General features: G+C 72.8%; 112 protein-coding genes and 1 pseudogene (1 of these 113 cut by a window edge). 29 read left to right on the top strand and 84 right to left on the bottom strand.

Going from position 1 to position 111904, the window contains the following annotated elements; all coding sequences use genetic code 11:
* From STTU_RS19970 to STTU_RS19960, 3 genes are all read left to right on the top strand, one after another.
* Positions 1–53, top strand: partial view of a DUF5691 domain-containing protein gene (locus STTU_RS19970; RefSeq protein ID WP_007826167.1) — the 3' end only. The gene continues 1591 nt to the left of window position 1, outside the view; the window shows 53 of its 1644 coding nt (coding positions 1592–1644); the start codon falls outside the window, past its left edge; the stop codon is at positions 51–53.
* Positions 54–63: 10 nt separating this feature from the next.
* Positions 64–465 carry a cytidine deaminase family protein gene (locus STTU_RS19965; protein ID WP_007826157.1) on the top strand — a complete coding sequence of 134 codons (402 nt, stop codon included), beginning with the start codon at positions 64–66 and terminating at the stop codon, positions 463–465.
* Between the two features lie 625 nt (positions 466–1090).
* Positions 1091–2704: a peptidoglycan DD-metalloendopeptidase family protein gene (locus STTU_RS19960; protein ID WP_007826155.1), complete on the top strand. Its 1614-nt coding sequence runs from the start codon at positions 1091–1093 to the stop codon at positions 2702–2704.
* A gap of 96 nt (positions 2705–2800) precedes the next feature.
* Here the strand turns inward: STTU_RS19960 and pcrA are convergent, their stop codons facing one another.
* The gene (gene pcrA, locus STTU_RS19955) at positions 2801–5290 is read right to left on the bottom strand and encodes a DNA helicase PcrA (protein WP_043255778.1); all 2490 of its coding nucleotides are present in this window, start codon (positions 5288–5290) and stop codon (positions 2801–2803) included.
* Positions 5291–5511: 221 nt separating this feature from the next.
* On the opposite strand from pcrA, the gene STTU_RS19950 reads away from it, so the two are divergent.
* Entirely contained in the window at positions 5512–6813 is a 1302-nt protein-coding gene (locus STTU_RS19950) for an NlpC/P60 family protein (protein WP_420713574.1), read from the top strand.
* Here STTU_RS19950 and STTU_RS19945 read toward each other — a convergent pair.
* From STTU_RS19945 to STTU_RS19930, 5 genes are all read right to left on the bottom strand, one after another.
* Positions 6789–7310, bottom strand: coding sequence for an NUDIX hydrolase (locus tag STTU_RS19945; RefSeq protein WP_007826150.1), 522 nt, complete (start codon positions 7308–7310; stop codon positions 6789–6791). The genes STTU_RS19950 and STTU_RS19945 overlap by 25 nt on opposite strands.
* 20 nt (positions 7311–7330) lie before the next feature.
* A complete protein-coding gene (locus STTU_RS34705; protein ID WP_158678802.1) occupies positions 7331–7468 on the bottom strand; it encodes a hypothetical protein in 138 nt (45 codons plus the stop codon).
* A gap of 40 nt (positions 7469–7508) precedes the next feature.
* Complete coding sequence (locus STTU_RS19940) at positions 7509–7862, bottom strand: hypothetical protein (protein WP_007826148.1); 354 nt, start codon at positions 7860–7862, stop codon at positions 7509–7511.
* Between the two features lie 626 nt (positions 7863–8488).
* Positions 8489–9193, bottom strand: coding sequence for a LuxR C-terminal-related transcriptional regulator (locus STTU_RS19935; RefSeq protein WP_009066127.1), 705 nt, complete (start codon positions 9191–9193; stop codon positions 8489–8491).
* Complete coding sequence (locus tag STTU_RS19930; RefSeq protein WP_007826144.1) at positions 9186–10466, bottom strand: ATP-binding protein; 1281 nt, start codon at positions 10464–10466, stop codon at positions 9186–9188. The genes STTU_RS19935 and STTU_RS19930 overlap by 8 nt, the downstream gene beginning before the upstream one ends.
* 258 nt (positions 10467–10724) lie before the next feature.
* Here STTU_RS19930 and STTU_RS19925 point away from each other — a divergent pair, with 258 nt between their 5' ends.
* Positions 10725–12104: a PspC domain-containing protein gene (locus STTU_RS19925; protein ID WP_043255775.1), complete on the top strand. Its 1380-nt coding sequence runs from the start codon at positions 10725–10727 to the stop codon at positions 12102–12104.
* A complete protein-coding gene (locus tag STTU_RS19920; RefSeq protein WP_010268171.1) occupies positions 12094–12348 on the top strand; it encodes a hypothetical protein in 255 nt (84 codons plus the stop codon). Before STTU_RS19925 ends, STTU_RS19920 begins: the two co-directional genes overlap by 11 nt.
* Before the next feature lie 48 nt (positions 12349–12396).
* Here STTU_RS19920 and STTU_RS19915 read toward each other — a convergent pair whose 3' ends face one another.
* From STTU_RS19915 to STTU_RS19900, 4 genes are all read right to left on the bottom strand, one after another.
* Entirely contained in the window at positions 12397–12960 is a 564-nt protein-coding gene (locus tag STTU_RS19915; protein WP_009066133.1) for a DoxX family membrane protein, read from the bottom strand.
* An 857-nt stretch (positions 12961–13817) separates the two neighbouring features.
* A complete protein-coding gene (locus tag STTU_RS19910; protein WP_007826136.1) occupies positions 13818–14696 on the bottom strand; it encodes a phosphotransferase in 879 nt (292 codons plus the stop codon).
* Positions 14697–15140: 444 nt separating this feature from the next.
* The gene (locus tag STTU_RS19905) at positions 15141–15458 is read right to left on the bottom strand and encodes a hypothetical protein (RefSeq protein ID WP_052862389.1); all 318 of its coding nucleotides are present in this window, start codon (positions 15456–15458) and stop codon (positions 15141–15143) included.
* A gap of 124 nt (positions 15459–15582) precedes the next feature.
* Positions 15583–16851, bottom strand: coding sequence for a hypothetical protein (locus tag STTU_RS19900; RefSeq protein ID WP_043257560.1), 1269 nt, complete (start codon positions 16849–16851; stop codon positions 15583–15585).
* 329 nt (positions 16852–17180) lie between these two features.
* Between STTU_RS19900 and STTU_RS19895 the strand changes: the two genes are divergently transcribed.
* Positions 17181–18494: an FG-GAP-like repeat-containing protein gene (locus STTU_RS19895; RefSeq protein ID WP_043255772.1), complete on the top strand. Its 1314-nt coding sequence runs from the start codon at positions 17181–17183 to the stop codon at positions 18492–18494.
* A 142-nt stretch (positions 18495–18636) separates the two neighbouring features.
* On the opposite strand, the gene guaA is transcribed toward STTU_RS19895, so the two are convergent.
* The gene (gene guaA, locus STTU_RS19890) at positions 18637–20220 is read right to left on the bottom strand and encodes a glutamine-hydrolyzing GMP synthase (RefSeq protein WP_010268194.1); all 1584 of its coding nucleotides are present in this window, start codon (positions 20218–20220) and stop codon (positions 18637–18639) included.
* A 471-nt stretch (positions 20221–20691) separates the two neighbouring features.
* Here guaA and STTU_RS19885 point away from each other — a divergent pair, with 471 nt between their 5' ends.
* On the top strand, positions 20692–21063 hold the full coding sequence (locus tag STTU_RS19885) for a chorismate mutase (protein WP_007826126.1): 372 nt from the start codon (positions 20692–20694) through the stop codon (positions 21061–21063).
* 746 nt (positions 21064–21809) lie between these two features.
* Positions 21810–22877: a hypothetical protein gene (locus tag STTU_RS19880; protein ID WP_043255769.1), complete on the top strand. Its 1068-nt coding sequence runs from the start codon at positions 21810–21812 to the stop codon at positions 22875–22877.
* A gap of 67 nt (positions 22878–22944) precedes the next feature.
* On the opposite strand, the gene STTU_RS19875 is transcribed toward STTU_RS19880, so the two are convergent.
* From STTU_RS19875 to STTU_RS19855, 5 genes are all read right to left on the bottom strand, one after another.
* Positions 22945–24927 (bottom strand): GMC family oxidoreductase N-terminal domain-containing protein, encoded by a 1983-nt coding sequence (locus STTU_RS19875; protein ID WP_007826118.1) that lies wholly within the window; start codon positions 24925–24927, stop codon positions 22945–22947.
* 67 nt (positions 24928–24994) lie between these two features.
* Positions 24995–26632 (bottom strand): succinic semialdehyde dehydrogenase, encoded by a 1638-nt coding sequence (locus STTU_RS19870; protein WP_007826116.1) that lies wholly within the window; start codon positions 26630–26632, stop codon positions 24995–24997.
* Between the two features lie 446 nt (positions 26633–27078).
* On the bottom strand, positions 27079–29997 hold the full coding sequence (locus tag STTU_RS19865; protein ID WP_043255767.1) for a protein kinase domain-containing protein: 2919 nt from the start codon (positions 29995–29997) through the stop codon (positions 27079–27081).
* 407 nt (positions 29998–30404) lie between these two features.
* On the bottom strand, positions 30405–32258 hold the full coding sequence (locus STTU_RS19860; protein WP_007826110.1) for a serine/threonine-protein kinase: 1854 nt from the start codon (positions 32256–32258) through the stop codon (positions 30405–30407).
* Positions 32259–32400: 142 nt separating this feature from the next.
* Positions 32401–34110, bottom strand: coding sequence for a glycerol-3-phosphate dehydrogenase/oxidase (locus STTU_RS19855; protein WP_043255765.1), 1710 nt, complete (start codon positions 34108–34110; stop codon positions 32401–32403).
* Between the two features lie 172 nt (positions 34111–34282).
* Between STTU_RS19855 and STTU_RS19850 the strand changes: the two genes are divergently transcribed.
* Positions 34283–35548: a nucleotide sugar dehydrogenase gene (locus tag STTU_RS19850; RefSeq protein WP_007826106.1), complete on the top strand. Its 1266-nt coding sequence runs from the start codon at positions 34283–34285 to the stop codon at positions 35546–35548.
* Between the two features lie 132 nt (positions 35549–35680).
* Here STTU_RS19850 and STTU_RS19845 read toward each other — a convergent pair whose 3' ends face one another.
* The 4 genes from STTU_RS19845 to STTU_RS19830 all read right to left on the bottom strand — a co-directional run bounded on the left by STTU_RS19845 (position 35681) and on the right by STTU_RS19830 (position 40967).
* Positions 35681–36808, bottom strand: coding sequence for a GuaB3 family IMP dehydrogenase-related protein (locus tag STTU_RS19845; protein WP_007826105.1), 1128 nt, complete (start codon positions 36806–36808; stop codon positions 35681–35683).
* 201 nt (positions 36809–37009) lie between these two features.
* Complete coding sequence (gene guaB, locus STTU_RS19840) at positions 37010–38512, bottom strand: IMP dehydrogenase (RefSeq protein ID WP_007826103.1); 1503 nt, start codon at positions 38510–38512, stop codon at positions 37010–37012.
* A 205-nt stretch (positions 38513–38717) separates the two neighbouring features.
* The gene (locus tag STTU_RS19835; protein ID WP_008747530.1) at positions 38718–39293 is read right to left on the bottom strand and encodes a sigma-70 family RNA polymerase sigma factor; all 576 of its coding nucleotides are present in this window, start codon (positions 39291–39293) and stop codon (positions 38718–38720) included.
* Positions 39294–40355: 1062 nt separating this feature from the next.
* A complete protein-coding gene (locus STTU_RS19830; protein WP_003948568.1) occupies positions 40356–40967 on the bottom strand; it encodes a response regulator transcription factor in 612 nt (203 codons plus the stop codon).
* Positions 40968–41354: 387 nt separating this feature from the next.
* Between STTU_RS19830 and STTU_RS19825 the strand changes: the two genes are divergently transcribed.
* Positions 41355–41684, top strand: a complete 330-nt coding sequence (locus STTU_RS19825) for a WhiB family transcriptional regulator (RefSeq protein ID WP_009066167.1) — start codon at positions 41355–41357, stop codon at positions 41682–41684.
* A 224-nt stretch (positions 41685–41908) separates the two neighbouring features.
* Here STTU_RS19825 and STTU_RS19820 read toward each other — a convergent pair whose 3' ends face one another.
* On the bottom strand, positions 41909–42814 hold the full coding sequence (locus STTU_RS19820; RefSeq protein WP_007826098.1) for a LysR family transcriptional regulator: 906 nt from the start codon (positions 42812–42814) through the stop codon (positions 41909–41911).
* A 137-nt stretch (positions 42815–42951) separates the two neighbouring features.
* Here STTU_RS19820 and STTU_RS19815 point away from each other — a divergent pair, with 137 nt between their 5' ends.
* The 8 genes and pseudogenes from STTU_RS19815 (at position 42952) to STTU_RS19780 (ending at position 50851) form a co-directional block, all read left to right on the top strand.
* Positions 42952–43653: an MOSC domain-containing protein gene (locus tag STTU_RS19815; RefSeq protein ID WP_007826097.1), complete on the top strand. Its 702-nt coding sequence runs from the start codon at positions 42952–42954 to the stop codon at positions 43651–43653.
* Between the two features lie 61 nt (positions 43654–43714).
* A pseudogene (locus STTU_RS19810) lies at positions 43715–44482 on the top strand (SDR family NAD(P)-dependent oxidoreductase); the annotation flags it as partial.
* A 401-nt stretch (positions 44483–44883) separates the two neighbouring features.
* Complete coding sequence (locus tag STTU_RS19805; protein ID WP_007826093.1) at positions 44884–45972, top strand: LacI family DNA-binding transcriptional regulator; 1089 nt, start codon at positions 44884–44886, stop codon at positions 45970–45972.
* A 261-nt stretch (positions 45973–46233) separates the two neighbouring features.
* On the top strand, positions 46234–47571 hold the full coding sequence (locus STTU_RS19800; RefSeq protein ID WP_043255762.1) for an ABC transporter substrate-binding protein: 1338 nt from the start codon (positions 46234–46236) through the stop codon (positions 47569–47571).
* Positions 47568–48533, top strand: coding sequence for a carbohydrate ABC transporter permease (locus tag STTU_RS19795; RefSeq protein WP_007826091.1), 966 nt, complete (start codon positions 47568–47570; stop codon positions 48531–48533). The genes STTU_RS19800 and STTU_RS19795 overlap by 4 nt, the downstream gene beginning before the upstream one ends.
* Complete coding sequence (locus tag STTU_RS19790; protein ID WP_043255761.1) at positions 48530–49471, top strand: carbohydrate ABC transporter permease; 942 nt, start codon at positions 48530–48532, stop codon at positions 49469–49471. The genes STTU_RS19795 and STTU_RS19790 overlap by 4 nt, the downstream gene beginning before the upstream one ends.
* An 80-nt stretch (positions 49472–49551) precedes the next feature.
* The gene (locus STTU_RS19785; protein WP_007826086.1) at positions 49552–50580 is read left to right on the top strand and encodes a hydroxyacid dehydrogenase; all 1029 of its coding nucleotides are present in this window, start codon (positions 49552–49554) and stop codon (positions 50578–50580) included.
* Between the two features lie 85 nt (positions 50581–50665).
* Complete coding sequence (locus STTU_RS19780; RefSeq protein WP_007826085.1) at positions 50666–50851, top strand: hypothetical protein; 186 nt, start codon at positions 50666–50668, stop codon at positions 50849–50851.
* Between the two features lie 177 nt (positions 50852–51028).
* On the opposite strand, the gene groL is transcribed toward STTU_RS19780, so the two are convergent.
* From groL to STTU_RS19765, 3 genes are all read right to left on the bottom strand, one after another.
* Positions 51029–52654: a chaperonin GroEL gene (gene groL, locus STTU_RS19775; protein WP_007826083.1), complete on the bottom strand. Its 1626-nt coding sequence runs from the start codon at positions 52652–52654 to the stop codon at positions 51029–51031.
* A gap of 161 nt (positions 52655–52815) precedes the next feature.
* Positions 52816–53124 carry a co-chaperone GroES gene (gene groES / locus STTU_RS19770; RefSeq protein WP_008747517.1) on the bottom strand — a complete coding sequence of 103 codons (309 nt, stop codon included), beginning with the start codon at positions 53122–53124 and terminating at the stop codon, positions 52816–52818.
* Positions 53125–53364: 240 nt separating this feature from the next.
* Complete coding sequence (locus STTU_RS19765; RefSeq protein WP_043255759.1) at positions 53365–54489, bottom strand: polysaccharide deacetylase family protein; 1125 nt, start codon at positions 54487–54489, stop codon at positions 53365–53367.
* Positions 54490–54650: 161 nt separating this feature from the next.
* Between STTU_RS19765 and STTU_RS19760 the strand changes: the two genes are divergently transcribed.
* Positions 54651–55814: a THUMP-like domain-containing protein gene (locus tag STTU_RS19760; RefSeq protein WP_007826073.1), complete on the top strand. Its 1164-nt coding sequence runs from the start codon at positions 54651–54653 to the stop codon at positions 55812–55814.
* A 12-nt stretch (positions 55815–55826) separates the two neighbouring features.
* On the opposite strand, the gene STTU_RS19755 is transcribed toward STTU_RS19760, so the two are convergent.
* The 5 genes from STTU_RS19755 to tsaB all read right to left on the bottom strand — a co-directional run bounded on the left by STTU_RS19755 (position 55827) and on the right by tsaB (position 59303).
* Positions 55827–56405: a Uma2 family endonuclease gene (locus tag STTU_RS19755; protein ID WP_007826072.1), complete on the bottom strand. Its 579-nt coding sequence runs from the start codon at positions 56403–56405 to the stop codon at positions 55827–55829.
* 247 nt (positions 56406–56652) lie between these two features.
* Complete coding sequence (locus STTU_RS19750; RefSeq protein ID WP_007826071.1) at positions 56653–56916, bottom strand: hypothetical protein; 264 nt, start codon at positions 56914–56916, stop codon at positions 56653–56655.
* A gap of 14 nt (positions 56917–56930) precedes the next feature.
* On the bottom strand, positions 56931–58076 hold the full coding sequence (gene tsaD / locus STTU_RS19745) for a tRNA (adenosine(37)-N6)-threonylcarbamoyltransferase complex transferase subunit TsaD (protein ID WP_043255757.1): 1146 nt from the start codon (positions 58074–58076) through the stop codon (positions 56931–56933).
* A complete protein-coding gene (gene rimI, locus STTU_RS19740; RefSeq protein WP_007826069.1) occupies positions 58069–58569 on the bottom strand; it encodes a ribosomal protein S18-alanine N-acetyltransferase in 501 nt (166 codons plus the stop codon). The genes tsaD and rimI overlap by 8 nt, the downstream gene beginning before the upstream one ends.
* A gap of 56 nt (positions 58570–58625) precedes the next feature.
* Positions 58626–59303 (bottom strand): tRNA (adenosine(37)-N6)-threonylcarbamoyltransferase complex dimerization subunit type 1 TsaB, encoded by a 678-nt coding sequence (tsaB, locus tag STTU_RS19735; protein WP_007826068.1) that lies wholly within the window; start codon positions 59301–59303, stop codon positions 58626–58628.
* A 168-nt stretch (positions 59304–59471) separates the two neighbouring features.
* On the opposite strand from tsaB, the gene STTU_RS19730 reads away from it, so the two are divergent.
* Positions 59472–60059 (top strand): hypothetical protein, encoded by a 588-nt coding sequence (locus tag STTU_RS19730; protein ID WP_007826067.1) that lies wholly within the window; start codon positions 59472–59474, stop codon positions 60057–60059.
* Positions 60060–60152: 93 nt separating this feature from the next.
* Here the strand turns inward: STTU_RS19730 and STTU_RS19725 are convergent, their stop codons facing one another.
* From STTU_RS19725 to STTU_RS19690, 8 genes are all read right to left on the bottom strand, one after another.
* The gene (locus STTU_RS19725) at positions 60153–60335 is read right to left on the bottom strand and encodes a hypothetical protein (RefSeq protein WP_043255752.1); all 183 of its coding nucleotides are present in this window, start codon (positions 60333–60335) and stop codon (positions 60153–60155) included.
* A gap of 113 nt (positions 60336–60448) precedes the next feature.
* A complete protein-coding gene (gene tsaE / locus STTU_RS19720) occupies positions 60449–61009 on the bottom strand; it encodes a tRNA (adenosine(37)-N6)-threonylcarbamoyltransferase complex ATPase subunit type 1 TsaE (protein ID WP_007826066.1) in 561 nt (186 codons plus the stop codon).
* A 267-nt stretch (positions 61010–61276) separates the two neighbouring features.
* Complete coding sequence (locus STTU_RS19715) at positions 61277–62434, bottom strand: alpha/beta fold hydrolase (protein ID WP_007826065.1); 1158 nt, start codon at positions 62432–62434, stop codon at positions 61277–61279.
* A gap of 56 nt (positions 62435–62490) precedes the next feature.
* Positions 62491–63627 (bottom strand): alanine racemase, encoded by a 1137-nt coding sequence (gene alr, locus STTU_RS19710; RefSeq protein WP_043255750.1) that lies wholly within the window; start codon positions 63625–63627, stop codon positions 62491–62493.
* 93 nt (positions 63628–63720) lie between these two features.
* Positions 63721–64335 carry a hypothetical protein gene (locus STTU_RS19705; RefSeq protein ID WP_043255749.1) on the bottom strand — a complete coding sequence of 205 codons (615 nt, stop codon included), beginning with the start codon at positions 64333–64335 and terminating at the stop codon, positions 63721–63723.
* Positions 64336–64481: 146 nt separating this feature from the next.
* Positions 64482–64943: an NUDIX hydrolase gene (locus STTU_RS19700; protein WP_043255748.1), complete on the bottom strand. Its 462-nt coding sequence runs from the start codon at positions 64941–64943 to the stop codon at positions 64482–64484.
* A gap of 369 nt (positions 64944–65312) precedes the next feature.
* Positions 65313–66797: an NAD(P)H-hydrate dehydratase gene (locus tag STTU_RS19695; RefSeq protein WP_043257559.1), complete on the bottom strand. Its 1485-nt coding sequence runs from the start codon at positions 66795–66797 to the stop codon at positions 65313–65315.
* 65 nt (positions 66798–66862) lie between these two features.
* On the bottom strand, positions 66863–67747 hold the full coding sequence (locus STTU_RS19690; protein WP_007826062.1) for a MurR/RpiR family transcriptional regulator: 885 nt from the start codon (positions 67745–67747) through the stop codon (positions 66863–66865).
* A gap of 120 nt (positions 67748–67867) precedes the next feature.
* Between STTU_RS19690 and STTU_RS19685 the strand changes: the two genes are divergently transcribed.
* Positions 67868–68710, top strand: a complete 843-nt coding sequence (locus STTU_RS19685) for an EamA family transporter (protein ID WP_007826060.1) — start codon at positions 67868–67870, stop codon at positions 68708–68710.
* Between the two features lie 49 nt (positions 68711–68759).
* Here the strand turns inward: STTU_RS19685 and STTU_RS19680 are convergent, their stop codons facing one another.
* The 3 genes from STTU_RS19680 to STTU_RS19670 all read right to left on the bottom strand — a co-directional run bounded on the left by STTU_RS19680 (position 68760) and on the right by STTU_RS19670 (position 71770).
* Complete coding sequence (locus STTU_RS19680; RefSeq protein ID WP_007826058.1) at positions 68760–69128, bottom strand: holo-ACP synthase; 369 nt, start codon at positions 69126–69128, stop codon at positions 68760–68762.
* Positions 69129–69676: 548 nt separating this feature from the next.
* A complete protein-coding gene (glmS, locus tag STTU_RS19675; protein WP_007826054.1) occupies positions 69677–71524 on the bottom strand; it encodes a glutamine--fructose-6-phosphate transaminase (isomerizing) in 1848 nt (615 codons plus the stop codon).
* Between the two features lie 60 nt (positions 71525–71584).
* The gene (locus tag STTU_RS19670; RefSeq protein WP_007826050.1) at positions 71585–71770 is read right to left on the bottom strand and encodes a hypothetical protein; all 186 of its coding nucleotides are present in this window, start codon (positions 71768–71770) and stop codon (positions 71585–71587) included.
* A gap of 33 nt (positions 71771–71803) precedes the next feature.
* Between STTU_RS19670 and coaA the strand changes: the two genes are divergently transcribed.
* The gene (gene coaA / locus STTU_RS19665) at positions 71804–72790 is read left to right on the top strand and encodes a type I pantothenate kinase (protein WP_009066222.1); all 987 of its coding nucleotides are present in this window, start codon (positions 71804–71806) and stop codon (positions 72788–72790) included.
* A 226-nt stretch (positions 72791–73016) separates the two neighbouring features.
* Entirely contained in the window at positions 73017–74102 is a 1086-nt protein-coding gene (locus STTU_RS19660; protein WP_007826046.1) for a phytase, read from the top strand.
* Positions 74103–74160: 58 nt separating this feature from the next.
* Here STTU_RS19660 and STTU_RS19655 read toward each other — a convergent pair whose 3' ends face one another.
* The 5 genes from STTU_RS19655 to rplM all read right to left on the bottom strand — a co-directional run bounded on the left by STTU_RS19655 (position 74161) and on the right by rplM (position 78809).
* On the bottom strand, positions 74161–74940 hold the full coding sequence (locus STTU_RS19655) for an SAM-dependent methyltransferase (protein WP_007826044.1): 780 nt from the start codon (positions 74938–74940) through the stop codon (positions 74161–74163).
* Between the two features lie 94 nt (positions 74941–75034).
* Positions 75035–75985: a DUF389 domain-containing protein gene (locus STTU_RS19650; protein ID WP_007826042.1), complete on the bottom strand. Its 951-nt coding sequence runs from the start codon at positions 75983–75985 to the stop codon at positions 75035–75037.
* 251 nt (positions 75986–76236) lie between these two features.
* Complete coding sequence (gene glmM / locus STTU_RS19645; protein ID WP_007826040.1) at positions 76237–77604, bottom strand: phosphoglucosamine mutase; 1368 nt, start codon at positions 77602–77604, stop codon at positions 76237–76239.
* Positions 77605–77807: 203 nt separating this feature from the next.
* On the bottom strand, positions 77808–78323 hold the full coding sequence (rpsI, locus tag STTU_RS19640; RefSeq protein WP_007826038.1) for a 30S ribosomal protein S9: 516 nt from the start codon (positions 78321–78323) through the stop codon (positions 77808–77810).
* Positions 78324–78365: 42 nt separating this feature from the next.
* Positions 78366–78809 (bottom strand): 50S ribosomal protein L13, encoded by a 444-nt coding sequence (rplM, locus tag STTU_RS19635; protein WP_008747498.1) that lies wholly within the window; start codon positions 78807–78809, stop codon positions 78366–78368.
* A 368-nt stretch (positions 78810–79177) separates the two neighbouring features.
* Between rplM and STTU_RS19630 the strand changes: the two genes are divergently transcribed.
* A complete protein-coding gene (locus tag STTU_RS19630; protein WP_043257557.1) occupies positions 79178–80038 on the top strand; it encodes a hypothetical protein in 861 nt (286 codons plus the stop codon).
* 87 nt (positions 80039–80125) lie between these two features.
* Here the strand turns inward: STTU_RS19630 and STTU_RS19625 are convergent, their stop codons facing one another.
* The 38 genes from STTU_RS19625 to STTU_RS19440 all read right to left on the bottom strand — a co-directional run bounded on the left by STTU_RS19625 (position 80126) and on the right by STTU_RS19440 (position 107387).
* Entirely contained in the window at positions 80126–80923 is a 798-nt protein-coding gene (locus tag STTU_RS19625) for a polyprenol monophosphomannose synthase (RefSeq protein WP_007826030.1), read from the bottom strand.
* Between the two features lie 40 nt (positions 80924–80963).
* Positions 80964–82874, bottom strand: coding sequence for a glycosyltransferase family 39 protein (locus tag STTU_RS19620; RefSeq protein WP_234019273.1), 1911 nt, complete (start codon positions 82872–82874; stop codon positions 80964–80966).
* Complete coding sequence (locus STTU_RS19615) at positions 82859–84565, bottom strand: glycosyltransferase family 39 protein (RefSeq protein WP_007826028.1); 1707 nt, start codon at positions 84563–84565, stop codon at positions 82859–82861. The genes STTU_RS19620 and STTU_RS19615 overlap by 16 nt, the downstream gene beginning before the upstream one ends.
* Entirely contained in the window at positions 84565–85644 is a 1080-nt protein-coding gene (locus STTU_RS19610; protein WP_007826027.1) for a glycoside hydrolase family 26 protein, read from the bottom strand. Before STTU_RS19610 ends, STTU_RS19615 begins: the two co-directional genes overlap by 1 nt.
* Before the next feature lie 25 nt (positions 85645–85669).
* Entirely contained in the window at positions 85670–87325 is a 1656-nt protein-coding gene (locus tag STTU_RS19605) for a glycosyltransferase family 2 protein (RefSeq protein WP_202525301.1), read from the bottom strand.
* Positions 87326–87442: 117 nt separating this feature from the next.
* Positions 87443–88297 (bottom strand): tRNA pseudouridine(38-40) synthase TruA, encoded by an 855-nt coding sequence (gene truA, locus STTU_RS19600; RefSeq protein WP_007826025.1) that lies wholly within the window; start codon positions 88295–88297, stop codon positions 87443–87445.
* A gap of 81 nt (positions 88298–88378) precedes the next feature.
* On the bottom strand, positions 88379–88840 hold the full coding sequence (gene rplQ, locus STTU_RS19595) for a 50S ribosomal protein L17 (protein WP_007826024.1): 462 nt from the start codon (positions 88838–88840) through the stop codon (positions 88379–88381).
* Between the two features lie 265 nt (positions 88841–89105).
* Positions 89106–90128 (bottom strand): DNA-directed RNA polymerase subunit alpha, encoded by a 1023-nt coding sequence (locus STTU_RS19590; RefSeq protein ID WP_007826018.1) that lies wholly within the window; start codon positions 90126–90128, stop codon positions 89106–89108.
* A 143-nt stretch (positions 90129–90271) separates the two neighbouring features.
* Positions 90272–90676 carry a 30S ribosomal protein S11 gene (gene rpsK, locus STTU_RS19585; protein ID WP_008747488.1) on the bottom strand — a complete coding sequence of 135 codons (405 nt, stop codon included), beginning with the start codon at positions 90674–90676 and terminating at the stop codon, positions 90272–90274.
* A gap of 68 nt (positions 90677–90744) precedes the next feature.
* Complete coding sequence (gene rpsM / locus STTU_RS19580; protein WP_007826015.1) at positions 90745–91125, bottom strand: 30S ribosomal protein S13; 381 nt, start codon at positions 91123–91125, stop codon at positions 90745–90747.
* Positions 91126–91350: 225 nt separating this feature from the next.
* Positions 91351–91464: a 50S ribosomal protein L36 gene (gene rpmJ / locus STTU_RS19575; protein WP_003974245.1), complete on the bottom strand. Its 114-nt coding sequence runs from the start codon at positions 91462–91464 to the stop codon at positions 91351–91353.
* A 63-nt stretch (positions 91465–91527) separates the two neighbouring features.
* Positions 91528–91749, bottom strand: coding sequence for a translation initiation factor IF-1 (infA, locus tag STTU_RS19570; RefSeq protein WP_003948620.1), 222 nt, complete (start codon positions 91747–91749; stop codon positions 91528–91530).
* Between the two features lie 197 nt (positions 91750–91946).
* On the bottom strand, positions 91947–92783 hold the full coding sequence (gene map / locus STTU_RS19565; protein WP_043257555.1) for a type I methionyl aminopeptidase: 837 nt from the start codon (positions 92781–92783) through the stop codon (positions 91947–91949).
* Positions 92784–92970: 187 nt separating this feature from the next.
* Positions 92971–93618, bottom strand: coding sequence for an adenylate kinase (locus tag STTU_RS19560; RefSeq protein WP_007826012.1), 648 nt, complete (start codon positions 93616–93618; stop codon positions 92971–92973).
* On the bottom strand, positions 93618–94931 hold the full coding sequence (secY, locus tag STTU_RS19555; protein ID WP_007826010.1) for a preprotein translocase subunit SecY: 1314 nt from the start codon (positions 94929–94931) through the stop codon (positions 93618–93620). The genes STTU_RS19560 and secY overlap by 1 nt, the downstream gene beginning before the upstream one ends.
* Before the next feature lie 365 nt (positions 94932–95296).
* Positions 95297–95752, bottom strand: a complete 456-nt coding sequence (rplO, locus tag STTU_RS19550; protein WP_007826008.1) for a 50S ribosomal protein L15 — start codon at positions 95750–95752, stop codon at positions 95297–95299.
* 1 nt (position 95753) lies between these two features.
* Positions 95754–95936 carry a 50S ribosomal protein L30 gene (rpmD, locus tag STTU_RS19545; RefSeq protein WP_007826007.1) on the bottom strand — a complete coding sequence of 61 codons (183 nt, stop codon included), beginning with the start codon at positions 95934–95936 and terminating at the stop codon, positions 95754–95756.
* The gene (gene rpsE / locus STTU_RS19540) at positions 95936–96538 is read right to left on the bottom strand and encodes a 30S ribosomal protein S5 (RefSeq protein WP_008747483.1); all 603 of its coding nucleotides are present in this window, start codon (positions 96536–96538) and stop codon (positions 95936–95938) included. The genes rpmD and rpsE overlap by 1 nt, the downstream gene beginning before the upstream one ends.
* Positions 96539–96601: 63 nt before the next feature.
* The gene (gene rplR / locus STTU_RS19535; protein WP_007826004.1) at positions 96602–96985 is read right to left on the bottom strand and encodes a 50S ribosomal protein L18; all 384 of its coding nucleotides are present in this window, start codon (positions 96983–96985) and stop codon (positions 96602–96604) included.
* 3 nt (positions 96986–96988) lie between these two features.
* Positions 96989–97528: a 50S ribosomal protein L6 gene (gene rplF, locus STTU_RS19530; RefSeq protein ID WP_007826002.1), complete on the bottom strand. Its 540-nt coding sequence runs from the start codon at positions 97526–97528 to the stop codon at positions 96989–96991.
* Between the two features lie 21 nt (positions 97529–97549).
* Positions 97550–97948, bottom strand: a complete 399-nt coding sequence (gene rpsH / locus STTU_RS19525) for a 30S ribosomal protein S8 (protein ID WP_007826000.1) — start codon at positions 97946–97948, stop codon at positions 97550–97552.
* Between the two features lie 238 nt (positions 97949–98186).
* The gene (locus STTU_RS19520; RefSeq protein WP_008747480.1) at positions 98187–98372 is read right to left on the bottom strand and encodes a type Z 30S ribosomal protein S14; all 186 of its coding nucleotides are present in this window, start codon (positions 98370–98372) and stop codon (positions 98187–98189) included.
* Positions 98373–98375: 3 nt separating this feature from the next.
* Entirely contained in the window at positions 98376–98933 is a 558-nt protein-coding gene (gene rplE / locus STTU_RS19515; protein ID WP_007825999.1) for a 50S ribosomal protein L5, read from the bottom strand.
* Positions 98933–99256 (bottom strand): 50S ribosomal protein L24, encoded by a 324-nt coding sequence (gene rplX, locus STTU_RS19510; RefSeq protein ID WP_007825997.1) that lies wholly within the window; start codon positions 99254–99256, stop codon positions 98933–98935. The genes rplE and rplX overlap by 1 nt, the downstream gene beginning before the upstream one ends.
* Before the next feature lie 2 nt (positions 99257–99258).
* Positions 99259–99627 (bottom strand): 50S ribosomal protein L14, encoded by a 369-nt coding sequence (rplN, locus tag STTU_RS19505; RefSeq protein ID WP_003966950.1) that lies wholly within the window; start codon positions 99625–99627, stop codon positions 99259–99261.
* 107 nt (positions 99628–99734) lie between these two features.
* The gene (rpsQ, locus tag STTU_RS19500) at positions 99735–100022 is read right to left on the bottom strand and encodes a 30S ribosomal protein S17 (RefSeq protein WP_007825995.1); all 288 of its coding nucleotides are present in this window, start codon (positions 100020–100022) and stop codon (positions 99735–99737) included.
* The gene (gene rpmC / locus STTU_RS19495; RefSeq protein WP_007825990.1) at positions 100022–100246 is read right to left on the bottom strand and encodes a 50S ribosomal protein L29; all 225 of its coding nucleotides are present in this window, start codon (positions 100244–100246) and stop codon (positions 100022–100024) included. The genes rpsQ and rpmC overlap by 1 nt, the downstream gene beginning before the upstream one ends.
* A complete protein-coding gene (gene rplP / locus STTU_RS19490) occupies positions 100246–100665 on the bottom strand; it encodes a 50S ribosomal protein L16 (RefSeq protein WP_007825988.1) in 420 nt (139 codons plus the stop codon). Before rplP ends, rpmC begins: the two co-directional genes overlap by 1 nt.
* Positions 100666–100668: 3 nt before the next feature.
* Positions 100669–101502 carry a 30S ribosomal protein S3 gene (gene rpsC, locus STTU_RS19485; RefSeq protein WP_007825986.1) on the bottom strand — a complete coding sequence of 278 codons (834 nt, stop codon included), beginning with the start codon at positions 101500–101502 and terminating at the stop codon, positions 100669–100671.
* A complete protein-coding gene (gene rplV, locus STTU_RS19480; protein WP_010266243.1) occupies positions 101502–101849 on the bottom strand; it encodes a 50S ribosomal protein L22 in 348 nt (115 codons plus the stop codon). Before rplV ends, rpsC begins: the two co-directional genes overlap by 1 nt.
* A gap of 41 nt (positions 101850–101890) precedes the next feature.
* Positions 101891–102172 carry a 30S ribosomal protein S19 gene (rpsS, locus tag STTU_RS19475; protein ID WP_003948639.1) on the bottom strand — a complete coding sequence of 94 codons (282 nt, stop codon included), beginning with the start codon at positions 102170–102172 and terminating at the stop codon, positions 101891–101893.
* A gap of 12 nt (positions 102173–102184) precedes the next feature.
* A complete protein-coding gene (gene rplB, locus STTU_RS19470; RefSeq protein WP_009066255.1) occupies positions 102185–103021 on the bottom strand; it encodes a 50S ribosomal protein L2 in 837 nt (278 codons plus the stop codon).
* Between the two features lie 40 nt (positions 103022–103061).
* Entirely contained in the window at positions 103062–103481 is a 420-nt protein-coding gene (gene rplW, locus STTU_RS19465; RefSeq protein WP_007825983.1) for a 50S ribosomal protein L23, read from the bottom strand.
* On the bottom strand, positions 103481–104131 hold the full coding sequence (rplD, locus tag STTU_RS19460) for a 50S ribosomal protein L4 (RefSeq protein ID WP_007825982.1): 651 nt from the start codon (positions 104129–104131) through the stop codon (positions 103481–103483). The genes rplW and rplD overlap by 1 nt, the downstream gene beginning before the upstream one ends.
* A gap of 7 nt (positions 104132–104138) precedes the next feature.
* Positions 104139–104783 carry a 50S ribosomal protein L3 gene (rplC, locus tag STTU_RS19455; RefSeq protein ID WP_007825980.1) on the bottom strand — a complete coding sequence of 215 codons (645 nt, stop codon included), beginning with the start codon at positions 104781–104783 and terminating at the stop codon, positions 104139–104141.
* A 17-nt stretch (positions 104784–104800) separates the two neighbouring features.
* On the bottom strand, positions 104801–105109 hold the full coding sequence (gene rpsJ, locus STTU_RS19450; protein WP_003948644.1) for a 30S ribosomal protein S10: 309 nt from the start codon (positions 105107–105109) through the stop codon (positions 104801–104803).
* A gap of 553 nt (positions 105110–105662) precedes the next feature.
* A complete protein-coding gene (locus STTU_RS19445; protein WP_007825978.1) occupies positions 105663–106133 on the bottom strand; it encodes a hypothetical protein in 471 nt (156 codons plus the stop codon).
* A gap of 162 nt (positions 106134–106295) precedes the next feature.
* On the bottom strand, positions 106296–107387 hold the full coding sequence (locus tag STTU_RS19440) for a zinc-binding dehydrogenase (RefSeq protein ID WP_043255742.1): 1092 nt from the start codon (positions 107385–107387) through the stop codon (positions 106296–106298).
* 262 nt (positions 107388–107649) lie between these two features.
* On the opposite strand from STTU_RS19440, the gene STTU_RS19435 reads away from it, so the two are divergent.
* Complete coding sequence (locus STTU_RS19435; protein ID WP_009066258.1) at positions 107650–108294, top strand: TetR/AcrR family transcriptional regulator; 645 nt, start codon at positions 107650–107652, stop codon at positions 108292–108294.
* Positions 108295–108438: 144 nt separating this feature from the next.
* Here the strand turns inward: STTU_RS19435 and STTU_RS19430 are convergent, their stop codons facing one another.
* Positions 108439–109110: a TetR family transcriptional regulator gene (locus STTU_RS19430; RefSeq protein ID WP_043255741.1), complete on the bottom strand. Its 672-nt coding sequence runs from the start codon at positions 109108–109110 to the stop codon at positions 108439–108441.
* 141 nt (positions 109111–109251) lie between these two features.
* Here STTU_RS19430 and STTU_RS19425 point away from each other — a divergent pair, with 141 nt between their 5' ends.
* The 3 genes from STTU_RS19425 to STTU_RS34285 all read left to right on the top strand — a co-directional run bounded on the left by STTU_RS19425 (position 109252) and on the right by STTU_RS34285 (position 111864).
* Positions 109252–110088, top strand: coding sequence for an SDR family NAD(P)-dependent oxidoreductase (locus STTU_RS19425; RefSeq protein WP_043255739.1), 837 nt, complete (start codon positions 109252–109254; stop codon positions 110086–110088).
* A 237-nt stretch (positions 110089–110325) separates the two neighbouring features.
* Positions 110326–110610, top strand: coding sequence for a hypothetical protein (locus tag STTU_RS19420; protein ID WP_037886137.1), 285 nt, complete (start codon positions 110326–110328; stop codon positions 110608–110610).
* A 6-nt stretch (positions 110611–110616) separates the two neighbouring features.
* A complete protein-coding gene (locus STTU_RS34285) occupies positions 110617–111864 on the top strand; it encodes a hypothetical protein (RefSeq protein WP_043255736.1) in 1248 nt (415 codons plus the stop codon).
* The last annotated feature ends 40 nt before the right edge of the window (positions 111865–111904 follow it).

Genomic DNA, 111904 nt, shown 5'->3' with positions numbered 1-111904 from the left:
GCGCGGAGATGCGCGCCGAATTGGACGGTGCGTCACCCACGGACACGCCCTAGCGTGGCGTCCATGACGGAGAACCCCGACCCCGCCCTGCTCCAGGCCGCCACCGCGCTCGCCGCGCGGCTCGGCACGGACGACAACCACTCGGTGGCCGCCGCCGCCCGCGACGCGGAGGGCCGCGTCGTCACCGGCGTGAACGTGCACCACTTCACCGGCGGACCCTGCGCCGAACTCGTCGTGCTCGGCGCCGCCGTGGCCGAGGGGGCGGCGCCGCTCGTGCGGATCGTCGCAGTCGGTGACCGGGGACGCGGGGTGCTCCCGCCGTGCGGGCGCTGCCGCCAGACGCTGCTCGACCTGTGGCCGGAGATCGAGGTGCTCGTTCCGGGGGCCGGAGACGGGGTGCGTGCCGTGCCGGTACGCGAACTCCTCCCCCACACATATGTATGGGCGGAACACCAGGAACCCTGACAGTCCCCTTTCCCCGCCGGCAGTCCCCGTTTTTCCGCCGCGCGGCCGGGGAAAACTCCCCGCGGGAAACGGAGCCGCTCCGAGGCCGCCGCCCACCGCGCCGTCAGCCGCACGGCACGGTGGCGCGGTCGCCGCAGGAGCCCGCCCGGCGGGGCCGCCCGGCCCGCTCCCCCGACATCCGCACACTTCCCCCACACCTCCCGCGCCTCCGCCGCCGCCCCGCACCGCCGCGACACGCCCGCCCCGCCCACGGCACGAGGCGTCATCGGGGCGTCCCGGTGCCTCGTACGCGCCGCGCGGAAGCCCCAGCGCCGCCCCGCGCCCCCGCTTTTCCCTCCGTACCGGCCGCCTACCAGCGGCCTTGCGCCCGCGTCGCCCCGCGCACGGTCCCGCATCCAGCCGCCAGGCGTGGGCCATGACCGGACACGCCGCTACGGAGAAATCGAAAACGGCCCGAACAACTCTCCGTCACACCGCCCGCTCTTTGCCAAAACCCGCTCGAATGCCCTTTTCCCCAGGTGGTGAAACCCCGGGAAGATTGTCGGCCGCACGAACCGGCGGGTACAGTCGCGGCCAGTTCCACCCGGGGATCTCTATTCCCAGCCCTGCCGTCGAGGCGAAAGAGATGTTGGTGAACGACCGCCACCCCTCGGGGACCAGTTCCCCGGCCTCGCCCGCCGGTTCCGCCCCCACCGTGTACGCGGAGTATCCGGGGCACGAGACGGACGGGTCAGGGCACGGCGGTCAGTACGGCTGGGGCGCGCAGGCGGCCCAGGACCCGTACCCCACGTACCAGGACACCGGCGGTTACGCCGCCCAGCCCGAGCCCGCCCCGGCCTACGGCGGTTACCCGCAGGAAGGCGGCACGGGCGCCGGTACGGACGGCGCCGGTTTCGCCGCGTACGGCGGCTACGACCCGTACGCCACCGGCTCCTACGACACGAGCGCGTACGCCCCGGGCGCCTTCGCCCCCGGCGCCCACGACAGCGGGCAGTGGCAGTTCCCCGCCGAGACGAGCGCGTACACCGCCGATCCGTACGCCGTTCCGCGGCCCCCCGCCTACGACTACGGCTACCCGGCCTACGAGGGCGGGCACGCCTACCCGGCCGAGACCTACGCCAACGCCTCCTGGAACACGACCGGTTACGACAACGGTCCGCTCCCGCACCTGCCCGGGGCGATGCCCGCGCAGGGCGGCGCCTCCGAGGGGCTGGGCCACTCGGGCGCCGACACCGGCACGTACGACGCCTCCGCGTGGGCCGCCGCCGCGCCCGGCCACCCCGACCTGAGCACGCCCCCGCACGGCACCCCGCTCCCCACCCCGCCCGGCACCGGGGCGCGCGAGCACACCCCCGGGCCCGCGGCGGACGCGAGCGGGGACGACACGGGCGGGCTCCCGGTGAGCGACACGGGGAGACTCCCGGTGAGCGACACCGGCGAACTCCCCGTCGTCGGCGCCGAGGCACCCCCGTACGTGCCGGGCGAGCAGCCCGAGGCCGCGCGCGGGCGCGGCAGACGCCGTCCCGCGAAGCGCTCGGCGCTCCTCAGCATCGCCGTGCCCTCCGCGTGCGTCATGGGCGTCGCGGGTGTCGCCGCCGCCTCGGTCGGCGACTTCGGCGGCGACACCGCCAATGCCAATACGGCGAGCGCCCCCTCCTCGCCCGTCGAGGCCGCCGCGGCGAACAACAAGCTCGACACCCAGCTCGCCGACCTCTCCCGCGCCGCCGACGACGTCGCCGACCGCGCGAGCCGCACCCAGGAGCGCATCGACCTCAAGGCGAAGAAGGAGGCGCAGCACAAGGCCGCCCTCGCCGAGGCCGCGCGCAAGGAGCGCGAGCGCCCCAAGTTCGTCCTCCCCGTCACGCAGCACGGCCTCAGCGCCTACTTCGGGCAGGCGGGCGTCAACTGGATGTCGCAGCACACCGGCATCGACTTCCCCGTCGCCTACGGCACACCCGTGATGGCCGCGACCGACGGGACCGTGCGCAGCCAGTGGAACAGCGCATACGGGAACATGGCGATCCTCACCGCGAAGGACGGCACGGAGACCTGGTACTGCCACCTCTCCAGCACGACCCTCCCGAGCGGCACGGCGGTGAAGGCCGGGCAGGTGATCGCCCACTCGGGAAACTCGGGCAACTCGACCGGCCCGCACATGCACTTCGAGGTACGGCCGGGCGGGGGCGCGGCGATCGACCCCCTGCCGTGGCTGCGCAGCCACGGACTCGACCCGGCCTAGAGGGCGCGCAGACATCAGCCCCTCCGGCGCCCGAGGAGCGGGTGTGGGGCGGCGCGCCCCGCACCCCGGGCGGCGCGCCCCACACCCCGCTCGGCGCTACAGCTTCTCGACCGGCGCGTACCGCAGCAGCAACCGCTTCGGCTTCTCGCCGCCGAAGTCCACCGTCGCCTCCGCGTTGCCCCCGGCCCCCTTCACGCCGACGACCGTCCCCAGCCCGAACTGGTCGTGCGTCACCCGGTCGCCGATCGCCAGCGCGACCACCGGCTTCTCCTCCGCCCGCCGCGTCGCGAACGCGGGCGCGCCGCGCCGGGCGCGCGAGGAGGAGAGCGAGGCGGCGATCCCGGCGGCCGGACCCGCGGCGACCTTGGCGGGCGCCGCGCCCGTTCGCTTCCACTCCAGGTGGTCGGCGGGGATCTCCTCCAGGAACCGCGACGGCGGGTTGTACTGCGGCTGTCCCCACGCGCTGCGCAGCGTGGAGCGGGTGAGGTAGAGCCGTTCGCGGGCGCGCGTGATGCCCACGTACGCGAGCCGCCGCTCCTCCTCCAGCTCCTTGACCTGCCCGAGCGCCCGCATGTGCGGGAAGACGCCGTCCTCCATGCCGGAGAGGAAGACGACGGGGAATTCGAGGCCCTTGGCGGTGTGCAGCGTCATCAGTGTGATGACGCCGTCGCCGTCCTCCTCGTCGGGGATCTGGTCGGAGTCGGCGACGAGCGCGACCTTCTCCAGGAACTCCGCGAGCGTCCCCGTACCCTCCTCGTCGCTCCGCTCCTGCTCGAACTCCAGCGCCACGGAGGCGAGTTCCTGCAGGTTCTCGATGCGGGTCTCGTCCTGCGGGTCGGTCGACGCCTGCAACTCGGCGAGATAACCCGTCTGTTCGAGCACCGCCTCCAGGACGACCGCGGGGCCCGCGCCCGATTCGACGATCGTGCGCAGCTCCTCCATCAGCGTGTTGAACCGCTTGATCGCGTTCGCCGAACGCGCCGCCATCCCGTACGCCTCGTCGACGCGCTGGAGCGCCTGCGGGAAGGTGATCCGCTCGCGCTGCGAGAGCGCGTCGATCATCGCCTCGGAGCGCTCGCCGATGCCGCGCTTGGGCACGTTGAGGATGCGGCGCAGCGGGACGCTGTCCTCGGGGTTGGCGAGAACGCGCAGGTAGGCGAGGACGTCCCGGACCTCGCGGCGCTCGTAGAAGCGGACGCCGCCGACGACCTTGTAGGGCAGCCCGACACGGATGAAGACCTCTTCGAAGACACGGGACTGCGCGTTCGTACGGTAGAAGACCGCGACGTCGCCCGGCTTCGCGTCGCCCGCGTCGGTCAGCCGGTCGATCTCGTCGGCGACGAACTGCGCCTCGTCGTGCTCGGTGTCCGCGACGTACCCGGTGATCTTCGGGCCGTTGCCGGCCTCGGTCCACAGGTTCTTCGGGCGGCGGTTCTCGTTGCGCTCGATGACGGCGTTGGCGGCGGAGAGGATCGTCTGCGTGGAGCGGTAGTTCTGCTCCAGGAGGATCGTCTTCGCGTTCGGGTAGTCCTCCTCGAACTGGAGGATGTTGCGGATCGTGGCGCCGCGGAACGCGTAGATCGACTGGTCCGCGTCGCCCACGACGCACAGCTCCGCCGGCTCGGGCGCCGGGCCGCCGTCGTACCCCGTACCGCCGTCCGCGGGCCCGACCAGCTCCTTGACCAGCGTGTACTGCGCGTGGTTGGTGTCCTGGTACTCGTCGACGAGGACGTGCCGGAAGCGGCGACGGTAGTGCTCGGCGACGTTGGGGAACGCCTGGAGCAGGTGGACCGTCGTCATGATGATGTCGTCGAAGTCCAGCGCGTTCGCCTCGCGCAGGCGCGCCTGGTACATCGTGTACGCCTGCGAGAGCGTCTTCTCGAACGCCCCGGCGGCCTCGCCCGCGACCTCGTCGGCGTACGCCTCGGCGTCGATCAGCTCGTTCTTGAGGTTCGAGATCTTCGCCGTGAAGGATTTCGGCGGGAAGCGCTTGGGGTCGAGGTCCAGGTCGCGGCAGACGAGCGCCATGAGCCGCTTGGAGTCGGCGGCGTCGTAGATCGAGAACGACGACGTGAAGCCGAGCTTCTTCGACTCGCGGCGCAGGATGCGCACGCAGGCGCTGTGGAAGGTCGAGACCCACATCGCCCCGGCGCGGGGCCCGACGAGCTGCTCGACGCGCTCCTTCATCTCGCCCGCGGCCTTGTTCGTGAACGTGATCGCGAGGATCGCGCCCGGGTGCACCCCGCGCCGGCCCAGCAGATACGCGATGCGGTGGGTGAGCACACGGGTCTTGCCCGAGCCCGCGCCCGCGACGATGAGCAGCGGCGAACCACTGTGCACGACGGCGGCGGCCTGCTCCGGGTTGAGCCCGGTGAGCAGCGCCTCCGGGTCGATCACGGGGCGTGGCGCGCCGTCCCGGTAGTGCGGGTCCCTGGGCGGGGGCGCGTCGAACTTCCCGCCGAACAGGTCGGCCGGGATCTCCTCGGCCGGAACCCCGTCCTCGGGGGGCGGAGGGGGCTGCTCCTCGCCCGATGCGGGGGAGGAGGCCATGTCCGCCAGGAAGCTGTCGTCAAAGAGGCTGCTCATCGCCTCCTGAGTCTAGGCGGCTCCACTGACAAGCGGGGGCGGGTAGGGGGGAGGGGGCGGCGCGGGCGGCGCGGGCCGGAATGTATCGGGCATGCGGGCCGGAAATGTATCGGGCATATCGCCTGCGGTCCTTCCCCCGCGCCCTCCCGCTTGGCTAACGTGCCGGGCGCGGCCCCCCACCGCTTGCCCGACCGAAAGGAGCGTGCGGCGTGACGTCGAGCGTGCCCCCCACTTCCGAGGTGCCTCCGCGCGCCGCCGCCCGCCGGGCCCCCGCGCACCGCAAGCCGCGCCGCCCGAGCCCCGCTCTGGCCCGTACCGGCTTCGGTGTGACGACCGCCGCACTCACCTCCGTCGTACTGCTCGCCCCGCAGGCCGGTGCGGACCCCGGCGCCGCGCGGCCCTCCGTCGAGGACGTCCAGCGCAAGGTCGACAGCCTCTACCGCGAGGCCGGGACCGCCACGCAGAAGTACAACGCCGCCAAGGAGCGCACCGACGAGCAGCGCGCGCAGGCCAACGGCCTGATCGACGCGCTCGCCTCCTCCACCGAGGACCTCAACCACTCCCGCGAGGATCTCGCCCGCTACGCCGCCGCCCAGTACCGCGACGCCAGCGGGGGTTTCGCCGGCACCGCCACGATGCTCCTCGCCGACGACCCGCAGAGCTTCTTCGACCAGAAGTACGTGCTCGACCGCCTCGCCGCCGACCAGCACACGAAGGTGCGGGAGTTCCGCGACCAGCAGGCCGCCACGGCCCGCAAACGCACCGAGGCCCAGGAGAGCCTGAACCAGCTCACCGCCGCGCAGCAGGACCTGCGCACGAGCAAGACCGAGGTGCGGGGCAAGCTCACGCAGGCCCGCGAACTCCTCACTCGCCTGACCGCCGAGGAGAAAGCCCGCCTCGCCGAGCTCGAACGCCGCAAGGAGGCGGAGGCGAAGAAGAAGGCGGAGGAGGCGGCGGCCCGGCAGAAGAAGAAGGCCGAAACGGAACAGGCCGCGGCTGCGGAGGCCGCCAAGAAGGAGTCGGTCACGGCGGACGGCGCAACGGGCACGGGCGCGGGGGCGGGCACGGGCGCGGGGGCGGGCACGGGCGCGGGGGCGGGCACGGGCGCGGGGGCGGGCACCAGCGCGGGCACGGGCGCCAGCGGGGGCACGGGGACCGCCTCCGGCTCGTACACCGCGAAGGCCGAGAAAGCGATCGCCTTCGCGCGCGCTCAGATGGGCAAGCCGTACGTGTGGGGCGCCACGGGCCCCGGCTCGTACGACTGCTCCGGACTCACCCAGGCCGCCTGGAAGGCCGCCGGGATCGACCTGCCGCGCACGACGTGGGACCAGGTCGAGGTCGGCACCCGCGTCAGCATCGACGACGCCGTCCCGGGTGACCTGGTCTTCTTCTACGACGACATCAGCCACGTCGGTCTCTACATCGGCAACGGCGAGATGATCCACGCCCCCAAGCCGGGCGCCTCGGTCCGCGTCGAGTCCATCTACTACATGCCCCTCTACGGAGTCGTCCGCCCCGCCTGACCGGCCGCCCGGTACCGGTCGTACGCCTCCCGCCCGTCCGGCACGAAGTCCGCCCCGCGCACCGCCTCGCGCATCTCGGCCTCCGTGAGCCACCCGCACCAGGCGATCTCGGCAGGGTCGGGCGCGAGCACCCCGGCGACCAGCACCTCGTGCAGCGCGAGCCAGTACGGACTCATCCCGCTCCGGCACACATACGTGACCACGCGCCGCGGAACGGCGACGATCCCCAGCTCCTCCGCGAGCTCCCGCGCCGCGGCAGCCTCGTACCCCTCCCCCACCGCGACGGCGCCCCCGGCCACGCAGTCGTACATCCCCGGAAACCGGCCGACCCCACCGGCCCGCCGGTGCACGAGATACCGCCCCTCGGCATCACGGCACACACTCCCCGCGATCCGGTGCAACCACCCCCGCCGCACCGCCTCGTCCCGCTCGATCACCCCCACCACGCGGTCGCACTCGTCCACCCGCTCGACCAGCTCGGCCGGGCCACCGTCCACGTTCCCCTCAGGCGGCGAGCTCAACGGCGCAGCCCCCGTCCACGGGCCGCCCGGCACGCGTGGCGGGAACGGGCGAGCCCGGCCACGCACGCGAAGGGCGACTCACGCTCCCCGGCGAAACCGTCTCCCCCGGGGCACTCGTCATCGTCAGCGGTCATGCCGCGAGCGTACGGACCGCCACCGACAACCGGTCCCGGCTCAGTGCCAGGTGACCGCGATGAAGATGTTGGCGACGGTGAGCGCCCCCACCACGCCGAACAACGGCTTCGGCACGCGCTCGTCGTCCCGCTTCACGTACACGAGCGCCAGGATCACGATGAGAAAGGCGAGCTTGATGCCGATCTTCGTGTTGTTGAGCGAGTAGTCCTGAGCCTGATTGAGACCGACGAGGACCGCCCCTGTCACCAGCATCGTGAGCGCACCGTGCAGCATCGCCGGCGTGAAACGGGCCGTTCCAGCGCCCATCGCCTTCATCTGCGTGAGGAACCCGCCGAGCAACGCGCCGATCCCGATGATGTGCAGGCCCACGAAGACATTGATGAGGACGTCCATGACGCCGACCCTATGCGGGCACCACGGGGCACTCGCGGGCGGGTGGGACGGGGCGCTCATGAGCCGGTGGGACGCGGGGCGCTCGCGGGCCGGTGGGTAAGCGTGCAGGCGGCGGGACGGCGCACAAGGCGGGCGGGTTGGACGGCGCGCTCGCTGGGGGGACCATTCCCCCCGTGAGCCGATGGGTGGGCGGTCCCGCCCATGAGCCGACGGGTGGGACGGTTCCGCCGATGAGCCGATGAGACGACGGGAGTGCGGGGGCGCCGGGCCGGGAGCGAGCCTGGCGGTCGCGCCCGCAGCCGTGGCGTGTCCCGGTGCCGTGGCGTGCTCGTCACCGTGGCCCGCCCGCTGCCCTGGCCTGCCCGCTGCCGTGGCGTGACGATCGCCGTGGCGCGCCGACCGCCATACCGAGCCTGCCACCGTGCCGAGCCAGCCACCATGCCCAGCGCGCCACCATGCCGAGCCAGCCGCCATGCCGAGCCAGCCGCCGCCGTACTGAGCCGGCCCCTGTACTCAGCCCGCCTCCGGCCCGAGCCCGCCGCCATCGCGCGCCGCGCCGGTCGCCGCCCGAGTCGCCGTGCCGTCGCCGGTCCTCGTGCCACCGGGCCGCGTCCGCCCCGAGTCAGTCAGACGAGGCGGCGGGCGGCGGCCCAGCGGGTCAGCTCGTGCCGGTTGGAGAGCTGAAGCTTGCGGAGCACCGCGCTCACGTGCGATTCGACCGTCTTCACCGAGATGAACAGTTCCTTGGCGATCTCCTTGTACGAGTGTCCCCGCGCGATGAGCCGCAGCACATCGCGTTCGCGCTGGGTGAGCTTGTCGAGTTCCTCGTCGACGGGCGGGACCGTGTTGTTCGAGAACGCGTCGAGCACGAAGCCCGCGAGCCGTGGCGAGAAGACGGCGTCGCCCTCGTTCACGCGATGGATCGCCGCGACCAGCTCGGTGCCGTTGATCGCCTTGGTGACATAGCCCCGCGAGCCCGCCCGGATCACTCCTATGACGTCCTCGGCGGCGTCCGAGACCGAGAGGGCGAGGAAGCGCACCGGGCGCTCGGTGTCCATGACGAGATCGGCGCACCGCTGGAGCACCGATAGCCCACCGCCGCCGGGCAGATGCACGTCGAGCAGCACCACATCGGGCATCAGCTCGCGCACGCTCCGCACCGCCGCGTCCGCGTCGGCGGCCTCCCCGACCACCGTGACACGGTGCTCCCCCGGATGATCGATCTCCGCCCGTACCCCCGCACGGAACATCCGGTGGTCGTCCACGAGCACAACGCGCACCACATCCGCGGCCCGCTCCTGCCCCGGACCCGTCTCCGTCGGTTCACTCATCCCGCAGCCTTTCCATTTCCAGTTCCACCACCGTTCCCCCGCCGGGGGCCGGACGGATCTTCGCCCGTCCTCCGTTGCGCCGCATCCGGCCGACGACCGACTCCCGGACCCCCATGCGGTCCGCCGGGACGGCCTCCGGATCGAAGCCGGGACCGTGGTCCCGCACGGAGACGAATACCTGCCCCGCCTCCACCTCCGCGTACACCTGCACCTCGCCGCCGCCACCGTACTTGGCGGCGTTGACCATGGCCTCCCGCGCGGCCTGCATCATCGCGGAGAGCGCGTCGTCGAGTTCGCTGTCCCCGACGATGACGACCTCCAGCGGGACCCCGTGCTTGTCCTCCACCTCGGCAGCCGCCTTGCGCACGGCGTCGGCGAGCCGCGTCGGCTCCTCCTGCTCGTCCCGCCCGCTGCCCTCCGGGCGCCGCAGCCACTCGCGCAGCTCCCGCTCCTGGGCACGGGCCAGCCGCCGCACCTCCTGTGGTCGTTCCGCGTGCCGCTGGATCAGCGTGAGGGTGTGCAGGACGGAGTCGTGCACGTGCGCCGAGACCTCGGCGCGCTCCTGCGCCCTGATCCGCATGAGGCGTTCCTCGGAGAGGTCCTGTGTCATCCGGATGAGGTAGGGGCCGACGAGGAGGACGAGCCCCACGAGGACGGCAAGAGCTGCCTGGAACGCCGAACCGAGGTGCTGCGCCGAGCCCTGGAGCACGATGATCACGGAGACGCCCGTGCCGACGAGGACGACGCCTGCCGCCGCGCGCAGCACGTTGAGGGTGCGGCGCCGACGGCCGATCTCGACCCAGCGGGCGCGGCGGGCGTTGTCCGCCTGCCGCCACACGAGCGCGACGCCCGCGCCGACGAGGAGGCCCGGCACGAGATAGCCGCGCGCCGTCTCCCCGATGTCCGTCCTCGCGGCGTAGGTGAGCGCGACGACCAGCATGAGCAGCAGTGCGATGAGCTGGCCCCGGTCCCGCGCCGTGCTCTTCGCGACCCGCGCACGCCAGGGGACCCGGCCGCGCGTCCCGGAGTCGCCGGGCTCGTCGACTCCCCCGACGCCGAGCGGGACGAAGAACCAGAAGGCCGCGTAGAGGAGGGTGCCGAGCCCGTTGACGAGGAGCAGGCCGATGAAGGCGGCGCGCACCCAGAAGACGGGCAGCCCGAGGTGTCCGGCGAGACCTCGCGCCACTCCTCCCAGCAGGCGGCCCTCACCGCTGCGATAGAGCTTGCGCGGAGGCCGGTCCGGTGCGCTGGGTACCGAGGTGGCTTCCGACATGCTTCGATCCTCACACGCGAGAACACGCCTGACATCAGGGTTCTCCCCTAGAACAACCCTGAGGTTTCCCCTAGAAACGCCGAAAATCGACCTTCTGCCAACAGGCCCCTCATCTCCGTTGCCCGGCAGGGCAATTGGCGTCTCCTCGGCCCGTCGGCCTGCCATCGCCGCGCAGGTGTCCGTATCAGGGTCGTCTCAGGGTTTCTTTCAGGGTGATCCCTGATGCCCGAGGGGGTTCCGGGCCGTCACCATGAACGCATGAGAGATTTCCGGACCGGCGCTCAGCCGCCGCCCCCGCCCACCGAGGCGGGCGGATCACCGCCTTTCTGGAGCGGGTTCCGCCGCGACCGCCGGCACAAGGTGCTGGGCGGGGTGTGCGCGGGCCTGGGCCGGCAGTGCGGAGTCGACCCGGTGATCTTCCGTGTCGTGCTCTCCGTCCTGGCTGTCGCGGGCGGCGTCGGGCTCATCGCGTACGGCGTCGTGTGGCTCGTGGTCCCCTTCGACGACGAGGAGGAGAGCGAGGGCCGCCGCATGCTCACCGGGCAGGTCGCCGGGCCGGGGCTCGCCGCGCTGCTCTCCGTCCTGGTCGGCTGCGGGGTCTTCCTCTCGACGCTCGGGGACGGCGACGTCCTCTTCTTCTCCGCCCTGGTGCTCGTTCTCACGGCGGGTGCCGGGTACTGGTCGCGGCGGCGCGAGAGCGCGGCGGGGCCCGACGCCCCGGCGGAGCGGGTCACGGCCGACGCGCCGCCGGAGACCCAGGCCCCGCCCGTGCGGATGGCGCCGGCCTGGTGGCGCGAGCAGGCGCCGACGGCCGCGGAGGAGGCGCTCGCCGCACGCGTGTACCTGTGGGGGCCGCCCGAGTACACCCCCGACGTGTACGTCTCGCTCACGAAGGACGGCGGGACGGCGACGAGCGGGGCCGAGACGCCGCACCCGGGCGGAGACGACCGTGAGGGCCCCACCGGTCCCGTGCCCCCGGTGGCGTCTGGTGACGGCGGCTCCCGCGCACGGCGGTACGGGATCGGGGGCTGGACGTTCCTTGCCGCGCTCGTCGCGGGGGTCGCGGGAGCGGCGTCCACGTGGGAGAGCGAGCCGCTGAGGTCGAGCCTCGTGCTCGGTCTCTCGCTGGCCCTCGCCGTGTTCGGGATCGGGCTCGCGGTGGGGGCCTTCGTGGGCAGGATCGGCGGGGGCACGGTCGTGCTCGCCCTGATCACCTGCGGGCTCCTCGCCGCCTCGGCGGCGCTCCCGAGGGACATCACCACAGAGTGGGAGACGGCGGACTGGCGGCCCACATCGGTCACGGGGGTCCGCTCCGAGTACCGCGTGGGAACGGGCACGGGCTCGCTCGACCTGCGGGACGTGCCCTTCGGGAAGGACGACACCGTGCGTACCGACGTCGAGGTGAAGGCGGGCCGCCTCGAAGTGCTCGTCCCGGCGGGGACGAAGGTGGAGCTGCGCTCCGACATCGGCTTCGGCGGACTGCGCCTGCCGGACTACGCGAAGAACCGGGTCCACGGTGCCTTCGACGAACAACGGAACCGGACACTCCCGGCGCGCGAGGGTGCCCCGCGCGAGGGGACGCTCGTACTTCGGGCACGGGTCGAGCTGGGGGAGCTGGTGGTGAATCGTGCGCACTGAATTCCGCCCCGCGCGCCTCGTCCTGGGCTTGGCGTTCCTGCTCGCCGCCGGGCTCTACCTCGCGGACCTCGCGGGCGCCGACGACATCCCGTGGTGGACGGTGCTGCCGCTGGCGGCCGGCGCCCTCGTCCTCGCGTCGGTGGCAGGCCTGCTCGGGTACGGGGTGCGGCGCGCCCGGCGGCGCCGCGCGGACCCGGCGGACGACCCACCACCGGCGGCCGACGACCCACCACCGGCGGGCTGAACGCGAGGGGGCTCGTGAACGCGGGAGGGCTCGTGAAGGCGAGGGGGCTCAGCGCTTCCAGGTGTTGCCGAAGGCGCCGTTGCGGAAGACGGCCCTGCGGCGTCCGGAACGGAAGGAGTCGAAGGACAGGTACGGGGCCCCGGCGAGCAGGAGCGGGAGCCAGGCCATGAGGTACACGAGGTCGTTGCCGTAGTAGTAGGGCGTCGCCGACCAGCTCACCGTGAGCCACAGGCAGAGCGAGATGACCGCGCCGCCGAGGGCGGCGACACGGGCGAAGACCCCGAGGAGGGTGCCGAGACCGACGAGGAGTTCCCCGATGGCGAGCGCGTAGCCGAAGCCGACCGGGCTGTGCAGGGCGAGATCCACGAGGGCCGGAACGCCGGCGCTCCCCTTCACGGACCGCATCAGGTCCCCGAGCGAACCGTTCCCCGAGGAGGAGAGGAAGGCGCTGTCGGTGAGCTTGTCGATACCCGCATAGACGAAGGTGACGCCGAGGAACACCCGCAGCGGAAGCAGCGAGTACCGCCCGAGCCGCGCCCGCAGGCCGCCGTCCGGCAGATTGCCCACCCCGCCACCGGGGCCGGACGGGAGGAGGGGAGTACCGGAAGTCATCGGTTCGCCGCCTTTCGGGGGACACGGGAGGAAACGGAGCGGCGACCGCCGGAACCTCGCACCGCGCAGCGCACCGCGCTCGACCCTACGCACTCCGGAGTGACTCTTGACCGGGTGGGGCAGTGCTGGATGAGTAGCAGGGGAGGGCGGAGCGGCGGATCGGGTCGGCCGGGCGAGGCGCGGCCGTGCGTGGACGCGGCCGTGCGTCTGGAACGGGCAGGCCGGGGCAGGGTGCGGGCAAGCAGGCGCTGTTGGAGTGGCCGACCGGCTCGGCCGGGGGCCGGGTTGCGGCTCCGGATTGGGCCGGGGCAGCGCGGCGCTGTTGGCGGGGTGAGCCTTCCGGACGGGAGGGCCGGGGCCGGGCGCGCACCCACACCGGCAGGGCACGCCTCTCGCTTCGGAGCCCGTCCGGGGCTGGACGCGCGCCAGCCGACGAAGTCGGGGCGGCTGACCGGCTCACCCGATGACGGGCTGCGGCTCCCGGGTGGGCAGGCCGGGGCAGGGGGCAGGCCCCGTTGAGCGGGGCTCGGCTATCGCCGGGGTGCCGGCCCGAGGTGTACGTACCTCGTCCGATGGGGCACACCACCCGGTCGAACGGCCGGAGTTGGGGGCCGGGGCGGCGGGCCCACAGCGCAGAGTGGGCGCCTCCCGGTCGAGCAGCCCGAGGTCCGGGGCAGGGCACGCCCACACCGCTCGGCACGCCCACACCACTGGGCACGCCCACACCACAGGGCGCGCGCCTCACGGTCGGCGGTCCGGCCGAGGCGGGGCGAGCCATCGCCGCAGGGCGCCGCCCTCGGCCGAGAGCCGAACGGGCCGAAGGTCTCCGTTGGTGCGGCGTCGCGCACGGGTTGCGGTCAAGGGAGGTAGCGGTCGGCGAGGGTGAGCCAGGGGGTGGGGCCGGTGGGGGTGGGGTGGCGGAGGGTCCAGTCGGTCAGGCGGAGGCTCATGTGGGCCCAGGCGGGGGTGAGGACGTGGTCGGGGAGGGTGGCGAGGACGGTGTCGAGGCGGTCGGTGACGGCGGGGGAGGCGTTCGCGGCCTGGAGGCCGAAGCGGAGGGTGACGAGGTCGAAGCGGCGGTCGCCGCGTGCGGCGCCGTCCCAGTCGATGACGCCGGTGATGTCCGGGCCGGTGGCCAGGAGGTTGCCGGGGTGGAAGTCGTAGTGGACGGCGTCGTTGCCGGGGAGAAGAGGCGGGTAGCGGTCGGCGAGGGCGGAGATCCGGCGTTCGAGGGCGGCGGTGCGGGGGCTGTGGCGGCGCAGCGGTTCGTGCAGGCAGAAGCCGGGGCCGTCGTCGCGCAGGTGGAGGGCTGCGGCGGGGACGTGGGGGCGGCCCGCGAGGCGGTCCGCCTGGGTCTCGTTGAGGCGCAGCAGTTGGTCGAGGTGCGCGGGGGTGAGGCGGTCGACGCCCGTGCCGGGCAGGACTTCCTGCACGGTGACGACCGCGTCGCCGACCTGGGTGACGAGGTCGGTGGCGGGGGCGGGATAGCCGACTTCCCGCAGCGCCTCGACGACGGCGAGCGGTCCGGTTCGTGCCTCTCCGACGGAACTGCGGGGCCGCCACTTCAGCACCCCGCGCCGCCCGTCCTCCTCCCACCGCACGTACGCCGCCCCGACCTGGCCGCCCGGACAGGGCCCCTCCATCGAGAGCCGTACGCCCTGCCCGCGCAGCGCGTCCACCATCCGCTCCGCGTCGAGCCGTGCCACGGTCGTCCAGCTGGGAGAGGAGGGGGTCATGTCCCGCATTATCGCGAGCGGTCGCTCCTGCGGGAACCGGCGATCCCCGTGCCGCCGACCGCCCTCACGCACCGCGCCTCCGGGCTGCCGCCGCTCCCCCATCCGGCGCGCGACAGCCGACATGTCACACCCGCTCCGGCCCGCCCGACTCCGCGCCGGGCGCGCGGGCCGACCGCCCGCAGCGTCCGCCACCGGCCCACCCCATCAACGCACCCCGTCCGCCCCACCGGGGCCGACATCAAGGCCGGTACAAGGACCGGGCTGAAATCCGGGCCGGGCCCAGGGCCGACCACGGGTACGGGCCCAAGACGGGCCGACCACGAGCCTCACCCGGCTCTCCTCACCCCGGCCGCCACCCGCCTCTCCTCGCCCCGCCCGCCACCCGGCCCCACCTATCCCCCGACACCCGCCCCCGCTCCCCCGCTCCCCCGCACACAACTCCCCTTAAACCGCGCCCCCCGCGCCGTCCCCCACGCCCGCGCCGTCCCCCGCGCCGCCCGCCGTCAGGCGCAGCGCGGTCACGCCGTCGAAGGACGTGACCCTGACCTCGGTCGGTGGGGTGCCGGGTCGGAGCAGGGTGAACCAGGGATCGGTGTCGAGGAGGAAGGCGAGGACCTCTGCCGTGTCCTCGTCCGGGGTGGTGAGGGTCGCGTCCCAGGTGCCGGGGCTCGTGGGCGCGTGGAGGTGGACGGGGAAGGTGGCGGCGTTCGTGCTGGTGTTGGCGCGCCACTCCAGGAGGGCGTGGTCCATGTCGGCATTCACACCACTGAGCGTAACTCCCCTGCGGGCATTCGGGGTTCAGTTCGTGTCCGAATCGCCGTCGTACGCAACCACTTGACCCGGGCCGCCGCCGGGCTACCGGTTACCGCCCGTACGCGGCTCGTCGTCAGTCCACCAGGTCCATGCCCGCCTCGTTGCTCTCCACTCCCGCCGCCGTGATGACCTGCACGGTGACGCGGCCCGGTTCGACCTCGGCGGGGATCGGGACGGTGAGGAGGGTGTCGGTCGGGTTCGTGAAGCCGCCGGGGACCGGGATGAGCGGGACGTGCACCTGGACCTGGCCGATGCGGACCGCCATGCGGACGAGGGCCTGCGGGGTCTCGGCGCCCGCCGGGAGGAAGCCCGCACCGCGGATCTCGATGTCGTCGCCGGTACGGATCGGGGCGTCCAGGTCGCCGGCCTCGCGCGTGCGGACGACGGAGTGGATGACGGGGCCGCCGCCCTCGGTGGCCTTGCCCGCGAGGTAGGTGGCGGCGGAGACGAGGGCGAGGACGGCGAGCGCCCAAGGCAGGTCGGGGAGTTGCTCGGGGCGGCGGGCGAGCCGGACGGCGCAGAAGACGAGCGCGGCGGCGTGCACGAGGACGTACTGGCTGTCGGTGAAGCTGCCGTGCCCGGAGTCGTCGGTGAGCAGGTCGGCGGCGCGCGGCCGGTCGGCGCGCACCTTCTGCAGGCGCCGCCCCCGCACCCGTACCCCGACCGTGTAGTGCACGAGCACGGCGACCGCGCAGCTCGCCGCGAGGACGGTCAGCAGGCCGACGCCGCGCCCGAGTTCGAGGCCGTCCAGGAGTTCCGTGCGGCGGTCGTGGCCGGAGGCGCCCGCGAGTTCGCCCGCGAGGACGAGGACCGCGTAGACACTGAACAGAATCCAGCAGGCGGCGACGGTGCGCGAGGTGGAGAGGCGCTGGTCCTCGCCGACGACGGGTGCGAGGAGGCCGCCGCGCGCGCGGTGGAAGTGGGCCGCGACGGCGAGGAGCGCGGCGAGGAGGACGGCGGCGACGAGACCGGCGCTGCGGGCGGTGGTCCACCCGGCGCCGAGCGCGGTGAGGCCTTGCACGAGGAGGAGGGCGAGGAGGATCGCGCCGAGGGCGACGAGGGTCGCGGGGCGCAAGCGGTGGAGCCAGGAGAGGCGTTCGCTCCGGCCGCGTTCGGCGACGAGGCGCGCGGACTCGGCGAGTTCGTCGGAGACCCACTGGCGGCTCGCGCCCGCGGAGTGCGCGACGGCGGCCGGGAGGCCCTTGCCGTCCGCGAGTTCCTCGCGCCGCCGGACGAACGCGGCGACCGCGCGCTGGTGCCCGTTGCGGGCGCCCGCGGGGCAGTCCGCGCAGGTGCAGCCGCCCTCGTGCCGCTCCCTGCTCGTGTCCTGCTGTACGGCCACCGGCCCGTCCCCGTCCCTGTTCGCGAGCCCCCGCCGGTACGCGGCCACGGGACCCCCGTCCCGCTCACCGGCGGGTGCGCCGAACTCTGCTGTGATGTACGGGAATTGTGCCTTACGTGAGACAGCCGCGCCCTCCCGGGGCCGCACCCGGGCACCTCCACCCGGCGCACTCGGAGCGCCGCACGCCCCCCACGTCACCCGAACACCACCCAAGAGACACATTTCCTCCCCAACTTCTGCTGCTCGCCGCGCATCTGAAAGTACGTACGCCGCAAAGTACGTACGCCACATCCCGCACGCGGGAAACCGCCTCGCTCCTGGAGGAACCCATGTCCGTCCGGCTCCCTTTCGCCCTGCGCTGCGCCTCCGTCGCCGCGCTGCTCACGGCCCCGCTGGTCCTCGCCCCCGCCGCCGGAGCGGCGCCGAAGGCCGGCTCCGCGCTCCCCGGGGACATCGTTGTCACAGCTCCGGGCGGCGACTACGTGAGCGTGCTGACGAAGGGGGACCCGGCGACGCACCGCGAGCTGCCGGGCGCGCGTCCCGTCGTGCGTGACCTGGACGGCGACGGCCGCAAGGACCTCGCCGTGCAGCGGGACAACGAGGACGGCGGCGGCGTCGCCGTGTACTGGGGCACGGGCTCCGGCTACGCGGCCAAGCCGACCCTCGTCTCGGGGGCGGCTCTCGACTCCGGGCTCACGGCGGGCGACTTCGACGGGGACGGGCACGTGGACCTGATCGCCGCGGGGCCCGAGGGTCCCGGCGACGTGCGGCTCACGGTCGCGTACGGGCCGCTGACGCGGGGCGGCGCCCCGGCGCGTACCGCGAAGCTGAACACGAAGGAGACCTTCGCGCCCGACGAGATCGTCTCCGGGGACTTCAACGGGGACGGCAGGAGCGATGTCGTCACCGAGCACTCCTTCGAGGAGGCGGGCCACCCCAGCCAGTTGTGGACCGGGAGCGCGAAGGGCCTCGGCACCACCTCGCGCGAGCTCGCGATCGCGGGAGCGATGGCGGCGGGCGACGTGGACGGGGACGGCGTCGACGACCTCGTCATCCGGGCCGTGCCGGACGGGCTCGTCGAGGAGCTGGACTTCGACCACGGGACCGTGCAGGTGCTGTACGGGTCCGAGACGGGGCCGGGGAAGCCGGTCAGCACCATCACGCAGAACACGAAGGGCGTGCCCGGCGTCAACGAGGACGGCGACGCGTTCGGTGCCTCGCTCGCGGTGGGGGACGTGGACGGGGACGGATGCGCGGACGTCGCGGTCGGGGTGCCGGGCGAGGCCCTCCGGCGCGGCGGGAAGAACCTGGACGACGCGGGGTCCGTCGTCCTGCTGAAGGGCTCCTGGAAGGGCCTCACCGGCGAGGGCGCGACGGCGGTCACCCAGGACTCGAAGGGAGTGCCCGGGGTCTCCGAGGCGGGCGACGAGTTCGGCTCGGCGGTCTCGCTGCGGGACATCGCCGCGAACGGGCGGACGTCGCTCGTCGTGGGAGCGCCCGGGGAGGACACGGATTCCAAGGACTCGGGGGCCGTGTGGGTGCTGCCGAAGGGGGCCACGAGCGGGGCGTGGGCCGTCAACCCGGGTGACCTGGGGCGCACCGGGAACGAGGGGGCGCGGTTCGGGGCGGACCTCGGGCGGTAGTCCGGTCCGCGGGGAGGCCGGGGAGCCCCGGCCTGAAGACCGGAAGGCTCCCCGGTAGGGGCTGGACGACCCGCCCCTACCGGGGAGCCTCCCGGCAGCCCCGCCCCCCACCGGCCCTCCCGCGGCCGGCTTCGCTAGAGGGTCACTCCCACTCGATCGTCCCCGGCGGCTTGCTCGTGACGTCGAGGACGACGCGGTTGACGTCGGCGACCTCGTTGGTGATGCGGGTCGAGATGCGTTCGAGGGTCTCGTAGGGGAGGCGGGACCAGTCGGCGGTCATCGCGTCCTCGGAAGAGACCGGACGCAGCACGATCGGGTGGCCGTACGTGCGGCCGTCTCCCTGGACGCCGACGCTGCGGACGTCCGCGAGGAGAACCACGGGGCACTGCCAGATCTGGCGGTCCAGACCGGCGGCCGTCAGTTCCTCGCGGGCGATCGCGTCGGCCTCGCGCAGCAGGTCGAGGCGCTCGCGCGTGACCTCGCCGACGATGCGGATGCCGAGCCCCGGGCCCGGGAAGGGCTGGCGCTGGACGATCTCCTCCGGCAGGCCCAGCTCCTGGCCGACCGCGCGGACCTCGTCCTTGAAGAGCTTGCGGAGCGGCTCGATGAGCTCGAACTCCAGGTCCTCGGGCAGGCCGCCCACGTTGTGGTGGGACTTGATGTTCGCCGTGCCCGTACCGCCACCCGACTCGACGACGTCCGGGTAGAGGGTGCCCTGCACGAGGAAGGCGACGTCGGCGCCGTCCGCCGCGTTCTCCGCGACGATCTCGGCCTGCGCCTGCTCGAAGACGCGGATGAACTCGCGGCCGATGATCTTCCGCTTCTGCTCCGGGTCGCTCACCCCGGCGAGCGCGTCGAGGAAGCGGTCGGCGGCGTCGACGACCTTGAGCTGCACGCCGGTCGCCGCGACGAAGTCCTTCTCGACCTGCTCGGTCTCGCCCTTGCGCATGAGGCCGTGGTCGACGTACACGCAGGTGAGCTGCGAGCCGATCGCGCGCTGCACGAGCGCGGCGGCCACGGCGGAGTCGACCCCGCCGGACAGGCCGCAGATCGCGCGCTTCGTACCGACGCGGGCGCGGATCTCCTCGACCTGCTCGTCGATGACGTTGCCGGTCGTCCAGTTCGGCTCGATGCCGGCGCCGCGGTAGAGGAAGTGCTCCAGGACCTGCTGGCCGTGCGTGGAGTGCAGCACCTCGGGGTGGTACTGGACGCCGTAGAGCTTCTTGTCGTCGTTCTCGAAGGCGGCGACGGGGACGACCGAGGTCGACGCCGTCACGTCGAACCCGGCCGGGGCCGCGGAGCAGGCGTCGCCGTGCGACATCCAGACCTGCTGCTCCGCGGGGGTGCCCTCGAAGAGGGTCGAGGCGGGCTTGCTGACGCTCAGCTCCGTACGCCCGTACTCGCGCGCACCCGAGTTGTCGACGGTGCCGCCGAGCGCCGTGGCCATGAGCTGGAAGCCATAGCACATGCCGAAGACCGGGACACCGGCCTCGAAGAGCGAGGCGTCCAGCGAGGGCGCGCCCTCGGCGTAGACGGAGGAGGGGCCGCCGGACAGGATGATCGCGGCCGGGTTCTTGGCGAGCATCTCGGCGACGGGCATGTCGCTCGGGACGATCTCGCTGAAGACCCGGGCCTCGCGGACCCTGCGGGCGATGAGCTGGGCGTACTGGGCGCCGAAGTCGACGACCAGAACGGTGTCGGGGGCGGCGTCGGACGCGGGGGACACGGGCACTGCGGCGGCCTTCCGGCGGGGATGCGGAGTCGGGACAAGGCGCCGGTGCACGGGGTACGGGTCCCGGGCGGCGCCCGGGGCGGGCCTGTCGGGTTCCCCCCGGACGGCACGGTGCCTCGCCACTGAGTCTAACGGGGGACGGATGTCACCCATTCCGCCGCAGATCAGGCGGGTGCCGGCCCCCGCGCTCCGGGGGCCGGGTAGGAGGGGGGATACTGGCTCCGTGATCACGCACCACGACTTCCTCTTTACCTATGGCACCCGGCCCGCCGGCTGCCATGGTCGTGCTGCTTGAGCACAGCGACGTAACCAGGCGCCCCGGGCCGACAAGGCCCGGGGCGTTCTGCGTTGCCGGACCTGGTCGCCCCGGGGCCCTTCACCCGACCGACCCCGACCAGACGACACGGACGATCCGTCCCCCTCACCCAGGGCCCACCCGCCCCGGCACCGAAGGAGCCACCTGCCATGACCAGCCTCCCCGAGACCACCGGCACCCCCGACACCGCGCCCGTCGCCGCAGGCACCGCGCCCGTCGCCGCCCCCCAGGGCTGGGCGCGCAAGCCCTCCACCGCGCCCACCGGGTCCATCCCCGAGCACGAGAGGATGATCACCGACGCGCGGGAGCGGATCGACACGATCGACGACCGCATCATCGGGCTCATCCAGGAGCGCTCCGCCGTCTCGGCCGTCGTGCAGAAGGCGCGCGTGGAGGCGGGCGGGCGACGGGTGAACCTGTCGCGCGAGATGGAGGTCCTGAGCCACTACCGCGACGCGCTCGGGAAGCAGGGCACCACGCTGGCGATGACGCTGCTGGAACTGAGCCGCGGACGGGTCTGAGGCAGGCGGCTGCGGGCGGGGCCGGGGCGCGCGGCCGGGAGCGAGGCTGAGGCGTGCGGCCGGAGGACGGCCCGAGGCGTGCGGCCGAAGACAGTCCGAGGGTTGCGGCCGTGTGGGAACTGGCGAACTGGCCGTCACCGGTGCGTGACCAGTCGGCCGTGGGCGTCGTTGTCCCGTTGACCGCATCGGCCAGGTGCGGGACCGCAACACCACGCGTGGCTTCGCTGGAGCGATGAGACGTACGCCTTGTGCGGTACGTCGTGGGACCTCGCTTCAGCGCGGTGACCGGACGGCAGGGGACAGCCGGCCCGGTCACGCGGCGGCCGGTCCCGGGGACGCCCGGGCCCGGCCGCACACGGCGGGCCTCGACGGCTCCCCGCGAGGGGACCGTTAAGGTCTCGTACGTCCCGGTCGGCACCGTCCCGTGCCGACAGCGCATACTTGAGTACCGGATGCCCTTCATGGACCTCCGGACAATTCCAGACCAGCGACGCCGTACCCCCCCTCGGCGCCGCTCCCCCGGTGCCGCCACCGCCCTGGCGGCACCGCAGGCGAAGACCCCGTGGCACCCCGCCCGCCGCGGGGTCTTCCGCTGTCCGCACACGGAACGGGGCGCGTCGCGGTCGCGGCGCGCGGTCCGTACGTGGCAGACCTCACACCACTGTCGTGATCTTCGCCACAACGCCTGCCCCGCTCCACCGGTCTTCCCCCTCGACACCGCCCCGTCCACCACCTGTCGAGGTCCCATGAAGCTCCGTCGCGCCCTGGTCACGGCCGCAGCGACCACCGCGCTCGCCCCCTTCGCCCTGCTCACCGCGCCGACCGCGTTCGCGGACACCGAGAGCCCCGCGCCCGGCACGACGCGGGGGTCGAGCCCTTCGGACACGACGACGCCCGAGGAGAGCCCGGGGTCCGCGGAAACCCCCGGGTCCGCGGAGACGACCCCCGAGATGCCCCCCGCGGCGACCGTCACGGAGTCGGCGCCGGAGGGGCCCGCTCCCGGGACGACCGGCTCGACGTCCCCCTCCCCGGCCTCGTCCCCACCCACGTCCCCGGCCTCCGGCGGTCCGAGCACGAGCCCGTCCGGCAGCGTTTCCCCGAGCACTTCGCCCACCGACGACGGCGACTCCTGCGAGGTCGGCGAGGAGGACGACGCGGCCGTGCTCGTGGCCTTCTCCGGTCTGCCGGGCAAGCTCGTGAGGGGCAGCGGCTGGCACCCCTTCGCGCTCACCTTCGTCAACGAGACGAGCGAGCCCGTCCACAACCTGGTGGCTTTCGCGGGCGTCTCGGGCGACGCGGAGGGGCTGAGGATCTTCCGTAGGGGGCAGGTCGCGCTCCAGGCGAAGAACCCCGGGACGGGGGCGTGGGAGCCGCTCGCCTTCGACGAGGAGTCCTTCGACTTCCTCGGCTCCGGCCAGGACCTCGCGCCGCACGAGAAGCTGACGTACGAGCTCCGCCTCGACGTCACGTCGAAGGCCCCGGTCGGCAGCGCCTTCACGCTGGGCGCGGGTGTCTACGACGGGGCCGACGACCCGGAGTGCCTGCGGGTGAGCAGTGGGGGCTACGGCTTCCAGATCGTCGCACCGGGCACGAGGACGGCGGGCACGAAGCCGACGCAGGGGGGCTCCGTGCCGCTGCCCGGGACGGCGGCGTCGGCGAGCGCGAGCCCGTCCGCGAGCCCGTCGACGGGCAGCCTCGCCTCGACCGGCGGGGACGGCACGCTCCCCGTGCTCGGTCTCGCGGGCGGGATCGCGGTGCTCGCGGGCGCGGGGGTCGTGTTCGCGGTGCGGCGCCGGGGGGACGCGGCCGTCTGACCGGGTACGGGTACGGGGCGCCGCCCGCCGCGGGGTCACCGTGGCGGGCGGCCGGCCACCCCGGGGGTCACGGCGCGTCGTCGGGCACGGGCGTCTCGTCGGGTACGGCTGCCGCCTCGCGTACGGCCGTCTCGTCCCGTACCGCGGCCTCGTCGCGAACCGCGCCCGCGCGGACCTTCGGCATGCCCAGGAACGGCAGGCGCAGGGCGGCGAAGGCGTCCTCGGGGACGGCCGGGGTGTGCGGGGCGACGGGGGCGAGGCGCGTGTAGGCCGCTCCCTGCGCGGGGCGCGGGTCGCTCTCGCCCTTGTTGGGCCACAGGGACATCGCGCGTTCGGCCTGCGCGGTGATCGTGAGGGACGGGTTGACGCCGAGGTTCGCGGAGACCGCCGAGCCGTCCACGACGGAGATGCCCGGGTGCCCGTAGAGGCGGTGGTACGGGTCGATGACGCCGTGGTCAGGGTCGGCGCCGATGGGGCAGCCGCCGAGGAAGTGGGCGGTGAGCGGGGTGCCCATCAGTTCGCCGATGTTGCTGCCGGGGAAGCCGTTGATGTCGCGCGCGAGGAGCGAGGCGGCCTCGGTGGCCGCGCGGATCTGGGTCGGGTTGGGGGCGCCGTGGCCCTGGCGCGCGGTGAGCAGCCCCTTGCCCGGACCGCGCGGACGCCGGTACGTGGTCAGGGAGTTGTCGAGCGACTGCATGACGAGGCCGATGATGGTGCGCTCGGACCAACGGCGGTTGGAGAGCGAACGGCCTGCCAGAACAGGGTGCTTGACTGAGTTGAGGAGCCAGCCGAGGGCGCGGGGCAGCTTCTCGGCGTAGGGGACCTGGAGGATCGTGAGACCGCCCATGGCGTTCGACCTGCGGCCGTAACGGACCGGTTCGATATGGGTGTTGGCGTCCGGGTGGATGGACGAGGTGATGGCGACGCCGCGCGTGAAGTCGGGTTCCCCGCCGTGTGCGGAGCGGTAGCGGCGCGGGGTGGTCTGGGCGCCGACGAGGGCTTCGGAGTTGGTCCGGGTCAGGGTGCCGAGCCGGGCCGAGGTGCGGGGCAGGAGACCGCTGTCGCGCATGCGGTGCAGGAGGGTCTGGGTGCCGTACGTCCCGGCCGCGAGGACGACGTGGCGGGCGGTGTAGACGCGGTGGGCGCCCTTGCGGGGCCTGTCGGTGGGCAGCGTGCCGACCGCGAAGCCGCCGCGCGAGTCCTCGGTGAGGGTGCGCACGGTGGTGAGCGGGTGGATCACGGCGCCGTTCTTCTCGGCGAGGTGGAGGTAGTTCTCGTTGAGGGTGTTCTTGGCGCCGTGGCGGCAGCCGGTCATGCACTCGCCGCACTCGGTGCACGCGCGCCGCGAGGGTCCCGCGCCACCGAAGTACGGGTCGGGCACCTCGGCGCCCGGCTCCGCCTTCCGGCTCCCGTCGCCGTCCTCGCCGTCGCCGAAGTAGACGCCGACCGGGGCGAGGTGGAAGGAGTCGCCGACGCCCATCGCCTCCGCGGCGTTCTTGAGGTGCACGTCCGAGGGCGTGACGGTCGGGTTGAGGCGCACGCCGAGCATCCGCTGGGCCTGGGCGTAGTACGGCTCCAACTCGCCCGCCCAGTCGGTGATCTCCTTCCACTGCGGGTCCTCGAAGAAGGCGCGCGGCGGTACGTAGAGCGTGTTCGCGTAGTTGAGCGAGCCGCCGCCGACCCCGGCGCCCGCTAGGACCATGACGTTGCCGAGCAGGTGGATGCGCTGGATGCCGAAGAGGCCGAGCGCGGGCGCCCACAAGTAGTTCTTGACGTCCCAGGAGTTGCGCGGCAGTTCCTCGCGGGAGAAGCGGCGGCCCGCCTCCAGGACGCCCACCCGGTAGCCCTTCTCGGTGAGCCGCAGGGCGCTGACCGCGCCGCCGAAGCCGGAGCCGATGACGAGGACGTCGTAGTCGTAGCCGCCCGACTCGCCGCCCGTGGAGTGTACTTGGGCATCCTGGTACGTGGCCTCGGTGTCCGGTGGCGCGCCGTGGCCGTTCGGTGGTGTGCCGTGGCCGTCACGTGGCGTGGCATGGCTGTCCCGTGGCATGGGCCCTCCTCGTCGAAAGCCGCTGGTGCGTGGGTGGTGGGGGTGGGCGTCGGGTGGGGGCCGGGGCTCAGCGCAGCCGCAGCGCCTTCATCACCTTCAGGCTGCGGCTCATGAAGGCCGCGTAGGCGGCGTCGTCCATGCCGAGGGACGGGCCCATGGGCAACAGGCGCTGCTGGGCGATGGTTTGGGGCTCGGTGTACTTCAGCAGGCCCTCGGAGCCGTGCCTGCGGCCGACCCCGGACTCCTTCATGCCGCCCATCGGGGCGCGCACGCTGCCATAGGCGGGCGCGTACCCCTCGTTGACGTTGACGGTTCCCGCGCGCAGTCGCGAGGCGACGGCGAGGGCGCGCTTCGCGTCCTTCGTCCAGACGCTCGCGTTGAGCCCGTACGGCGTCGAGTTGGCGCGGGCGATCGCCTCGTCCTCGTCGGTGAAGCGGTAGAGCGAGACGACGGGCCCGAAGGTCTCGTCGGCGCACACCGCCATGCCGGGCTCGACGTCCGTGAGCACGGTCGGCTCGTAGAAGTACGGGCCGAGGTCGGGTCGCGCGACGCCGCCCGCGAGGACGCGGGCACCCTTCGCGACGGCCTCGTCCACGTGCGCGGTGACGGCGGCGAGCTGGCGGGGGCCCGCGAGGGAGCCCATGTCCGCCCCGTACGCGAGCGCCGTGCCGAGGCGCATCGCCTTGACGCGCGCCACGAACCGCTCGGCGAACGCGTCCGCGACCGACTCGTGCACGTACAACCGCTCGATGGAGATGCAGAGTTGACCGGCGGACGCGAAGCAGGCTCGGACCGCTCCGGCCGCCGCCTTCTCGACGTCCGCGTCGCGCAGGACCAGCATCGGGTTCTTGCCGCCGAGTTCGAGCGAGAAGCCGATGAGCCGGCCCGCCGCGCTGCGGGCGACCTCGCGGCCCGTGCGCGTGGAGCCCGTGAAGGACACGTAGTCGCCGCGCGAGACGACCTCGGGGCCAACGGCGGGCCCTTCGCCGAGGACGACCTGGAAGACGTCGGCGGGAAGCCCGGCCTCGATGAGGAGTTCACGGGCCCACAGGGCGCTCAGCGCGGTCTCCGTGTCGGGCTTCATGACGACCGCGTTGCCCGCGACGAAGGCGGGCAGCGCGTCGCCGACCGACAGCTCGAAGGGGTAGTTCCACGGGGCGATCTGGCCCACGACCCCGCGCGGCACGCGCTGTTCGGTGACGCGCGTGAGGGTCGGCACGGCACCGAGGTGGTGCTTCGGCTTGAGGTAGGCGGGGGCCTTGAGGCCGTAGTGGCGCGCGGCCATCGCGACGGCCTGCAGCTCCTCGTGCGCGTGCAGCCTGGCCTTGCCGGTCTCCAGCTGGACGAGGTCGAGGATCTCGGCCTGGCGCTGGAGGACGAGGTCGTGGAAACGGAGCAGGACGGCGGCCCGCTCGCGGACGGGCGTCGCGGCCCACGGCACCTGCGCGGCGCGGGCGCGCGCGAAGGCGGCCTCGACGTCCTCGGGGCCCGCCTCGGGCAGCTCGGCGAGCACCCCGCCGCCGAACGGCGTGTGGTTCGCGGTACGTCCCGAGCCACCGACACCCTTGAGCAGCCGAGCGAGCACCTCGGGGGTGACCACGTCGGCCGCCGCGCGGACGCCCTCCGGTACGGGGGCCTGGGGGTTCGTGCCGATGGCCTGCGGCGCGGGGCCGGTGGGTGCCGCCGAGGCGTGCGTGTCCGTCATGGGCGTGAGCGTACGACTTCGGGCCGGTCTTGGGTACCCGCCGGTAACACTTTCCACCGGGCTTCCACGAATCTGCCAGTGAGTGGTGGCGAGGTGGGGGGTGAGCTGGGGCGGGTGGGGTGAAGGCGGGGGTGGGGGAGATCCCCTAGGGGTGTCCCTTACATGGAGGTACGTCCCCCTGGGGACCACAACGCGCGGAACGACACGGAAGTTCCCGGATGGGACGACACGGCCCACACGGAGGCCACGCACCCGGGCCGCCAGGAGGCCCAGCGCGCGCGACCCACCCAGAGACCAGCCAGAGGCCAGCCAGAGGCCAGCGCCCGGCCCGCTCAGAGGCCCAGCACCCCGCGCGCCAGAAGGCTCAGCGCACCCGGCCCACCGAGAGGCCACGCGCCCGGCCCACCGGGAGCCCCGCCCCCAGCCTCCTCCCGCCCCGCCGCCGCTCACTTCACCTGGTACGTCGCCAGGGCCTGTTCGTAGTAGCGGCTGACGTCGTCGCGGTTCGCGTCGAGTCCACGGAACTGGAGGACGTGGTACTTGCCGTTGACGGCCATGACCATGTTCCTGGCGAAGACATCGCCGTCGTTGCCCGGCCAGGTGAACTGCCCCTCCGCCATCTTCCGGCCGCCCTCCTCGATCTCGCGCATCCCGGTCGACGTGACCCAGCTCGACTCGCGGAAGGGCCGCGTCTCGGGCTCGGACTCGCGCTGGTAGCGCAGCAGGTCGTTGCCGAACTCGGTGACGGAGTCGCGCCCGGGGACGACGATCAGCTCGTCACTCCCGTGCGTCCACCGCACCTGCCCCTGCGGGTTGCGCGCGTGGTGGGTCCAGCCCTTGGGCACGGCGAGCTGGAAACCGGCCGGGTCCTTGTAGAGGACGAAACCGGCGGGGAGCTTCGGCCCGGAGGGCTTCTTCTCCTTCTCGGGCTGGTCCTCCTTCGGCTTCTCCTCCGGCTGCGCGGCGGGCGAGGAGGCGGGGGCCGCCGTAGTCGGGGCGGGCTTCTCCAGGGAGCCGGGCGCGTGGCTCAGCTCGGAGCCCGTCCGCGCCTGGTCGTTCTCGTCCGCCTTCGGCAGGAAGACCATCGCGTACACGATCGTGCCCGCGAGCAGCACGAACACCGCGACGAGCAGCGTCCGGCCGAGCGAACGCGGGGCGCGCGGGCGCCTGTTGTCACGCCCGGCGGTCCGGCTGTCACGGGTCCGGGCCGCGCCCCGGCCACGGCTGCCGCGCGAGGCGGTACGGGCACTGCCGGGCGCCTCGGGCGGGGAGTACGCGGCGGCGAGGCCGTAGAGCGGGGTCGTCTCCTCGGCGGGCTCGGCCTCGCGCGCCCTGCGGTGGCTGCGCGGGACGGGCGGTACGGGCCGGGGCCGCGCGGGCTCGGCGGGCGCCACCGCTTGCTTCGTGGCCTTCTTCGCCGCCTTCTTCGGGCGCCGCTTGCGCCGCACCAGCTCTCCGCGCCGCCGCTTGATGGGCAGCGCGGCCGGGTCGAAGGCCGGCGCGGGCACGAGGTGCGCGCCCGCGTCCGGCTCGGGCGCGGACCGTACGAGGGAGCGCAGCCAGCCCCGCAGCTCCTCGAAGTCGGGTCGCTCGGTGGGGTCCTGGCGCAGCAGCGACTCCACGACGGGCCGCAGCGGCCCGCACTCCTCGGCGAACGCGGGCGCCTCCGCGCACACCATGTGGACCAGCTCGGCGGTGCTCTCCTCCGGGTACGGGCCGTGCCCCTGCACCGCGCGGAAGAGCAGCACGCCGAGCGCCCACAGATCGGTCGCCGGGCCGACAGGCGCCGCGAGCTGCCACGTCCCGCGCACGGGCCCGGCCTGCTCGGGCGACCACCGCTCGGTGACGGGCCCGACCACGACCATCCGCACCTGCCGCGCCCGCTCCGCCGCGACGGCGTTGCCGGGCCCGTACCCGGGAACGGGAGCGTCCCAGCCGGGTGCCGAGGGGGCGGGGGCGTCCGGGGCGTCCGGGGCGTCCGGTGCGGGGGCGTGCGCTTCGTCGTACGGGTGACGCGACTCGTGCGGATCGGGGGCCTGGGGGCCGCCCGGCGCCTCGTCCTGCCGCGGTACGGGGAACCGCGGCGCGGGAGGCTGCGGGGCGAGGCGCTGGGGTACGGGGGCGCTCGGGCCCATGGCGGGCCCGCGCCGGTACTCGGGCGGCAGGGGCAACGGGGGCACGGCCTCGGGAGCGGGCCCGGGGGTGTTCCCCGTGCGCGGGGCGGCGCCGTGCCAGGAGTCGGGCGGGAGTTGAGGCTCCTGCGGGGCCCCGGGGGCCTGCGGGTCGTCCGGATGCGCGGGGGGCTGCTCGCGCGGGGTGGCGCTCTGCCGCTCGCGCACCCCGTACGGGTCGCTGATCCGGCCCGGCGCCTCGGGCTCGGACGCGCCCGTGGGCTCGGCGGACTGCCCCGGTGCGGGCTTCGCGGCGCCCGGCCCGCCCTCGGCCTGGGCGCGCGCGGCGGCCCTGGCCCCGGCCCGGTAGGCGGCGATGGCCCCCGCGCGCGCGGCACGGGGATCGGCGGAACCGGCGGCGAGCGCCGGGGGCGTCGGCGCGGGACGGTTCACGAAGGCGGGCGGTACGGAACCGGGGGCACCCCCGGCCCGGGGGGCGGGCGCACCGCCGCCGGGCCCCGTACCCGTACCCGGGTACCCGCCGGGACCGGCCGTCGCGGGAGCGCCGGGACCGGCCGCCGGGCCCCCGCTCCCCCAGCCGCCCCCGTACGGCGAGGCGTCTATGACACCGCGCGGCCGGGGACCCTCGGGGCCCGCCCCGTCCTCGACGGCGGAGCGCGGGGGGACGGGATCGTAGCCGCACAGCGCCTCTTGGGCGGCACCGGCCGCGAGGCCCGCGAGGACGACGCGACCGTCCTCGGCGAGGAGGACGGTGTGCTCGGTGATGTTGCGGTGGACCCAGCCGCCCGCGTGCAGGGCGCGCAGCGCGGTGAGGACGTCGGCGGCGACCTCGGCGGCGCGGTAGGGGTTGAGGGGGCGTTCGGCGAGGAGGCTGCCGAGGGTCCGGCCCGGTACGTACTCGCTGACGATCCACAGCGCGTCGCCCTCGGCGAAGACGTCGAAGACCTGGTTGAGGCGCGGGTGGTCGGGGACCTGGGCGGCGGCGCGGGCCGCGTCGAGGGCGCGCCGGACGACGGGATCGCCGGACGGGTCCCCGGCGCCGGAGGCCGGGTCCTGGCCCGGGAGTTCACCCTCGACGACGTCGGGCAACGGGATGCGCTGGAGGCTGACTTCCTGGCCGCTGTACGTGTCGAAGGCCCGCCCGGCGGCGGCCGGGCCCGCGCCCTCCTCGGCGGAGGCGTCCAGCGGTAACCGGTAGCGGTCGGCGAGCACACGCCCCGCGTAGTCGTCCACAACGCCCCCCACCGTGATCACCTGTGTCCGTTTCGGGTCCCGAGCCGTCCGGTACGGTCCCCGTTCTTTCACGATACGTGCCGAGGCCGGGTTTTCCGGGGGAGTTGGGCGAGTTCGCCGCAGCTCCTCCCCGCCTCCTGCCACCGGTACGCGGGGGGCTCCGGTGACGGCCGGGTGACCCTGGTCTCGTTCGTGCCCGGCCCGGGGGCCGCTCAACCCTCGGAATGCGGGGCGGGGGGTCGTGAGGGGGCGCACGGGGGCGGGAGCGGGGGGTGAGGGGATGGGGGGTATCACCTAGGGGTGTCCCTTACATGCGGGTTCGCCCCCCTGGGGCCCACAACGCGCAGGGGGACGCGAAGGTTCCCCACCGGCGCATCACCAGAGCGTCGCCTCCACCGCGCCCGCTCTCAGGAGGCGGGCTTGAAAGTCTCCGTGAAGGTCTGCCAGGTGTCGCGGGCGTGCTTGCCGTCCCAGTCGGCGTCCTTCGTCGTGAACATGATCCCGTAGCCGCGATGGGAGTTGACGACCGTGCCCCGGTCGACGCTGTGCATCCGCGTGCCGCCGTCGGTGTACGTGAACTCCCAGTCGGCGGTCTCCCAGCCCCGGTAGTCGACGCGCTTGATCGCGATGCGGTGGTAGTTCGAGCGGACCATGCTCCGCTCCTGGCGCTCCCAGTCGGCCACGGCGTCGCTCTTCGGCGTCGTGGTCGTGCCGATGAGGAGTCGCTGCCCGGCGGGTCCGGCGAATCGCACCCCGGCGGCACCGGAGGAGACGCGCTTCCACCCGTCGGGCAGTCCTATGGAGAAGCCGCTGGGGTCCCGGTGGGTCGTGGTGTCGAGCGGAGCGCCGCCCGAGTCCTCGCCCTTGTCCTTGTCCTTGTCCTCTTCCTTGCCATTGCCCTTGTCGTCCCTCCCGTCCTCCTTCTCGCCCTCGTCCTCGCTGTCGTCGCTCTTCTGCGAGGTCGCGGGCTGTCCGGCGGAGGGCGAGGTCTGCGGGCTCTCGTCCTTGCCACCGTCGCGGTGGGTGCTGGAGGAGCCCGCCGCGGAGGTCGAGGGGCTGGTGGCGGCCTTCGCGCCCTGCTTGTCCTCGTCGCCGCCGTTGTGGGCGACGAGGAACACGACGGTCGCGACCACGGCCAGGACGACGACAGCGGCGATGACGGCGAGGGTGCGGCGCGGGACGACGTCGGTGAGCGAGGCCCGGGAGCGGGCGGGCACGGGGGCCGAGGGGCTTCCGGCCGCGGGCGTGCCCGTCGTACCGCCGCCGGTGCGAGCGGCCCCGGCCGCCGGGCTCCCCGTACGGGAGGAGCGGGCGAAGCCGCCGGTGCGCGGCGTCGACCAGCCGGTGGTCTGCGACGTGTCCTCGGCGGGGGCGGGCGGGAGCGGGACGACGCGGGTCGCGTCGAGCGGCTTCGCCTCGGGAGCGGCGATGACCTCCTGGAGCATCGCGCGGGCGCGGGCGTCGTCGAGGCGCTGGGCGGGGTCCTTGACGAGCAGTCCGAGGATGACGGGCGTGAGGGGGCCGGCGTGCGCGGGCGGCTCGACCTGCTCGGTCATGACGGCGGTGAGGGTCGCGATCGCGGAGCCCTTGTCGTACGGCGGGACGCCCTCGACGGCGGCGTACAGGAGCCCGCCGAGCGACCACAGGTCGGCCGCGGGGCCCGGCTTGTGGCCGCGGGCGCGCTCGGGCGAGATGTACGAGGGGGCGCCGACGAGCATCCCGGTCGAGGTCACGGAGGGGTCGCCCTCGACCTGCGCGATACCGAAGTCCGTGAGGACGACGCGGCCGTCCTCGCCCGCGATGAGCACGTTGGACGGCTTCACGTCGCGGTGCAGGATGCCCTCGCGGTGCGCGTCGCGCAGCACGTCGAGCACCGCGAGACCGACCTCGGCCGCGCGCCGCGGGTCGAGGAGCCCGTCCTCGCGCACGACCTCGGCGAGGGACTTGCCCTCGATGAGTTCCATGACGATCCACGGCCGGTCGTCCTCGTCCACGACGTCGAAGACGGTGACCGCGCCGTTGTTGCGGATGCGGGCGATGGCCTTGGCCTCACGCAGCGTACGGGTGATCAGCCGGCGCTTCTCGTCCTCGTCGATGCTGTTCGGAAAACGCAGTTCCTTGACCGCGACGGTCCGCCCGAGGGTTTCGTCGGTGGCCCGCCACACCGTCCCCATGCCGCCGCGCCCGAGGACCTCCGCGAGGCGGTACCGCCCCGCGAGGAGACGTCCCTGGGATGCGCGCGCCTGCTCCGATTCCGACATGCGTCCCCTCTGCAACCCGCCCTGACAGAGCATCCATTGTCACCCACGCCGGAACCGCCCGGCGCCCTGGGGTGGCGGGCGGGGGCGGTCCTCGGCCAAGGAGCCCGGACGGTTCGCGACCGGGCGGGGGGGCGACGGGCGGTCAGGCGAGCGGGGCGATGTCCGGGGCGCCGAGCCGGGCGGCGTCGGCGGTGAGGTCGTCGGGCTGGCGCTGGGACTCGCGCTCGGCCTCGACACGCTTCTCGTAGTGCTCGACCTCGCGGTCCACCTGCGCCGCGTCCCAGCCGAGCACGGGCGCCATCAGCCCGGCGGCCTCGCGGGCGCTGCGGGTGCCGCGGTCGAAGGTCTCGATGGAGATGCGGGTCCGGCGCGTGAGGACGTCGTCGAGGTGGCGGGCGCCCTCGTGGGAGGCGGCGTAGACGACCTCGGCGCGCAGGTAGTCGTCGGCCCCGGTGAGCGGCTGCCCGAGGCCCGGGTCGGCCGCGACGAGGTCGAGGACCTCGTCCGCGAGGGACCCGTACCGGTTGAGGAGGTGCTCGATCCGCACGACGTGCAGGCCGGAGCGCGCGGCGGTGCGGGCGCGCGCGTTCCAGCGCGCCGGGTAGCCCTCCGCGCCGAGCAGCGGGGTCTCCTCGGTGACGCACTCGGCGACGCGCTGGTCGAGGCCGTGCACCGCCTCGTCCACGGCGTCCTTCGCCATGACGCGGTACGTCGTGTACTTGCCGCCCGCGACGACGACGAGCCCCGGCACCGGGTGGGCGACGGTGTGCTCGCGCGAGAGCTTGCTCGTCGCGTCGGACTCCCCCGCGAGCAGCGGGCGGAGGCCCGCGTACACGCCCTGGACGTCGTCGCGCGTGAGGGGGACGGCGAGGACGGAGTTGACGTGGTCGAGGAGGTAGTCGATGTCGGCGCTGGACGCGGCGGGATGCGCCTTGTCGAGGTCCCACTCGGTGTCGGTCGTGCCGACGATCCAGTGCCGCCCCCACGGAATGACGAAGAGGACGCTCTTCTCGGTACGGAGGATGAGGCCCGTACTGGAGTTGATGCGATCGCGCGGGACGACGAGGTGGATGCCCTTCGACGCGCGCACGTGGAACTGCCCGCGCTCGCCGACGAGGCCCTGGGTGTCGTCGGTCCACACGCCGCTCGCGTTGACGACCTGCTTGGCACGGATCTCGTACGTACCGCCCGCCTCGACGTCCTCGACCGTCGCGCCGACGACGCGTTCGCCCTCGCGGAGGAAGCCGGTGACGCGGGCGCGGTTGGCGGCCCTGGCGCCGTAGTCGACGGCGGTGCGCACGAGGGTCATGACGTAGCGGGCGTCGTCGACCTGGGCGTCGTAGTACTGGAGCGCGCCGGTGAGGGCGTCCTTGCGCAGGCAGGGGGCGACGCGCAGGGCGTGGCGGCGGCCGAGGTGGCGGTGGCCGGGCAGACCGCGGCCGTGCCCGCGGGCGAGGGACATCGCGTCGTAGAGCGCGACGCCGCTTCCCGCGTAGGCGCGTTCCCAGACGCGGTGCTGGAGGGGGTAGAGGAAGGGGACGGGCTTGACGAGGTGCGGGGCGAGGCGTTCGAGGAGCAGCCCGCGCTCCTTGAGCGCCTCGCGCACGAGCGCGAAGTCGAGCATCTCCAGGTAGCGCAGGCCGCCGTGGATGAGCTTGCTGGACCGGCTCGACGTGCCCGAGGCCCAGTCGCGGGCCTCGACGATGCCGGTCGCGAGCCCCCGGGTCACGGCGTCGAGCGCCGTACCGGCGCCCACCACACCGCCCCCGACCACGAGCACGTCGAGTTCGCGTTCCGCCATGTCCGCGAGCGCCTGCGCGCGCTGCTCCGGGCCGAGTGTCGCTGTCCTCACTGCTGCCGCCTCCTGAAGGTGGTCCGTGTGGTGCGCGGGTGTCGGAATGCGTGTACCCGGACGACGCACGCGGGAGTGGCCCGTACACGCCCGAGAAATACCGTGCCAATACCACATAACGGTCATATTTACTCGTAGTCTGACAGTGCGCTCGTCAGGAAGGACCCCTCCCATGCCCGCAGACCTCGCCGTGGTCGGCCTCGGCCCTCTCGGCCTCCCGCTCGCCCGCGCGGCCGTCGCCGCGGGCATCGCCACCGTCGGCCACGACGAGCAGGCGCGCGTGCGCGAACTCGCGCTCGGCAGACCGCCGCGGGGCAGCGAGGCAGCGCTGAGCGCCTCCGAACTGCGGCGGATGCTCGCGGGCGGCTTCCGCGCGAGCGCCGACCCCGCCGAACTCGGCCGGGTCCGCACCGCCGTCATCTGCGCCCCGACGAACCCGGCGGCCGACCGCTCCCCCGACCTGAGCGGCGTCGTCACCGCCGCCCGCACCCTCGCGGCGCGCCTGCGCCCGCACACGACCGTCATCCTGGAGTCCCCCGTCCACCCGGGCGCGACCGAGGACCTGCTCCGCCCCATCCTGGAACAGGGCTCGGGCCTGCGCGCGGGCCGCGACTTCCACCTCGCGTACTCCCCGGCCCGTCTGGACCCGGGCAACCGCGCGTACCCCTACCACGCGACCCCCAAGGTGATCGGCGGGCTGACCCCGGCCTGCACGGAATCGGCGGCGGCCTTCTACGGGCGGCTCACCGACAAGGTGGTACGGGCCAGAGGGCCCCGCGAGGCGGAGACCGTCCACCTCCTGGAGACGAGCTACCGCCACGTCAACATCGCCCTCGTCAACGAGATGGCGGTCCTCTGCCACGACCTGGGCGTCGACCTGTGGGACGTCATCCGCTGCGCCGAGACGAAGCCGTACGGCTTCCAGGCGTTCCGCCCCGGCCCCGGCGTCGGCGGCCACGGCCTGCCCCCCGACCCCGAGCACCTCCCCCACCCGCACCGCACCCCGGGCCACCCCCTGCGCCTCGTCGGCCTCGCCCGCGAGGTCAACCAGCGGATGCCCGCCTACGTCATCCAGCGCGCCGCGACGCTCCTCAACGAGCACGGCAAATCGGTACGCGGCGCCCGCGTCCTGCTCCTCGGCATCACCTACAAACCCGACGTCGCCGACCAGGAGGGCTCCCCGGCCGAGGAGATCGCCACCCGCCTCACCGGCATGGGCGCCACCATCAGCTACCACGACCCCCACGTCCCCCACTGGCGCGTCCTCGGCCACCCGGTCCCCCGCGCCGACACCCTCTACGAGGCCACGGCGGCGGCGGACCTGACCCTGCTGCTGCAACACCACAGGACATACGACTTGCAGGGGCTGGCGGTGAAGGCGCAGCTGCTGCTGGACACGCGGGGAGCCACGCCGGCGGGGGTGGCGTACCGGTTGTAGGGGGCGCGGGCGTCCCGCGCCGTCTCCGCGCGGCGCCTGACGCGCGCGGCCGACGGGCCCCGGACACGCCGGTGCCCCCTCGCGCGCGGGGCGGAGGGGGCACCGGGGCAGCTCGGCCCTGCGGGCAGGGGGTCAGCGCACGTCGTGGCGCGAGGGGGCGACCGTGACCTCGACGCGCTGGAACTCCTTCAGCTCGCTGTAGCCCGTCGTGGCCATCGCGCGGCGCAGGGCGCCGAAGATGTTCATCGAGCCGTCCGGGGTGTGCGAGGGGCCGAGGAGGATCTCCTCGGTCGTGCCGACCGTGCCGAGGTCGACCTTCTTGCCGCGCGGCACGTCCTCGTGGACGGCCTCCATGCCCCAGTGGTGGCCCCGGCCCGGCGCGTCGGTGGCGCGGGCGAGGGGGGAGCCGATCATGACGGAGTCGGCGCCGCAGGCGATGGCCTTCGGGAGGTCGCCGGACCAGCCGACGCCGCCGTCGGCGATGACGTGCACGTACCGGCCGCCGGACTCGTCCATGTAGTCGCGGCGCGCGGCGGCGACGTCGGCGACGGCCGTGGCCATCGGAACCTGGATGCCGAGGACGTTGCGCGTCGTGTGCGCGGCGCCGCCGCCGAAGCCGACGAGGACACCGGCCGCGCCCGTGCGCATGAGGTGGAGGGCGGCCGTGTAGGTCGCGCAGCCGCCGACGATGACGGGGACGTCCAGCTCGTAGATGAACTGCTTGAGGTTGAGCGGTTCGGCGGCCGAGGAGACGTGCTCGGCGGAGACCGTCGTGCCGCGGATCACGAAGATGTCGACGCCCGCGTCGACGACCGCCTTGGAGAACTGGGCGGTGCGCTGCGGGGAGAGCGCGGCGGCGGTGACGACGCCGGAGTCGCGCACCTCCTTGATGCGCTGCCCGATCAGCTCTTCCTTGATCGGCGCCGCGTAGATCTCCTGGAGCCGCTTGTTGGCGGTGGCCGCGTCCAGCTCGGCGATCTCGTCGAGGAGGGGCTGCGGGTCCTCGTACCGGGTCCAGAGCCCTTCGAGGTTGAGGACGCCGAGGCCGCCCAGCTCACCGATGCGGATCGCGGTCGCCGGGGAGACGATCGAGTCCATGGGGGCCGCGAGGAAGGGCAGTTCGAAGCGGTAGGCGTCGATCTGCCACGCGATCGAGACCTCCTTCGGGTCGCGGGTGCGGCGGCTCGGGACGACGGCGATGTCGTCGAAGGCGTACGCCCTCCGACCGCGCTTGCCGCGTCCGATCTCGATCTCAGTCACCTGGCTGGCCTTTCCCGCTCCGTCGTACTTGCTGGTCCAGTATCCCCCGCGCCGCCCCCCGCCGGTCCTGCCGGGGGTCCGGCACGTGTCCCGCCGGGGGCCCGGCAGGACGCGCGGCGACGGCGCGGAGCCCGTACGCCTACGGGGCCCCGCGCCGTCGTGGTGCGCGCCGGTGCCGCCCCCGGAGGAGCGGCGTTCCGCTCAGTGGCCGCTGTAGTTCGGGGCCTCGGCGGTCATCTGGATGTCGTGGGGGTGCGACTCCTTGAGACCGGCGGAGGTGATGCGGACGAAGCGGCCCCGCTCCTGCGTCTCGGGGATCGTCGTGCCGCCCACGTAGAACATCGACTGGCGCAGGCCGCCGACGAGCTGGTGGACGACGGCGGAGAGCGGGCCCCGATAGGGGACCTGGCCCTCGATGCCCTCGGGGATCAGCTTGTCGTCGGAGCTGACCTCCTCCTGGAAGTAGCGGTCCTTCGAGTACGACTTGTGGCCGCCGCGCGTCTGCATGGCGCCGAGCGAGCCCATGCCCCGGTACGACTTGAACTGCTTGCCGTTGATGAACCGCAGCTCGCCCGGGGACTCCTCGCAGCCCGCGAGGAGCGAACCGAGCATGACCGTGTCGGCGCCCGCGACGAGGGCCTTCGCGATGTCGCCGGAGTACTGGAGGCCACCGTCACCGATGACCGGGACACCGGCCGCCTTCGCGGCGAGCGCGGCCTCGTAGATCGCGGTGACCTGCGGGACACCGACGCCCGCGACGACGCGCGTCGTACAGATGGAGCCGGGGCCGACGCCGACCTTGACGCCGTCCGCGCCCGCGTCGACGAGCGCCTGGGCGCCCTCGCGCGTGGCGATGTTGCCGCCGATGACGTCGACGCCGGGAGCGTTCGACTTGATCTTGGCGACCATGTCGCCCACGAGGCGGGAGTGGCCGTGCGCGGTGTCGACGATGATGAAGTCGACCCCGGCGGCCACGAGGGCCTGCGCGCGCTCGAAGGAGTCGCCCGCGACACCCACGGCGGCACCGACGAGCAGGCGCCCCTCGGAGTCCTTCGCGGCGTTCGGGTACTTCTCGGCCTTCACGAAGTCCTTGACCGTGATGAGGCCCTTGAGGACGCCCGCGTCGTCGACGAGCGGCAGCTTCTCGATCTTGTGGCGGCGCAGCAGGCCCATCGCGTCGACGCCGGAGATGCCGACCTTGCCGGTGACGAGCGGCATCGGCGTCATGACCTCGCGCACCTTGCGGGAGCGGTCGGTCTCGAAGGCCATGTCGCGGTTGGTGACGATGCCGAGGAGCTTGCCCGCGCCGTCCACGACCGGGACGCCGCTGATGCGGAACTTCGCGCAGATCGCGTCGGCCTCTTGGAGGGTCGCGTCCGGGTTGACCGTGATCGGGTCCGTGACCATGCCGGACTCGGAGCGCTTGACGAGGTCGACCTGGTTGGCCTGGTCCTCGATCGAGAGGTTGCGGTGCAGGACGCCGACGCCGCCCTGGCGGGCCATCGCGATCGCCATGCGGGTTTCGGTGACCTTGTCCATGGCGGCGGAGACGAGCGGGATGTTCAGCCGCACGTTCTTCGAGAGACGCGAGGAGGTGTCGATCTCGTCCGGGGCCATGTCGGAGACGCCGGGCAGCAGCAGGACATCGTCGTAGGTCAGCCCGAGGGTCGCGAATTTCTCGGGTACTCCGTCGATGTTGGCCATGACACGATCTCCAATGGTCTTGCTCGCTACGGGTGTACATGGTAACGGGAGATGGTGGGCGTTCATTCCGGGTTCAGCCGGGTTCAGGGTGACGCCGACGTCCCGTTGCGGGGTCCCCGCCCCCGTGCCGCCGCTCCCCCTGCGCCGGAGGGGCTGTTCCTGTGGCGCCTCTCACGCGAAGCGCGGGTCCGGCGGGAGCGCCGCCTCACGGCTGTTCGGCCAGAGCTCTCAGTCTGCTCAGGGCCCGGTGCTGGGCCACGCGGACCGCTCCCGGGGACATGCCGAGCATCTGTCCCGTCTCCTCGGCGGTGAGACCGACCGCGATGCGCAGGAGGAGGAGTTCGCGCTGGTTCTCGGGGAGGGAGGCGAGGAGCTTCTTCGCCCAGGCCGCGTCGCTGCTCAGGAGCGCGCGCTCCTCCGGGCCGAGGGAGTCGTCGGGGCGCTCCGGCATCTCGTCCGAGGGCACCGCCGTGGAGCCGTGGCGCATCGCGGCGCGCTGGAGGTCGGCGACCTTGTGGCCCGCGATCGCGAAGACGAACGCCTCGAAGGGGCGCCCGGTGTCCTTGTAACGGGGCAGCGCGAGCAGCACGGCGACGCAGACCTCCTGCGCGAGGTCCTCGACGAAGTGGCGCGCGTCACCGGGCAGCCGGGACAGCCTGGTGCGGCAGTAGCGGATCGCGAGCGGGTGCACCCGGGCGAGCAGGTCGTGCACGGCCTGCTGCTCGCCGTCGACGGCACGGTGGACGAGAGCCCCGATCTCGGTCGTCTCCTCGTCACGCATCCGACCATGGTGCCCTGCGGTCCGCCGCGCGGTCTCCGCGCCCTCCCCGCCCTCGGGAGTGGGTGCGCCGGAACTCATGCCCTGCGCCCTCCCCTCCGGATCGGCCGACTCGTCCCCGTGGAAATCCACACCCTCAAGGATGCGGCATCGCGCGGGCAACCGACACAGCCCGCCCGCGCGAGCACCCGCACGGGAACCTCGTACCCGGCGGGACCGCTCCCCAGCCGCCCCGTCCCCACCCAAACGCGAACAGCAGCCCGTCCCGCTACGACGATGACAGCACGTACGGAGTACGCGGACGGCTCCGCGCGGCGGCGGTACGGAGCCGCCGGTACGGCGCGGGCGCCCCCGGACGGTGCCGGTACGGGGCGGAGCGAGCCCCGCCGCGTCCCGCCCGCCGGGGTACGAGCGGGCCGGGCGTCGGGGGGAAACCCCGTCCGTGCGCGGGAGTTCGGCTCCGGTGGGCGCTTTGCCGGGGACGTCGCGAAGGGCGCGGCGTCCGTCCGGCGCGTCCTCGGGCGGCGGGGCGTGCCGACAGCCGGCAGCGCGCCGAGAGCCAAGGGCGCTTCGACGCGCGCGGACGGGTCCGTCGCGGGAGCACTTGTCGCCGCCCTCGCACCACACGCGGGAGGCCGCGGTACGGGCGCCGGGCGGGCGCACGCGTACGGCCCGCGTCGCCCCGTGACCCGGTGTGGGCCGCTTGCGGACGTCGGCCCGTCGGGGAACGGTGTGCTGGTGTCCGGGTCCGCGCGGTGCCGTACGTGCGGGAGCGCTTCGGCTCGCGCGCGGGCGTGCCGCGGGCGTGCGGTGGTGAGGGGGGCCGCCGCCCCTGGGGCGGGGCGGCGGGGGGCGAGGGCGCGGGGGCGGTACTCGGGGTCCGGTCCGGACGGCGGCTCCCCGGCCGGGGCCGGGGAGGAATCGGAACGGGAGACCCGAGTACGTGCCGGAGCCGCGTGCTCTCGCGGGGTGCACGGCGGTGGCCCCTGCCGCGTACGGGAGGCGGGCGGCCTCCCGCGCGGCCGGTGCCGCTCGGGGAACTCGCGCGACTGGGGCCCGGGGGCCTCAGCGCACCAGCCCCCAGCGGAAGCCCAGGGCCACGGCGTGCGCGCGGTCGGAGGCTCCGAGCTTCTTGAAGAGCCGCCGGGCGTGCGTCTTGACCGTGTCCTCGGAGAGGAAGAGCTCGCGCCCGATCTCCGCGTTGGAGCGGCCGTGGCTCATGCCTTCGAGGACCTGGATCTCACGCGCCGTGAGCGTCGGCGCCGCGCCCATCTCGGCCGAGCGCAGCCGGCGTGGCGCGAGCCGCCACGTGGGATCGGCGAGCGCCTGCGTGACGGTCGCCCGCAGTTCGGCGCGCGAGGCGTCCTTGTGCAGGTACCCGCGCGCCCCGGCGGCGACCGCGAGCGCGACGCCGTCGAGGTCCTCGGCGACCGTGAGCATGATGATCCGGGCACCCGGATCGGCGGAGAGCAGCCTCCGCACCGTCTCCACCCCCCCGAGCCCCGGCATGCGCACGTCCATGAGGATCAGGTCGGAACGGTCGGCGCCCCAGCGGCGGAGGACTTCCTCGCCGTTGGCCGCCGTGGTCACCCGCTCGACGCCGGGCACGGTCGCGACCGCACGGCGGAGCGCCTCTCGGGCGAGCGGGGAGTCGTCACAGACGAGGACGGAAGTCATGACTGCCCCTCGCAGCTCTCGCAGCTGTTGCGCGTCACCTTGAGCCTCCAGGCTGGTACGGAATCGTCACCTGAGCGGTGGACACCCTCGGACATCTGCCCGAGCGCTTATCGCGTCAACCGCCACAGCCCTCTCAACGACGGTCACCCGAAAGAGTTACGGCCGGACTGTCGCCCTCGGCACTCTACGTGAGGGTGCCTTGCGCTCCGGGTGATCACACGCCCAGAAAGAGCCATGCCCCATTTAGCGCCTTTTGATCCCCCTTGTCAGCGTTTGCCGCTAAATTCCCCATGAGTCATATTTTCAGCTCTTCTCATAGGGTAGATATACGGTCATCAGCACCTCATCGCCCAGATCGCTCAGAAACGGCAAGCAAGGGGACAAGCAATGGCAGATTTCTCCCGCCTTCCCGGCCCCAACGCAGACCTGTGGGACTGGCAACTGCTCGCCGCCTGCCGTGGCGTGGACAGTTCCCTCTTCTTCCACCCGGAGGGCGAGCGGGGCGCGGCGCGCAGCGCGCGGGAGGCCTCGGCGAAGGAGGTCTGCATGCGGTGCCCGGTGCGGGCGGAGTGCGCGGCGCACGCGCTCGCCGTGCGGGAGCCCTACGGGGTGTGGGGCGGGCTCACCGAGGACGAGCGGGAGGAGCTGATGGGGAGGGCGAGGCACCGGCTCGTACGGACTGGATCCTCGGCGGAGGCGGAGGCGGGGGAGCGGTAGGGAGGGGGGAATCGTTTCTGCGGTGCCGGGGTGGGGGTCGCGGGGGCGGCGCGGGGGCTCCGCCCCCGGCCCGGTTCCTGAGGCTCCGCCCCCGGTTTCGGGGCTCCGCCCCGGGCCCCGCTCCTCAAACGCCGGAGGGGCTGGATTTTGGGTGCGGGCTGGATTGTCGTGCCGGGCCGGGTTGCGGCGCGGGCCGCGTTGTCGTGCGCGGCCCGTCCCGTCTTTCAGCGGCGGGCTGCTCGTTCCAGGCGGTCCAGGGTTGCTGAGACCGTGGGGACCTGCGCCAGGTCCGGGAGGGTCAGGGCGACGATTTCGCGGCGGACCGACGGGGTCAGGGTGAGGGTGCGGACGCCTTCGGGGCGGACGGATTCGAGGGCCAGGGCGGGCAGGACCGCGACGCCGAGGCCCGCCGCGACGAGGGCGTGGACCGCCGGGTAGTCGTCCGTCGCGAAGTCGATGCGCGGCGTGAAGCCCGCCGCCGCGCACACCTCGACCAACTGCGTACGGCAGCGCGGGCAGCCCGCGATCCAGGACTCGCGCGCGAACTCGGCGATGCCGACCGGGCCGCCGCGGCCGTCGAGGCGGTGCCCCTCGGGGACGAGACCGACGAGCCGGTCGCGGAGCAGGGGCCGTACGACGAGGCCCTCCCACTCCTCCGCGCCGTCGTCCGTCCCCGTCCCGTAGCGGAAAGCGAGCGCGATGTCGCAATCGCCCTCGCGCAGCAGTTCGACCGAGCGGGGTGGCTCGGCCTCCTCCAGCGAGACGCGCGTGCCCGGGTGGTCGCGGCGCAGCGCGGCGAGGGCGCTCGGCACGAGCGAGGAACTGCCGCTCGGGAAGGAGACGAGGCGTACCCGCCCCGCGCGCAGCCCCGCGATCGCCGCGACCTCCTCCTCCGCCGCCGTGAGCCCCGCGAGGATGCCCGAGGCGTGCCGGGACAGCGCCTCGCCCGCCTCCGTGAGCCGCATCTCGCGGCCCGCGCGCACGAGCAGCGGCGTCCCCGCCGCGCCCTCCAGCGCCTTCATCTGCTGGCTGACGGCCGGTTGCGTGCAGCCGAGCGTGCGCGCGGCGGCGGAGAAGGAACCTGTCGTCGCGACGGCGCGCAGGACGCGCAGGTGGCGGGCCTCGATCATGCCTCCGAGGATAAGCCGCGATAAGGCAGGCTTGGGGGCGAGCCGGAATTCACGGCTCGTGCTTTGAGTCACGTGGCGCGTCCGCCGTGCGGAAAACGGGCGGCGGTGCGCGGGCGGCCCGGCCTACCCTGCGCGGCATGGACCCCTTGAACGACGCGGCCACGAGCCCGTACGTGCTCTCCCTCAACGTCGGGCGGCTCACCCCCGTCCCCCACTCCGACTCGCCCTCCGGCGGGACGGGGATCGACAAGCGGCCCGTCGCGGGGCCGCTGCACGTCAGCGCCCCCGGGCCCAAGGGCATCGGCGGGAGCGGCGTCGAGGGGGACGTCGTCGCGGACCTGCGGCACCACGGCGGGGACGACCAGGCCGTGTACGCCTTCGCGCGCGAGGACCTCGACGCCTGGGAGCGCGAGCTGGGGCGCCCGCTCGCGAACGGGGCCTTCGGCGAGAACCTGACGACCTCGGGGCTCGACGTGAGCCACGCGCTCATCGGGGAGCGCTGGCGGATCGGCGGGCGGCTGCTCCTGGAGGTGACGGACGGGCGCGTCCCGTGCCGCACCTTCGCCGGGCACGTCGGCGAGGACCGCTGGGTGAAGCGCTTCACGCGGCGCGCCGAGACGGGCGCGTACCTGCGGGTACTCGAAGCGGGGCCGGTACGGGCCGGGGACCCCGTCGTACGGGAGTACGTGCCCGAGCACGGGGTGACGGCGTCGCTGGCGTTCCGCGCGAACACGACCGAGCGCGCGCTGCTGCCGCGGCTGCTCCCGGCCGCGCGGGCGCTGCACCCGGAGGCGCTGGCCGCGGCTCGCGCGTACGTCGATTCCGGGCAGGGTTCCTGAACGGGTCTCAGCCGCTGGTTCGGGGGTTCGGAGGGGCCTCGCGGATCACTAGCCTTGGCGCATGACTACGGCTCTCATCACCGGTTCCACCGCGGGTATCGGCGCGGCCTTCGCGCGCAGGCTCGCCGCCGACGGGTACAGCCTCGTCCTGGTGGCGCGCGACAAGGAGCGGCTGCGCCGCCAGGCGACCGAACTGCACGACAGGCACGGTGTCGAGGCGACCGTGCTGCGCGCCGACCTCGCCACGGACGCGGGCATCGCGGCCGTCGAACGGCGCCTCGCCGACGTGCGGCAGCCGGTGGACCTGCTCGTGAACAACGCGGGCTTCGGGCACAAGGGCCGCTTCCTCGACGTACCGCTCGCCGACGAGCTGACGATGCTCAAGGTGCACTGCGAGGCGGTGCTGCGACTGACCGTCGCGGCGTCGCGGCCGATGCGGGAACGGGGGCGCGGCGGGATCGTCAACGTCGCGTCCGTCGCCGCCTTCCTGCCGCGCGGGACGTACGGGGCCTCGAAGGCGTGGGTCGTCCAGTTCACCCAGGGCGTGGCGCGGGACCTCGCGGGCAGCGGGGTGCGGCTGATGGCGCTGTGCCCCGGTTTCGTGCGGACGGAGTTCCACGAGCGGGCCGGGATGGGGACGGGGAACATCCCGAAGTGGATGTGGCTCGACGCGGACAAGCTCGTCACGGCGGCGCTCGCCGACCTCGCGCGCGGGCGCACCGTCTCGATCCCCGACCCGCGCTACAAGGCGCTCATGGGCGCGGCGAGGCTCGCGCCGCGCGGGCTGCTCGGCGGGATCTCCTCGCGCGCGGGCCGGAAGTACGGGCCCGCGCACGGCGAGGACGCGGCGGTGGGCGAACTCCCCGAAGGTGGCGCGGAGTTCGAGGACGGGACGGGAGGCGCGGAGCCGGTGGGGACGGAGGGGACGGCGCCGGTCCGTACGAAGAAGGCCGCGTCCGGGCCGGAGACCGCGCCCCGGCCGAAGACCACGGCCGAGCCGAAGGCCGCACCCGAGCCCGAGGCCGCACCCAGGGCGAAGCCCGCACCCAAGGCGAAGCCCGCGGCCGACCCGAAGCCCGCACCCAACCCCAAGGCCGCCGCCAAGAAGAAGTCCAACTCCCGGGCGGAGCCCGCACCCGGGAAGAAGTCCGCCCCTGATACGTCTGTAGAGTGATCGAATGATCGTTTCTCGCTCTCCGCGGGGGACGGCGGGCGAAGGAGGGGCTGGGCGTGCGCGAAGGGGTCGGGGAGCGGCATGACCGGCTGCTGAACCTGGTGCGGGAGCGGGGCAGTGTGCGGGTCGCGGATCTCGCGGGGCTGCTCGGGGTCTCGCCGGTGACGGCGCGCAGGGACGCGGAGGCGCTCGCCTCGCGGGGGCTGCTCGACCGCGTGCACGGGGCGGTGTCGTGGCCGGAGCGCAACGGCCCGGCGGGGACCGGTCCCGGGGCGGGCAGCCCGGTGCTCGGGATGCTCGCCCCCGCCGCCGGCTACTACTTCGCCGACATCATCCGCGGCGCGCACGAGGCGGCGGCGCGGCTCGGGGCGCGCCTGGTCCTGCGGGTCTCGGACTACCGGCCCGAGGACGACGCGGCGCACGCGGCGGGGCTGCTCGCGGCGGGGGCGCGGGGGCTGCTCGTGATCCCGAGCTGGACGCGGCCCGAGCACCAGTCGCTGTACACGGAGTGGATCGCGCGGCTGCCGGTGCCGGCCGTGCTCGTGGAGCGGCGCGGGGACCCGGCGGGGCCGCTCGACGCGCTCGACCGGGTCGGCTCCGACCACGCGCACGGCGTGCTCGTGGGCCTGCGGCACCTGGCCCGTCTCGGCCACCGCTCCCCCGTGCTCGTCGCGCGCACGGACAGCCCGACGGCGCAGGCGGTGCGGGCGGGGTACCGGCGGGCGGTGGAGATCCTGGGGCTGGAGGCGGGGCTCCCCGTCCTCGACTCGGCCCCCGAGAAGCCCGGCGCGGGGAGCCCGGCGGCCTCGGTGGACGCCCTCGCCGCGCTCGTGCGCGAGGGCCGGACGACGGCGGTGCTCGCGCACAACGACGAGGACGCGACCCGGCTCGTACGGGACCTGGCGGAGCGGGGCGTACGGGTCCCCGGCGACCTGGCGCTCGTGACGTACGACGACGAGGTGGCCGCGCTCGCCGAGATCCCGCTCACGGCGGTGGCCCCGCCGAAGCGGGCGGTGGGCCGGGCGGCGGTGGAACTCCTGACGGAACGCCTCGCGGAGGGCGGCGGGGGCGAGGGGGAGCCGCGCCGGCACGTGGAGTTGCTGCCCGCGCTGCGGGTGCGGGGGTCCTGCGGAGCGGTGGGGTAGGGGCCCCTGTCCGCGAGTCGGTCGAGGCTCTGCGAGGTGCCCTCGCGGGCTCCGCCCCGGACCCCGCTCCTCAACCTCCCCCAGCCTTCGGCCGGGGCCCCCATAGGGGCTGAAATTTCGCTTCGTGCGCCCTTTTCCTCCCGCTTTCCCGCCTCCCCTTCGATCATTTTTCGATCAATCAACCATTCGATCTTGACTTCGCTCACCGGGCGCCGAAGCATCACCGCGACCGCCTGTCCCCCAGCGAAGAGGAGCAGCGCCGTGAGCCGCCATGGGTTCCGGTCCCTGCGTGCCCTCGTGGGTGCCGTCGCCGCGTTCGCCTCGCTCGCCGCCGTCGCGGCCTGCGGAGGTCCGAGCGCGGAGGCACCCGCCGAAGGCACGAGGGCCCATCCCGTCACCGTCAGTTTCTGGGCCTGGACCAAGGGTTCCCAGCAGGTGGCGGACGAGTTCAACCGCACGCACGACACGATCAAGGTGAAGTTCGAGGAGATACCCTCCGGCGGTCTCGGGGGCTACCCGAAGATCACCAACGCCCTCAAGGCCGGTATCGCGCCCGACGTCCTCTCCATCGAGTACCCCTCGCTCGCGCAGTTCGTGAGCCAGGGCTCGCTGAAGGACATCAGCGCCTACATGACGCCGGACGTGAAGAAGCAGTTCCTGCCGCAGACCATCGAGCTGACGACGATGGGCGACAAGAACTGGGCCGTCCCCTCGGACGCGGCGCCGCAGGTCTTCTACTACCGCAAGGACCTCTTCGAGAAGTACGGGATCGAGCCGCCGAAGACGTGGGCCGACTTCCGCACGGCGGCGCGGCAGGTCAGGAAGGCCGCGCCCGAGGCCCGGCTCGCGACCTTCTTCGCCGACGACCCCTCCTTCTTCCAGACGATGGCGTGGCAGGCGGGCGCCCAGTGGTTCTCCACCGAGGGCGGCTCCTGGAAGGTGGACACCGGTGACCCGGCGACGAAGAAGGTCGCCGCGTACTGGCAGGGCATGATCAAGGACGGTCTCGTCTCCACCGCCCCCTCCTACAGCCCCGAGTGGACCTCCTCGCTCAAGGCCGGCACGACGCTCGGCTACCTCGGCGCCTCCTGGAGCGCCGGGACGCTCGCCGGGATCGTGCCCGAGCAGAAGGGCAAGTGGGCCGCGATGCCCATGCCGAGCTGGGACGCCGCCCGCCCCAGCTCCGGGATGAGCCAGGGCTCGACCTTCGCGATCTCCAAGGACAGCAGGAAGACGAAGGCGGCGATGGAGTTCATCCTCTGGATGTCCACCTCGCCCGACTCCATCAAGGCGCGCGTCACCGCGAGCACGTCGACCGCCTTCCCCGCCGCGCGCGCCCTCGTGCCCGTCGCGCGCAAGGCGATCGACACGAGCTTCTACGGCGGCGCCGACCTCTACGGGCTCTACGAGAAGTCCGCGGCCACGATCAACCCGGACTGGCTGTGGGGTCCGACCGCCGCCGCCAACAACACCCTGCACGACCAGCTCCAAGCGGTCGTCTCCGGCGAGAAGTCCCTCACCGGGGCGGTCGCCACCACCCAGCGCGCCACCGTGGACGCCCTGCGCAAGAGCGGGCTGAAGGTCGAGGACGGCTCATGAGCGGTACGAGAACACAGCCCGCCCCGGACCCGGAAGTCACCGCGCCCGCGCCCCCGCCCCGCCGCGGGGGCTCCGCCTCCAGCCGCACCGGGCTCGCCGCCGCGACGCTCCTGACCCCCTTCTTCGTCCTGTTCGCCCTCGCGATGCTGCTCCCCGTCGGGTACGCGATCTGGCTGAGCCTGTTCACCGACAAGCTCTCCGGGCTCGGCTTCGACGGGCCGCACAGCGTCTTCGACGGGCTCGGCAACTACCTCGACATCCTCAAGGACGAAGCCTTCCGCGACGGCTTCTGGGTGCTCGCCAAGTACGTCGTCCTCTACATCCCGATCATGATGGGCGGCGCGCTCGCCCTCGCGCTGCTCCTCGACACGGCGCTCGCGCGGGCCCGCCGCTTCTTCCAGCTCGCGCTGTTCCTGCCGCACGCGATCCCCGGCCTCATCGCGGGCCTCATCTGGATCTACCTCTACACGCCCGGCCTGTCCCCGGTCGTGAAGGCGATGGAGTCGGGCGGCTTCGGCTTCGACTTCTTCGGCCCGGACGGGGCGTTGCCGTCGATCGTGAACATCGCCGTGTGGGAGTGGCTCGGCTACAACCTCGTCATCTTCTACGCGGCGCTCCAGGCCATCGACCGCTCGATGCTGGAGGCCGCCGCCGTGGACGGCGCGGGCAACTGGCGCGTCGCCTTCTCGATCAAGCTGCCGCTCATCCGCTCCTCGGTCTTCCTGGTGCTGCTCTTCACGATCATCGGCTCGCTCCAGCTCTTCACCGAGCCGCTGCTCCTGTCCAGCTCCGGCTCCGCCGTCACGAGTACGTACACGCCGAACATGTACGCCTACTCCGAGGCGTTCCAGATCAACGACTACGGGCGGGCCGCCGCGGCCTCCGTGCTCATCGCGCTGGTCGCCGCCGTCCTCTCCTTCGTCGTCACCCGCCTCTCGAACCGGAAGGGGGCCCAGGCATGACCACGCCACTCCTCGCCGCACCCGGCGAAGGCACACCGGGCGAACCGGCCACGGCCAAGACCCCGCGCCGGGCGCCCGTCGCGACCCGCAAGGGCAGGCGGTCGGGCCGCTGGACCTCGCGCGTCGCCGTCAACGTCGTCCTGCTCGTCGCCGCCGTCTACGCGCTCTTCCCGCTCGTCTGGCTCGTGACGGCGGCGACGAAGGACGCCGGGAACATCCTCGGCGGCAACGTCTTCTCCTTCGAGGGCTTCGACCTCGGCGACAACCTCTCCGCGCTCGCCGACTACGAAGGCGGCCTCTACTTCCGCTGGTACCTCAACTCGCTGATCTACGCGGGCGTCGGAGCGCTCGGCTGCTCGCTCGTGAGCGTCGCCGCCGGGTACGCCTTCGACAAGTACGTCTTCAAGGGCAAGGAGAAGCTCTTCGCGATGGTGCTGCTCGGGGTGCTGCTGCCCTCGACCGCGCTCTCGCTGCCGCTCTACCTCCTCGCCGTCAAGACGCACACGGTCAACACCTACTGGGCCGTCCTCATCCCCGTCCTGGTGAACCCCTTCGGCGTGTACCTCTCGCGGATCTTCAGCGCCGGGTACATCCCGAACGAGGCGCTGGAGGCGGCCCGCATCGACGGGGCGAGCGAGATGCGCGTCTTCTGGTCGATCGGCCTCCGCATGATCATGCCGGGCTTCGTGACGGTGTTCCTCTTCCAGTTCACGGCCGTCTGGAACAACTTCTTCCTGCCACTGGTCATGCTCTCGGACAAGAAGCTCTACCCGCTCAGCCTCGGCCTCTACAACTGGCACAGCAGCGCCAACGCGAACCCGGAGTTCTACCCGATGGTCGTCACCGGCTCGCTGCTCGCCGTCCTGCCGCTCATCATCGCCTTCGTGACGCTCCAGCGGCACTGGAAGGCGGGGCTGACGGCGGGCGGGGTCAAGTAGCCGCTCCCGTACGGCGGTACGGGCGGGCGCGCCCCCCGTACCGCATCCACCCCCACCTTGTGAGGAGTACTCGCATCACCATGCACGAGGCCACCGACCGACGTCCCCGGGCCCTGCTCGCCATGGCCCCCCAGGTCGCGGAGGAACTGCTGACGCCGGCCCACCACGAAAGACTGGGCCGCCTCGTACGGACCGATCCCGGCCTGCTCGCGAGCGACTTCACCGACCCCGGACCGGCCCTCGCCGCCGCGCTCGCCGAGGCGGAGGTGCTGCTCACCTGCTGGGGGGTGCCGCGGCTGACCGCCGACGTGCTCGCGCGGGCGCCTCGGCTGCGCGCCGTCGTGCACGCGGCGGGCACCGTGAAGGGCTTCGTCACCGACGCGTGCTGGGAGCGCGGCATCCAGGTCAGCTCGGCGGCGGGCGCCAACGCCCTCCCGGTCGCCGAGTACACGCTCGCCGCGATCCTCTTCTCCGGCAAGAAGGTGCTCGACTCGGCGCGCGGGGCCCGCGAGCCGGGCGGGCGACGCGACTGGCACCGCGAGCTGCGCGCGGCCGGGAACTACCGGCGCGTCGTGGGGCTCGTGGGGGCCTCCCGGGTGGGGCGCCGGGTCCTCGAACTCCTGCGGCCCTTCGACTTCGAGGTGCTGCTGCACGACCCGTACGTGTCCGAGGCGGACGCGGCGGCGCTCGGCGCGCGCTCCGTCGGCCTCGCCGAACTGTGCGCGCGCGCTTCGGTCGTCTCGGTCCACGCCCCCGAACTCCCCAGCACCCGGCACCTGATCGGAGCGGCCGAGCTGGCCGCGATGCCGGACGGGGCGACGCTCGTCAACACGTCGCGGGGCTCGCTGATCGACGAGAGCGCGCTGCTGGCCGAGCTGGCCTCCGGCCGCCTCTCCGCCGTCCTCGACGTGACGGACCCGGAGCCGCCGCTGCCCGGCTCGCCCTTCTACTCCCTCCCGAACGTCCTGCTCACCCCGCACGTCGCCGGTTCCCTCGGCAACGAGGTGCACCGCATGGCCGACCACGCGCTCGACGAGATCGAACGCTGGACGCGCGGCGAGCCGTTCGCGGAGCCGGTGGCGGCGGAGGGGCTGCACTTGTCGGCGTGAGAGCACGCCCGCGGGGCAAACGGGGTGGGGGGCCGCTCCCGGCGGGCGTCGCCCCTCCCCCGTACCCCGCAAGGAGCCGCACGCGATGACGCAGTCCCTCGGCCACGACCCGCTGCACAAGCCCCAGTGGCAGAACCTCTTCGTGGAGCCGCCCTGGCCGACGCCCGTGGAGGCGGCGCTGTCCGAGGAGGAGACCGGGGCGGCGGGGACGGTGACGGCGTCCCCGGTCGGGCACGGCGCCCGGGGGCACGCGGCGCGGCGCGGGGCCTGAGGGCGGCACACCGTCGTACCGGCCGGGGCGTTGCCCGCCGGAGCCCGGGTGCGCATGCCGAAGGGCCGGTCCCCCTCGCGGGGGACCGGCCCTTTTCGCCGTCGTGCGGCGGGGAACGGCGGCCGGGCGGGAGCCCGTCAGCCGGAGCGGCTCACCGCCCGGCCGCCGTCCGGTGCCTCAGTGGCTGTGGCTGTGGCCGTGGCCACCGGCCTCCGGCTCCTCCTCGGCAGGCTTCTCGACGACGAGGGTCTCGGTCGTCAGGAGCAGCGAGGCGATGGAGGCGGCGTTCTCCAGGGCGGAGCGGGTGACCTTGACCGGGTCGATGACGCCGGCCTTCACGAGGTCGCCGTACTCGCCGGTCGCGGCGTTGAAGCCCTGGCCCTTGTCCAGCTCGGAGACCTTCGAGGTGATGACGTAGCCCTCGAGGCCCGCGTTCTCGGCGATCCAGCGCAGCGGCTCGACGGCGGCGGCGCGGACGACCGCGACCCCGGTCGCCTCGTCGCCGGTCTTGCCGAGCGAGTCGGCGAGGACCTTCGAGGCGTGGACGAGCGCGGAGCCACCACCGGAGACGATGCCCTCCTCGACCGCGGCGCGGGTCGCGGAGATGGCGTCCTCCAGACGGTGCTTCTTCTCCTTCAGCTCGACCTCGGTCGCGGCACCGACGCTGATGACGCACACGCCACCGGCGAGCTTCGCGAGGCGCTCCTGGAGCTTCTCGCGGTCCCAGTCGGAGTCCGTGGTCTCGATCTCGGCCTTGATCTGGGCGACGCGGCCGTCGATGTCGGCCTGCTGGCCGCCGCCGTCGACGATCGTCGTGTCGTCCTTGGTCACGGTCACGCGGCGGGCGGAGCCCAGCACGTCCAGACCGGCCTGGTCGAGCTTGAGGCCGACCTCCTCGGCGATGACGGTCGCGCCCGTGAGGGTCGCGATGTCGCCGAGCATGGCCTTGCGGCGGTCGCCGAAGCCGGGCGCCTTGACGGCGACGGCGTTGAAGGTGCCGCGGATCTTGTTGACGACGAGGGTGGAGAGCGCCTCGCCCTCGACGTCCTCGGCGATGATCAGGAGCGGCTTCGAGCCACCGGCCTGGATGACCTTCTCAAGCAGCGGCAGGAGGTCCTGGATCGAGGAGATCTTGCCCTGGTTGATGAGGATGTACGGGTCCTCCAGGACGGCCTCCATCCGCTCCTGGTCGGTGACCATGTACGGGGAGAGGTAGCCCTTGTCGAAGGCCATGCCCTCGGTGAAGTCCAGCTCCAGGCCGAAGGTGTTGGACTCCTCGACGGTGATGACACCGTCCTTGCCGACCTTGTCCATCGCCTCGGCGATCAGCTCGCCGACCTTCGGGTCCTGCGCGGAGAGCGCGGCGACGGCGGCGATGTCGGACTTCTCGTCGATCGGGCGGGCCGTGGCGAGCAGGTCCTCCGAGACGGCCTTGACGGCGGCGTCGATGCCCTTCTTGAGGAGGGCCGGGGACGCGCCGGCGGCGACGTTGCGCAGGCCCTCGCGGACGAGCGCCTGGGCGAGCACGGTCGCGGTGGTGGTGCCGTCACCCGCGATGTCGTTGGTCTTGGTCGCCACCTCCTTGACGAGCTGGGCGCCGAGGTTCTCGTACGGGTCCTCGACCTCGACCTCGCGGGCGATGGTGACACCGTCGTTGGTGATGGTGGGGGCGCCGAACTTCTTGTCGATGACGACGTTGCGGCCCTTGGGGCCGATCGTCACCTTGACCGCGTCGGCCAGCTTGTTGACGCCGCGCTCAAGGGCGCGACGGGCGTCCTCGTCGAACTTCAGGATCTTCGCCATGGGAGCGATTCAGCCCTTCGGGAAAACTCGGAAAAGTCGTGGGTGAACACAACGACCGCGCCCCCGGGGGCCCCGGCGTCGAAGAGGACGGGGTCCGGGGGCGCGGCTCGTTGCGAAAGCCGGGTGGTCCGGGAAAGACCCGGACGCGACCGGGGTGCTGCTTACTTCTCGATGATCGCGAGCACGTCGCGGGCCGAGAGGACGAGGTACTCCTCGCCGCTGTACTTCACCTCGGTGCCGCCGTACTTGCTGTAGAGCACGATGTCGCCGGTCTTGACGTCGAGCGGCAGGCGCTCGCCGTTCTCGAAGCGGCCCGGGCCCACGGCGAGGACGACGCCCTCCTGGGGCTTCTCCTTCGCGGTGTCCGGGATGACCAGGCCAGAGGCCGTGGTCTGCTCGGCGTCGAGCGGCTGGACCACAATGCGGTCCTCAAGCGGCTTGATGGCAACCTTGGAGCTGGCGGTCGTCACGATCCGACCTCCCCCTTCGGAGATCACGGGGTGAATAAGTCATTGGGTGGCGACCGGTAATCCGTCGTCGCGGGTGCCGGACTGCCCGTCGCTGCTTGGCACTCTCCGGTGGGGAGTGCCAGAGCCGAGACTATGACCGCGATTAGCACTCGGTCAAGCGGAGTGCCAGGCGAGTGCCGTCCGAAGCGGAAGAGGGGCCTTCCGGACGATGTCCCGGAAGGCCCCTCTCCCCCTCTGGACTCAGATGTAGTCCTCCAGGCGGGCCACCGCGTACCCCTTCTCGGTGACGGTGCGCAGAAACGTGCGAAGAGCGTCCGCCATCGAGCCGTTCCACTGCGCGCGCCCCTGGAAGTGCGTGAGGACGAGGTCCCCGGGGTGCAGGTCGCTGTCGCGGTAGACGACCCGGCCGGGGAAGACCTCCGCCTCCCACAGCGGGACCGCACGGATGCCGCAGGAGCGGGCGACCTCCAGGGTGTCGCGGTTGTAACTCCCGTACGGCGGCCGGAAGAGCGTGGCGGCCCGCCCGTAGTGGCGGCGCAAGGTGTCCTGCATGCCGCAGATCTCGTGGCGCTGGGCGGCGCGGGAGAGGCCGGGGAGGTAGCGGTGGAGGAGCGTGTGGTTCTGGAGCGCGGCCCCCTGCGCGTGCGCCGCGCGGAAGTACTCCCAGCCGCCGTCGACTGCGTCGTCGCTGAGGAAGGCCGTGTACGGGACGTGGAGTTCGCGCAGCATCCGGAGCGTCGCCGGGTCCTGGTCCACGCCGTCGTCGATGGTGAGGAAGACCACGCGGTCGCGGGTCGGGACCCGCGTGAAGACGGGCGGGAGCCCTCGCGTGCGGGGCCCGCTCACGCCGAACCCCCGGCGCGTGGGCGGCAGGGACTTCGTACGGGGCGGGGGCGGCACGAGGAGCGGAGCCTGCGGGAGCCCCCAGCGGCGTGCCGCGGCGAGGAGAGCGGCCTTGCGCGCCTCGGCCTCGCGCGCCTCCGCCTCGACCGCCCCACGTATCGCCTCGGTCCCCTGCCGCGCCTCCTCGGCGAGCCCGCGCGGGGCGGCGGCGGGGCCGGGGGCGCCGGGGGCGGGGGTGCCGGACGCGGGGATGCCGGACGCGGGGATGCCGGACGCGGGGGCTGAGGTGCCGGGTGAGGAGGTTTCAGGGCCTGGGAGGCCGGAGCCGGGAGCCCCGGACGCGGGAGCCCCGGAAACCTCGGAGGCGGAACCGCCCGGTGCGGAACTCGTACGGACGGAGGTCTCCGTGCCCGCGCAGCCCGCCACGAGCAGGGCGGCGCCGAGGAGGGCGGCGGAGCGGGCGAGAGCCGGGCCGACGCCGGACGTACGGGGGTTCGTGGCGGTAAACCGTATCTTTCCCATGCCCTGACACTCCCCCGCCCGGGCCCCCGCGCCCCCGCCGCGCCGGGCCGTCAGCCGAGCGGCCCACCACTGCCACGCGCACAGCGGTACGGGCACGGGGCGCGGCCCCCGTCGCCCCTCCCCCGTACCGCCCCGTCGCCCGCGCCCCGGACAATGGCCCCGTGGACCTCGACGATCTCTCCGCTCTCCGTACCCCCGAGGGCAGCGCGCTCCTCGCCGAGCTGCGGGGGCTGCGGCCCGCCGACGAGCTGGCGGCCCTGACCCGCCTGCGCCGCGCGCATCCGCCCGCGCTCGTGACCGCGGCGCTCGCACAGGCGCGGCTGCGGGACCGCGCCGTCGCGAAGTTCGGGGCCGAGGACGCGGCGCGGATGTGGTTCACGCCGGGCGGCGTGGAGCAGGCGACGCGGGCGCCGGTCGCCGCGTACCGCGCCGAGCGGCTGAAGGAGTACGGCGCGGTACGCGTCGCGGACCTGTGCTGCGGGCTTGGCGGCGACGCGCTCGCGCTCGCGCGCGCGGGGATCGCGGTACGCGCCGTGGACCGCGACCCGCTGACGGCGGCGGTCGCGCGGGCGAACGCGGAGGCGCTGGGGCTCGCGGAGCTGATCGAGGTGGAGTGCGCGGACGTGACGGAGGTCGACGCGGGCGACTGCGACACGGTCTTCGCCGACCCGGCGCGGCGCGGCGGCCGGGGCCGGATCTTCGACCCGGAGGCGTACTCGCCGCCGCTGAGCTGGGCGATCGGCGCGGCGCGGAGCGGGCGGCTCGGCGCCCTGAAGGTCGCCCCCGGCGTACCGCACGAGGCGATCCCCGCCGACGCGGCGGGCGAGTGGGTCTCGGACGGCGGCGAGCTGAAGGAGGCGGTGCTGTGGTTCGGTACGGGCACGGGGACGACGGCGACCCTGCTCCCGGGCCCGCACCGGCTGCGCGGCACCGGGCTCCCGAACCCCCCGGCGGCCCCGGTCGCCCGCTACCTCTACGAGCCGGACGCGGCCGTGATCCGCGCCCACCTGGTCGCCGAGGTCGCCCGCGACCTGGACGCGACCCTGATCGACGACACGCTCGCGTACCTCACGGCGGACACCCTGACCCCGACCCCGTACGCGCGCCCCTACGAGATCACGGACGTCCTGCCCTTCGGCGTGAAGCGCCTCAAGTCCCTGCTGCGGGAGCGCGGCGTCGGCACGCTGACGGTGAAGAAGCGGGGTTCGGCGATGGAGCCCGACGAACTGCGCCGCCAGGTGAAACCGAAGGGCCCGAACGAGGCGGTGGTCTTCATGACCCGGGCGCTGGGGGCGCCTGTGATGCTGGTGGGGCGGGGGGTGTGAGGGGGCGGGCCGTCAGCCGGCCAGCTCCTTCAGCTCCTCGCTTTCCAGGGTGCGGCTTACTGGCTCCGGAAGTTCGATGGGCGCACCGAAAGCGCGAGCGGTGACACTGCGGTAGCCGCCGTCGTCCGGCTCGGTGTACACGACGAAGCCGCCCGCCTGACGGTCGATGAGCAGGTACACCGGGATGCCTGCCGCCGCGTAGCCCTTGGCCTTCTCCACGCGGTCCCGCTGGTGGGTGTCCCAGTCGTGCGAGGTCACCTCCGCGACCATGAGCACGCCGTCCGGTTCCGCCCAGTCGCCGGACGTGAGGAAGTGCCGCCGTGGCGCCAGGACACCGTCCGGCCGCGCCCGGCCCCTGCGGTATTTCTCCACCTTCAGCCCACGCTCCGGGTAGAGCCGCAGATCCGGCCGGTGCTGCAAGCACTGCTCCAGCAGCCACATGATGATCTCGTCGTGCTTGCCGTCCGGCACGGGCTTGCCCTCGATCTTTCCGTTCAGGTACTCCAGCCGGACGGTCTCCGGGGCAGTGCGGGCGATCTGCTCGAATTCCTCGACCGTCATGTCGGCCGGGACTTCGCTCTTCGGGGTCATGGGCTCGCCTCCTCCCGTACATCCTGCCCGGGTATCGGGAGGTGCGGCATGAATGAGCGACATCCGTCCTGTCCTTTTCGCGCGGCTTATGCGGGCCGGGCCGACCGCCCGAGCGGGTCCACGATCCCGCGCCGGACATGCCGGAAGGCCCGTCCGGCGGCTTCTTCCGCCGGACGGGTGAAGGAAGATCGTTCCTGCGTTCCGGGGCCTTGACGCCCGTGTCAGGCGTCCGTGTCAGGCGTCCGTGTCAGGCGTCCGTGCGCGCGTCCCCCTCGACGCCCGCCGAGGCGAACCGCCAGCGGTGCACCGCCCGTGTCACCAAGTCCTCCGGGGGCTCCGCCAGTTCCGGGTGGCCGGCATCCGGCTCGCCCTCCCACCAGGTCAGGACGAGGACGCGGTCCTGGGCGGCCGTGAAGGTCTCGCGGCGCAGGGGGGTGGCGGGGAGGGGCTGGGCGCGGGTCCAGGCGAGGAGGTCGGGGCCGCGGCCCTCCCGGGCGCGGGCCTCCCACATCAGCGTCGTGACCGTCACTTGTAGAGGTTCTCCTTCGCGACCTCGTGCACGTGGTCGTGGCCGTGGTGGTGGTGGTGGTGCCCGTGGCCGCCGTCCGTGTCCGAGTCGCCGTGGTCGTGCCCCGGCACGTGCGGTTCCGTCACGGGGAGCGAGGAGTCCGCCGACAGCTCCCAGTCCGACGCGGCCCGGTTCCGGGCGACCATCTCGGCGCCCAGCGCGGCGACCATCGCGCCGTTGTCGGTGCACAGCTTGGGGCGCGGGACGCGCAGCCGGATGCCCGCGCGCTCGCACCGCTCCTGCGCGAGCGCGCGCAGGCGCGTGTTCGCGGCCACGCCGCCGCCGATCATCAGGTGGTCGACGCCCTCGTCCTTGCAGGCCCGTACCGCCTTGCGCGTGAGCACGTCGACGACGGCCTCCTGGAAGGACGCCGCCACGTCCCGTACGGGCACCTCCTCGCCCGCCCTGCGCTTGGCCTCGATCCAGCGCGCCACGGCCGTCTTGAGCCCGGAGAAGGAGAAGTCGTAGGCGGCGTCGCGCGGCCCGGTGAGCCCGCGCGGGAACGCGATGGCCTCCGGGTCGCCCTCGCGCGCGTACCGGTCGATGACGGGGCCGCCGGGGAAGCCGAGGTCGAGGACGCGCGCGATCTTGTCGAACGCCTCGCCCGCCGCGTCGTCGATCGTCTGCCCGAGGGGCCGTACGTCGGAGGTGATGTCCGTCGAGAGGAGGAGCGAGGAGTGCCCGCCGCTGACGAGGAGCGCCATGGTCGGCTCGGGGAGCGGGCCGTGTTCGAGCTGGTCGACGCAGATGTGCGAGGCGAGGTGGTTGACGCCGTAGAGCGGCTTGCCGAGCGCGTAGGCGTACGCCTTGGCGGCCGAGACGCCGACGAGGAGCGCGCCCGCGAGCCCGGGGCCCGCCGTGACGGAGATGCCGTCGAGGTCCTTGGCGCCGACCCCGGCCTCCTTCAGCGCGCGGCTGATGGTCGGGACCATCGCCTCCAGGTGGGCGCGCGAGGCGATCTCGGGGACGACGCCGCCGAAGCGCGCGTGCTCGCCGACGCTCGACGCGACCGCGTCGGCGAGCAGCGTCGTGCCGTGCACGATGCCGACTCCGGTCTCGTCGCAGGAGGTCTCGATACCGAGGACGAGGGGGGCGTCAGACATGGCCGGGAGGTTCGCTTTCTGAGGTACGGGGGGTGGGGGCGACCGGGTTCGCGGGGTCGGTGAGGCGCATCACGAGGGCGTCGACGTTGCCGGGCTGGTAGTACCCGCGGCGGACGCCGATCGGCTGGAAGCCGTACCGCTCGTAGAGGCGCTGGGCGCGGAGGTTGTCGACGCGCACCTCCAGCATGACCTCGGCGCACTCGAAGGCGGTCGCGGCCCGCAGGAGGTCGGTGAGGAGGCGGGAGCCGAGGCCGTGACCCCAGGCGGCCTCCGAGACGGCGATGGTCTGCACGTCGGCGAGGTCTCCGGAGGCGGCGAGGCCCGCGTAGCCGAGGAGGGTGCCCTCGGCGTCCTCGGCGACGACGTAGTGCCGTGTCGCGCCCGGTCCGCGCGCGTGCGCCAGCTCGGACCAGAACATGCCGCGCGACCAGGCGTCGTCGGGGAACAGGGTACGTTCGAGCACGAGGACGGGGTCGATGTCCCACCAGCGCATCTCGCGCAGCCGGGGGAGGTTGTCCGCCTCCGGAGCGGTCGCGGGCTCGGCGGCGCTCACCGCGGGGTGACCACCTTGTAGTTCTTGGGCACCTGGGCGTCGGGGCGGCGCAGATAGAGGGGGCGCGGGGCGCCGAGTTCCGCGCCGGCGGCGAGGCGGTGCGCGGCGAGCGCGGCGAGGGCCCCGGCGTCGGCGTGGACGGGGCTGCCGGGGCCCTCGGGCACGGCGCCGTCGAAGGTGTCGGGGTAGAGGTGCGCCCCGGCGCCGTACGCGGGGACGCCGCCGACCTGCGCGGCGATCTCGGCGGGCCGGTCGACGGCCGGTTCGCCCAGGGGCGTCGTGGCGTCCGCGTACCGCCGCCAGTAGACCTCCTTGCGGCGCGCGTCCGTCGCGACGAGGAAGGGTCCGTCCTCGGGCGTACGGCCGGTGGCGGAGGCGAGTCCGTCGAGCGTGCACAGGCCGTGGACGGGGATGTCGAGCGCGAGGCCGAAGGTGTCGGCGGTCGCGAGGCCGACGCGGAGCCCGGTGTACGGGCCCGGTCCGGTGCCGACGACGACGGCGGTGACGTCGCGGAGTCCGGCCCCGGCGGCGGCGAGGACGCGGTCCACGGCGGGGAGGAGGAGTTCGCCGTGGCGCCGGGCGTCGACGCGGCTGTCGGAGGCGAGGACCCGCTCCCCGTCGTGCAGGGCGGCGGTGACGGCGGGCGTTGCGGTGTCGAGAGCGAGCAGAAGCACGCCGACAGCCTACGGCGCGGAGCCCGGCGGTGCCGAAGGCGGCGGGGCCCTCCGAGGTGAGTGAGCACTCACCCACTCCGGAGGCCGGTTTCCCGCCCGGCTGCTACCGTCACGGTGCGCGGCGCAGGGCCGGGGCCCGGCAGGGCTTGACGCACAGGAGGCGGCACAGTGGCAGGCAGGAGCTCCGGGATCGTGGCCGGGCTGACGGCGGCGGCCCTGGCCGGAATCGGTTTCCTCGCCTTCCAGGCGAACGCGAGCGCCCCCGAACACCTCGCGAAGGCCCCCCACTCCCCCAGCGCCTCTCCCTCCCCCTCCGCCGACCCGAACGGCTCCGGCGGCCACGGCAAGAAGGGCAGCGGCGGCAAGGAGGCCGCGGCGGCGGTCCCCGCGGGCTCCGGCGAGGGCAAGCGGGTCGTGTACGCGCTCGGCGCGAAGCGGGTGTGGCTCGTGGACGAGAGCGGCAAGGCGAGTGCGACCTTCGAGGTCACGCCGAGCACCGTCGACCCGGCACCCGGCACCTACTCGGTGACGTCGCGCGCCGCCGCCGTCCTCGGCTCGGACGGGGTCCGCATCGTCAAGGTCGTGCGCTTCGCGGTCACCGGGGGCGTCGTGGTCGGCTTCAGCGCCGCGGCGGACGGCTCGACGCCGCAACCGGACCCGGGCTCCCGCACGGGCGGCGTCCGCGAGTCCCTGAAGGACGCGGACGCCATGTGGGACTTCGCGGACCTGGGCTCGAAGGTGGTCGTCGTCAAGTAGGACGCGGCCGGCATCGGCCTCGCGGCGGGACGGCGGTGAGCGGTACGCGCGGGGTGTGTCGCCCACGTACCGACCGGGGCCCCGCGCACGGCCTCACCCCTTGCGTGCTTCCGCGCGCCCCTCGTCGCCCGCGTCCTTCTCGCCCTCCCGCGCCGCGGGGGCCGGTGGGGTGGAGACGGCGGTCGCCGCGGCGCAGGACTCCAGCAGTGCCCGCATCGAGGGGACGGCGGCGGGCGGGGTGCGGGGGGCTTCCGTGGTGGGTGCGGTGGTCGGCATGGCTGCCTCCTGACGTCAGGCGTGGTTAGGTAGCCCTCACCAGGTCTTGGCCTCCATGTGACCACGCGGGCAGCGCGCGACGCAACATCATGCCGACACCGTGTCGGAAACCCTCAGCCCTCGCGCAGGCCCAGGAGCGCCGCGCCCGCCACCGGGTCGTCCTGCCAGCGCGCCCCGTACGCGGTGATCGTCACGAGCCGGGGATCGGCGTCGTCGGCCGCGCCGGCCGCCGGGTCGAGCGCCGTCGCCGTACCGCCCGTGGCGCGGTCGATGCGGAGGAGGAGGCGGTCCTCCGTCAGCTCCTCGACCTTGCCCTCGCCCCACTCGACGACCACGACGGAATCGGTGAGCGAGACGTCGAGATCGAGGTCCTCCATCGCGTCGAGCCCGCCGCCGAGCCGGTAGGCGTCGACGTGGACGAGGGCGGGGCCGTCGCCGAGCGGGGGGTGGACGCGGGCGATGACGAAGGTCGGCGAGGTGACGGCGCCCCGCACCCCGAGCCCTTCCCCGAGCCCCCGCGTCAGCGTCGTCTTGCCCGCGCCGAGTTCGCCGCTGAGCAGCACGAGGTCGCCGGGCCGCAGCACGGCGGCGAGCCGCCGCCCGAGCGCGGTGGTCTCCTCGGGCCCGGCGACGGAGAAGGCGGGGAGGACGAGAGCGGTGTTCTGCGGTTCCATGGGAGGCACGGTAATAGGCGGCGGACGGCCCACCGGACCGTACGGGTCCCCACGGGCCCGTACGGCGGCTCAGCGGCCCGAGGGGCGGGCCGCCTCCCGCTCGTGGGCGACGTCGCGGAGCAGCGCGTCGAGGCACCGTCGTCGGCCGGGTACCGCTGCGAGTCCGGCAGGCCGGCGAAGTGCGCCCGGACACCCCGGCGCGGCCCCCGCGCTGGTGCGCGACGGGCGGGAGGGCGCCCTACCGCCCCTCCCTCATGGCCCCCGCGTTCACCGTCCCTCCACCGCTTCCAGCAGCCGCGTCACCGCCGCGTCGACCTCCTGCGGGCGTTCCAGGAGGACCAGGTGGCCCGCGCCGGGGACGAGCGTGAGGTCCGCCTCGGGGAGCGCGGTCGCGAGGGTGCGGCTGTGGGTCGCGGGGGTGATGAGGTCGTCCGTGCCGGCGAGGACGAAGGCGGGGCGGCCCCTGAGGAGCGGGAGCGCCGCCGTCTTGTCGTGGGCGGCGAAGGCGGGCCAGAAGGCGGCGACGACCTCCATCGGTGTCGCCTCGATCATGCGGGTCGCGAAACGGGCGAGAGCCGGGTCGGTCTCGGCGCCCGTGCCGAAGGAGTAGCGGCGTACGAGCGTGCCGAAGACGTCCGTCACGGCGCGGCGCCCGGCTTCGGCGAGCGCGGGCGCGGAGCCGAGGGCGCGCAGCACGCCCGGCGCGAGCCGCCGCAGCGCCTCCGCGCCGGGCGCGGGCAGGCCCCACGCGACCTCGTCGAGCCGCCCCGCCGAGGTGCCGACGAGGCCGAGCCCCACGACGCGCTCGCGCACGAGGTCCGGGTACCGCTCGGCGAGCGCCATGACGGTCATGCCGCCCATCGAGTGCCCGAGCAGGACGAGCGGCCCCGTGGGCGCGGCGGCGTCGATGACGGCCTTGAGGTCGCTGCCGAGGAGGTCGATGCCGGGGGGCGGCGCGCCGGGGGTCCAGCCGGAGCGTCCGTGTCCGCGCTGGTCCCAGTAGACGGCGCGGGCGCGGCCTCGCAGGGCGGCCCTCTGGTGGTGCCAGGAGTCCTGGTTGAGGCAGTAGCCGTGCGAGAGGACGACGGTGAAGGGGGCCTCCCCCGCGAGGGGGACGCCTCCGTCCTCGGAGGGAGCCGCGTAGGGGTCCTCGATCTCGTACGCGAGAGGGGTGCCGTCCTCCGCGAGGACTGAGCCCGGGGTGCCGCGCAGCGTCCCGTACGGGCTCGTGGCGTCGAGCGCGAGGCGCGCCCGGCGGCGCACCGAGCGGCCCACGGTGAGCCGTTCGACGGCGACCCCGGCAGCGGCCCCGGCGGCGAGCACGCCGACGGCGGCCCCGAGCACTCCGGCCCGCCGCCGTCCGGACGCGGGCGGGGGCGCCGGGAGCGGGCCGGGGAGCCCGGCGAGAGGTGCGCTGTCGGCCACGTGACTCTCCTCGGGGACTCGGGGCGTACGGGTCCTGCTCAAGCCCTACGGGTTCGTTACCCGTTCAGATGGACGCGTGGCACACGGGCGCCGATGCGCGTGACGATTTCGTAGACGATGCTGTCCGCCGCCCGCGCCCAGTCCTCCGCGCTCGGTTCGCCCCGGTCGCCGGGGCCGAAGAGGACGGCCTCGCTGCCGGGGGCGGGCGTGTCGCCGCCGAGGTCGACGACGAACTGGTCCATCGCGATGCGGCCCGCGACGGTGTGCCACTTGCCGTTCACGAGGACGGGCCCGCTCCCCGAGGCGTGCCGGGGGATGCCGTCGCCGTAGCCGAGCGGGACGAGGCCGAGTGTCGTGTCGCCGGGGGTGACGTAGAGGTGCCCGTAGCTGACGCCGTGGCCGCCGGGGACCCGCTTGACGAGGGCGAGCGGGGCGACGAGCCGCATGACGGGGCGGAGCCCGAAGTCGGTGTGGGTGCCCATGGCGGGGCTGGGCGAGAGCCCGTACATCGCGATCCCGGGCCGTACGAGGTCGTAGTGGCTCTCGGGGAGGCTGAGGGTGGCGGGCGAGTTGGCGATGTGCCGGACCTCGGCGCGGACGCCGAGGCGCGCGGCGAGCCCTGTCATCTCCTCGAAGAGGGTGAGCTGGGCGGCGATGGAGGGGTGTCCGGGCTCGTCGGCGCAGGCGAAGTGCGACCACAGGCCGACGACCCGGACCAGGCCCTCCGCCTGGAGGGCGAGGGCGTTGCCCACGAGTGCGGGCCAGTCGGCGGGCTGGCAGCCGTTGCGGCCGAGGCCGGTGTCCGCCTTGAGATGGACACGGGCCGTGGCTCCCGCGGCGCGGGCGGCGGCGGCGACCTCGTCGAGCGCCCACTGCCCGCTCACCGAGACGTCGATGTCGGCCTCGATCGCGGCGCGCCAGGGGCCGCCGGGCGTCCACAGCCAGCACAGCATGCGGCCCTCGGCACCCGCCGCGCGCAGCGCGAGCGCCTCGGCGGGCGTCGCGACGCCGAGCCAGCTCGCCCCGGCCTCCCGCGCGGCCCGCGCGCAGGCGAGCGCACCGTGCCCGTAGGCGTCGGCCTTGACCACCGCCATGAACGCCGCACCGGGCGCGCGCTCCCTCAGCAGGCGGACATTGGCCCGCAGAGCGGCAAGATCGATCTCGGCCCGGGGGCCCTGTGCGGTGGTGTTCATCGTGACTCAGTGTCGCACTGCGGCCGGGAGGGGGCTGCGCCAAGGGCGGCGGGACGGCCCCGGCTCACGCCACCCCGAGGCCCCGGCGAGGGTTCAGCCCACCGCGAGGGCGCGGGCCAGCGCGTGGGCGAGCGCTTCGGCGTGCGCGGGCACCGTCCGTACGGCCCACCCGGCCGCGTCCGCGAGGAAGTCCCGCAAGGCGCCCTCGACCCCGTCGAGCAGCGCGCGCACTTCGGCGACGGGCACGGAGGACGCCGCCCCGCCGGCCGCACGGAGCCGCACCACGTCGCCGTCGCGCTCGGCCCGGGGGTCCTCGCCGGGGCGGGCCGCGTGCCCCCACCACAGGGGCGGACCGCCGTCGAGCACGTCGTACCACTCGCGCCAGTCCTCCAGGCCGCAGCAGCAGCCGGGCGGGAAGTCGGCGCCCGTGCGGGTGTCGGTGACCCACAGTCCTCCGGCGGCGGTGGGGAACTCGTACGAGAGCAACCCGTGCAGGAGCGCCGGGAGCCGCCCGGCGGGGCGCGGCGGCAGGTCCGGATCACCGTCGTGGTCGTTGCCCTGCGCGAGGCCGAGGACCACGGCCCCGGTCTCCCCTTCGCTCAGCCCCCCGCGCAACGCGAGAAAGCCGTACGGCCGCAGCGCCGCGACGGGCCACGGAGGCCGCCCGTCCACGGCCTGGATCTCGACGACGGGGCGCATGAGGAACATGCGGGGAGTGTGGCAGGGGGCGGGCGAGGGGGTCGCGGCGCGCGTACGGGGTGGGTGCCCGCCTCAGTGGGCGTTCGGCGTCGATCGGTACGCGCCCTCGCGCACCTCCCACCCGGCCGCCCGACGGACGAGCGCGCCCGGACGCCTCAGCTCCGCCCCGCCCCCACCCGCGCCCCCCACGTCGGTTCCGCCGCCGCGAGCCAGGCGTCCTGGTGGTCGGCGAGGGGGGTGGTGAGGGGAAGGGGCTGCCAGTGGCAGCGGAAGCGGAGGTTCTCGACGGCGGCGTGGTGCTCCCAGTGGTCGGGGCCGCCGCGGGGGGCGTGCAGGAGGAAGTACGTGGTGCGGCGCGAGGCGCCGGTCTCAGGGTGGGGGCGGTGATCGACGGCGAGGGCCCGTACGACGCGGGCACCCTCGACGCCCGTCTCCTCGCGCACCTCGCGCAGCACGGCCGCGCTCAGCTCCTCGCCGCTCTCCACACCCCCCGCGGGGACCTGCGTACCGGCCTCCGGCACACCGACGTGATCGAACACCAGCAACTCGGGCCCACGCGCCCCGTACCGCACGACATAGGCCGCCACCCGCACCCGGGGCGGAAGAGGGGGATTCATGGGGGAATTGTGGACACACCCGAGGGGCTCGTGCCACAACAACGGGGCAACAGCGGATGAATGATGGCGGGGCCGACGGGGGCGCGTTGACGCGTGGGGATGACGGGGCGGTGGGGTGGCGGGGGCGGATTGACGCGTGGGGACGACGGGGCGGCGGGGCGCGTTGACGCGGGAGCGGGCCGAGCGACGCGGGAATGGGCGGGCCGAGCGAGGCGACGAGCGGGCCGAGCGACGCGGGAGCGGGCGGGCCGAGCGAGGCTGGGGGCGGGCCAGGCGACACGCGGACCGGGCGACACGCGGATCGGGCGACACGCGGGCCGGGCCAGGCGACGCGGCGGGCGGGCCGGGTCACACGCGGAGCCCTTCCCCTCATCCCTCCCGCACGTCCCGCCACGCCCCCGGGATCGCCTCCGCCACGTCGTAGGCCGTGATCGGGGCGCCGCCTCGGCCGCCGCCCGCGGCGCGGCGGGCCGCCAGGCCGTGGAGGTGGGCGGCGGCCGAGGCGGCCTCGCGCGGGGGGAGGCCGGTGGCGAGGAGGGAACCGGCGAGGCCGGAGAGGACGTCGCCCGCGCCCGCCGTGGCGAGCCACGAGGTGCCGGTGGCATTCACTCGTACGGGGGAGGTGCCGCCGGGGTCGGCGATGAGCGTCGTGGAGCCCTTGAGGAGCACGGTCGCGCCGAGACGGTCGGCAAGCGCGCGCACGGCGTCGAGACGGCGGGCCTCGACGTCCGCGCGGTCGGCGCCGAGGAGCCGGGCGGCCTCGCCCGCGTGCGGGGTGAGGAGGGTCGGCGCGGTACGGGCCCGGATGCGGTCCGGGCCCGCGAGGCTCAGCGCGTCGGCGTCCATCAGGAGGGGGACGTCCGTCGCGAGGACGTCGTCGAGCGCCGCGCGCGCCTCGTCGCCGTCGCCGAGCCCCGGCCCCACGACCCACGCCTGCACCCGTCCCGCCTCGGACGGCAGCCCCGAGGACACGAGCGTCTCGGGGTGCCGCGCCGTCACCGCGTCGGCCGCCGAGCCCGCGTACCGCACCGCGCCCGCGCCGCCCCGCAGCGCTCCCGTCACCGCGAGGACCGGCGCGCCCGGATAGCGCGTCGAACCGGCCGCGATCCCGACGACACCCCGCCGGTACTTGTCGCTCTCCACCCCGGGCACCGGCAGCAGCGCGGCCACGTCCGCGTACTGGAGCGCCTCCAGGTCCGGCGCGCCCGGCTCGATGCCGATCGGTACGAGCCGCAGCGCGCCCACGTGCTCGCGCCCGGGATCGATGAGCAGCCCCGGCTTGTACGTGCCGAAGGTGACCGTGACGTCGGCGCGCACCGCGTCCCCGTTCACCTCGCCGCTGTCCGCGTCGATACCGCTCGGCAGGTCGACGGCGAGGATCGCGGGGCGACCCTCGTACGCCGTGCGCGCCAGGCGGGCCGCGACGGGCCGCAGTCCGCCCTTGCCGCCGATGCCGACGATCCCGTCGAGGACGAGGTCCGCCTCCCGCACCCGCCGCGTCACCTCGCCGGGTACCTCGGACTCCCCGGCCGCTTCGGGCGCTTCGAGGACGAGGCCGCCCGCCGCGCGCAGTGCCGTGAGGCCGCCCGCGTGCGCGCGGCCGGGCGACAGGAGCACGGCGCTGACGCCCGCGCCGCGCCGGGCGAGGGCCGCACCGGCGTGGAGCGTGTCGCCGCCGTTGTCGCCGCTGCCGACGAGAAGGCAGACGCGGCTGCCGTACACCCGCCCGAGCAGCTCGGCGGCGGCGGTCGCGAGCCCCGTGGCGGCGCGCGCCATGAGCGCCCCGTCCGGCAGTCGGTCCATGAGCCGTGTCTCGGCGGCCCGTACGGTCTCCACGCGGTGAGCGGTACGCATGATGTCGAGTTTCCCGCAGCGCCCGCGGGTACGCACGGGCAGCCCGGCCGGCTCCGCGGGACCGGTCAGTAGGAGTGCTCGGCCGTCACCTCCGCTGATACGTCGAGGGCCCGCCGCGCCTCCTCCCCGCCCAGGTCGAGCAGGGTCTGGACGAGCGCGTCGATCACCGCGAGGTGGGCGAGGCGGCTCGCGACCGCCTCCAGGCCGAGGACGAGGTCCTGCCCGCCCGCCACGAGCACGCAGTCGCTCGTCTCGGTCAGCGGGGAGCGGACGTAGCTGGTCAGGGCGAGGACGGCGGCGCCCTGGAGGCGGGCGCGGCGGGCCGCGTCCACGGTGGAGCGCGTCGCGCCCGTGTGGCTCACCGCGAGGCACACCGAGCTGTCCGTGAGCAGCCCGGCGGAGAGCTGCGCGGTGAGCGGGTCGGTGGGGGCGTCGACGGCGCGGCCCACCGCGCGCAGCCGGTACGCGGCGTCGGCCACGACGGGCTGCGAGAGACCGGCGCCCACGACGAGGACCCTGCTCGCCCCGTGCAGGAGCCGGGCGGCCTCGCCGAGCCGCGCGGGTGGCAGCGTCGTGCGCAGCCCGTCGAGCGCCTCGCGGCTCGCGGCGAGCGTCGCGGCGAGGGCGCGCGCCGCCGGGTCGGCCGCGTCCCCGGAATCGGCGGGACCGCCGGCCGCTCCCGGCTCCCGCGCCGGGCGTGGCGCCTGACGCGCCGCGGCGATCTTCAGCTCCTGGAAGCCCCGGAATTCGAGCCGTTGGCAGGTGCGTACGACCGAGGACGGCGCGGTCTCGGCGAGCGCGGCGACCTCGCTCACGCTCAGCCCTACGAGGCGTTCCCCCAGGTCGAGGACGGTGCGCGCGACGCGCGCCTCGGCGCCGCTCAGCCCCGAGAGGTGGGAGCGGATGTGCGCGGCGAGGTCGGCCGGACTCTTCTCGGAATTCTGTTCCACGAAAGTAGTGTACCTTGGAATTCGGTTCCGCGCTCGCCGTGCCCCTCGGAACGGCACGGGAACGCGCGGTAGGCGCGGACCGCAGGCCCGAGCTGTCCTCGTACAGGGAAGGAGACCCCTATGCCCGCCGCCGTCCCGGTGGCCGTGCTCACGGCGGCGCTGCTGCACGCGATCTGGAACGCCCTCTCGCACGCGGCCGTCGACAAGGCGGCCCGCACGGTGATGATCAACCTCGTCTACACGGTCTGCGGCGCGCTCATCGCCTGCTGGACACCTGTCCCCGAGGCCCGCGCCTGGCCGTTCCTGATCGCCTCGGCGCTCCTGCAGGCCGTCTACCAGTGGCTCCTGCTCCAGGCGTACCGGCTCGGCGACTTCGGCCAGATGTACCCGATCGCGCGCGGCACCTCGCCCTGGCTCGTCGCGCTCGCCTCGACCCTCGTGCTCGGCGCGGCGCTGCCCGCGGGGCAGGCGCTCGGCGTCGTCGTCATATCCCTCGGCCTCGCGGGGCTCGCCCTCGCGGACGGTCTGCCGGGGCGCGCCCAGTGGCCGGCGCTCGCCGCGGCGCTGGGCACGGGGGTGATGATCGCGAGCTACACCGTCGTGGACGGGACGGGTGTGCGGGACGCGGGGACCGTGCTCGGGTACATCGGCTGGATGTTCCTGCTCCAGGGGCCCGTCCTGCCGCTCCTCGCCCTGGCCCGCTGGCGCGACCGCTTCGGCGAGCGGATACGGGTGGGGTGGCGGACGGGGGTGCTCGGCGGCGTGCTGTCGCTCGCCGCGTACGGGCTCGTCGTAGGGGCGCAGGCGTACGGGGATCTGGCGAGCATCGCCGCACTCCGCGAGACGAGCATCGTGATCGCGGCGGTGATCGGAGTGGTGGTGTTCCGGGAACGAATGGGGAGGTGGCGGCTTGTCGCGAGTGCGGTGGTACTGGGCGGGATCGCGGTGCTGGAGTTGGCTTAGGAGCCGGTCCGCCAGGCTGTACGGGGTGCGGCTGCGCCCGCGCGGGGGCTCACCCCTCGGCGATCACCACCGCAGAGGCGACGCCCGCGTCATGGCTCAGGGAGACGTGCCAGTGGCGGACGCCCAGCTCGGCCGCGCGGGCCGCGACCGTGCCGCGGACGCGGAGGTAGGGGCGGCCCCCCGGCTCGGCGCAGACCTCGGCGTCGGTCCAGCGCAGCCCGGCGGGGGCGCCCAGCGCCTTGGCGAGGGCCTCCTTCGCCGCGAAGCGGGCGGCGAGCGAGGCGATGCCGCGCGGCTCGCCGTCCGGCAGCGTGGTCTCGCCCCCGGTGAAAAGGCGCTCCGCGAGCTGCGGGGTACGGCGCAGGGCCGCCCCGAAGCGGTCGATCTCCGCCACGTCGATGCCGACACCGATGATCACGGGAGCCGTTCCTCTCCGGCCGGAACGGAACCCCGGCCCGGGGAAAACCTACGCCCCGGGCCCGCCGACCCCCACCCGCCGGGCCCCGCGCCCCCGCTCCCCGGCCCGCCCCGGCACGCCCAGCACGCGCACACCGCCCGCGCCCCGCAGGTCCCGCACACCGCACGCGGCCAGCACACCGCGCGCGGCCCGCACCCCATGCGCAGCCCGCGCACGCGCCGAGCCCCACGAGCCCGCCACCGATAGCCGCAGGCCCCGCGCCCCCGGCTACCCGTCCGCTCCCCACACGGACGCCGTGCCCCTCAGCTCCCGCGAACCCCGCAGACCGTGCGCAGCCCACGCACCGACCGAGGCCCGCACGCCTTTCACTCCACCGTCGCGGACGCCGTGCAGCTTGGCTCCCGCGGACCCCGCACGCCGTGCGCAGCCCACGCACCGACCGAGGCCCGCCCACACCTCACTCCACCGTCGCGGACGCCGTGCCCCTCGGCTCCCGCGGACCCCGCAGACCGTGCGCAGCCCACGCACCGACCGAGGCCCGCCTGCCTTCACTCCACCGTCACCGACTTCGCCAGGTTCCTCGGCTGGTCGACCTCGTTGCCGCGCGCGGTCGCGAGTTCGCACGCGAAGACCTGGAGCGGGACGGTCGCGACGAGCGGCTGGAGGAGCGTCGGCACCTCGGGGATCTCGATGAGGTGGTCCGCGTACGGGGCGACCGCCTCATCGCCCTCCTCGGCGATGACGACCGTGCGCGCCCCGCGCGCCCTGATCTCCTGGATGTTGGAGACGATCTTGTCGTGCAGCACCGAGCGGCCACGCGGCGAGGGCACGAGGACGACGACGGGGAGGCCCTGGTCGATGAGCGCGATCGGGCCGTGCTTCAGCTCTCCGGCGGCGAAGCCCTCCGCGTGCATGTACGCGAGTTCCTTGAGCTTGAGGGCGCCTTCGAGGGCGACGGGGTAGCCGACGTGGCGGCCCAGGAAGAGGACCGTGTCGTGCCCGGCGAGGGAGCGCGCCAGCTCCCGCACCGGCTCCATCGTTTCGAGCACGCGCTCCAGGTCGCCCGGGATACCGGCGAGTTCCGCGACGACCTCGCCGATCTCGTCGCCGAACTTCTCGCCCCTGTGCTGCGCGAGCCACAGCGCGACGAGGTAGCAGGCGACGAGCTGGGTCAGGAACGCCTTCGTGGAGGCGACGGCGACCTCGGGTCCGGCGTGCGTGTAGAGGACGGCGTCGGACTCGCGCGGGATCGTCGAACCGTTGGTGTTGCAGATCGCGAGGACGTGCGCGCCCTGTTCGCGGGCGTGCCGCAGCGCCATGAGCGTGTCCATCGTCTCGCCGGACTGCGAGATCGCGATGACGAGCGTGCCGTGGTCGAGGATCGGGTCGCGGTAGCGGAACTCGCTGGCCAGCTCCACCTCGCAGGGCAGCCGCGTCCAGTGCTCGATCGCGTACTTGGCGATGAGCCCGGCGTGGAAGGCGGTCCCGCAGGCGACGACGACGATCTTGGACGTCTCGCGCAGCACCTCGGGCGGGACCCGCACCTCGTCGAGGAGCAGCGTCCCGGACTCGTCGACGCGGCCGAGGAGCGTGTCGGCGACGGCCTTCGGCTGCTCGGCGATCTCCTTGAGCATGAAGGAGGCGTAGCCGGACTTCTCGGCCGCCGAGGCGTCCCAGTCGACGTGGTACGTACGGACCTCGGCCGGGAGCCCGTCGAAGCCGGTGACGGCGACGCCCTCCGGCCACACCTCGACGACCTGGTCCTGGCCCAGCTCGATCGCCGTGCGCGTGTGATCGATGAAGGCGGCGACGTCGGAGGCGAGGAAGTACTCGCCCTCGCCGACGCCGACGACGAGCGGGGAGTTGCGGCGCGCGCCGACGACGCGGTCCGGCGCGTCGGCGTGCACGGCGACGAGCGTGAAGGCGCCCTGGAGACGCCCGCACACCTCGCGCATCGCGGCGGCGAGGTCGCCGTGCGCGCCGTAGGACTCGGAGAGGAGGTGGGCGACGGTCTCGGTGTCGGTCTCGGACTCCAGGTGGTGGCCGCGCGCGCGGAGTTCGGCGCGCAGTTCGGCGAAGTTCTCGATGATGCCGTTGTGGACGACGGCGACGCGGCCCGCGTTGTCGAGGTGGGGGTGGGCGTTGGCGTCGTTGGGCGCGCCGTGGGTCGCCCAGCGGGTGTGGCCGATGCCGGTCGTCGCGCTCGGCAACGGCCGCTCCATCAGCTCCTTCTCCAGGTTGGCGAGCTTGCCCGACTTCTTCGCCGTCGCGAGTCCCCCGTCCGCGAGCACGGCGGCGCCCGCCGAGTCGTAGCCCCGGTACTCCAGGCGACGCAGCCCGGCGAGGACGACGTCAAGAGCCGACTGTGTTCCGGCATATCCCACAATTCCGCACATAACGGAAGACTACGGCGAGGGGGTGCCCACCTCCGGAGAGCGACGCGGCCCCACCGGGCCTCATTCGCGCGCCTCCGCGAGCAGCGCCGGGTACTCGGCCTCCTCGCGGCGCGGCTCGTCCCCGAAGCGGCAGGCGTCGACCTGCGCCTCCAGGCCCTCCTTCATGTCCTCGTCGGGCAGGTCCTCGACCAACGCGGCGAGCCACGCCGCGAGGGACCGTCCCCGGCGCGCTCCCGCGTGACGCACCCCACCCCCACCGCGCGCAACATGGGCGCAACAATGGGACGTGTGATCACCTCACCCCCGAGGAGCGCCCACCGCAGGCCGGAGGCGACTCCCTACGTGGATCTGACCAGGGACGAGTGGAGCGCGCTGCGCGCCAAGACCCCGCTGCCGCTGACGGCCGACGAGGTCGAGAGGCTGCGCGGCCTCGGCGACGTCATCGACCTCGACGAGGTGCGGGACGTCTACCTGCCGCTCTCGCGCCTGCTGAATCTGTACGTGGACGCCAACGACGCCCTGCGCGGCTCGCTCAACACCTTCCTCGGCGAGCAGGGCACGCAGTACGGCACACCGTTCGTGATCGGTGTCGCGGGGAGTGTCGCGGTGGGCAAGTCCACCGTCGCGCGCCTGTTGCAGGCGCTGCTCGCGCGGTGGCCGGAGCACCCGCGTGTCGAGCTGGTCACGACGGACGGCTTCCTGCTGCCGATGGCGGAGCTGGAGAAGCGCGGCCTCATGGCGCGCAAGGGCTTCCCCGAGTCGTACGACCGCCGCGCGCTCACCCGCTTCGTCGCGGACGTGAAGGCGGGCAAGGACAACGTCACCGCGCCGGTCTACTCGCACCTGACCTACGACATCGTGCCCGGCGAGCGCCTCACCGTCGCACGCCCGGACATCCTCATCGTGGAGGGCCTCAACGTCCTCCAGCCCGCCCTGCCCGGCAGCGACGGCCGCACCCGCGTCGGCCTCGCGGACTACTTCGACTTCAGCGTCTACGTGGACGCGCGCCCGCAGGACATCCGCGAGTGGTACCTCAACCGCTTCCGCCGCCTGCGCGAGACGGCCTTCCAGGACCCGTCCTCGTACTTCCGCAAGTACACCCAGGTCTCCGAGGAAGAAGCCCTCGCCTACGCCCGCCGGACCTGGCACACCATCAACGAGCCGAACCTCATCGAGAACGTGGCCCCGACCCGGGGCCGCGCGACACTCGTCATACGGAAGGGCCCCGACCACAAGGTCCAGCGCGTCCGTCTGCGCAAGCTCTGACACCCCCGCCCACCGGGACCACCGGGACCACCGACCGGCCGGGCCGGACGGCCCAGACCGGCCCACCGACCGGACCGGAACCCTCCCCCGTCACCCCCCTTCCCGCACGCGGCCTGAAATCGCCCCCGCGCGCGGGAAGTTCACCGGTCGTTGGCTCCCCGTACCACCACGCGGCCGTACATTCCGGGTGCTCGTTCCCACCCCGCCCCGGACCCGGAAGGCCCCCATGCGCGCCAGCCGCATCGCCGCCCCCCTCCTCGTCTCCACCGCCGCCCTCGCCCTCCTCGCACCGGCGGCCCTCGCGACCGCACCCGCCGCGCTCGCCGCGCCCCCCGCACCCGCCGCGCTCGCGGTGTCCCCCGCACCCGCCGCCGTGCCCGCGTTCTCCGTCACCGCGACCGTCGAGACCGAGCCCGTCGGCCACAGCGGTGACGCCGCCGACGACCCGGCGATCTGGGTCAACCCGAGCGACCCGGCGAAATCGGCGGTCGTCGCGACCGACAAGAAGGGCGCCCTGGAGGTGTACGACCTCGCGGGCAAGCGGCTCCAGCGGATCAGCGGCGACCACGGCAACAACGTGGACGTACGCGATGACATCGTCGTCTCGGCCGACGACGAGGCCGAGGGCGGGGACGGCGCGATGCACATCTACCGCATCGACCCGGCGACCCGGCAGCTCACGCACCTCAAGGACGTCGCCACCGAGGTCACCGCGCACGGCATCTGCATGTACCGCTCCCCGTCCACGGGGAAGCTCTACGCCTACCCCAACTCCCCCTCAGGCCGCCTGGAGCAGTGGGAGCTGAAGGTCAGCGGCACCGGTGTCACCGCGACGTCCGTGCGCCTCTTCGACGTCGGCGACGAGATCGAGGGCTGCTACGCGGACGAGAGGACCGGCGCGCTCTACGTCGGCGAGGAGGACAAGGGGATCTGGAAGTACGGGGCCGAGCCCGGCGCGGGCACGAGCCGCACGCTCTTCGACTCGACCGCCTCCGGCGGCCACCTCACCGCCGACGTCGAAGGCATCACGGCGGCCGGGACGCACCTGTTCGCGTCCTCGCAGGGCAGTGACGACTACACCGTCTACGACCGCTCCAGCGGCGCCTACCAGGGCCGGTTCTCCGTCGCGAGCGGCAGCGCGACCGACGGCTGCTCGGACACGGACGGCATCGACGCGAGCGACAAGCCGCTCGGCGCCGCCTTCCCGAACGGCCTCTTCGTCTGCCAGGACGGCTCCAACTCGACGCCGGGCAGCAGCGGCAACCAGAACTTCAAGTACGTGCCGCTCGACCGCGTCACGTCGAAGCTCTGAGCGCCCCTGCGGGACCCGCGCGAGCCCTGCGGGACCCGCGCTCTACCGGACCCGCGCCCTACGGGACCCGCGCCACCCCGGCCCAGAAACCGCTCCGCTCCTGCGGCGGCACCCTGTCCCCGTCCTGGTACCAGTAGTTGGCCGTGACGAGGCCGGGGGCCACGAGGTCGAGCCCGTTGAAGAACCGCTCGACCTCGTGGCGCGTCCGCATCCGCAGCGGGATCGCGCCGCGCCGGTAGCTGTCCTTCGTCGTCTCCTCCAGCTCGGGGTGCTCGTCCGCCGTCCCGTGCGTCAGGACGAGGTAACTCCCGGGCGCCAGGCGGGAGACGAGCGTGCGCACGACCCCGTACGGGTCCTGCTCCTCGGGCAGGAAGTGCAGCAGCGCGACGAGCGAGAGCGCGACGGGCTGTCCGAGGTCGAGAAAGTCGCCCGCGCGGTCCAGGAGTTCGGCCGGGGCGCGGACGTCCGCGTCGAGGTAGTGCGTGGCGCCCTCGGGCGTGCCGACGAGGAGCGCTGCGGAGTGCGCGAGGACGAGCGGGTCGTTGTCCGCGTAGACGACACGGGCGCTCGGGACGAGCCCCTGCACGACCTGATGGAGGTTGGGCTCGGTGGGGATGCCGCTGCCGACGTCGAGGTACTGCCGCACACCGCGCCCCGCCACGTACCGCGCCGCGCGGTGCATGAACTGCCGGTTCCACCGCGCGTTCTGCCGCGCGGCGGCGGGCAGCCCCTCCCCCACGGCGCGATCGGCCGGGAAGTTGTCCACACCCCCGAGCAGCCAGTCGTAGACGCGCGCGGGGTGCGGCCTGCTGGTGTCGACGCGGGGGTCGTAACTCATGAAAAGGGTCCTTCGTGGGGCGAACCTGGCACTGCTGACAGGGAGTTGACAGACCTCCAGCATGCCGCACGGGGGCCGCCGCCCGCGCTCCGGGTCACACCCGGCCGCGGCGCCCGCCCGTCCTCTCGCGCATCTCCGACCACAGGAGCCGCTGCGCGAGGAGGGTCAGGGTCCCGGCGAGGACGATGCCGACGAGGTTGAGGCCGAGCTGTTCGAGCGAGCCCTTCATCTGGGAGAACTCGCCGTACGAGAGCGCGACGGCGGCGTTGGCCGCCGCGGGCACCGTCGTGACCGAGATCGCGACACCGACGAGGAGCCCGGACTTCGCCGAGGTGAGCGAGAGCGTGCCCGCGATCCCGGCGAGCACCGCGACGACGAAGGAGAAGGAGTCCGGGGCGTACACGAACGCGGTGTTGGGGCGCGGCCCGTCGAGGCGCGCACGGGCGAAGAGGTCCCAGGCGTCCATCAGCAGGCTGAAGAGGACCGTGACGGCGATGGCCGCGAGGAAGCCCACGACGAGGGCGAGCAACGAGCGGGCGGCGAGCCGCGGGGCCCGGCGCACGATGGAGGTCGAGATCCCCGCGAGGGGCCCGAACTCGGGGCCGATCGCCATGGCTCCGACGATCAGGATCGCGTTGTCGAGCATGACGCCGCACGCGGCGATCATCGTCGCGAGGGCGAGGAAGGCGAGGTACGTGACGGTGAGCGTCGAGTCCTCGTGGCTCGCGTCGCTCAGTTCCTGCCACACGACGGCGTCGGCGGCGTCCCCGGGCGCCTCCTCCTCGGCCCGCTCGGCGGGCCGCGAGAGCGTCAGGTCGACGTGCCCGGCCGTGATCCCGCCCTCGTCACCCAGCCCGAAGTCCCGGAGACCGTCGAGGAGTTCGTCGGCGGACTCGCGGGCGACCTCGCACTCCACGAGGTCACCGGCGGGCTCCCGCGCGGCACCGGGCAGCACGACGAGATGGGTCACCCCCACGGTGGCGCGCAGCAGACCCAGCAGGTCCCCGGTGCGGTGGGACGGGACGATGACACGGACATGGAGCATGCGGGGATCGTACGGGTCCCAGCCGGGACGCGGCGCGAGCCCCTCTCCGGCAGCCGGCCGGCGGGCGCACTGTTCCCCCCGCGCACCCCGCCCCGCGGCTCATGCCCACCCCGCCCCGCGGCTCACGCGCGCTCCGCCCCGCGGCGGATGAGTTCGCCCCCCTGCCGACGCACGCGAAACGGCGCGGTGGCGGGCCCCGGAGTCCGGGGTCCGCCACCGCGCCGGTGGTCGGAAAAGCGCGTACGGCCCGCTCAGCCCAGCGTCGACTTCACGACGTCCGCCAGCCCGCTCGCCACCGACCGGGCCTGCTCGATGTCCGCCGCCTCGACCATGACCCGCACGAGCGGCTCCGTGCCCGAGGGCCGGAGCAGCACGCGGCCGGTCGTGCCGAGCGCGTGCTCGGCCTCCTCCACGGCGGTGCGCAGCTCGGGCGCCGAGGCGACGCGGGAGCGGTCGACGTCGGGGACGTTGACGAGGACCTGCGGCAGCCGCGTGACGACGGAGGCGAGGTCGGCGAGGGAGCGCCCCGTCTCGGCCATGCGCGCGGCGAGCATGAGCCCGGTCAGGGTGCCGTCGCCGGTCGTCGCGTGGTCGAGGAGGATGACGTGCCCGGACTGCTCGCCGCCGAGCGCGTACCCCTGCGCCTTCATGCGTTCGAGCACGTACCGGTCGCCGACACCCGTCTCCTCGAAGTGGACGCCCTCGCGCTCCATGGCGAGCTTGAAGCCGAGGTTCGACATGACCGTCGCGACGACGGTGTTCTTGCGGAGCGTGCCGTGCTCGCGCATCGCGAGGGCGAGGACGGCGAGGATCTGGTCGCCGTCGATCTCGCGGCCCTCGGCGTCCACGGCGAGGCAGCGGTCGGCGTCGCCGTCGTGCGCGATGCCGAAGTCCGCCTGGTGGGCGACGACGGCGGCCTGGAGCTGGGCGAGGTGCGTGGAGCCGACACCGTCGTTGATGTTGAGTCCGTCGGGCTCGGTGCCGATCGTCGTGATGACCTCGGCCCCGGCGCGCGCGAAGGCTTCCGGCGAGACGCGGGCGGCGGCACCGTGCGCCTCGTCGAGGACGACGCGGAGGCCGTCGAGACGGTTGGGCAGGACGGCGACGAGGTGCGCCACGTACTGGTCGAAGCCCTCGTCGTAGTCACGCACCCGGCCGACGTCCGCGCCGGTCGGCCGCGACCACTCGGTGGCGCCGGGCTCGCGGTGGCGGTGGTACTGGGCCTCGATGCGGTCCTCCAGCTCGTCGGCGAGCTTGTGCCCACCGCGCGCGAGGAACTTGATGCCGTTGTCCGGCATGGCGTTGTGGCTCGCCGAGAGCATGACGCCGAAGTCGGCGCCGAGCACCCCGGTCAGGTGCGCGATCGCGGGCGTCGGCAGCACGCCGACGCGCAGCACGTCCACCCCGGCGCTCGCGAGGCCCGCGACGACGGCGGACTCCAGGAACTCGCCCGAGGCGCGCGGATCACGCCCCACCACGGCGGTCGGCCGGTGCCCCGGCCTGCTGCCCACCTCGCCGAGTACGTGTGCTGCCGCGACCGCGAGCCCGAGCGCGAGCTCGGCCGTCAGATCGACGCCCGCGACCCCGCGTACGCCGTCCGTCCCGAAGAGCCGTCCCACCTGGATTCCTCCCGCTCGCTGTCACGAGCGGCCCCGCCGTTCACCGGGCCGCCGCACTTCGCACATCAGTTGTTATACGTCATACCGCATGGGCCGGGTTCCCCCGGGGATCTTGCGCCCGCCGGGTTCCCCCGGGGACGCGAACGCCCCGGCGGCACGGAGAGTGCCGCCGGGGCGAACAAGCGATACGGCAAGGGCCGCGATCAGCGCTTGCTGTACTGCGGGGCCTTGCGGGCCTTCTTGAGACCGGCCTTCTTGCGCTCGACGGCACGGTCGTCGCGGCGGAGGAAGCCCGCCTTCTTGAGGGCGCCGCGGTTGTTGTCCACGTCGGCCTCGTTCAGCGCGCGGGCCACGCCGAGGCGCAGGGCGCCGGCCTGACCCGAGACGCCGCCACCCGCGATGCGGGCGATGACGTCGTAGCGGTTGTCGAGTTCGAGCACCTTGAAGGGCTCGTTGACTTCCTGCTGGTGCACCTTGTTGGGGAAGTAGTCCTCAAGGGTGCGACCGTTGATCTTCCACTTGCCGGAGCCCGGGACGATCCGGACGCGGGCGATCGCGTTCTTGCGACGGCCCAGGCCGGCGGCCGGCTGCGGCTCGCCGAAGGCGGAGGCGAGGGACTCCGAGGTGTACTCGCCCTCGACGGGGACCTCGGACTCGGTGGTGTACTGCTCGACGTCGACAGCCTCTTCGATCGGCTGCTCGGCGGTGGTCTCGGCCACGATGCTCCTCAGAATTCTCTGTGTCTTAGGGGGTGGCCGGACTTACTGCGCGACCTGAGTGATCTCGAACGGCTGCGGCTGCTGCGCACCGTGCGGGTGCTGCTCGCCCGCGTAGACCTTCAGCTTCGAGAGCATCTGACGGCCGAGGGTGTTCTTCGGGAGCATGCCCTTGACGGCCTTCTCGACGGCCTTCTCCGGGTTGTTCGCGAGGAGGTCGTCGTAACGGACCGAACGCAGACCGCCCGGGTAACCCGAGTGACGGTAGGCGAGCTTCTGGGTCCGCTTGTTGCCGGAGAGGTGCACCTTGTCGGCGTTGATGATGACGACGAAGTCACCGGTGTCGACGTGGGGGGCGTAGATCGGCTTGTGCTTGCCCCGCAGGAGGCTGGCGGCGGTCGACGCCAGACGGCCCAGGACAACGTCCCGGGCGTCGATGACGTGCCACTGGCGAGTCACATCGCCGGGCTTGGGGCTGTACGTACGCACTGGTCGTAGCCTTCGCTTCTTCTGTGATGGGTGTCTCCCGGACCGAGAAGGCCAGGGAGGGGGTCCTGACATGGCCACCACGGACGATCACGACAGCCCTGGACGCACTCGTCGACGCAAACGCGTGCGTACCGCTGGTCATCGGCTTGGTGGACCGGTGTAAGGGCCCCTCACGTGAGAATGAGCAAGCCAATACACAACGAGGAGCCAGGCTACCCGCCCGTCCCCGTACGGGTCAAAATCGCCGTCCGCGCCGGGCCCCGGCGACCCTCGCCGCGAGCTGCGCCGGGCCCGTCCGTGCCGGGCCCGCCCGAGCGGTCCGCTCCGGGCCCGTCCCGCGCGCCCGCGGTGTGACTAGTATGCGCGCCATGAGCTTTGGGCACGGGGGACCCCATGGTGACGGCGGCGGTTTCGGCACGGGTGGGCAGGCCCCGGACTGGAACGCGCTCGCCGAGGAGAACGCGCGTGCCAAGCGCCGCAGAACCGTGCTGTGGACGGCCTTCGGTGTCGTCGCCACCGGGCTCGTCGCGGCGATCGTCGCGACCGTCGTCGTCACGGTGAACAAGGACGAGGGCACGAAGAGCGACGCGGCGCACAAGAGCCTCCCGCCCACCGCGACGCTCCCCAGCCCCTCCACGAGCGCGAGCCCCCGCTTCTCCTCGGTCGCGCCCCGCCCGGTCCCGAGCCCCAGCGAGTACCTCAACAGCGCGGCCCGCGACACGGCCCCGCTCACGGCCGCGGGCCTCTTCCCCGGCGGTGAGCTGCGTCTCGACGGCGGTACGTACAAGAAGGGCCCCCTCGCCGCGACGGGCGACTGCGCGGCGGCGGCCCAGGGGGCGCTCGGCGGGGTGCTCAAGGCGAACGGCTGCCGGCAACTGCTGCGCGCGACGTACACGCGGGGCGGTGTCGCCGTCACGGTCGGCGTCGCGGTCTTCGACTCGGCCGGGGCGGCGGCGAAGGCGAAGGAGCAGGCGCGCGGGAACGTCACCTCGCTGCCGGGCTCCGGGGTCCCCGTCTTCTGCCGCACGACGGTGTGCCGCAGCACCACCAACGCCTTCGCCCGGTACGTCTACCTCACGGTCGGCGGCTTCCGGGACGGCAAGGCGGTCACGAAGGCCGACACGGACGTCTTCCGCGCGGGCGACGAGCTGTCGACGTACACCTTCCGGCAGATCTACGCACGCGGCGTCGCGGCGGCCTCGAAGGCGGCGGCGTCCCCGGCCCCGTAGAGCCTCCTGTCCCATAGAGCCCCCGGCCCCCGTGGCCCTCGGCGCCGGGAGCACTCCGTCATGCCGACGCAAGCCCGCAGCCGAACCTCAGCGATCCCCCCGCATCCGCAGCCGCAGCGGCACGAGCGCGCTCTCCAGCTGGGTCCGCAGCGTCATCTTCGAGGCGCCCTCCGTCCGCTCCTCGAAGCGGATCGGGACCTCGACGGCGCGGTGCCCCGCGCGCGTCGCCTTGTACTTCAGCTCGACCTGGAAGCTGTAGCCGGCGCTGTCGAGCGTCGCGAGGTCGATGGCGCGCAGGGTCGCCGCCGACCACAGGTTGTAGCCCGCGGTGATGTCGCGGATGTCACTGCCGAGCACGGCGCGCGCGTAGGCGTTGGCGAAGCGCGAGAGCAGCACGCGGTGGCGGCCCCACTCCTCGTCGAGCTGCCCGCCCTCGACGTACCGGCTGCCCACGACGAGCCCGGCGTCCCCGGCGCGCGCGGCGGCGAGCATCCGGACGACGGCCTCGACGGGGTGGCTCCCGTCGGCGTCCATCTGCACGACGAACTCGGCGTCCTCCTCCAGTGCCGCGCTCATCCCCGCGACGTACGCGCGCCCGAGGCCGTCCTTCTCGGTGCGGTGCAGCACGGTCATCCGGGGGCGCCCCGCACCGGCCCCGGCGTTGTACTTCTCCGCCAGCTCGTCCGCCAGCTCCCCCGTGCCGTCCGGGCTGGAGTCGTCCACGATCTTGAGCTGGAGCGCGGGCAGCGGCAGCGCGAGCACGGCCTCGGCCATGCGCGGCAGGTTCGCCGCCTCGTTGTACGTGGGCATGACGACGGTGACGCGCGCGGCGTCGCCCCGCGCGGCGGTCTCCGGCGTGTCCGGTGCGGCTGGCGACTGGCTCACGGGCTTGCTCCTCGGCGGAAAGGGTGGGGGAAAGGGGAGGTCAGGAGGCGTGCACCGCGCGGTCGGCGGCGCTGTCGTCGCGGGGGTGCTCCGCCGCGCTGCGGGTGAACAGCAGGACCCTGACGTTATGGAGCGCCCTGGTGTCCGCGAGGCGGAAACCGGCACGGATGGCCTTCGCGTTCGCGCGCGGCATGTCCCCGTAGGGGTCGTCGCCGAACGCGGTCGTGACGAGCCACAGGCGCTTCGTCGTGGCGAGGCAGCTCGCGGGGCGCGGGCACTCCTGCGCGCCGTACGAGCCCAGCTCCTGCGGCGTGCGGTAGACGAGCACGTCCTTGGGCCGTGTCGTCGCGTCGCGCAGCTCGTAGTCGAGCGCGCGCCGCTCGGAGAACTGGCCCCCGTACGCGAGCGCGTCGCCCTTCTTCTGGTGCGCGAGGAGGTACGCGGCGGCCCCCCGGAAGTCCGGCTCGCCCGCGATGTCGGCGCGCGCGGTCCTGAGCCCCGGCTGCGCGGCGAGGGTGAGCCCGGCGACGGCGACGAGCCCGAGGACGAGCCCGCCGGTCCGCAGCGCGCGCGGCCCCTCGCCGTTCAGCCGCCCGCCCGCGCGGCCGAGCGCGGCGGCGGCGAGGAGCACCCAGGCGGGCACGGTGAAGAGCAGGTAGCGCGGCAGGAAGAGGTGGAGCTGCGCGGCGGTCGCGAAGGTGAGGAGCGGCGGGAGCACCGTCCACAGCGCGAAGGGCAGCACGTACTCGCGGACGAGGCAGGCGCCGACGACCGCGAGGACGAGGACCGGCACGGCGACCGCCCAGCTCCCGAAGAGCTGTTCCGGGTAGGTCTGGAGGTCGTGGAGCGTGGGGTTGTTCCAGGCGATCTGCCCGCTCTGGCCGCTGCCCGCGAGCGCCATCGGCAGCACGAGGCACAGCCCGATGAGCGCGGCGGCGGTCCAGGCCCAGCCCGCGATGCGGTCCCCCGCGCGGCGGGCGCGGATGACGAGCGCGAGGTGGGCGGCGAGGACGCACAGCGAGGCGAGGTGGCTCCAGCCGATGAGCGGCACGGTGAGCGCGTACGCGCACCAGCCCTTGAAGCCGTGGCGTTCGAGCAGCCGCAGGAGCAGCAGCGTCGACAGGAGCACGGCGGCGACGGCGAAGGCGTACGGGCGCACTTCCTGCCCGTACCGCGTGATCCCCGGGACCACCGCGAAGGCCAGCCCGGCGACGAGCCCGACGCGCGCGGTGAACAGGTGCCGCCCGAGCAGCCCGAGCAGTCCGGCCGCCGCCGCCATCGCGAGCGCGCCGGGGATGCGCAGGGCCGTCTCGGAGTCGCCGAAGACCGCGATCCAGAGGTGCATCCCGAGGTAGTACGGGATGAAGACGATGTCGATCGACTTGGTGAGGACGCTCAGGTCGTGCGGCGACAGCGAGGCCGCCCACCAGGTCGCGTGCTCGTCGCGCCACAGCTGGCGGTCGCCGAGTCCCGGCAGCAGCATGACGAGCGCGAGCAGCGTGGGGAGCGCGACGACGGGCGCGGAGGTGCGCCACCCGCCGCGGTCGCGGCGCGGGGCGGGCGGCTCGGCGGGGCCGTCCTCGCGCGGTACGGCGGGCCGCACGGCCTTCGGGACCCGCGCGGCGGCCTCGGCGGCGGCGTCGGCGGCGCGGCGGAGCTGACTGGGCAGGAAGAGGCTCATGGTGCGGGTCGACTCGGACTCGCCGTCGTACCCCCGCCCCTGCCCGGCCCCGCCGCCGAACCCGTGCTGCTGCCCGGACCCGTCACCGTACCCGTCCGCCTGCCCGGCCCCCTCGCCGTACCCGTACTGCCCGGACCCGTCGCCGTACCCGTCCGCCTGCCCGGCCCCCTCGCCGTACCCGTACTGCCCGGACCCGTCGCCGTACCCGTCCGTCCGGCCGGACCCGCTGTCGAGGGGTGTCCCCGTCCGCCGGTTCACTGTTTGACCCATATCCGGTAGACCGAGTCTCCGCTGCTCGTCGTGGTGGGGAAGCGTCCCGTCAGCCGGTAGTGCGGGTTGCCGCGCAGCGCCTTCTCGACCGCCGCGTCGACCTCGGGCGTGACCCCGCCGCGCAGCATGATCGCGTCGAACCGGGCGTCCCGCACGGCCGCCGCGAAGCCGGCCGGGTCGGACCCCTCGTACCGCTTGCCGTCCTTCGCCGTGTACTGGAAGAAGGTCGTGTTGACCCACTGGTTCCAGTCGGTGCGGTCGCGCAGCAGGTACGCGGGCACCTCGGACTCCTCGGCGAGGTAGAGCCCCTTCTTGTCGACGACCGTGCGCAGGTACTTCGCGGGGCCGCGCGCGTCCGGCCAGCTGAACGCGTTCTGCGCCTGCACCATGCCGAGCACGAGCGTGAGCACGAAGAGCATGATGCCTAGCTGCGGGTTGCGGAAGTGCGGCCCGATGAGCCGGGACATGCCGAGCCCGGCCATCGGCGCGGCGAAGAGCAGCCCGAAGCCGACGTGCTTGAAGAGCGAGACCTCCGTCTGGAGGTGGATCTGGTACGCGGGGGCGAGGAACGCGGTGCCCGTCAGGAGCAGGCCGAGCAGCGCGCGCCGCCAGCGCCCGGGGGTGCTGCCCCGGACCCACGGCATCTCGACCATGCGCGCCCGCAGCACGTACGCGATGCTGCCGCCCGCCGCCGTGAGCACGAGCAGCCCGCCCCACTGGGCGCTGTGGTCGAGCAGCCTGCTCGCCGGGTCGCCGCCGTGCGCGCGGTCGGTCGTCGTGGACGTGATGCCGCCGAGCGGCCCGGAGAGCGCGTAGCCGAGGCCGAGCAGCGCGAGGATGCCGAGGCCGAGCACGACGCCGCGCAGGAGCGTGCGCGCGCCGCGCTGCCGGTAGGCGGTGAGCACCGCGAGGAGCACGAGGGTCGGCACGTACAGCGCCGCCGCGTACTTGACGCCGCACGCGAGCGCTATGGGCGGCGCGGCGAGCAGCACGGCCGGTACCCGCATCCGTCCCGTGCGCACGACGAGCCACAGGCCGAGCGCGAGCAGGAAGAGCGCGGCGCCGTCGTACGTCGCGAGGCGGCCGAGCGTGAGGGTCGGCTGCACGACGGCGAAGAGCGCGGCGGCGCCGAGCGCGGAGCGCGCGTTGAAGAGGCGGCGCGTGCTCGCGTACAGGAGCGTCGTCGTCGCGAGGAGGAAGAGGAGGCTCAGGAAGCGGACCCCGGAGAGCCCGAAGCGGTCGTCGACGAGCGCGGCGAGCACCGGGTAGAGCTTGGGGTGCCCGGAGAAGTAGTCGGCGAAGTCGACGGGCAGCGGCGTGCCGTGGAGCAGGTTGGCGAGTTCGTAGTGACCCGAGGCGATGTACAGCGCCTCGTCCTGGAAGACGGAGCCGCCGAGCCGCAGCGTCAGGATCGCCTGCACGAGGAGGACGCACAGGAGCGCGCCCCGGCTGATGAGCGTCGATCTGCGGGTGTCGACGGACCACGCCGACTCGGGCACCTCGGGCACGCGGTACCCGGCGACGGGCGCGCGCTGCGGGTTGAGGTCGAAGGCGTCCGCCTGCGGCGCGGGGACGCGCGCGAAGTTCTGGGTGGGGGGATCGAGGGCGGGGTCGGCGGGGGCCGGGGGGTACGGGTGCGGGGCGGCGTCGTGCTCGTACGTCCCCGGGCCCGCCGTGTTCCAGGAGTCCATCAGCGGCCCGCTCCCCCGCCCTTGCCGCCCGCGGCCCGTACGTCGAAGCCGTACGAGGGCGCCGCGGCCTCGCGGCGGTAGGCGGCCTCGGCCGCCGGGTCGCTCGCGATGCGCCAGTCCGCCTCCTTGTCGAAGTCGAACCACACGTGCCCGAGCACGTCGTCGCGCTCCTCGACCCCCGTGAACAGGTCGTGGATGTCGGCGGGTTTGCGCGGGGTGTCCTCGGAGGCGGTCTCGGCGATGAGGAAGGGCTTCTTCGTGAAGGCGCGGACCTCGTCCATCGTCGGCCCGTACAGCGTCCGGAAGGTCGCGGGACCGTCGGCCCCGTAGTAGCCGATGACGCCGACCCAGTCGACGTAGGCGTCCCCCGGCCAGTACGGGCGCAGCCGCACGTCCGGCACCGGGTTGATCACGTTCGGGCTCCACACCCAGATCACCTGCGTCGCGCCCTCGTCGGCGAAGACGTCGTGGAGGTGCCGCCAGGCGCGCACGAACTCGGCCGGGCTCGCCTTCTTGCTGCCCCAGGGGTACCAGTGACCGTTCATCTCGTGCGCGAAGCTGATCGCGACGGGCTGGTTGAGATCGCGCACGTCCCGCGCGAACCCGCGGATGTACGTGTCGTCCTTGCCCGCGCCGATCTGCCGCAGCGTCTTCTTGAACGGCTCCCAGGCGATGTACGGGAGCGCCCCGTAGTCCCAGGCGTTGACGGCGAGCCGCGTCTCGTAGGCGTCGCCCCACGCCGAGTAGAACTCGACGAGGTCGGGCTTCTTGCCGGCCTGCTTCGCGAAACGCGCGAGCGGGGCGACCGAGGCGGGCGCCCCGTCGAGCGCGACGCCGAAGTACTTCTTCGCCGGGGCGAGCAGGGGCCGTACGTCGTACGGGAGTTCGCTCGGCTTCGGCGAGGGCCCGCCCTCGGCGTCCGTTGAGGCGGTCGCGTCCGAGTGGCCCTGCGCCCGCTCGTACTGCGACCTGCCCTCGTCGCTGAAGACGGAGCAGCCCGCGGCACCGAGCGCCGCGGCGCCCGCGAGGGCACCGAGCGCGGCCCGGCGCGGGAACGCCGTGGTGTGGGGGGAGGTCATGCGGGAACTCCCTGGGGGGAGACGGTCATACGAGGGCTTCCTGAGGGGTGGGCGGCAGCGGGGCCTGCGCCCTGGCGGCACGCGGTTGTACGAGGACGCGGGCGACGACGGCCGCGTAGAAGAGCCCGCCCGAGAGCATCAGGGCGTAGTCCGGCGGGTACCCCGTGAGCAGCCGCCAGCCCGAGACCGCGACCCACAGCACGGCGGTGCCGCCGGTCCAGCCGATCATCCCGGCCCAGTAGCGGCCCATGCCGTTCTTCTTCGCGCCGTCCGAGCCGGTCGGCTTCCAGCCCATGGGCCGCCCGCGCAGCACGTCCCACACCGCGAAGACGTGCGACCAGCCGTACATGATCCGCACCGCCCAGGCTTCGAGCCGGTAGGGGGCGCGGTGCCACAGCGGCAGCACGAGGGTCACGTAGAAGACGCTCGGCAGGATCAGCAGACCGGCCTGCGCGCGCAGCAGGTCGGGGCGGAGCAGGAGCAGCGAGAGCGGGATGAGCGGGGCGATGAAGGTGAGCAGCGCGGTCTGGAGGTAGTAGAGGAAGCCGGAGACGTAGCAGAGCCGTGTCAGCAGCCTGAGGTCCATCTGCCAGAAGGACTTCGAGGTGAGGAGCGACAGCGATCCCATGCACCAGCGGTACTGCTGGTTGTGGAAGGCCCCCGCGGTGTCGGGGCAGACCCCGGCGGAGAGCGCGACGGGCACGTACCGCAGCTTCCAGCCGAGCGCCCGCAGGTCGAAGCCGGTGTACATGTCCTCGGAGTGCTCGATGAGCGAGATGCCGCCGATCTCGTCGAGCGCGGAGCGCCGGTAGACCGCGCAGGAGCCGACGCAGATCGAGCCGTCCTTGTCCTCGCGGGAGGTCTGCACGGAGCGGTAGAACTGCTCCTGCACCGCGCCCGCCCCGCGCTCGATCCAGTTCTGCCGGTCGACGATGCGGAAGAACTGCGGGGACTGGACGATCGCGACCTTCTCCTCGTCCATGTGCGGGAGGAGTTCGTCGAGCAGGTCGGCGCGCGGGGCGAAGTCGGCGTCCAGGATGAGGATGTGCTCCCCGTGGGTGCGCTCGAAGGCGTGCCGCAGGTTCCCGGCCTTCTTGAACCAGCCGCGGTTGGGGCGCACGAGGTAGCGGAAGCCGAAGTCGGCGGCCATCCGGGCCACGTCCGGGTCGTCCGCGTCGTCGAGGACGTGCACCTCGACGGGCCCCGCGTACGTGCCGCTCAGCGCGCGCACGTGCGTCCACGTGTTGTGCAGGACCTCGATCGGCTCCCCGCACACCGGCAGGTACACGTCCACGCTCGGGTACGCGGCGGGCCGCCAGGAGCGCACGAGGGAGCGGTGCTTCTTGAGGTCGAAGTCCTTGCTGAAGCTGTCGAGCACGAAGGAGAGCAGGTAGTCCACGACGACGAAGGCGAGCAGCGGCATCATGACCCAGAACCAGGGGCTCGACGCCGTGAACATGAGCTGACTGAGGCCCAGGCACGCGAAACTGATGAACGAACCGGCCGTCAGGACCCAGCGGTTGCGCTGCGCGTACGAGTACTTCTCGCGGTCGTCGGGCGGCTGCGGCAGCAGCCCGTGGCTGTGCGCCACCGCCCGGCGCCACTCGGCCGCGCCCCCGCCGGAGCGCCTGCGGCGGCCGGGCTGAGGCGTCTCGCGCGATGCGGAATGGACGGCACTCATACAAACCCCCGGGCCTCAAGGACCCCGAACTCTTTCGGCGAGCCGTTCGAAGAACTCACCCGGAGTTCGCGAGCATATACGAGCCGGGAGGCCGCGAGGTCAAGCGTCCCCCCTCACTCAGTCACAACCCCCGCACACGCTCGACGGGTTGTCGGCCGCCGTCTTGAGCGTCCGCATGTTCCGCGCCTCGACGCTGCGCGCCGCGAGGAGCGCGTCGGCCGGGTACCCGACCTCTTCGAGCGTGAGCCCCACGGGCCGTACGACGTGCACCGCCGAGTCCCGCACCCCGGCCGCGAGCACCTTCGCGGGCCAGGACGGCGGCCTGTGCCCGTCCCCGACGAAGAGCAGCGCCCCGACGAGCGAGCGCACCATGTTGTGGCAGAAGGCGTCCGCGCGCACCGTCGCCTCCAGGACACCGTCCGCGCGCCGCGTCCAGAAGAGCTGCTGCATCTCGCGGATGGTCGTCGCGCCCTCGCGCTTCTTGCAGTACGCGGCGAAGTCGTGCTCCCCGAGCAGCCCTTCGGCCGCCTCGTTCATCGCGTCGATGTCGAGCGGCCTGTCGTGCCACAGCACGTGCCCGCGCAGCAGCGGGTCCACGCCGCCCGCCTGGTCGGCGACGCGGTACGCGTACCGCCGCCAGATCGCGGAGAACCGCGCCTCGAAGCCCTCGGGCGCGGGGGCGACCCGCCACACCCTGACGTCCTTCGGCAGCCGCCCGGCCAGCCGCTTGAGCAGCTTCTCGCCGTGCTCGGCCCACACCTCGTCCGCCATCCCGACGTGCGCGACCTGCCCGCGCGCGTGCACCCCGGCGTCCGTCCGCCCGGCGACGGTCAGCTCGTACGGGGCCGGGGCGCGCGTCACGACGCGCAGCGCCTCCTCCAGCGTCTCCTGCACCGTGCGCCGCCCGCCGGGCTGCCTGGCCCAGCCGTGGAAGTCCGTGCCGTCGTAACTCAGGTCCAGCCGCAGCCGCACGGCCGCCCTCCCTCTCTGTGGTACGGCAGCGGGCCCGCCCCCGAAGGGACGGGCCCGCTGTCTGTTCGAGTCCTCGCGGACTCAGGCGTCCTTCGACTCCTCGGTGGACTCGGCCTTGGCCTCGTCCTCCTTGACCGCGCGCTTCGTCGCGGCCTCGGCCTCACCGGTGGCCTGCTGGGCCACGGTCAGGGCCTCCACCAGCTCGATGACCGCCATGGGCGCGTTGTCGCCCCGGCGGTTGCCGATCTTGGTGATACGGGTGTAGCCACCCGGGCGGTTCTCGTAACGCGGGCCGATCTCCGTGAAGAGCGTGTGGACGACGCTCTTGTCGGTGATGACCTGGAGGACCTGACGGCGGTTGTGAAGGTCACCCTTCTTCGCCTTGGTCACCAGACGCTCGGCGTAGGGCCGCAGCCGCCGCGCCTTCGCCTCGGTCGTGGTGATCTTGCCGTGCTCGAACAGCGCCTTCGCGAGGTTCGCGAGCAGCAGCTTCTCGTGCGCGGCACCGCCGCCGAGACGAGCACCCTTGGTGGGCCTGGGCATATCCAACTCCTCATGTGTCTGCGCCGGCCGTACGAGGTACCGACGACAGTGTCCGCGCGGGGAAACCCCCGACGGAGATCCGGCCCGAAGTCCGGAATCCGGTACGGGCGGAAAAGAATCCAGCCCGTCCGGCGCTTGAGGACGAGCGCCAAGCGCGAAAGCACCCGCACCCGACGTCCCGCCGAACGAGAATCCAGCCCGTCCGGCGCTTGAGGACCCCCGAGCCGGAGGCGAGACCAGAGATCCCGCCCCCGCCCCGCGGAACTCAGTACTGCTCGGTCTCCACGAAGCCCGCGTCCGCGTCGTCGTCCGCGCCGAACGTGTCGGCGGCCGACGTCGGGTCGAAGCCGGGAGGCGAGTCCTTGAGCGCCAGGCCCATACCCGCGAGCTTCGCCTTGACCTCGTCGATCGACTTCGCGCCGAAGTTGCGGATGTCGAGCAGGTCGGCCTCGGAACGGGCGACGAGCTCGCCCACCGAGTGGATGCCTTCCCGCTTGAGGCAGTTGTACGAGCGGACCGTGAGCTCCAGCTCCTCGATCGGCAGCGCGAGATCGGCGGCGAGCGCGGCGTCCGTCGGGGACGGGCCCATGTCGATGCCCTCGGCGTCGACGTTCAGCTCGCGCGCGAGGCCGAAGAGCTCGACCAGCGTCTTGCCCGCGGACGCCATGGCGTCACGGGGCCGCATGGCCTGCTTGGTCTCGACGTCGACGATGAGCTTGTCGAAGTCGGTGCGCTGCTCGACACGGGTCGCCTCGACCTTGTACGTGACCTTGAGCACCGGGGAGTAGATGGAGTCGACCGGGATACGGCCGATCTCCTGGCCCGCCTGCTTGTTCTGGACGGCGGAGACGTAGCCGCGACCGCGCTCGACGGTCAGCTCCATCTCCAGCTTGCCCTTGGCGTTGAGCGTGGCGAGCACGAGGTCGGGGTTGTGCACCTCGACACCGGCCGGGGGCGCGATGTCGGCGGCGGTGACGACACCCGGGCCCTGCTTGCGCAGGTACATCACGACGGGCTCGTCGTGCTCCGAGGAGACGACGAGCTGCTTGATGTTGAGGATGAGGTCGGTCACGTCCTCCTTGACACCCGGCACGGTGGTGAACTCGTGCAGGACGCCGTCGATCCGGATCGAGGTGACAGCGGCACCCGGGATCGAGGAGAGGAGCGTGCGGCGCAGGGAGTTGCCGAGGGTGTAACCGAAGCCCGGCTCCAGCGGCTCGATGACGAACCGCGAGCGGAACTCGTCGACGACCTCTTCGGTCAGCGACGGACGCTGAGCGATCAGCATGCGTGTATTTCCTTCTGTCGTGGGCGACCACTATTTGACGCCCTACGGGGGCCGGAGGCGGCCGTACGGCCCGGGGGTGTGCACCCCTGGGCCGTACGGCACCACCTCACGGCGATCCGGGACCGGCGGTCCCGGCAGTCGACTCAAACGCGGCGGCGCTTGGGGGGACGGCAGCCGTTGTGCGGCGTGGGGGTGACGTCCTGGATCGAGCCGACCTCCAGGCCGGTGGCCTGGAGCGAGCGGATCGCGGTCTCACGGCCGGAGCCGGGACCCTTGACGAAGACGTCGACCTTGCGCATGCCGTGCTCCTGCGCGCGGCGGGCGGCCGACTCGGCGGCCATCTGCGCGGCGAAGGGGGTGGACTTGCGCGAGCCCTTGAAGCCGACGTGGCCGGCGGAGGCCCAGGAGATCACGTTCCCGGTCGGGTCGGTGATCGAGATGATCGTGTTGTTGAACGTGCTCTTGATGTGGGCGTGCCCGTGAGCGACGTTCTTCTTTTCCTTGCGGCGCACCTTCTTGGTAGCGCCCTGACGGCCCTTCGGAGGCATGTATTACTCCCGTGGAGGTGGTCGGTCCTACAGCGCGACGCTGTCGATCGACGGTCGACTGCTGAGGACTACTTCTTGCCCGGCTTCTTCTTGCCGGCGATCGCGCGACGCGGGCCCTTGCGGGTACGGGCGTTCGTGCTGGTGCGCTGGCCGTGGACGGGAAGGCCGCGACGGTGGCGAAGACCCTGGTAGCAGCCGATCTCGACCTTGCGGCGGATGTCGGCCTGGATCTCGCGACGGAGGTCACCCTCGGTCTGGATGTTGGCGTCCACGTACTCGCGGATCTTGACGAGGTCTTCCTCGGCAAGGTCGCGGACGCGGGTGTTGGGGTCGACACCGGTCGCGGCCAGCGTCTGCTTGGACAGCGTCCGGCCAATACCGAACACGTACGTGAGGGCGACCTCGACGCGCTTTTCGCGCGGGAGGTCCACACCTTCAAGGCGTGCCATTCAAGGCTCCTGTGAATGCTTCGGAGGTCTGCCGCAGCACCGCTCCCAACCGCCGAGGCCCCATACGGGCCTGGTACGGACTGGGTCCCCGGCCTCCGCGCCGGGGGTGTCGCCCTCCTCGGACCGATGGATCACTCCATGGGCGCGAAGAAGAGGGACGGGTCCTGCGTATATGTACTTTGCTACGTCACGCGAGAGAACTGCGAACGCGGGGAGGGATCTGGGTCAGCCCTGGCGCTGCTTGTGGCGCGGGTTGTCGCAGATGACCATGACCCGGCCGTGACGGCGGATCACCCTGCACTTGTCGCAGATCTTCTTGACGCTCGGCTTGACCTTCATTGCTGTGAGGTTCTCCGGGTCAGTGCCCGCTCCACGGGAGCCGGGGGGCGGGCGAGGGCAGATCTACTTGTACCGGTAGACGATCCGGCCACGCGTCAGGTCGTACGGAGACAGCTCCACCACGACCCGGTCGTCAGGGAGGATGCGGATGTAGTGCATACGCATCTTGCCGCTGATGTGTGCCAGGACCTGGTGGCCGTTCTGGAGCTCGACCTTGAACATCGCGTTCGGCAGAGACTCGACGACAGTGCCCTCGATCTCGATGGCACCTTGCTTCTTGGCCACGCTTCGCCCTTCGAATCGACTACCTTGGCCGACTCCGTGTCGCGGACATGCCGATACACGAGAGCCGACGACCGAGTCTACGTCACCCCTCGAAGAAACACGAATCGCCTATGTCTGCCCACGAGAGCCCCCTCTCAACCAGCAATCGCCGGACGGGCTGGTTTTCTCCAGCCCGTCCGGCGATTGAGGACAAAAGGTCAGCCCAGCGGGTCCGGGGCCGCCGTGACGCCCATCGCGGCGAGCTTCGCCTTCCCGCCGTCCTCGGCGGTCAGCACGAGCGGCCCCTCAGCGGTCAGAGCGACCGAGTGCTCCCAGTGCGAGGACCACGAGTGGTCGATCGTCTCCACCGTCCACTCGTCCTCCAGGACCTCCGTCCGCGGCGAGCCGAGCGACACCATCGGCTCGATCGCGAGGCAGAACCCGGGCACGAGCTTCGGCCCCTTGCCGCGCCGCCGCTCGACGTAGTTCAGCAGGTGCGGCTCCATGTGCATCGCGGTGCCGATGCCGTGCCCGCCGTAGTCCTCGATGATCCCGTACTTGCCGCCGCCCGGCTTCGGCTGCCGGCGGATGTACGTCTCGATCGCGCGCGAGACGTCCACGAGCCGGTTGCCGAGCTTCATCGCGGCGATCCCCGCCCACATCGACTCCTCGGTCACCCGCGACAGCTCGACCAGCTCCGGAGCGTGACCCGAGCCCACGAAGGCCGTGAAGGCCGCGTCCCCGTGCCAGCCGTCGATGATGGCCCCGGCGTCGATCGAGATGAGGTCGCCGTCCTTGAGCACCGTCTCGTCGTCCGGGATGCCGTGCACCACGACGTCGTTCACCGAGGTGCAGATCGTCGCGGGGAAGCCCCCGTACCCGAGGAAGTTCGGCTTCGCGCCGTGCTCCGCGAGCACCTTGCGCGCCACCTGGTCGAGGTCGCGCGTCGTCGCGCCCGGCACGGCCGCCTCGCGCGTCGCGCGGTGCACGGCGGCGACGACAAGACCCGCCTCACGCATCTTCGCGATCTGCTCCGGGGTCTTGATCTCGACCACGCCCATGCTCACGGCTCCTGTTGTTCTGGTGGTACGGATAAGAGGTCTGGGGCGGTACGGGCGACCGGCGAGCGGGCGCGCCCCGTACCCCCGGGCACAACACTACGGCCGCACCCCGCGAAGGGGCACGGCCGTAGCGTGTACGTGCGTGAGCGGCGACAGCGCGCCACCGCGAGCGAGGCGGGCCTCAGCCCTCCAGCGCCGCCAGCGCCCGCTCGGTGACCTCGTTCACCTTGCCGAGCGCCGGGATCGTCTTCACGAGGTCCTGCGCCCGGTAGAAGTCGATGATCGGCTCGGTCTCCGTGTGGTAGACCTCCAGGCGCTTGCGGACCGTCTCCTCCTTGTCGTCGTCCCGCTGGTACAGCTCGCCGCCGCAGACGTCGCAGACGCCCTCCTGCTTCGGCTTGCTGTACGTGACGTGGAAGACGTGACTGGAGTCGTTGCGGCAGATGCGGCGGCCCGCGATGCGCTTGACCACCTCGTCCTCGGGGACCTCCAGGTCCAGGACCGCGTCGAGACGCACGCCCCACTCCTTGAGGATGCCGTCCAGGGCCTCGGCCTGGCCGACGTTGCGGGGGAAGCCGTCGAGCAGGAAGCCGTTCGCGGCGTCCTCCTGCTCCATGCGGTCCTTCGCCATCCCGATGGTGACCTCGTCCGGAACCAGGTTGCCCGCGTCCATGTAGGACTTCGCGCGCTTGCCCAGTTCGGTGCCCTGGCTGATGTTCGCCCGGAACAGGTCTCCGGTGGAGATGTGCGGGATCGACAGCTTCTTGGCGAGGAACGCGGCCTGCGTTCCCTTGCCCGCCCCAGGCGGCCCGACGAGGACGATACGCATCAGCGGAGGAACCCTTCGTAGTTGCGCTGCTGGAGCTGGCTCTCGATCTGCTTCACGGTCTCCAGACCCACACCCACGATGATCAGGATGCTCGTCCCGCCGAACGGGAAGTTGGAATTCGCCCCGAAGCCGGCAAGTGCCAACGTCGGCACCAGCGCGATCAGCCCCAAGTACAGCGAGCCCGGCCAGGTGATCCGGTTGAGTACGTAGCTCAGGTACTCGGCGGTCGGTCGGCCAGCCCGGATGCCCGGGATGAACCCACCATACTTCTTCATGTTGTCCGCGACTTCTTCGGGGTTGAACGAGATGGCCACGTAGAAGAACGCGAAGAAGACGATGAGCAAGAAGTACAGAACCACGTGCGGCCAGGCGGAAGTATCCGCCAGATTGTCACGAATCCACGTGGCCCAGCTCGCCTGCGAATCGGTGAACTGGACGATGAGCGCCGGGATGTAGAGCAGCGACGAGGCGAAGATCACAGGGATCACGCCCGCCTGGTTCACCTTGAGCGGGATGTACGTGGACGTCCCCCCGTAGGAGCGGCGGCCGATCATGCGCTTCGCGTACTGGACCGGGATACGGCGCTGGGCCTGCTCGACGAAGACCACCAGGGCGACCATGACGAGGCCCACGAGGATCACGGTGCCGAACTCGATCCAGCCGCCGGCGAGGTCGCCGCCCTTCTTGATCGCCCAGAGCGAGCCGGGGAAGCCGGCCGCGATCGAGACGAACATGAGGATCGACATGCCGTTGCCGATGCCGCGGTCGGTGACCAGCTCGCCGAGCCACATGACGGTGGCGGTACCGGCGGTCATCGTGAGGACCATGACGATCGTCGTGAAGATCGACTGGTCCGGGACGATGTCCCCGGCGACCGAGCAGCCCTGGAAGATCGCGCCGCTGCGCGCGGTCGCGACGAGCCCGGTGCCCTGGAGCACCGCGAGGGCGACGGTCAGGTAACGGGTGTACTGGGTGATCTTCGCCGTACCGGACTGGCCCTCCTTCTTGAGGGCTTCGAGTCGCGGGATCACGACGGTGAGCAGCTGGAGAATGATGCTCGACGTGATGTAGGGGAGAATCCCGAGCGCGAAGATGGTGATCTGGAGCAGCGCCCCGCCACTGAACAGGTTCACCAGGCCGAAGAGGCCGGAGTTGGTGTTGGCCTGGTCGATGCAGGTCTGGACGTTCTTGTAGTTCACCCCCGGGATCGGTACGTGCGTACCGAGCCGGTAGATCACGATGATGCCCAGCGTGAAGAGCAGCTTCTTGCGCAGGTCGGGCGTTTTGAACGCTCGGGCGAACGCGGTGAGCACGGTGCCTCCTGCGACCCCCGCGCTACTGCGCCAGAGGTGACGGTCTTGAGGTTCGGCGGTAACGGAACTGACGGAACTACTGCGGTACTGCTTGGTTCTCACAGAGACAACCGCGTGACACCCCACAGGGACACGCCACGCGGCACAGTCGACGCCACCTTACCGGCGCTCCCTGTCCCTGGGGAACGACCGGCCACAGGGAGCGCGCGCCAGAAGCGGGGGCCACAGCACCACACACCGGCGCACACCCCCCACAACGACCACCGGGGACACCCCAGGGAAGAACCCTGGAGTGTCCCCGGTGGGGTGTGCGTCGCCGAAGTGCCCCACGGTGGGGGCACTTCACGCGTCCGGGCCTCGAAGGCTCAGACGAGCTCGGTGACGGTGCCGCCGGCGGCGGTGATCTTCTCCTTGGCGGAGGTGGAGGCCTTGTCGACCTTCACCGTCAGCGCCACGGAGATCTCGCCCTGGCCGAGCACCTTCACGAGGCTGTTCTTGCGAACCGCGCCCTTCGCGACCAGGTCCTCGACGGTGACCTCGCCGCCCTCGGGGTAGAGGGCGACCAGTGCGTCGAGGTTGACAACCTGGTACTCGGTGCGGAACGGGTTCTTGAAGCCCTTGAGCTTCGGGAGACGCATGTGGAGGGGCATCTGCCCGCCCTCGAAGCGCTCCGGAACCTGGTAGCGGGCCTTGGTGCCCTTGGTGCCACGACCAGCGGTCTTACCCTTCGACGCCTCACCACGACCCACACGGGTCTTGGCGGTCTTGGCGCCCGGGGCAGGCCGGAGGTTGTGGACCTTGAGCGGCTTCTGCTCGCTCATGTCAGTCGACCTCCTCGACCGTCACGAGGTGGCGGACGGTGTGCACCATGCCGCGGAACTCGGGACGATCCTCCTTGACAACCGTGTCGTTCAGGCGCTTGAGCCCGAGCGAACGCAGCGTGTCACGGTGGTTCTGCTTGCTGCCGATGTACGACTTCGTCTGCGTGATCTTGAGGCGGGCCATCAGACACCCGCCCCGGCACGCGCACGGAGCAGGGCCGCGGGGGCCACGTCCTCGAGGGGCAGACCGCGTCGGGCCGCGATCTCCTCGGGACGCTGGAGACCCTTGAGGGCCGCCACGGTCGCGTGGACGATGTTGATGGCGTTGTCGGAGCCGAGCGACTTCGACAGGATGTCGTGCACGCCCGCGCACTCCAGCACGGCACGCACGGGACCACCGGCGATAACACCGGTACCCGGCGACGCCGGCTTCAGGAGCACGACGCCGGCGGCCTTCTCGCCCTGGATCGGGTGCGGGATGGTGCCCTGGATACGGGGGACCTTGAAGAAGTGCTTCTTGGCCTCCTCCACACCCTTGGCGATGGCGGCCGGCACCTCCTTGGCCTTGCCGTAGCCGACACCGACGGTGCCGTCCGCGTCGCCCACCACGACCAGCGCGGTGAAGCTGAAGCGGCGACCACCCTTGACTACCTTGGCGACACGGTTGATCGCGACGACGCGCTCGACGTACGCGGTCTTCTCGGCAGCGGAAGCTCCGCCGTCACGGCCCTTCCGGTCCCGCCGCTCGCCACCGGCACCGCTACCGCGGCGCTGGGGTCCAGCCATTGGATTACCTCTCTCTTTTCCGCTAGCTACGCAGCGACTTGACGTCGCTGTGCGACGGGCGGCTCAGAACTTGAGCCCGGCCTCGCGGGCGGCGTCCGCGAGGGCGGCGATGCGCCCCGCGTACTTGTTGCCACCACGGTCGAACACGACGGCCTCGACACCGGCGGCCTTGGCACGCTCGGCGACAAGCGCGCCGACCTGCTTGGCCAGGGCGCTCTTGTCGCCCTCGGTGCCGCGGATCGAGCTGTCCAGGGTGGACGCCGACGCCAGGGTGTGACCCTTGATGTCGTCGATCACCTGGGCGACCATGTGGCGGTTGGAACGCGTCACGACCAGGCGCGGACGCTCCGGCGTACCGGAGACGTGCTTGCGGACGCGGATGTGACGCCGCTTGATGGCGGCGCGCTTGTAGGCGTCGCCCTTGGCAATTTTTACACCGTATGCCATGGCTTACTTACCCGCCTTTCCGACCTTGCGCCGGATGACTTCGCCCTCGTACTTGACGCCCTTGGCCTTGTACGGGTCAGGCTTGCGCAGCTTGCGGATGTTCGCGGCGACCTCGCCCACCTTCTGCTTGTCGATGCCCTCGACCGAGAAGTGGGTGGGGTTCTCCACCTTGAACGAGATGCCCTCGGGCGCCTCGATCGTGATGGGGTGGCTGTAGCCCAGGGCGAACTCCAGGTTGGAGCCCTTCGCCTGGACGCGGTAGCCGACACCGCTGATTTCGAGCTTCTTCACGTAACCCTGGGTCACGCCGGTGATCATGTTCGCCACCAGCGTGCGGGACAGGCCGTGCAGAGCCCTGTTCTGACGCTCGTCGTTGGGGCGCGTCACCGAAAGGGTGCCGTCCTCGCCCTTGGCGATGTCGATCGGGGCGGCGATGGTGTGGCTGAGGGTGCCCTTGGGGCCCTTCACGTCAACCTTGCGCCCGTCGATGGTGACGTCCACGCCGGCGGGAACCGTGATGGGCAGCTTGCCGATTCGCGACATGTTGCTTTTCTCCGTTCCCGACTACCAGACGTAGGCGAGGACTTCCCCACCCACGCCCTTCTTCGACGCCTGCTTGTCGGTGAGCAGACCGTGCGACGTGGAGATGACCGCCACGCCCAGGCCGCCGAGCACCTTCGGCAGGTTGGTGGACTTCGCGTAGACCCGCAGGCCCGGCTTCGAGATCCGCTTGATGCCCGCGATGGAGCGCTCACGGTTCGGGCCGAACTTCAGCTCGATGACGAGGTTCTTGCCGACCTCGGCGTCCTCGGTCTTCCAGCCGGTGATGAAGCCCTCCTGCTGGAGGATCTCCGCGATGTGCGACTTGATCTTGCTGTGCGGCATCGACACGGAGTCGTGGTACGCCGAGTTGGCGTTCCGCAGACGCGTCAGCATGTCCGCGATGGGATCAGTCATGGTCATGAATTGGCCTTGGGCCTTTCTCGCCGTGGTTTCCTATGTGCGCCATCCCTCTCCCCGATCCGGGACGGGACGGGTGCGGCGCGGGGACCTACGGCGTAGTAAGCGTTGACTGCGGGCGCGTGCCCGCCAGTGGTCCAGGGCGGCGGGACGCCCAACCCTCCAAGACTAAGCCATGGAAGGGAGGGGTCCCGACGCCCCGATGCTTACCGAGAGGCTGGGTCACCCTGAAAAGGGCTGACTACCAGCTGCTCTTGGTCACGCCCGGCAGCTCGCCGCGGTGGGCCATCTCACGAAGGCACACGCGGCACAGGCCGAACTTGCGGTAGACGGAGTGCGGACGCCCGCAGCGCTGGCAGCGGGTGTACGCGCGCACGCCGAACTTCGGCTTGCGCTCGGACTTTGCGATGAGAGCCTTCTTCGCCACGGCTCACGCCTCCTTGAACGGGAAGCCGAGGTGACGGAGGAGCGCGCGGCCCTCTTCGTCGTTGGTCGCCGTGGTCACCACGGTGATGTCCATACCCCGGGTGCGGTCGATCTTGTCCTGGTCGATCTCGTGGAACATGACCTGCTCGGTGAGACCGAAGGTGTAGTTGCCACGGCCGTCGAACTGCTTGGGGGACAGACCGCGGAAGTCGCGGATGCGCGGGAGCGCGAGCGACAGGGTGCGGTCCAGGAACTCCCACATGCGGTCGCCGCGGAGCGTGACGTGGGCGCCGATGGGCTGGCCCTCGCGCAGCTTGAACTGCGCGATGGACTTCCGGGCCTTCGTCACGGCCGGCTTCTGGCCGGTGATCGTGGTGAGGTCGCGGATGGCGCCGTCCATCAGCTTCGAGTCACGGGCGGCGTCGCCGACACCCATGTTGACCACGATCTTGACGAGACCGGGGATCTGCATGACGTTCTCGTACTTGAACTCGTCACGCAGCTTGCCCGCGATCTCCTCGCGGTACTTCTGCTTCAGGCGGGGGGCAGTGGTGGTCGTCATCAGATGTCCTCACCCGTCCGCTTGGCAACGCGGATCTTGTTGCCGTCCTCGTCGAAGCGGTAGCCGACGCGGGTGACGACCTTGTTGCCGTCCTTCTCCACGACCAGCTGCACGTTGCTCACGTGGACCGGCGCCTCGGTGGTGATGATGCCACCGGCCTGCGAGGCCTGCCCGGGCTGGTTCGCCTTGGTGTGCTTCTTGACCCGGTTGACACCCTCGACCAGGACGCGGTCCTCGCGGGGGAAGGCCGCGATGACCTTGCCCTGCTTGCCCTTGTCCTTACCGGTGATGACCTGGACCAGGTCGCCCTTCTTGATCTTCATGCTTACAGCACCTCCGGCGCGAGCGAGATGATCTTCATGAACTTCTTCTCGCGCAGCTCACGGCCCACCGGGCCGAAGATACGGGTGCCGCGGGGGTCGCCGTCGTTCTTGAGAATGACGGCGGCGTTCTCGTCGAAGCGGATGTACGAGCCATCCTGGCGACGGCGCTCCTTGACGGTGCGAACGATGACCGCCTTGACGACGTCACCCTTCTTCACGTTGCCGCCGGGGATCGCGTCCTTCACGGTGGCGACGATGACGTCACCGATGCCCGCGTAGCGGCGACCGGAGCCACCGAGAACACGGATGGTGAGGATTTCCTTCGCACCCGTGTTGTCGGCGACACGCAGTCGCGACTCCTGCTGGATCACGTCTGTCTCCTGATCGTCTGCCGGTTCCCCGGGGGCCGTGCCCGTAAGCAGGGCCCCCGGAGCCTGGCGGAACTGGTCCGAGGGGACGAACCGCCCCTCGGAGGGGTTTACTTGGCCTTTTCGAGGATCTCGACGATGCGCCAGTTCTTGCCGGCGGACAGCGGCCGGGTCTCCATGAGGAGGACGCGGTCGCCGACACCGGCGGAGTTCTGCTCGTCGTGAGCCTTCAGGCGGTGCGTACGGCGGATGACCTTGCCGTACAGCGCGTGCTTGACGCGGTCCTCGACAGCGACGACGACGGTCTTGTCCATCTTGTCGCTGACGACAAGGCCCTCGCGGACCTTGCGCTGGCCGCGTGCGGCCTTGGTCTCTTCAGTCACGTTGCTCTCGCTCATCAGGCGCTCTCCACCGTCTCGATGCCCAGCTCGCGCTCACGCATCAGGGTGTAGATCCGGGCGATGTCCTTGCGGACGGCCTTCAGCCGGCCGTGGTTCTCAAGCTGCCCGGTCGCCGCCTGGAAGCGGAGGTTGAACAGCTCTTCCTTGGCCTCGGTCAGCTTGGCAACAAGCTCCTCGTTGCCCAGCTCGCGCAGCTCGGACGCCTTGGTTCCGGCCGACATCACGCCTCACCTGCCTCGCGCCGCACGATCCGGCACTTCATCGGGAGCTTGTGAGCCGCGCGGGTGAGCGCCTCACGAGCGATCTTCTCGTTCGGGTAGGAGAGCTCGAACATCACCCGACCGGGCTTGACGTTCGCGATCCACCACTCCGGCGAACCCTTACCGGAACCCATGCGGGTCTCGGCGGGCTTCTTGGTCAGCGGGCGGTCCGGGTAGATGTTGATCCAGACCTTGCCGCCACGCTTGATGTGGCGGGTCATCGCGATACGGGCCGCCTCGATCTGGCGGTTGGTGACGTACGCGGGAGTGACGGCCTGGATGCCGTACTCGCCGAACGTGACCTCCGTACCACCCTTGGCCATGCCATCGCGCTTGGGGTGGTGCTGCTTGCGGTGCTTGACCCTGCGGGGGATCAGCATGGGTCAGCCCTCCGTTCCGGTGCTCTCGGCCGGAGCGGACGCGGCGGCAGGAGCCTCGGCCTTGGGGGCCTCGGCAGCCGGCGTCGACTGCGGCTTACGACCGCGACCGCCACGCTCGCCACCGCGGCCACCACGGGCCGGGCGGTCGTTGCCGCCACGGGCCGGACGGTTACCGGCGCGGGCCGCGGCGTTCTCGGCGCGAACCTCGGCGATGTTCTTGACGTCGCCCTTGTAGATCCAGACCTTCACGCCGATACGGCCGAAGGTCGTCTTGGCCTCGAAGAAGCCGTAGTCCACGTTCGCGCGGAGCGTGTGCAGGGGCACACGGCCCTCGCGGTAGAACTCCGAGCGGGACATCTCGGCGCCGCCGAGGCGACCGCCGCACTGGATCTTGATGCCCTTGGCACCGGCCTTCATGGAGGACTGCATGCTCTTGCGCATGGCCCGCCGGAAGGAGACGCGGCTGGAGAGCTGCTCGGCGACGGCCTGGGCCACGAGCTGAGCGTCGACCTCGGGGTTCTTGACCTCGAGGATGTTCAGCTGGACCTGCTTGCCGGTGAGCTTCTCCAGCTCGCCGCGGATGCGGTCGGCCTCCGCGCCGCGACGGCCGATGACGATGCCCGGCCGGGCGGTGTGGATGTCGACGCGGACGCGGTCACGGGTGCGCTCGATCTCCACCTTCGAGATACCGGCGCGCTCCATGCCCTTCGTCATCATGCGACGAATGGCGACGTCTTCCTTGACGTAGTCCTTGTACAGCTTGTCGGCGTACCACCGCGACTTGAAGTCGGTGGTGATGCCGAGCCGGAACCCGTGCGGGTTTACCTTCTGGCCCATTACCGGGTTCCTTCCTTGGCGCTGACGACCACGGTGATGTGGCTGGTCCGCTTGCGAATCCGGTACGCGCGGCCCTGGGCGCGCGGACGGAAACGCTTGAGCGTCGGGCCCTCGTCGACGTACGCCTCGCTGATGACCAGCGTGGAGGCGTCGGTGTGGTCGTAGTTGTGCGCGGCGTTGGCGATGGCGCTGTCCAGCACCTTGCCAACGGGCTCACTCGCGGCCTGCGGGGCGAAGCGCAGGACCGCCTGGGCCTCCGTGGCGTCCATGCCACGGATGAGGTCCACCACACGGCGGGCCTTCATGGGCGTGACGCGGATGTACCGCGCCTGGGCCCTGGCTTCCATGGTTGTCCCTTCAGTGTCTGTCATTGGTCATTCACCCCGCTTTAGCGGCGCTTCGACTTCCGGTCGTCCTTGACGTGACCCCGGAAGGTGCGCGTCGGCGAGAACTCGCCGAGCTTGTGGCCGACCATGGACTCGGTGACAAACACCGGGATGTGGGTCTTGCCGTTGTGCACCGCGATCGTGTGGCCGAGCATGGCCGGGACGATCATCGAGCGACGGGACCAGGTCTTGATGACGTTCTTGGTGCCGGCTTCGTTCTGTACGTCCACCTTCTTGATGAGGTGGTCGTCGACGAAGGGCCCCTTCTTGAGACTGCGCGGCATCTAAACCCGCTCCTAGCGCTTCTTGTTCGTCTTGCGGCGGCGGACGATGTACTTGCTGCTCGCCTTCTTGGGAGAGCGCGTACGACCCTCCTTCTGACCCCAGGGGCTGACCGGGTGGCGACCACCGGAGGTCTTGCCCTCACCACCACCGTGGGGGTGGTCAACCGGGTTCATCGCCACACCGCGAACGGTCGGGCGCACGCCCAGCCAGCGCTTGCGGCCGGCCTTGCCCCAGTTGATGTTCGACTGCTCGGCGTTGCCGACCTCACCGACGGTGGCGCGGCAGCGCGCGTCCACCATGCGGATCTCGCCGGACGGCATGCGGAGGGTCGCCATGGCGCCCTCGCGAGCGAGCAGCTGCACGGAGGCACCGGCGGAGCGGGCGAACTTCGCGCCGCCACCGGGACGGAGCTCGATCGCGTGGATCGTGGTACCGACCGGGATGTGACGCAGCGGCAGGTTGTTGCCGGGCTTGATGTCGGCGCCCTGGCCGTTCTCGACCCGGTCGCCCTGCTGGAGGCCGCGCGGCGCGATGATGTAGCGCTTCTCGCCGTCGGCGTAGTGCAGCAGCGCGATGCGCGCGGTGCGGTTCGGGTCGTACTCGATGTGCGCGACCTTCGCCGGCACGCCGTCCTTGTCGTGACGACGGAAGTCGATCACTCGGTAGGCGCGCTTGTGTCCGCCACCCTGGTGGCGAACGGTCACACGACCGGCGTTGTTACGGCCGCCCTTGCTGTGCAGCGGGCGGACCAGCGACTTCTCCGGCGTGGACCGCGTGACCTCGACGAAGTCGGCGACGCTGGAGCCACGACGGCCCGGAGTCGTCGGCTTGTACTTGCGGATACCCATTCTTAAGTCCTCGTCCGATATCGAACGATCCGGACCTCCGTCAGGAGGTCGGACCGCCGAAGATGTCGATACGGTCGCCCTCGGCGAGGGTCACGATCGCGCGCTTGCTGTCCGCACGCTTGCCGAAGCCGGTGCGGGTGCGCTTGCGCTTGCCCTGGCGGTTGATCGTGTTGACCCCGGTGACCTTGACCTCGAAGACCGCCTGGACGGCCTGCTTGATCTGGGTCTTGTTGGCCCGCGGGTCGACGATGAAGGTGTACTTGCCCTCGTCGAGCAGCGCGTAGCTCTTCTCCGAGACGACCGGACGCAGGAGGACGTCACGGGGGTCCGTGAAGCTCTTGCTCAGCGGCGTCTCGACGGTGTTCTTGCCCTCGGCCTCGTGGCGGCGCGCCTTGGCGACGCGCGCGGCCTTGGCGGCCTTGGCCGCCTTCGAGGCGATGCTCGGGTGACGCGTGGCCATCAGGCGTCACTCCCTTCCTTGTCGTTGGCCTGCGGGCCGGCGACGAAGGACTCGAAAGCGGCCTGGGTGAAGACCACGTCGTCCGAGACGAGAACGTCGTACGTGTTCAGCTGGCCCGGCTCCAGGATGTGCACCCGGGGCAGGTTGCGGGCGGAGAGCCACGCGGCCTCGTCGGAGCGCTCGGCGACCAGGAGCAGGTTCTTGCGCTCCGAGATCTTGCCGAACAGCGTCTTCGCGGCCTTCGTGGAGACCTCGCCCTCGATCACGCCGGAGACGACGTGGATGCGCGCGTTGCGGGCCCGGTCGGAGAGGGCACCGCGCAGGGCGGCGGCCTTCATCTTCTTCGGGGTGCGCTGCGAGTAGTCACGCGGCACGGGACCGTGCACGACGCCACCACCGGCGAACTGCGGAGCGCGGGTCGAGCCCTGGCGGGCGCGACCGGTGCCCTTCTGGCGGTACGGCTTCTTGCCGCCGCCGCGGACCTCGCCACGCGTCTTCGTCTTGTGCGTGCCCTGGCGGGCAGCGGCCAGCTGAGCGACGACGACCTGGTGGATCAGCGGGACGCTGACCTTCGCGTCGAAGATCTCCGCGGGGAGCTCGACGGTCCCGGCCTTGTCGCCCGCGGGCGAAAGGATGTCAACAGTGCTCATCGTTACCTCAGGCCCCCTTGGCCGCGGTGCGGACCAGGACGAGGCCGCCGTTCGGACCGGGGACGGCGCCCTTGATGAGCAGCAGACCCTTCTCCGCGTCAACGGCGTGGACGGTCAGGTTCTGGGTGGTGACCCGCTCGTTGCCCATGCGGCCCGCCATGCGCAGGCCCTTGAACACGCGGCCCGGGGTGGCGCAGCCACCGATGGAACCGGGCGAGCGGTGCTTGCGCTGGGTGCCGTGCCCGGCGCCGAGGCCCTTGAAGTTGTGACGCTTCATGACACCGGCGAAGCCCTTGCCCTTGCTCTTGCCGGTGACGTCGACCTTCACGCCCGACTCGAAGGTCTCGGCGGTGACTTCCTGGCCGAGGGTGTACTCGGAGGAGTCCGAGGTACGGATCTCGACGAGGTGGCGGCGGGGGGTCACGTCGGCCTTGGCGAAGTGGCCCTTGAGGGGCTTGTTCACCTTGCGCGGGTCGATCTCGCCGAAGGCGATCTGGACCGACTCGTAGCCGTCGCTGTCGTTCGTACGCACCTGGGTCACGACGCAGGGACCGGCCTTGACGACGGTCACGGGGACAACGCGGTTGTTGTCGTCCCAAACCTGCGTCATACCGAGCTTCTCGCCCAGGATGCCCTTGATCTGCTTCGTCATTCTCAGATCACCGGCCCTCAGAGCTTGATCTCGATGTCGACACCGGCCGGGAGGTCGAGTCGCATCAGGGAGTCAACGGTCTTGGGCGTCGGGTCGAGGATGTCGATCAGGCGCTTGTGGGTACGCATCTCGAAGTGCTCGCGCGAGTCCTTGTACTTGTGCGGCGACTTGATGACGCAGTACACGTTCTTCTCAGTGGGCAGCGGCACCGGGCCCGCGACCGACGCACCAGTACGCGTCACCGTCTCGACGATCTTCTTCGCCGAGGAGTCGATGACCTCGTGGTCGTAGGCCTTGAGCCGGATGCGGATCTTCTGTCCCGCCATGGCTACTTGGTAGTCCTGTCTCTCGTCACGCTCTTGCGGCCCTGGGGATCCTGTCTGCTTCTCTCCGGCACACGCGGTCGGGCGTGTCGCATTGCCGCCAACAGCGAACCGCTGGGGTTTTGCGATCGTGACCGCGGGATTCGGGGAGGAGCCTCCACCAGGGCGCCTGGTCGGCACCGCGCCTTGCTTCCCGGAAGATTCCCGTACGTCCGGCCCTGAACAGGGCCGACGAGTACCGTGGGACTCGCTTCCGGTCCTCCCGGCGGGAGGCGCGCAGCATCGGCACTCAACCGAGCAACCTGGTCAGTGTGCCACACGAAGCGAGCGGGTAGCCAATCGGGCCCGACAGCTTACCCCTGCGGGGGCGGGGTTCAAACGGGGGTGCGGGCCGGTCGACCGACCGGGGGACCCGGAGGGGGCCGACCGGACGGCGAAGTCAACCGAATGGCCGCGTGCCGCCCGTACCGGTGAAGACCTGGCATATGCCCCCGCAAGAGGCGCTCGCGCCACCCGGTGTGCCGCACCGCCCCGCACCCGTCGGCACCCCGGCGGCTCAGTACTTGCCGTCGACCGGAATCCAGTCGGACCAGGCGTCCGGGACGTAGAACTTGCCGGTGCCGGAGTCGTAGCGCAGCGCGCGGAGCTGGATGTTGCCCTTTTCCCAGTAGTCGTAGTCGCACTTGACCCAGTGGTCGACGCCGGCCTTGTTGACGCAGACGCGGGAGCCGCGGCCGTAGTCGGTGTAGACGCCGCCCGCCGCCGACATGCCGTCCTTCTTGGTGTCGAGGACCCAGACCACGTCGCCGTACGGGGCGAAGCACACGGTGGAGCCGTAGGCGACCGTCGTGCCGATGCAGGAGGGGGCGGCCGTCGTCTCCGCCGCCGCGCGGGTCGCCATGCCGTCCGCCGCGCCGGTCTCCGCGAGGGGGCCCTGCGTGCCCATGTCCACGCCCTCGACGATCTCGGGGGCCTCCTCGGCCGCGCTCGCGGGCGCCGCACCGAGGAGCGCGCCGCCGAGCACCACCGCGCCGGCCAGAGCCCCCCACCTGCCGAGACGGCGTCCTCGCACTGTGTCCACTCCCCGGAATCGATCGTCTGCGTACGGCAAGTGATCGTAGCCATCAGGAAAAGTGAAGAAAAGATGATGGCCACGATCACTCCGCGCGAGCAGAACGAACGATCTCCCTCAGCGGAGGAGGTCGGTCACGACCACCCGGGCCGTCGTGCCGTCCTTGAGCGCCTCGTACCCGGCGTCGATCTCGTCGAGCGCGATCTCCTGGGAGACCAGGTCGTCGAGGTTCATCCGGCCCTGGAGGTACATCGAGGCGTAGAAGGGGATGTCCCGCTTGAGGTGCGAGGAGCCCATGTAGACGCCCTGCACCTTCTGCGAGTAGGTGAGCGCGCTCAGGGCGCTGACGTCGATGCCCGCGTCCGTACCGGCGATCCCGATGAGGTAGAGGCCGCCGCCCCTGCCGAGCATCTGGAAGCCCTGCGCGGTGACGGGCCGCGCGCCGACGAAGTCGAAGACGTGGTCCGCGCCGCCGCCGGTCAGCTCGCGGACCGCCTCGACGGGGTCGTTCGTGCGGGAGTTGACGACGTCCGTCGCGCCGAAGGCCCGCGCCCGCTCCAGCTTCCCGTCCTCGATGTCCGTCACGATGATCAGCCCCGCCCCCGCGAGCCGCGCGCCGCTCACCGCGTTCATCCCGACGCCGCCCGCGCCCATGACGACCACGGTCTCGCCCTGCCGCACGTTCGCGCTGTTGAGTACCGCGCCCGCCCCCGTCAGGACCCCGCAGCCGAGCAGCGCGGCCGGTGCGAAGGGCATCTCCTCCGGGATGACACCGAGCTGGTTCTCGTGGATGAGCGCTTCCTGCGCGAAGCCGCTGAGCCCGGAGAAGTTCCAGACGGGCTCGCCGTTCCAGCTCAGCCGGGGGGCCTCGCCGGGGGCGCGGACCGTCGTCTCGGGGCGCTCGCAGAGGTACGTACGCCCCGCGAGGCAGTTGACGCACGCGCCGCAGTACTGGATGAGGCTGCCGACGACGTGGTCGCCGACGCTGACCTGGGTGACGTCGGGGCCCGTCGCGGTGACGACGCCCGCGACCTCGTGGCCGAGGACGGCGGGGAACTCGCCGCCGAGGAAGGTCGCGACGCTGAGGTCGGAGTGGCAGAGCCCGGAGGCCCGCACCTCGACCCTGACCTCGTGCCCTGTCGGCTCGGCGAGCGTGACGTCCTCGACGACGAAGCCCTGCCCCAGACCCTTGGTGACTGCTGCCTTCATGTGCCGCTTCCTTATGTCGCGTGCCCGCCGCCGGATGCCGGTGGCCGGGCGGGTGGAACGAGAGGCCGCGCGAGGGGGGACGGGGGCCCGCGAGGGTCGCCGGGCGCGGTCGCGGACAGGGCCCGTTTGATGCGGTTTCGGGCTGCTCTGCCGCTTTCCTCAGTGTGGCACCGTGAGACCGAAAAGAAAAGAGACAGGTGTTGCTTTGTGCATGTGAGAGGCGTGCCGCAGGCGTGGCACGGTGGTCGGCTAGCCTGCGGGGATGGCCGGAAGCACGCAGGAGCCGCAGCACCACTCGCCCACCGACGTACGGGTGCGCAGGACGTGGGCGCGGCTGAGCGAGGCCGTGCTGCGGCTCGCGGCCGAGCGGCCCGTCGAGGAGGTCGCGGTCTCGGACCTCGTACGGGCCGCGGGCGTCAACCGCTCCACCTTCTACAAGCACGCGTCGAGCCCTGCGGACGTCCTCGCGCGCGTGCTGTACGCGGAGCTGGACGAGATCCGGGCCACCTGGATCGCCGAGACGGCGGCGCCGACGCCGCCGGAGCCGGGGACGTGGCACGGGGCGACGGCGGCGCTCGCGGAGCACGTGCTGCGGTACGAGGCCGTCTACACGGTGGGGCTCGTGGGGCAGCGGAGCCCGGTCCTCCACCGGCTGCTCGCGGAGCACCTGCGGACATCGGTACGGGTGTACGTGGCGCGGGACCCTGGAGTGCTGCCCGAGGGGGCGGGGCCCGCGGAGTGGCGGGCCGACGCGTGGAGCCGGTTCGTGGCGCAGGGGCAGGTGGGGGTGATGGAGGCGTGGCTCTCCCTGCGGGGGCGGTCGCCCCGGGGGGAGCGGGACGTGGCGCTGTTCATGGGGGCGGTGGAGGCGGTGCTTCCGTCGTGGATCGCGCCGGGGCGGGGCTGACCTCGCGGGGCGCCGCCCCGGGCCCCGGCTTCCGGGGCGCCGCCCGGGACCCCGCCCCTCAGACGCCGGAGGGGCTGGATTCGGCGCGCGGGCTCGCAGCACCGCGCGCCCCAAGCACCTCAAGCGCCTCGGGCCTCAAGCGCCTCACGGGACGGGAGGGGCCTCGCCCGGGTACGTCAGTCCTCGCGCCGTCGCTCTCAGCAGCCTGCGCACCCGCGCCTCGAACTCCCTCGCCGGGTGCGACAGTTCGGGGTGCTGTTCGTAGAGGGTGGCGAGAGTGGCCGTGGGGTGGGCGATCTGCCAGGCATGGGCGGTCTGCGCGGCCGTGGCGGCGATCAGGTCGGCGACCTGGGGGGCCGTCATCGCGCCCGCCTCGGCGAGCGCCTCCGACATCGCCACGACCGAGGCGAAGGAGAGCTCCTTGTAGCGACGGGCGCGCTCCAGGGGGACTTCGCCCTCCAGGCTCAGCGGGATGTGCGTGAAGAGGTCGCACAGCAGGGGGCGCGCGAGGAGACCCGAGACGAGCGCCTCCGCCGTCTCCTCGGGGCTGAGCCCCGTGGCGGCCCTCGCGCGGCGCAGCACCTCCTCGCGCCAGTCCACCCACTCGCGTTCGGCGAGTTCGAGGAGGAGTTCCTCCTTGCTGTCGAAGTAGCGGCGGATCGCCGAGGGGTGGAGTCCGGCCGCCTCCGTGACCGCCGCGAGCGTGAGGCACCGCACTCCCCCGGTCCCGGCCGCGAGTCTGCGGGCCGCGTCGAGGAGGTCCTCGGCGCGCTGCTGCTTGGCCTCCTGGGAGCGGGCGCGGCGGTGGGTGGGCATGGAACCAAATCTAGCGTCCGGGCGGCGGTGGCCGCGCTTAACGCGTGTCGCGTGCGTTAAATGCCGACGCGGTGTAGCGTGGGGAGCAGATAACGCACTCGCATTGCGTTAAACACCTCTCCCTCTCCCGGAGGCTCCTCCATGTCCCAGGTCTTCCTCGTCACCGGCTCCTCGCGCGGTCTCGGCCGCGCGCTCGTCGAGACCGCGCTCCAGGCGGGTCACCGCGTGCTCGCCACGGCGCGCGATCCCCGTACGCTCGACGAGCTGCGCGCCTCGTACGGGGACGCGCTCGCCACCACCCGGCACGACGTGACCGACCCGGCCGCCGCCGAGCGCGTCGTCGCCGAGGCGGTCCAGCGCTTCGGGCGGCTCGACGTCCTCGTCAACAACGCGGGGCAGGCGGACCTCGTCACGATCGAGGACACCGACATCGACGTCTTCCGGCGGCAGATGGACACGAACTTCTACGGCGTCGTGTACACGAGCCGCGCGGCGCTCCCCGTGCTGCGGAAGCAGGGCGGCGGCCACATCATCCAGATCTCCTCGGTCGGCGGGCGCGTCGCGAGCCCGGGGCTCTCGGCGTACCAGTCGGCGAAGTGGGCCGTGGGCGGCTTCTCGGAGGTGCTGGCGGCGGAGACGGCCTCGTTCGGCGTCAAGGTCACGGTCATCGAGCCGGGCGGCATGCGGACCGACTGGGGTGCCGCCTCGATGAAGGTCCCGGAGGCCAGTGCCCCGTACCAGGACCTGATGGCCCAGGCCGCGAAGCTGCGGAACAACTTCGACACCCACGCGCCCGGCGACCCCGTGCGCGTCGCCCGGGCGATCCTCACCGTCGCCTCGCTCGACGAGCCCCCCGTCCGGCTCCTCCTCGGCAGCGACGCCTACGAGTACGGGCGTGCCGCCTGGTCGGGCCGCGTCGCCGAGGACGCGAAGTGGGAGGAGCTGAGCCGCTCGGCGGACTTTCCGAAGGGCGAGTGAGGGGCCGCAGGGCGCGCGGGCGGCGGCACGAGGCGCGCGGCGGCGGCACGGCTGGGGGCGGGCGGCACCGGGCAGGCGGCCGGGCGCCGTTGCCGTCGCCGCCTTTCGCCCCGTCCCGCCGTGGACCGCGCTCCTCACTCCTTCGGGTGAGGTGCGGCACGGCGGCGCCTTGCGGGGGCGCGGGTGCGGGTGCCGGGGCGGCGGGTGGAGGGGCCCGGGTCGGCTAGCGTGCCGCGCATGACCGACCTCCGTGTCGATCTCGCCTTGCTCGGCAGGTCCGCCGACCGGCTCGCCCGGCTCCACCGCGAGTTCCGCGACATCGACGACCGCGCCGACGACCTCGCCCGCCTCGTCGGTTCCGCCGAACTCGCCTCGGCCGTCCGCGCGTTCGCCGCCAACTGGGACGACAACCGCAGCCGCCTCCTCACCTCCCTCGACACCGTGGGACGCCTCCTCGCCCACAGCCGTGACTCCTTCTCCACCCACGACGCCGACCTCGCCCGCGTCGCCCGGCGCCCCTGACCCCCCGTGCCCCGGCCTCCCACCGACTGGCACCCGCTGTGCGCCCACGACCCGCTCCCGGGCGACCCCGACACGCTGCGCGTCGAGGCCGCTCGCCTCCGTACCGTCGCCGAGCGGCTCCACGAACAGGCCGAGGCGCTCCGCCTCATCGGTGACGACGAGGTGCTGCGCGGCCGGTACGCCGACTCGCTGCGCGAGCACGCCCACGACCTCGCCGCCCGGCTCGCCACCGCCGCGACCCGCTACGCCCGCGTCCACCGCGAACTCGCCGCCTGGGCCGGCACCCTCCACCACCTCCGCTCCGCCGCCGCCCACCTCCTCGCCGAGGCGCGCGCCGCGGCCGAACCCGAGCTCGCCGCGCTCCGCGCCCGGCTCTCCCGCCTCACCGAGGAGTACGAGGCCGAGGCCGCGCACCACGCGCGCCTCGTCCGTACCGCCGTCGACGACGCCCTCGCCGACTCCCTCTACGACGACTTCGCGATCCCCGCGGCGGCGTTCGTCTCGCGCGTGCTCGCCTCCGACACCCTCGACGACCTCGTCGACGGGCTCGGCTGGGCGGCGACCCTCGCCGGTTTCGCCGCGATGTTCTTCCCCGCCCTCGGGCCGCTCGCCCTCGGCGCGAGCCTCTCCGTCGCCGCGCTCCATCTCGCGCAGGCCGGGGCGGGGGCGTGTTCCTGGTTCGACGTCGTCCTCGACATCGCCGCCCTCAAGTTCGCCCGCGACGGGGTACGCGCCGCCCGTGCCATCGGCGCGCTCCAGGACTCGGCCCGTACGACGGCGGCCGGGCTCGCCTCGGGCGCGGCGCGGGCGCGGGCGCGGGACGCCACGAGCGGGGCGCGGCGCGCTGCCGCGCGGCGGGCGCGGCGGCGGGGCGGGGGCGTCTCCGGTACGAAGCGGCGCGCGGCCCGCGCGAGGCGGCTGCGGCTGGAGGAACGGGTCCGCCGCGCCGGGCTCCGCGCGGGCGAGGAGGTCCGCGCGGCCCCCCTCCCCGAGATCACCCGCCGCGAGCGGGGGCTCGCCCTGGGCGATGTGGACACGGGCCGCCGCGCCAAGGACGTACGGAACCTGAGCGCGCGGCACCCGGAGCACGCCGACCTGCGGGCGGGCGCGGCGGAGGCACGGCAAAGGCTGCGGGAGATGCGGGGCTCCTGGGCCGGGAGCACGGCACTGGACCTCGGGGACAAGGGCGGGGACTCGGTACCGGGCAGTAGGTACGGGGAGATGAAGGACCGGATGCGGACGGGCGGCGGCTGATGGGGCGGGAAGGGGCGGCGGGGCAGGAGCGGGTGGTGGG

It is taken from the genome of Streptomyces sp. Tu6071 (genome assembly GCF_000213055.1).
Taxonomy (GTDB): Bacteria; Actinomycetota; Actinomycetes; order Streptomycetales; family Streptomycetaceae; genus Streptomyces; species Streptomyces evansiae.
The sequence above is the reverse complement of the archived record's forward strand: the minus strand, read 5'-3'. Positions and strand labels throughout refer to the sequence as shown.

Excerpts from the sequence above, each read along its gene's own strand:
- STTU_RS19910 (WP_007826136.1), bottom strand. The coding sequence starts at position 14,696 with ATGACCCCCTCCTCTCCCAGCTGGACGACCGTGGCACGGCTCGACGCG.
- STTU_RS19820 (WP_007826098.1), bottom strand. The coding sequence starts at position 42,814 with ATGATCGAGGCCCGCCACCTGCGCGTCCTGCGCGCCGTCGCGACGACA.
- STTU_RS19700 (WP_043255748.1), bottom strand. The coding sequence starts at position 64,943 with ATGAATCCCCCTCTTCCGCCCCGGGTGCGGGTGGCGGCCTATGTCGTG.
- rpmD (WP_007826007.1), bottom strand. The coding sequence starts at position 95,936 with ATGGCCCGCCTCAAGATCACGCAGACGAAGTCGTACATCGGCAGCAAG.
- rpsC (WP_007825986.1), bottom strand. The coding sequence starts at position 101,502 with ATGGGCCAGAAGGTAAACCCGCACGGGTTCCGGCTCGGCATCACCACC.
- STTU_RS19440 (WP_043255742.1), bottom strand. The coding sequence starts at position 107,387 with ATGAAGGCAGCAGTCACCAAGGGTCTGGGGCAGGGCTTCGTCGTCGAG.
- STTU_RS19870 (WP_007826116.1), bottom strand. The coding sequence starts at position 26,632 with ATGACGGACACGCACGCCTCGGCGGCACCCACCGGCCCCGCGCCGCAG.
- glmS (WP_007826054.1), bottom strand. The coding sequence starts at position 71,524 with ATGTGCGGAATTGTGGGATATGCCGGAACACAGTCGGCTCTTGACGTC.
- rplO (WP_007826008.1), bottom strand. The coding sequence starts at position 95,752 with ATGAGCGAGCAGAAGCCGCTCAAGGTCCACAACCTCCGGCCTGCCCCG.
- rplC (WP_007825980.1), bottom strand. The coding sequence starts at position 104,783 with ATGACGAAGCAGATCAAGGGCATCCTGGGCGAGAAGCTCGGTATGACG.
- STTU_RS19885 (WP_007826126.1), top strand. The coding sequence starts at position 20,692 with ATGACCAGCCTCCCCGAGACCACCGGCACCCCCGACACCGCGCCCGTC.
- STTU_RS19960 (WP_007826155.1), top strand. The coding sequence starts at position 1,091 with ATGTTGGTGAACGACCGCCACCCCTCGGGGACCAGTTCCCCGGCCTCG.
- STTU_RS19650 (WP_007826042.1), bottom strand. The coding sequence starts at position 75,985 with ATGCTCCATGTCCGTGTCATCGTCCCGTCCCACCGCACCGGGGACCTG.
- rplB (WP_009066255.1), bottom strand. The coding sequence starts at position 103,021 with ATGGGTATCCGCAAGTACAAGCCGACGACTCCGGGCCGTCGTGGCTCC.
- STTU_RS19755 (WP_007826072.1), bottom strand. The coding sequence starts at position 56,405 with ATGACCCCGAAGAGCGAAGTCCCGGCCGACATGACGGTCGAGGAATTC.
- tsaE (WP_007826066.1), bottom strand. The coding sequence starts at position 61,009 with ATGGAACCGCAGAACACCGCTCTCGTCCTCCCCGCCTTCTCCGTCGCC.
- STTU_RS19860 (WP_007826110.1), bottom strand. The coding sequence starts at position 32,258 with ATGTCGGAATCGGAGCAGGCGCGCGCATCCCAGGGACGTCTCCTCGCG.
- STTU_RS19590 (WP_007826018.1), bottom strand. The coding sequence starts at position 90,128 with ATGCTGATCGCTCAGCGTCCGTCGCTGACCGAAGAGGTCGTCGACGAG.
- STTU_RS34705 (WP_158678802.1), bottom strand. The coding sequence starts at position 7,468 with ATGACCGCTGACGATGACGAGTGCCCCGGGGGAGACGGTTTCGCCGGG.
- STTU_RS19685 (WP_007826060.1), top strand. The coding sequence starts at position 67,868 with ATGCCCGCCGCCGTCCCGGTGGCCGTGCTCACGGCGGCGCTGCTGCAC.
- groL (WP_007826083.1), bottom strand. The coding sequence starts at position 52,654 with ATGGCGAAGATCCTGAAGTTCGACGAGGACGCCCGTCGCGCCCTTGAG.
- STTU_RS19940 (WP_007826148.1), bottom strand. The coding sequence starts at position 7,862 with ATGGACGTCCTCATCAATGTCTTCGTGGGCCTGCACATCATCGGGATC.
- STTU_RS19880 (WP_043255769.1), top strand. The coding sequence starts at position 21,810 with ATGAAGCTCCGTCGCGCCCTGGTCACGGCCGCAGCGACCACCGCGCTC.
- tsaD (WP_043255757.1), bottom strand. The coding sequence starts at position 58,076 with ATGTCTGACGCCCCCCTCGTCCTCGGTATCGAGACCTCCTGCGACGAG.
- STTU_RS19610 (WP_007826027.1), bottom strand. The coding sequence starts at position 85,644 with ATGACCTCCCCCCACACCACGGCGTTCCCGCGCCGGGCCGCGCTCGGT.
- rimI (WP_007826069.1), bottom strand. The coding sequence starts at position 58,569 with ATGCGCTGGTGGGACATCGACCCCGTCCTCGTGCTCGAACGTACCCTG.
- STTU_RS19830 (WP_003948568.1), bottom strand. The coding sequence starts at position 40,967 with ATGACTTCCGTCCTCGTCTGTGACGACTCCCCGCTCGCCCGAGAGGCG.
- rpmJ (WP_003974245.1), bottom strand. The coding sequence starts at position 91,464 with ATGAAGGTCAAGCCGAGCGTCAAGAAGATCTGCGACAAGTGCAGGGTG.
- STTU_RS19560 (WP_007826012.1), bottom strand. The coding sequence starts at position 93,618 with ATGCGTATCGTCCTCGTCGGGCCGCCTGGGGCGGGCAAGGGAACGCAG.
- rplF (WP_007826002.1), bottom strand. The coding sequence starts at position 97,528 with ATGTCGCGAATCGGCAAGCTGCCCATCACGGTTCCCGCCGGCGTGGAC.
- STTU_RS19935 (WP_009066127.1), bottom strand. The coding sequence starts at position 9,193 with ATGAGTGAACCGACGGAGACGGGTCCGGGGCAGGAGCGGGCCGCGGAT.
- STTU_RS19695 (WP_043257559.1), bottom strand. The coding sequence starts at position 66,797 with ATGCGTACCGCTCACCGCGTGGAGACCGTACGGGCCGCCGAGACACGG.
- STTU_RS19915 (WP_009066133.1), bottom strand. The coding sequence starts at position 12,960 with ATGACTTCCGGTACTCCCCTCCTCCCGTCCGGCCCCGGTGGCGGGGTG.
- STTU_RS19825 (WP_009066167.1), top strand. The coding sequence starts at position 41,355 with ATGGCAGATTTCTCCCGCCTTCCCGGCCCCAACGCAGACCTGTGGGAC.
- rplX (WP_007825997.1), bottom strand. The coding sequence starts at position 99,256 with ATGAAGATCAAGAAGGGCGACCTGGTCCAGGTCATCACCGGTAAGGAC.
- STTU_RS19660 (WP_007826046.1), top strand. The coding sequence starts at position 73,017 with ATGCGCGCCAGCCGCATCGCCGCCCCCCTCCTCGTCTCCACCGCCGCC.
- rpsQ (WP_007825995.1), bottom strand. The coding sequence starts at position 100,022 with ATGAGCGAGAGCAACGTGACTGAAGAGACCAAGGCCGCACGCGGCCAG.
- STTU_RS19815 (WP_007826097.1), top strand. The coding sequence starts at position 42,952 with ATGGACCCCTTGAACGACGCGGCCACGAGCCCGTACGTGCTCTCCCTC.
- STTU_RS19430 (WP_043255741.1), bottom strand. The coding sequence starts at position 109,110 with ATGCCCACCCACCGCCGCGCCCGCTCCCAGGAGGCCAAGCAGCAGCGC.
- STTU_RS19620 (WP_234019273.1), bottom strand. The coding sequence starts at position 82,874 with ATGGGTCAAACAGTGAACCGGCGGACGGGGACACCCCTCGACAGCGGG.
- STTU_RS19895 (WP_043255772.1), top strand. The coding sequence starts at position 17,181 with ATGTCCGTCCGGCTCCCTTTCGCCCTGCGCTGCGCCTCCGTCGCCGCG.
- coaA (WP_009066222.1), top strand. The coding sequence starts at position 71,804 with ATGGGACGTGTGATCACCTCACCCCCGAGGAGCGCCCACCGCAGGCCG.
- rpsH (WP_007826000.1), bottom strand. The coding sequence starts at position 97,948 with ATGACCATGACTGATCCCATCGCGGACATGCTGACGCGTCTGCGGAAC.
- STTU_RS19655 (WP_007826044.1), bottom strand. The coding sequence starts at position 74,940 with ATGAGTTACGACCCCCGCGTCGACACCAGCAGGCCGCACCCCGCGCGC.
- rplE (WP_007825999.1), bottom strand. The coding sequence starts at position 98,933 with ATGACGACCACCACTGCCCCCCGCCTGAAGCAGAAGTACCGCGAGGAG.
- STTU_RS19725 (WP_043255752.1), bottom strand. The coding sequence starts at position 60,335 with ATGCCGACCACCGCACCCACCACGGAAGCCCCCCGCACCCCGCCCGCC.
- rpsJ (WP_003948644.1), bottom strand. The coding sequence starts at position 105,109 with ATGGCGGGACAGAAGATCCGCATCCGGCTCAAGGCCTACGACCACGAG.
- STTU_RS19425 (WP_043255739.1), top strand. The coding sequence starts at position 109,252 with ATGTCCCAGGTCTTCCTCGTCACCGGCTCCTCGCGCGGTCTCGGCCGC.
- STTU_RS19615 (WP_007826028.1), bottom strand. The coding sequence starts at position 84,565 with ATGGACTCCTGGAACACGGCGGGCCCGGGGACGTACGAGCACGACGCC.
- rplQ (WP_007826024.1), bottom strand. The coding sequence starts at position 88,840 with ATGCCCAGGCCCACCAAGGGTGCTCGTCTCGGCGGCGGTGCCGCGCAC.
- rplV (WP_010266243.1), bottom strand. The coding sequence starts at position 101,849 with ATGGAAGCCAGGGCCCAGGCGCGGTACATCCGCGTCACGCCCATGAAG.
- STTU_RS19790 (WP_043255761.1), top strand. The coding sequence starts at position 48,530 with ATGACCACGCCACTCCTCGCCGCACCCGGCGAAGGCACACCGGGCGAA.
- rplR (WP_007826004.1), bottom strand. The coding sequence starts at position 96,985 with ATGGCATACGGTGTAAAAATTGCCAAGGGCGACGCCTACAAGCGCGCC.
- STTU_RS19705 (WP_043255749.1), bottom strand. The coding sequence starts at position 64,335 with ATGTTCCTCATGCGCCCCGTCGTCGAGATCCAGGCCGTGGACGGGCGG.
- STTU_RS19750 (WP_007826071.1), bottom strand. The coding sequence starts at position 56,916 with ATGTGGGAGGCCCGCGCCCGGGAGGGCCGCGGCCCCGACCTCCTCGCC.
- STTU_RS19965 (WP_007826157.1), top strand. The coding sequence starts at position 64 with ATGACGGAGAACCCCGACCCCGCCCTGCTCCAGGCCGCCACCGCGCTC.
- rpsE (WP_008747483.1), bottom strand. The coding sequence starts at position 96,538 with ATGGCTGGACCCCAGCGCCGCGGTAGCGGTGCCGGTGGCGAGCGGCGG.
- rpsM (WP_007826015.1), bottom strand. The coding sequence starts at position 91,125 with ATGGCACGCCTTGAAGGTGTGGACCTCCCGCGCGAAAAGCGCGTCGAG.
- rplD (WP_007825982.1), bottom strand. The coding sequence starts at position 104,131 with ATGAGCACTGTTGACATCCTTTCGCCCGCGGGCGACAAGGCCGGGACC.
- pcrA (WP_043255778.1), bottom strand. The coding sequence starts at position 5,290 with ATGAGCAGCCTCTTTGACGACAGCTTCCTGGCGGACATGGCCTCCTCC.
- STTU_RS19835 (WP_008747530.1), bottom strand. The coding sequence starts at position 39,293 with ATGCGTGACGAGGAGACGACCGAGATCGGGGCTCTCGTCCACCGTGCC.
- STTU_RS19780 (WP_007826085.1), top strand. The coding sequence starts at position 50,666 with ATGACGCAGTCCCTCGGCCACGACCCGCTGCACAAGCCCCAGTGGCAG.
- rpsK (WP_008747488.1), bottom strand. The coding sequence starts at position 90,676 with ATGCCTCCGAAGGGCCGTCAGGGCGCTACCAAGAAGGTGCGCCGCAAG.
- alr (WP_043255750.1), bottom strand. The coding sequence starts at position 63,627 with ATGAACACCACCGCACAGGGCCCCCGGGCCGAGATCGATCTTGCCGCT.
- STTU_RS19930 (WP_007826144.1), bottom strand. The coding sequence starts at position 10,466 with ATGTCGGAAGCCACCTCGGTACCCAGCGCACCGGACCGGCCTCCGCGC.
- STTU_RS19850 (WP_007826106.1), top strand. The coding sequence starts at position 34,283 with ATGCCCGCAGACCTCGCCGTGGTCGGCCTCGGCCCTCTCGGCCTCCCG.
- STTU_RS19925 (WP_043255775.1), top strand. The coding sequence starts at position 10,725 with ATGAGAGATTTCCGGACCGGCGCTCAGCCGCCGCCCCCGCCCACCGAG.
- rpsS (WP_003948639.1), bottom strand. The coding sequence starts at position 102,172 with ATGCCGCGCAGTCTCAAGAAGGGGCCCTTCGTCGACGACCACCTCATC.
- STTU_RS19605 (WP_202525301.1), bottom strand. The coding sequence starts at position 87,325 with ATGAGTGCCGTCCATTCCGCATCGCGCGAGACGCCTCAGCCCGGCCGC.
- STTU_RS19435 (WP_009066258.1), top strand. The coding sequence starts at position 107,650 with ATGGCCGGAAGCACGCAGGAGCCGCAGCACCACTCGCCCACCGACGTA.
- STTU_RS19630 (WP_043257557.1), top strand. The coding sequence starts at position 79,178 with ATGAGCTTTGGGCACGGGGGACCCCATGGTGACGGCGGCGGTTTCGGC.
- STTU_RS19420 (WP_037886137.1), top strand. The coding sequence starts at position 110,326 with ATGACCGACCTCCGTGTCGATCTCGCCTTGCTCGGCAGGTCCGCCGAC.
- guaB (WP_007826103.1), bottom strand. The coding sequence starts at position 38,512 with ATGGCCAACATCGACGGAGTACCCGAGAAATTCGCGACCCTCGGGCTG.
- STTU_RS19785 (WP_007826086.1), top strand. The coding sequence starts at position 49,552 with ATGCACGAGGCCACCGACCGACGTCCCCGGGCCCTGCTCGCCATGGCC.
- rplW (WP_007825983.1), bottom strand. The coding sequence starts at position 103,481 with ATGGCCACGCGTCACCCGAGCATCGCCTCGAAGGCGGCCAAGGCCGCC.
- STTU_RS19765 (WP_043255759.1), bottom strand. The coding sequence starts at position 54,489 with ATGGGAAAGATACGGTTTACCGCCACGAACCCCCGTACGTCCGGCGTC.
- STTU_RS19795 (WP_007826091.1), top strand. The coding sequence starts at position 47,568 with ATGAGCGGTACGAGAACACAGCCCGCCCCGGACCCGGAAGTCACCGCG.
- STTU_RS19875 (WP_007826118.1), bottom strand. The coding sequence starts at position 24,927 with ATGCCACGGGACAGCCATGCCACGCCACGTGACGGCCACGGCACACCA.
- rplP (WP_007825988.1), bottom strand. The coding sequence starts at position 100,665 with ATGCTGATCCCCCGCAGGGTCAAGCACCGCAAGCAGCACCACCCCAAG.
- rpmC (WP_007825990.1), bottom strand. The coding sequence starts at position 100,246 with ATGTCGGCCGGAACCAAGGCGTCCGAGCTGCGCGAGCTGGGCAACGAG.